The sequence below is a fragment of the Stutzerimonas decontaminans genome (genome assembly GCF_000661915.1).
Classification (GTDB): Bacteria; Pseudomonadota; Gammaproteobacteria; order Pseudomonadales; family Pseudomonadaceae; genus Stutzerimonas; species Stutzerimonas decontaminans.
This window is the reverse complement of sequence record NZ_CP007509.1, coordinates 2,647,202-2,760,052: the sequence shown is the minus strand read 5'-3', so window position 1 is coordinate 2,760,052 and position 112,851 is coordinate 2,647,202. Positions and strand designations below refer to the sequence as shown.

The window sequence follows — 112,851 nt, the reverse complement described above, 5'->3', positions numbered from 1 at the left end:
TCCGGCTGGCTGGATAAGCAGGTGGGTGTCGCTTAGTTCTATCAGGCCGTCGGCAGACATCTGTTCCAACATAGGCCAGGCGTCGGCGAAGTATTCACGGAAGTCGACGGCGTAATCGCGCTGTAGTTGTTCGAAGCCGAGGGCGAAATCACAGATGAGTGCCTGGATGACTGCGCGTCGAATGCGATCATCCTGGTTGCAGCGAAGGCCTCGTGCGGTAGCCAGCTGATTCTGGTCCAGCTGTTGCTGATAGGTCGCTATGTCGGAGCTGTTTTGGCAGTACAGATCGCCGACCTGACTGATGGCCGACACTCCGAGACCCACGAGATCGCAATGGCCATGGGTCGTGTAGCCCTGAAAGTTTCGCTGCAGGCTGCCGTCTTCCTGTGCCATCGCGAGTTCATCGTCCGGCAGGGCGAAGTGGTCCATGCCGATGTAGCGATAGCCGGCGTCGGTGAGCAGGGTGATGCTCTGCTCCAGCATGGCCAGCTTCTCCGTCGGAGACGGCAGGTCTGCCGTATTGATGCGTCGCTGCGGTGCAAAACGTTCGGGCTGGTGGGCGTAGTTGGACAACGAAAGGCGATCAGGCTGCAGATCAATGATGGCCGTGACCGTATTGGCGAAACCTGCAGCTGTCTGCAGCGGTAAACCGTAAATCAGGTCGATGTTCAGCGAGCGGTACTGCAGCGTGCGTGCTGCCTCGATGATGGTGCGGGTCTGCGCCAGCGTCTGCAGCCGGTTGATGGCGCGCTGGACGTCCGGATCCAGATCCTGGACGCCGATGCTGATCCGGTTGAAACCGAGTTCGCGCAGCAAGCCGATCGTGGGCCAGTCCGCTTCACGCGGATCGATTTCAACGCTGAAGTCGCCGTGGTCATCATCCTGTAGGTGAAAATGCTGACGTAGATGCCCCATCAGCCGGCGCAATTCGTCGTGGCTGAGAAAGGTGGGCGTGCCGCCACCAAAATGCAGCTGCTCCACTATCTGATCCCTGCCGAGGTGGCAGGCGATGAGCTCGATCTCTTTCTCTAGCCGCTCCAGATAGGTCAGGGCCCGGCCACGGTCCTTGGTGATGATCTTGTTGCGGGCGCAGTAATAGCAGGCGTTGGCGCAGAACGGCAGATGGACGTAGAGCGATAGCGGGCGGGATGCCTGACGGCTGCTGCGCAGCGCATGCAGCAGGTCGAACGAGCCGATCTTGTCATTGAACTGGGCCGCGGTCGGGTATGACGTATAGCGCGGGCCGGCCTGATCGTATCGACGGATCAGGTCGGAGTCCCAGCGAATGGAGTCGAGCATGTGCGCTCCCGGTCTTGGCGGCGGTCGCTGGATTTTAGGGGCAGGGCCTCGCGACAGACTTGACCTGTATCAAACTTGATCCGACGCTAGCGCGCTGGTCCAGTTCGGCGCCGACTTCCGGAAGGATCGCGTCGATACGCGGTCAGATGATCACGCCAGCGCCTTATGCTTCAGTAGCGCCTTCATATCGCCAGAGGAGAGATTCATGCACAGCCGCCAGCAGGAAATCGCAACCGCGCTCAACGTCTGCGCACCATTTACCGGGCCGGAGTCCGTACAGACCGAGATTGATCGCCGGGTAAGCTTTATCCAGTCCTGCCTGCGTGAGTCGGGCCTGAAGACGCTGGTGCTGGGGATCAGTGGCGGGGTCGATTCGACCACGGCGGGTATGTTGGCCCAGCGAGCCGTTGCAGGCATGCGCGAAGCGGGGGAAGGGGACGACTATCGCTTTATCGCCGTGCGCCTGCCTTATCAGGTGCAACACGACGAGCATGAAGCGCAGCTGGCGGTGGAGACCATCAAGCCGGACGAGTGCCATACCGTGAACATCGGCACTGCCGTGTTGGGACTGGCCGCTGCCACGCAAGCGCTCGACCCGCTAAGCCCTGAGCAGCGCGATTTCGTATTGGGTAACACCAAGGCGCGGATGCGCATGGTCGCTCAGTACACCATTGCCAACGCCCGTCAGGGATTGGTCATTGGCACCGATCATGCTGCCGAGGCGGTGATGGGTTTTTTCACGAAGTTCGGCGATGGCGCGTGCGACCTGACCCCACTGGCCGGTTTGGTGAAGGATCAGGTTCGGCAGATAGCCGCGGCGCTGGGGGCTCCTGATCAGCTAGTGCACAAGGTGCCGACTGCAGATCTGGAGGAACTGTCGCCGGGTAAGCCCGATGAGGCCGCACACGGGGTCACCTATAAAAATATCGATGACTTCCTGCAGGGTAAGCCGGTACCGGATGAAGCCGCCAGGATCATCGTCGCTACCTACGACAAGACCGCGCACAAACGCCAGCTGCCGAAGGAGCCCTGAGGGCTCTTCAGTGTTGCACTAGTGCGCATGTTCTTGATGGGAGGCGGTTGAGCCATGCCCCATCAGCCATTGCTGATGAGGGCCTGGCAGGGTCCAGACGCCGAACAGAATCACCATCACCCCGCCAACGACGCGCACGCCACGCTTGCGCAACAATGCTGTTAATCGCTCGGCAGCAAGGCCGGTGGCAAGCAACACCGGCCAGGTGCCGATGCCGAACGCCAGCATCAACAGGGCGCTATCAAGCGCATCGCCCTGGCTCGCCGACCAAAGCAGAGTGCTGTAGACCAGACCGCATGGTAGCCAGCCCCACAACGCTCCCACTGCCAGTGCGCGCGGCAGGCTGGTTACGGGCATCAGTCTGCTGGCAATTGGCTGGATATGCCGCCATAGGCTGCGGCCGAGCGACTCGATGCGCGTCAGTCCGCTCCACCAGCCGGCCAGATACAGGCCCATGGTGATAAGCAGCAGTGCAGCGACTACCCGCAGGACCATTGCAGCAGGGCTATTGGCGACGGCCCAGCCCGCCAGACCAATGACGAAGCCAGCAACGGCATAGCTCAACACGCGGCCCAGGTTGTAGGCCATTAACAGGCGCAGGCGTTTGGCGCGCTGATCGGCTGGGATGGCCATGGTCAGTGCGCCCATCAGGCCACCACACATGCCGAGGCAGTGACCGCCACCCAGCAAACCCAACACCAGGGCTGACAACAGCAGGGGTACCAGCTCACTCACCTTTCTGTTTCCCCGGCTCGTCTTCAGGGTCGTTCTGCGGTGCCGCAGCGGAAGGCTTTTGCGGTTGGTCGTCGTCGAACAGGATGCTATGCGCCGGGCCGTCGAGATCGTCGAACTGTCCGCTGTCGACTGCCCAGAAAAACACCCAGATCGCGACGGCCACCAGGACCACGGCAACAGGGATGAGGATATACAGAGCGGCCATCAGGACCTCCAAGATCCGAAGCGAAATCTTCAGCTGCGTTTGTTGCATGGCTGCGGCAAGTGACGACGTTACGTCAAGGCCGAGCTATGGCAATTCCAGCAGGGTGGTCAGCCTGATTCGCTGGCTGACGTGTCAGTCTCAGGGCATTCAGCACCACCAACAGCGAGCTGATCGACATGCCTAGCGCCGCCCATAGTGGCGTGACCCAGCCAATAGCGGCGAAGGGCAGGATCAGGCCATTGTACAGGCTAGCCCAGGCCAGGTTTTCGATGATGATGCGCCGGCTGCGCCGTGCAACGTCGAAAGCCTGTGCCAGGCTGCTGAGGCGATTGGATAGCAGCACAGCATCGGCGCTGGTTTTCGCCAGATCAGTGGCCGAGCCCATGGCGACGCTGATGTCCGCCGCAGCGAGCACCGGGACGTCATTGACGCCGTCGCCGAGCATCAGTACCCGATGTCCCTGGGCCTGCAATGCCTGCAGTCGGGTGAGTTTCGCGGCGGGAGTCATGCCACCTTCGGCCTGGTCGATGCCGAGTTCCTGGGCAATCTGGCCAACCATAGGCGAGCTGTCACCGGACAGCAGTAGCGTCTGCCAGCCACGGGCGCGGCAGGCCTCAAGCAGTGCCGGCGCATCGTCGCGAAGCCGGTCGTCCAATACCAGCCAGGCCAGAGGACCATGCTCGTCGCCCAGCAACAGCCATTGCCCTTGATCGCCGGGAATGGCAGGTGCCGGTTGGGCAAAACCTTCGGCGACGAAGCTGGGCTGGCCGATCCGCAGGCAGCGGCCTTCGACGCTGCCCTGCAGGCCAAGGCCTGGCACTGTTTCGACCGATTCAGCCGCCAGCGGCGCACGACCGAAGGCGCGTGCAATCGGGTGTTCGGAACGGTTCTCGAGTGCTGCGGCCAGCGCCAGGCAGGTATCGGCATCGAGCGATCCGAGCGTGTGCACAGCGCTGAGCGTCAAGCGGCCCTCGGTGAGAGTGCCGGTCTTGTCGAACACCACGGTGTCGATATGATTCAAGCCTTCCAGTACGTGGCCGCGAGTCAATAGCAGGCCAAGCTTGTGCAGCGTGCCGGTTGCCGTGGTGAGCGCTGTGGGCGTCGCCAGCGACAGTGCGCAGGGGCAGGTCGCGACGAGCAATGCAAGAACGATCCAGAAGGCCCGCTGCGGATCAATCTGCCACCAGACCAGCCCGACGACGGTTGCGACCAGCAGGACCACCAGCAGGAACCACTGCGCGACCCGGTCGGCCAGTTCGGCGAGCTTCGGCTTGTCGGCCTGAGCGCGCTCCAGCAAGCGGACAATGGCCGACAGGCGGGTGTCGTCACCCAGGGCCTGGACTTCCAAGGTCAGTGGCCCTTCGACGTTCAGCGTACCGGCGGTCACCGCGTCGCCTGCGCCTCGCGGAAGGGGTAAATACTCTCCAGTGAGAACCGACTCATCGACGCTGGATTGGCCGCTGATGATGAGACCGTCTGCCGGAATCAGCGCGCCGGGTTGCACCAGCACATGATCGCCCAGTTGCAGTTCGCTAAGCAGAATGCGATGGCTGTGGCCTTCTGCGTCGAGTTTCAGGCATGAAGCCGGCAGCAGATTGACCAGCTGCGCCGTGGCGGCTGCGGTGCGCTCGCGCGCGCGCCGCTCCAGGTAACGCCCGGCGAGCAGAAACAGGGCAAACATGCCCACCGCATCGAAATAGAGTTCGCCCTGGCCGGTGATCGTGGACCAAATGCCGGCAACATAGGCGCCGCCAATGGCCAGCGAAACCGACACATCCATAGTCAGGTGTCGCGTACGTAAGTCGCGCAACGCCCCTTTGAAGAAATCGGTACAGCAATAGAAAACGATCGGCGTGGTCAGCAGCAGGGCGGTCCAGCGCAGGGTGACGAAGAAGCTTTCCGAGAGGTCCAGGTTGAACTCGGGCCAGGTCGCCATGGTGGCCATCATCACCTGCATCCACAGCAGGCCGGCGACCCCCAGCTGGCGCAGTGATCGACGATTCTCGCTGGCCAGACGCTCAGCAGCCTGATCGGCGTGATAGGGATGAGCCGCGTAACCGATCCGGCGCAGTTCGCCGAGCAGTTCGCTGAGCGGCAGCTGGGCGTCGCTCCAGCGCACGTTCAGACGGTGATTGGACAGATTGAGGGTGGCCTCGGCGACGCCACTCAGATTGCGCAGATGGCGTTCGATCAACCAGCCACATGCAGCGCAGCTGATTCCCTCGATCATCAGTGAGGTGCTGGCCAGCTCGCCTTGGTGTTGCACGAAGGGCTGCTGAACGTCCTTGCGATCATAAAGCGCCATCTCCTCGCCGAGCTCCTGTGGGAGCGACTGCGGGTTGATGGCGGTATCGCTGCGATGCTGGTAGTAACTTTCCAGCCCGCCCTTGACGATGGCTTCTGCCACTGCCTGGCAGCCTGGGCAGCACAAGGCCCGCGTCTCGCCCAGCACGCGGGCCTGGAACGCGCTGCCGGCCGGAACCGGCAGACCGCAGTGATAGCAGGGGAGGGGCTTTGCCATCAGCGGTTCAAGGCTTCAGTTCGAGCGCGCGGCCAGTTTCGATGGTTTTTTCCCCATACAGGCGCCATTCCTGTTCGCCTTCCTGGCCGAGCAGTTCGATGAAGCGCCGGCCGCTGATCGGCTCCTGCATTTGCCCCTGATAGAAACCGTCGCCCTGAGGCTGCAGGATGACGCGACGGTCACGTTCCGGCTGGGTCGGTGAAAGCAGATTTAGCACCAGTTGCTGTGGGCGGCTCGCGCCGCTCAGTTGCACCTCGGCAAGACCGCGCTCATCGTTGAGCGAGATGTGGGCCTGCATTTCCAGTCGCTCTGCCAGCTTCTCGCGCTCCAGCGACTGATTGATGCCCTTGCCGGCGTCGTAGTAGTTATCCGCAACCAGCGTGTCGGCATTGCGGATCGCGATGGTCAGCAGTGACAGTCCCAATACAACCGCGAAGACCAATATTGCGATGACAAACCAAGCCCAGAACTGGGTGTACCAACGCGTTTGTTCGTTTTCAGAGCGCATGTATTACCTTGCTTAGCGGATGCTTGGCCCAATGAAACGGCTATCGGCATCATCGTTTATCGATGCGTCGTCTATCGAGCGGATGCTGAAGACGATTTCGTTAGTGCTCGAAGGCAGCTTTTCGGGTGCGATGGACAACTCAACTGGAATAGTGACCAGTTCACCGGCTTCGGCGCGTATCTCGCTGCGGCCTTCATAGACCAAACCATCCAGGCCTGATGCCTCGATCACGAAGGTCTGCTCGCGTTGAGCTTTGTTCATGACTTTCAGGGTGTAGACGTTCTCGATGTTGCCCAGCTCGTTTTCGCGGTAGAGCACGCGGTCCTTGAGCACGTCCAGCTTCACCAGCGGGCGATCATACACGGCATAGGAGAACAGACTCATCATGGCCAGCAGCGCGACGGCGTAGCCGATCAGGCGCGGCCGCAGCAAGTGGGTCTTCTGGCCGGACAGGTTGTGTTCGGTGGTATAGCTGATCAGGCCGCGCGGGTAGTTCATCTTGTCCATGATGGCGTCGCAGGCGTCGATACAGGCCGCACAGCCAATGCACTCGATCTGCAGGCCGTCACGGATGTCGATGCCGGTCGGGCAGACCTGGACGCACATGGTGCAGTCGATGCAATCACCGAGTCCCATGGCCTTGTAGTCGGCGTCCTTCTTGCGCGGGCCGCGCTTTTCGCCGCGACGCGGATCATAGGAGACGATTAGCGTGTCTTTGTCGAACATCACGCTCTGGAAGCGCGCATAAGGGCACATGTAGATGCACACCTGCTCGCGCAGGTAGCCGGCACTGCCGTAGGTGGCGAGGGTGAAAAAGCCGATCCAGAATGCTGCCCAACCATTAACGTTCAAGCTGAGCAGGTCGGGAACAAGCTCGCGGATCGGGGTGAAGTAGCCCACGAAGGTGATGGCAACGAGAATGCCGACCGCAAGCCAGATGGCGTGCTTGGCGAGTTTGCGAAGGAATTTGTTGGCGCTCATCGGCGCCTTGTCGAGCTTCATGCGCTGGTTGCGATCACCCTCGGTGATCTTTTCGGCCCACATGAAGACCCAGGTGAATACGCTCTGCGGACAGGTGTATCCGCACCAGACGCGGCCAGCAAATACCGTGATAAAGAACAGGCCGAAGGCGCAGATAATCAGCAGCCATGACAGCAGCATGAAATCCTGCGGCCAGAACGTTGCTCCGAAAATGTGAAACTTGCGATCTGGCAGGTCCCACCAGACAGCCTGACGGCCGTTCCAGTTGAGCCAGACGGTTCCGAAAAAGAGGATGAACAGCACTGCGCCACCAACGCGACGCAAGTTGCGGAACAGGCCGCTGAAGGCCCGCGTGTAGATTTTTTCACGCGCAGCGTAAAGGTCGGCTGACGCTTCGGCCTTGGACGGGGGGGTTACATCACGAACGGGGATCTGCTCAGTCATCGAGTGCGTACCACGGCGGAAGGTGGGTGTCCTGGCCGATACGTGCCGACCAGGATCATTTTTCTGTCCAGCTGCGAATGGTACGCCCGGAGCTTTGAGGTCGGGTGCGACAGGTCGTCACCCCCGACCTCGATCAATCACTGCTCCGGTTGCTGCGACAGGCTGTAGACGTAGGCTGCCAGCAAGTGCACCTTGTCGTTGCCAAGGATTGCTTCCTGGGCCGGCATGCGGCCATTGCGACCGTAGCGAAGGGTCTGCTGGATCTGAGCGAAGCTCGAACCATACAACCAGACATTGTCGGTCAGGTTCGGCGCGCCCATGGCTGCAACACCCTTGGCTTCCGGTCCATGGCAGACTACACAGTTGGCGGCAAAGATTTTTTGACCCTGCTCAATGTCCACGCTGATACCCTCTGGGGTATCGCGACCGGACAGGCTGCGGACATAGCCGGCGACATTACGAATACCTTCTTCGCCGATCACGTCCTTCCAAGCTGGCATGGCCGCCTGACGACCATGCAGAATGGTGGTCTTGATCGTCTCCGGCTCGCCGCCCCACAGCCAATCATCGTCGGTCAGGTTCGGGAAGCCATAAGCACCCTTGGCGTCGGAGCCGTGGCAGACGGAGCAGTTGGAGGCGAACAGACGGCCACCCATCTTCAGCGCCTGCGGGTCCTTGGCCACTTCCTCTACCGGCATGGCGGCGTACTTGGCATACAGCGGACCGTACTGCTCGTCGGCCTTGTCCATCTCGCGCTGCCATTCCTTGACCTGAGTCCAGCCACCCTCATAGCCCGGTAGGATGCCTTTCCAGTTGCCCAGGCCGGGGTACAGCACCAGGTAGCCGAGGGCAAAGATTACGGTGCCGACGAACAGCATGAACCACCAGCGCGGTAGCGGGTTGTCGTATTCCTCGATGCCGTCATAGGAATGGCCAACGGTTTCTTCAGTGCTGTCAGGGCGTTGGCCCTTGCGAGTTGCCAGTAGCAGCCAGACCAGCGCGGCAATGGTGCCGAGGCTTAGCAGGGTGACGTACCAACTCCAAAACGAGGTCATTTATTTCTTACTCCTGGACGCTTCTTCATCACGCTTCTTGGCGTCGGTCTCGTCGTCTGCGAAGGGCAGGTTGGCTGCTTCGTCGAAGCTTTGCTTGCGTTTGCTGCTGTAGGCCCAGAGCACCACGCCGATGAAGGCGACGAATACCAGAATTGTGCCCAGGCCGCGAAGAGTCCCGATTTCCATCATGCGTTACCGTTTGTTGGTGAGTGCAGTGCCGAGTACTTGCAGGTAAGCCACCATGGCGTCCATTTCGGTCTTGCCGCGGACGGCATCCCGGGCGCCGGCGATGTCTTCTTCGGTATAGGGTACGCCGAGCGTGCGCAGTGCCGACATCTTCTTGGCGGTGTCCTTGCCGTCGAGGGTGTTCTCCACCAGCCACGGGTAGGACGGCATCTTCGACTCCGGCACTACGTTGCGCGGGTTGTACAGGTGCGCGCGGTGCCAGTCATCGGAGTAGCGGCCGCCGACACGGGCCAGGTCCGGACCGGTACGCTTGGAGCCCCACAGGAACGGATGGTCGTAGACGCTTTCGCCGGCGACCGAGTAGTGGCCGTAACGCTCGGTTTCAGCGCGGAACGGACGAACCATCTGCGAGTGGCAGCCGACGCAGCCTTCGCGGATGTACAGGTCACGACCTTCCAGTTGCAGCGCGGTGTAGGGCTTCATGCCCTCGACCGGCTCGTTGACCGCGTCCTGGAAGAACAGCGGGACGATCTGGGTCAGACCACCGATGCTCACCGCCAGGATCATGAACAGGGTCAGCAGACCAATGTTCTTTTCGAGTACTTCGTGATTCTTCATCTATCCGTTCCTCAAGCGATCTGCGCAGCAGCGTCGTACTGAGCTGCTTTGGCGGCACGCACAGTGCGCCAGGTGTTGTAGGCCATCAGCAGCATGCCGGCGAGGAAGAAGGCGCCGCCGAGTGCACGGACGATGAAGCCGGGGTGGCTGGCTTCCAGTGCTTCGACGAAGGAGTAGGTCAGCGTGCCGTCTTCGTTGATCGCGCGCCACATCAGGCCCTGAGTGATGCCGTTGACCCACATCGAGGCGATGTAGAGCACGGTGCCGATGGTAGCCAGCCAGAAGTGCGCGTTGATCAGGCCGATGCTGTGCATCTGCTCGCGACCGAACACTTTCGGGATCAGGTGGTACATGGAGCCGATAGTGATCATCGCAACCCAGCCGAGGGCGCCGGCGTGTACGTGGCCGATGGTCCAGTCGGTGTAGTGGGAGAGGGCGTTGACGGTCTTGATCGCCATCATCGGACCTTCGAAGGTCGACATGCCGTAGAACGCCAGCGATACCACCAGGAAGCGCAGGATCGGATCGGTACGCAGCTTATGCCAGGCGCCCGAGAGGGTCATCATGCCGTTGATCATGCCGCCCCAGCTCGGAGCCAGCAGGATGATCGACATCACCATGCCCAGGCTCTGCGCCCAATCCGGCAGTGCGGTGTAGTGCAGGTGGTGCGGGCCGGCCCAGATATAAAGGGTAATCAGTGCCCAGAAGTGGACGATCGACAGGCGATAGGAATACACCGGACGCTCGGCCTGCTTCGGCACGAAGTAGTACATCATGCCCAGGAAGCCAGTGGTCAGGAAGAAACCTACGGCGTTGTGGCCGTACCACCACTGGACCATGGCATCAGTCGCGCCCGAATAGATCGAGTAGGACTTGAACCAGGACACTGGGATTTCCAGGTTGTTGACGATGTGCAGCATCGCCGTGACCAGGATAAATGCGCCGAAGAACCAGTTGCCCACATAAATGTGCTTGGCCTTGCGCTTCATGATGGTGCCGAAGAACACAGCGATGTAAGAAACCCACACCACGGTGATCAGGATGTCGATCGGCCACTCCAGTTCCGCGTACTCCTTGGAGCTGGTGAAGCCCTGCGGAAGTGTGATGACCGCAAGCACGATCACAGCCTGCCAACCCCAGAAGGTGAAGGCTGCGAGTCCGTCGGAGAACAGACGCGCCTGGCAGGTGCGCTGAACCACGTAATAAGACGTGGCAAACAGTGCGCAACCACCGAATGCGAAGATCACCGCGTTAGTGTGCAATGGTCGCAGACGGCCGAAGCTCGTCCACGGCAGGTCGAAGTTGAGCGAGGGCCACACCAGCTGCGCGGCGATCAAGACACCCAGGCCCATCCCGATGATTCCCCATACCACCGTCATGATGGCGAATTGGCGAACCACCTTATAGTTATAAGCAGTCTCACTTATTGCTGTGCTCATGCAAGGCTTCCACGCTAATGGCATTTTCGAAGGCAAAAACGGCGGCAAGTATGGAGAAAGCAGGGGGGCAATGCAAACGACGCCCAGGCTCTCTTTGCTGGCCAAAACCCTGATTTAAAGCGTTTTCCATGCGCTGTGCAGGGATGTTTCGCACCAGGCCGGTGCGCGAGAAATCCCGAGTTCGCCTTATGGTTCTAGGTGGCGCGGCGAATCGGAAGCAAAAGCTTAGAAGTGCTTAGGCGGGCGGGGAAGGTCTTCGGTCGGCCAGTGATGCGACAGATGGTCGCAGCGCTGCAAGAGTTGCCTTGAGACAAGGCAAGAAGGGCGGTACGAGTGTACCGCCCTTTTAGGACTTACTGCTTGGCTACTTGTTCCGGTTTTTGCGACAAGCTGTACACGTAAGCGGCGAGCAGATGAACCTTGTCGTCGCCCAGGTACTGCTGCTGCGCAGGCATCTGGCCGTTGCGGCCGTGGCGGATGGTCTGCTGCAGCTGGCCGAGGCTCGATCCGTAGATCCAGCCCGAAGCATGCTGCAGGTTCGGAGCGCCCAGTGCCGCCATACCTTCACCGCCCTGGCCGTGGCAGACGGAGCAGGTCTGTGCATAGACCTCTTTGCCTTTACCCAGATCGGCATCGGTGCCTTCCGGCAGCGGCAGCCCGGCGAGTTCTTTGCGGACGAATGCGGCAACGTTCTTCACGCCTTCTTCGCCGATGGCCTGGCCCCAGGCCGGCATCGCTGCGATACGGCCATTCAGGATGCTGGTCTTGATCGACGCCGCATCACCACCCCAGCGCCAGTCTTGGTCTGCCAGGTTCGGGAAGCCCAGGGAGCCCTTGGCATCAGAACCGTGGCAGATCGCGCAGTAGTTGGCGAACAGGCGAGCGCCCATTTTCACCGCCTGCGGGTCCTGAGCGACTTCTTCTACCGACATGGCAGCGTACTTGGCGAAGATCGGACCGTACTTTTCATCGGCCTGAGCAACCTCGCGCTCCCACTGCTTCTCCTGGGTCCAGCCGCCTTCGTAGCCTGGCAGAACACCCTTCCAGTTGCCCAGACCTGGGTAAAGCACCAGGTAGAGGATGCCGAACACCAGGGTGCCGATGAACAGCATGAACCACCAGCGCGGCAGCGGGTTGTCGTATTCCTCGATGCCATCGAAGGCATGACCCATCGTTTGGTCCGTTGTGCCGGCCGACTCGCCCTTGCGGGTGGCGAAGATCAACCAGAACAGAGCGACGATGGTGCCCAGCGTCAGCAGGGCGATGTATCCACTCCAGAAAGTGCTCATGTGCTACTCCTGGACAGCCCGAGCAACTCTGGCTGTCCGCGATTGAAGTCCCTGACGGCTGGCTAGGCAGCCGTCATTTTTCTTGGCTGTGCGATTAGCGCTTGTTGGTCAGAGCCGTTCCGAGCACCTGCAAATAGGCCACCATGGCGTCCATCTCGGTCTTGCCGTTGACGGAGTCGCGAGCGCCGGCGATGTCCTCTTCGGTGTAAGGCACGCCGAGGGTGCGCAGTGCCGACATCTTCTTGGCGGTGTCCTTGCCGTCGAGGGTGTTCTCCACCAGCCACGGGTAGGACGGCATCTTCGACTCCGGCACTACGTTGCGCGGGTTGTACAGGTGTGCGCGGTGCCAGTCATCGGAGTAGCGGCCGCCGACACGGGCCAGGTCTGGACCGGTACGCTTGGAGCCCCACAGGAACGGATGGTCGTAGACGCTTTCGCCAGCAACGGAGTAGTGGCCGTAGCGCTCGGTCTCAGCGCGGAACGGACGGACCATCTGCGAGTGGCAGCCAACGCAGCCTTCGCGGATGTACAGGTCACGACCTTCCAGTTGCAGCGCGGTGTAGGGCTTCATGCCCTCGACCGGCTCGTTGACCGCGTCCTGGAAGAACAGCGGGACGATCTGGGTCAGACCACCGATGCTTACCGCCAGGATCATGAACAGGGCCAGTAGGCCGACGTTCTTCTCAAGTTTTTCGTGCTGTTTCATTTAAGTCGGCTCCTCAAGCGATCTGCGCTGCGGCGTCATACTCGGCCGGCTTGGCCGCCTGAACGGTGCGCCAGGTGTTGTAGGCCATCACCAGCATGCCGGCGAAGAAGATCGCACCACCAATCATCCGCACCACGAAACCGGGGTGGCTGGCTTCCAGCGCTTCGACGAAGGAGTAGGTCAGCGTGCCGTCGTCGTTGATCGCGCGCCACATCAGGCCTTGGGCAATACCGTTGACCCACATCGAAGCGATGTAGAGCACGGTGCCGATGGTAGCCAGCCAGAAGTGGGTGTTGATCAGGGCGATGCTGTGCATCTGCTCGCGGCCGAACACTTTCGGGATCAGGTGGTACAGGGCACCGATCGACACCATGGCAACCCAGCCGAGGGCGCCGGCGTGTACGTGGCCGATGGTCCAGTCGGTGTAGTGGGAGAGGGCGTTGACGGTCTTGATCGCCATCATCGGACCTTCGAAGGTCGACATGCCGTAGAACGCCAGCGATACCACAAGGAAGCGCAGGATCGGGTCGCTACGCAGTTTGTGCCAGGCCCCCGAGAGGGTCATCATGCCGTTGATCATGCCGCCCCAGCTCGGAGCCAGCAGGATCAGCGACATCACCATGCCCAGACTCTGCGCCCAATCCGGCAGTGCGGTGTAGTGCAGGTGGTGTGGGCCGGCCCAGATGTAGACGGTGATCAGTGCCCAGAAGTGGACGATCGACAGGCGATAGGAATACACCGGACGCTCGGCCTGCTTCGGCACGAAGTAGTACATGATCCCGAGGAAGCCTGCGGTGAGGAAGAAGCCCACGGCGTTGTGGCCGTACCACCATTGCACCATCGCATCGGTTGCACCGGCATAGACCGAGTACGATTTCATCGCGGTGACCGGGATTTCCAGGTTGTTGACGATGTGCAGGATCGCCACGGTCAGGATGAAGGCGCCGAAGAACCAGTTACCGACGTAGATGTGCTTGACCTTGCGCGTCGCCAGCGTTCCGAAGAAGACGATGGCATAAGCCACCCAGACGATGGTGATCAGGATGTCGATCGGCCACTCCAGTTCCGCGTATTCCTTGGAGCTGGTGAAGCCCAGCGGCAGGGAGATCGCGGCGAGCAGGATGACCAGCTGCCAGCCCCAGAACGTGAACGCGGCCAGTTTTGGCGCGAACAGCGTGGTCTGGCAGGTGCGCTGCACCGAGTAGTAGGACGTTGCGAACAGAGCACAGCCGCCAAAGGCGAAGATCACCGCGTTGGTGTGCAATGGACGAAGACGACCGAAACTGGTCCAAGGGAGGTCGAAGTTTAGAAATGGCCAGGCCAATTGTGCTGCGATGAAAACGCCGAGCCCCATCCCGACGATTCCCCACACCACCGTCATGATGGCGAATTGGCGGACCACCTTGTAGCTGTAGGCGGTACTGGTTGCTGTGTTCATGTATGGGCTTCCATCCACGGGTAATGAGCAGTTTTTTCTTTCTAATAGAAAGCGAGGCAAGGATGGGGAAAGGGCAATCTGCCGGTATTGACCCGGATCAATACACACAAAGTGACAAAGGGTATCTCGTCCGGTGGGACCAGCCGCCGAAGGGCGCTTCGGTGAGCCTGATCCTGGCCCACGGAGCTGGCGCACCGATGGATAGCCCGTTCATGGCGCAAATGGCTGAACGCCTTGCCGCACGTGGGGTAGCGGTCTGTCGCTTTGAGTTCTCATACATGGCGGCACGGCGCGCCGGAGGGAGCAAGCGCCCGCCCAGCCCACAGGACCAATTGCTGGCTCAATGGCGGGAAATCCATGCGCTGGTGCGACAGCAGGCCACAGGACCGCTGGCCATCGGCGGCAAGTCGATGGGCGGGCGCATGGCGAGCTTGCTTGCAGATGAACTGGGTGCCGATGCGCTGGTCTGCCTGGGCTACCCGTTCTATCCGGCCGGAAAGCCGGACAAGCCAAGAGTGGCCCACCTTGCAACGTTGCAGACACCGACGCTGATCGTTCAGGGGGAGCGCGATGCATTGGGCGATCGCGAAGCGGTTGCGCGGTATGCGCTGTCTCCAGCGATCGAGTTACATTGGCTAGCCGCGGCCGATCATGACCTCAAACCCTTGAAACGTTCGGGACTGACCCATGATCAGCATCTGGATAGCGCTGCCGATGCGATTGCCAGATTTCTGCGGCACGCAATTATGCAGTGAGCGGCTGCAGCCGGATCTAGCGACACCGGCTGTAGGGCAGGCCTAGCGGTTGAAGCGCTCCACCAGCGCGTATTGACCTTCTGCCGTTGCTGTGAGGCCCTCGCTGAGCAGCGCCGAGCTGCGCGCGTCTCCCGAGGTCTGGTCGGCGAGGTGGGCTATGGTGGTGACATTGTTGCTGATCTCCTCGGCCACTGCGCTCTGCTCTTCCGTTGCCGAGGCGATCTGAGTGGTCATGTCGATGATGTTGCCCATTGCCTCGTTTATGCCGGTGAGGGCCTGGTCGGCCTGAGCCACCTGATCGACGCCGCGAGTGGCCTGCACGCGACCTTCCTCGGTGGTCTGGACGGCATGGCGCGCCTGCAGTTGCAGCTTTTCGATCAACTTGTGTATCTCACCAGTGGCTTCGGCAGTGCGTTGCGCCAGTTGCCGAACCTCGTCGGCAACCACGGCGAACCCGCGGCCGCTGTCGCCTGCACGTGCTGCTTCGATCGCTGCGTTGAGGGCTAAGAGGTTGGTCTGATCGGCAATGCTCTTGATCACGTCGACCACGCCGCCGATTGCATCGCTATCGTTCGCCAGCTGGTTGACGGCCTCACCTGTCTTGGCCACTGAGTCGGCCAGTTGCTGGATCGCCTTGCGTGTTTCGGCAGTGACTTCACGGCCATGCACGGTGAGGCGGCTGGCTTCACGGGTAGCTTCGGCCGCCAGGGCAACGTTGCTTGCCACCTCCTGCGTGGTCGCGGCCATTTCATTGATGGCAGTCGCTACCTGTTCGGTTTCCTGGTTCTGTTGTGTCAGACCGTTCGCGCAGTTTTGTGCCAGCGAGTCGGCCTGCTTGGCTTGTCCCTGCAACTGCACGGCGGTGTCCTGCAGGCGGGTGAGGCAGGTCTTCAGGTGCGCCTGCTGACTGAGCATTGCCATTTCCAGTTGCGCCTCTACGCCGCGACTGTCGGTATACATGCGTGCGATGAGCGGATCGCTGGTGGCCTGGCTCGCCAGCTGCAACAGGCGCTTCAGGCCCCGTTGCTGCCACTGCATGCCGATAAACCCGAACGGGACGGCAAGCAGCGCTGCGGCGACGAAACCTAGCGCATGGTCAAAGCCTGCGCCGACAAGGAACGCGAGCTGGCTGACGATCAAAAAGGGCAGCCACTTGCTCAGCAGCGGGACCCAATGGTCACTCCGGGGTACGCCGCTCTTGCCGGAGTTGATTCGCTCATACAGTGCTTCGGCGCGCTGCACCTGCTCACGTGTCGGCTTGGTGCGCACGGACTCGTAGCCCGTCACCTGCCGCTGCTGGTCGAGAATTGGCGTGACATAGGCGTTGACCCAGTAGTGGTCGCCGGTCTTGCGCCGGTTTTTGACGATACCCATCCACGGCTTCCCCTGCTTGAGGGTCGTCCACATGTGGTCGAAAACGGCAGGCGGCACATCTGGATGGCGTACCAGGTTATGTGGTGCGCGGATCAGTTCGTCACGAGCGAAGCCGCTGACTTCGGCGAATATGTCATTACAGTAGGTGATCTGACCTTTGAGGTCGGTGGTCGAGATGAGACGTTGCTGGTCAGGAAAGGCGTATTCACGCTGGGTTACGGGCTGGTTGTTACGCATCGACTATCACGCCTGGCAGAGAAATCGTAGGGTGGCGCACCCGACCTTTATATTTTTTTAAGCGGTCGGGCTGACCAGTTGGTCGGCCGGAGACTGGCGTTCTTGAGCGAAAGCTGATTCCGGGATCAGCTTCTATCGCCCACAGGCGACCAACGGCAACAAAGGCTTAATGGTTTTGTCACGGGTTTTCGCCATTGTCGGCGCATGTCCGGGTGCTTCGCGATGCGAAGTAGCTTGAGGGAGCCGGGCAGCGGGCATGGACGTCTGGGCAGCTGGAAAACCACTCGCCGAAGGACCGGCGGACGCCGATGCGAAAGGACTCGCATCGGCGTTTCCGGTTTTCGATCAGCTTCCGATGAGCTGGCGCAGAACGTAGTGCAGGATGCCGCCGGCCTTGAAGTACTGCACCTCGTTGAGCGTATCGATGCGGCTCAGCACCTGGAACGAGCCCCGTGAGCCGTCGGCGCGCTCCACATCAACCGTCAGCATCTGCCGTGGCGTGATATCGGCGCCGAGCCCGCGGATCGACAACTTCTCCGTACCGTTCAAGCCCAGCGACTGGCGCGTCTGCTCGTCGACGAACTGCAACGCCAGCACGCCCATTCCGATCAGGTTGGAGCGGTGGATACGCTCGAAGCTCTCGGCAATGACGGCCTTTACGCCCAGCAGATTGGTGCCCTTGGCCGCCCAGTCGCGACTGGAACCGGTGCCGTACTCCTTGCCTGCGATCACCACCAGCGGCACGCCTTCGGCCTGGTAGCGCATGGCGGCATCATAAATCGAGAGTTTCTCGCCACTCGGCTGATAGAGCGTGTTGCCGCCTTCTTCGCCACCGAGCATCTCGTTCTTGATGCGGATATTGGCAAAGGTGCCGCGCATCATCACTTCATGGTTGCCGCGGCGGGAGCCGTAGGAGTTGAAATCCTCCGGTGCCACGCCCAGCGACTGCAGGTACATGCCAGCTGGTGAGCTGGCCTTGATATTGCCGGCCGGCGAGATGTGGTCGGTGGTGATCGAGTCGCCGAACAGGGCCAGCACGCGAGCATTCTCGACATCCGCCGGCGGGGTCGGTGGCTGGCCGATATCCTCGAAGTAGGGCGGATTCTGCACGTAGCTGGAGCCAGCGTCCCACGCATAGGTGTCCCCCGCGCTGACCGGAATCTTCTGCCAGTGCTCGTCGCCGCTGAACACGTCGGCATAACGGCTGCGGAACATCTCTCCATCGATGCTCGCCACCGCTTCGGCGATTTCCGCGCTGCTTGGCCAGATGTCTTTCAAGTACACCGGTTGGTTCTGCGCGTCGTAGCCCAGCGGTTCGCGGTCCATGTCGATGCGTGTGGTGCCGGCCAGGGCGAAGGCGACCACCAGCGGCGGCGAGGCCAGCCAATTGGCCTTTACCATCGGATGCACGCGCCCTTCGAAGTTGCGGTTGCCGGACAGCACTGATGAGACGATCAGATCGTTCTCGGTGATCGCCTGGCCGATGGCATCTGGCAGCGGGCCGGAGTTGCCGATGCAGGTGGTGCAGCCGTAGCCCACCAGGTTGAAGCCGAGTTCATCGAGATAGCGGGTCAGACCGGCACGCTCGAGGTAGTCGGTCACCACTTTCGAACCGGGCGCCAGAGATGTCTTGACCCAGGGTTTGCGATGCAGGCCGCGCTCGATGGCCTTCTTGGCAACCAGGCCGGCGGCCATCAGCACGTTCGGGTTTGAGGTGTTGGTGCAGGAGGTGATGGCGGCGATCACCACCGCGCCGTGCTTGAGCTGGAACTGTTCACCGGCTACCGCAAACTCCGTATCAGCTTGCTGCTGGCGCCCGCTGGTCTCCAGCAGCAGATCGAAGTTCGCGCCGATGTCGCCAAGAGTCACGCGATCCTGTGGACGTTTCGGTCCGGCCACGGAGGGGCGTACCTGGCTGAGATCGAGTTCCAGCGTGGCGGTGAACTCCGGGTCGGGCGAGTTGCTGTCGCGCCACATGCCCTGCGCCTTGCTGTAGGCCTCGACCAGCGCGATGCGCTCTTCATTGCGGCCTGTCAGGCGCAGGTAATCGATGGTCACCTGGTCGACCGGGAAGAAGCCGCACGTGGCGCCGTATTCCGGGGCCATGTTGCCGATGGTGGCGCGGTCGGCCAGCGGCAGGTGGTCCAGGCCGGGGCCGAAGAACTCGACGAACTTTCCGACCACGCCGTGCTTGCGCAGCATCTGCGTCACGGTCAGCACCAGGTCGGTGGCGGTGACACCTTCATTGAGCTTGCCGGTGAGGCGAAAGCCGATCACTTCCGGGATCAGCATCGACACCGGCTGACCGAGCATTGCCGCTTCGGCTTCGATACCGCCAACGCCCCAGCCGAGCACGCCGAGGCCGTTGATCATGGTGGTGTGCGAGTCGGTGCCGACCAGGGTATCTGGATAGGCAAAGGTTTCGCCGTTCTCTTCACGGGTCCAGACCACCTGGCCGAGATATTCCAGATTCACCTGGTGACAAATGCCGGTGCCCGGCGGCACCACGGCGAAGTTGTCGAAGGCCTGCTGGCCCCAGCGCAGAAACTCGTAGCGTTCACCATTGCGCTGCATCTCGATCTCGACATTCTGTTCGAATGCCTGGTCGCTGCCGAAGCGGTCGACCATCACCGAGTGGTCGATGACCAGGTCCACCGGTGACAGCGGGTTGATCTTCTGCGGATCGCCACCGGCCTTGGCGACGGCGTCGCGCATGGCAGCCAGGTCGACGACTGCCGGCACGCCGGTGAAGTCCTGCATCAGCACGCGGGCAGGGCGGTACTGGATCTCCATGGTGGAGCTGCGGGTGTCCAGCCAGCGCACCAGAGATTTCAGGTCGTCGGGGCGGACCGTCAGGTTGTCCTCCCAACGCAGCAGGTTCTCCAGTAGCACCTTCAGCGATGTGGGAAGACGGCTGATGTCGCCGAGCTGGGCGGCTGCATCGGGCAGGCTGTAGTAGTGGTAGGTCTTGCCGGCAACTTCGAGGCTGCGATGGCAATTCAGGCTATCCAGGGAAGGCATTCCTCATCTCCTTGTGCCCACACGGTGGGGCTGGCTGATGAATGAGCTTTGAAACTAGCTTAAGTGGCCTGCTTGGCCAGTGCAGTTTTGGTTAAAACCTGTCCGGCCAACCAACCGCTCAGACCAACAGGGCGGGAGTTTCGCTACTGCACTGGACCGGGCCATGCAGGCGAGGGTTCCCGTGGTCGGCTATGATGCGCGGCTTTGGCGCAGGCCCGACCGCTGACAGGACTCGAACATGAACACATTGCTGCTGCATTGCCGGCCCGGCTTCGAGGGCGAAGTCTGCTCGGAAATCAGCGAACACGCCGCCATGCTCGACGTCAGCGGCTACGCCAAGGCGCGGCCGGAGAGCGCCTGTGCCGAGTTCGTCTGCAGCGAAAACGGGGGCGCCGAGCGGTTGATGCGCAAGTTGCGTTTTGCCGAGCTGATCTTTCCCCGGCAATGGGCGCGCGGCGAATATCTGCAACTTCCTGAAACGGATCGCATCAGCGTTCTGCTGGCGTATCTGGCCAGCTACCCGGTTTGCAGCAGCCTGTGGTTGGAAGTGCTGGACACCAATGACGGCAAGGAGCTATCCAATTTCTGCCGCAAGTTCGAGGCGCCGCTGCGCAAAGCGCTGACCAAGGCCGGCCGCCTCGACGAGCAGGGCAACGGCCCGCGACTGCTGCTGACCTTCAAGAGCGGCCGCGAGGTTTTTGCCGGAATCGCCGAAGCGAACAACAGTGCGCTGTGGCCGATGGGCATCCCGCGCCTGAAGTTTCCACGGCAGGCGCCGAGCCGTTCCACGCTCAAGCTGGAGGAGGCCTGGCACCACTTCATCCCGCGCGACCAGTGGGACACGCGACTGGCGGCGGGCATGACCGGCGTCGATCTCGGCGCAGCGCCGGGCGGCTGGACCTGGCAGCTGGTAAATCGGCACATCAAGGTCAGTGCAGTGGACAACGGACCGATGGACGCCGATCTGATGGATTCCGGGCTGGTCGAGCATTTTCGCGCTGACGGTTTCACCTTTCGCCCGAAGAGGCCGGTGAACTGGATGGTCTGCGATATCGTCGAAAAGCCGGCGCGCAATGCCGCCTTGCTGGAAACCTGGATCGGCGAAGGGCTGTGCCGCGAAGCGGTGGTCAACCTCAAGCTGCCGATGAAGCAGCGTTATGCCGAGGTGAAACGCCTGCTCGAGCGCATCGCCGACGGGCTGGCGGCGCGCGGCGTCAAGGCCAGTATCGGTTGCAAGCAGCTGTATCACGATCGTGAAGAGGTGACCTGTCATCTGCGTCGCCTCTGATACACGCGGATGACCTGCCAGCCTGCTTGCGCCACAATGCCGACCTGTTTTCCGGAGCCCAAGATGACCCAATCAGCTGAAATGACCGTCGATGCCGTACTCGATGCCAGCGGCCTGAACTGTCCCGAGCCGGTGATGATGCTGCACAACAAGGTGCGCGATCTGGCCGGTGGCGCCTTGCTCAAGGTGATCGCCACCGATCCCTCGACTCAGCGCGATATCCCCAAGTTCTGCATTTTCCTTGGCCACGACCTGGTCGAGCAGCAGGAAGCGGCGGGCACCTATCTTTACTGGATTCGCAAGAAAAGCGAGTGATCGACGCGGCTGATTTGACAGCGCAGCCTCAGCCCAGCTCCTCCTGGGCAGCACCCGTTTGCTGGCGACGCCACATTCGGGTCAGCCAGCGCCAGGCGATCCAGCCGCCACCGATCAGATAGATCAACCCGCCCGGCACCCACATGATCAGTCCGGCGAGTTGCTGGTCCTCTACCGATCGACCTTCGCCGTAGAACGAAACGCTACCGAAGGTGAGCAGGGCGCCCAGCAGGCCGGTATGCATCAGCGTCAGCAATACGGCCATCAGCGCCTGCGGCGTCTGCTTTGGATTCGCGCGCAGTACCGACCACCAGAACAGCCAGCCGGTAAACAGAAAGCACGCATGCTCGAAGGCATGCCACCAGAGATTGTCCAGCGCCAGCACATAGAGCTTCGGCGTGTGCCAGATCCAGATGATCGCGCCATGCAGCAGCGCCAACAGCGTCGGATAGCGTCCGGCGCGCATAATGCCGGTCCACAGCGGTTGGGCAAAGCGGCCGGTGATGCCGCGCCATTGCGGCAAAGGTCGCGCCAGCGCCCATAGCGGGGCGATCACGATGATGAACAGCATGTGCTGCGTCATGTGCCAGCTGGTGCTGGTTTCCGCCCAGTCGTCGATGGGGCCGAACACGGAAAACACAACCAGCAGCATGGCGCCGTGAAAACAGAGGGCTTCGCTGCGCCGCGGCGGCACCTTGCGGGCGCCCAGCACATAGAGCAGCCAGGCTGCCGCGACCACGACTGCTGTGAGCAGCAAAGGCGCGCGGTCCAGTAGGTGGGCATCGAACAGGCCATGAGCATGGGCCGGCGCGGGCAGGACGATCGCCGCCAGCGTTATAGCGATAGCCCGGCGCAGCGGAAGTCGGGTCACAGGCATGGCGGAATCTGCAGCAGTGGAATGCCAACGAACAGGGTCGCCAGCGCCGCGATGAAGTGAATGCCGGCGGCAATCTTGGTGACGAACTGCTGCCGTTCGTTCAACTGCTCCGGTGCGCGCGACAGGCGCCAGAAGTAGCGCGCCATCCACAACAGTAATCCGAGCGTAAGCAGTGTCAGCACGCCGAGACTGCCATTCAGCCAGTTCCACACGCCTTGGGCTGGGTCGGGTGGGCTGATCTTGCAGATCACCGCCTGGCCGCCATACATCGCGACGAACCACAGACTCCAGATGATCAGCCCGATCGGGATTTGGACCGGATGGTAGGGGGAGGTGCGTGCATATCTCATCAGGCACCTCCCCATGTCGCGGGAAACAGCACGATGGCGGCATAGCTGACCCAGAGCACGCCAAGGTTGTAGTACCAGAGCTGCTCGACCACCACAGGCTCGTACGGCGCCTTGTCGCCTACGTAACCGATGGCTACCCGCCACGCTTGCAGACCGGTCAGCACGGCTGCCAGCGTGCAATGAATCAGGTTGTACGCCAGCATCACGAAGATCACTGCATCGTGGGCCGTTTCGGTCGGTGCCAGCCCGGCCGATAGCATCAGCCAGAGCAGCATGGCCGACTGCAGCAATGCCACGAGCGCGATCAGGGCGAGTTGCCCCATCAAGCCGTGATGTATGCCAGCGCGCAGACGCTTGATCAGCCGGTGCAACCAGAGCGTGCCTGCACTCAGCAACAACGCGCTGGCCAGCATCAGCCAGCCATTCAGCCCGCTGTCCGGCACCTGCCATTGCGGCGAAACGGTCCACAGATAGAACCAGCCGAACAGCAGCGACAGATACAGCGCGCCGTTGGCCAGCAGCGTTACGCCCATGCCCCACAGGCCCGGTCCGTCGAAGGTGCGCGAGTGAAGGGGGGGCTCGCCTGGCTGGGTATGAGCGTCTGGCGCGGCAGCGGGATGAGCACCGTTTTCCCAGGACCAGCGCAGCAGCACGATCAGGGTCGCCACGGTAGCAATGATGGCGAGGATGTACGCCTTGTTCAGCAGACTCAGGCAGAGCGCGGCAAGGAACACGGAGGCAATGAACGGCAGCCAGCTGTTGCCGGGCAGATGAATGATCTCGCGGACCTTGCCCGTCAGTGGATCGCTGCCCCAGGTCTCCCGCCGACCGTGGTCGATTACCGTCAGCGCATGTTCGCCGCGGGCGATGCTGTCTGGCAGGTCCGGGTCTTTCCACAACGGGTGGCGATCGGTCACGTCGGGCAGACTGACGAAGTTGTAGGCGCTGGGCGGCAGGCTGGTAGCCCACTCCAGCGTATCGGCCTTCCACGGGTTCTTCGGCGCCGGGATGCCGAAGCGGAAGTGCAGGATGATATCCAGCAGGATGGTGGCGACACCCACGGCCATGATGAAGCTGCCGATCGACGACACCAGATTGGGCATGTCCCAACCGAGGCCGGTGTCGTAGGTGTAAACACGCCGGGGCATGCCGATCAGGCCGGTCCAGTGCATGATCAGGAACGTCACGTTGAAACCGATGAAGAACAGCCAGAAGCCCCAGCGCCCAAGCTTCGCCGAGGGCATGCGCCCGGAGAAATGCGGCAGCCAGTAATAGAGCCCGGCCATCAGCGGGAAGACCATGCCGCCCACCAGCACGTAATGCATATGTGCGACGACGAAATGCGTGTCGTGCACCTGCCAGTCGAACGGCACCAGCGCCAGCATCACGCCGGTCAGCCCACCGGCGACGAAAACGATGAGAAAGCCCACCAGCCAGAGCATCGGCACCTTGTACACCGGCTTGCCGAGCCAGAGTGTCGCCAGCCAGGCGAAGATCTGCACCCCGGTGGGAATTGCCACCAGCATGCTCGCCGCTGAGAAGAAGGCCGTAGCCAGCTGTGGAATGCCGACCGTGAACATGTGGTGCACCCACAGGCCGAAGCTGATGAAGCCGGTAGTCAGAACGCCCAGCACCACCCAGCGATAGCCCACCAGCGGGCGCTGGCAGAACACTGGAATCAGCGTGGAGACGATTCCAGCGCCGGGCAGGAAGATGATGTACACCTCGGGATGGCCGAACAGCCAGAACAGGTGCTGCCAGAGCACCGGGTCGCCGCCGCGGGCGACATCGAAGAACGGCATGCCCGCCGCGCGCTCCAGTTCAAGCAGGATCGAGCCGAGGATCAGCGGCGGGAAGCCGACCACGATCATCATCGCCATCACCAGGATGTACCAGGCGTACAGCGGCATTTTATGTAGCGCCATGCCGTTGGTGCGGGTGCGCAGGATCGACACCACCAGCTCGACGCCGGCCGATACCGCGGAAATCTCGACAAAGGTGATGCCCAGCAGCCAGAAGTCCGAATTCACGCCCGGCGTATGTGCCGAGCTGGACAGTGGCGTGTACATGAACCAGCCGGCCTTGGGCGCGACATCGAGAAAGATGCTCGATAGCAGGATCAGCCCGCCGAACAGGTAGCAGTAATAGCCGAGGGCGGAAAGCCGCGGAAATACCAAGTCGCGGGCGCCGATCATCTTCGGGATCAGGTAGACCGCCAGCCCCTCCATCATCGGTACGGCGAAGAGAAACATCATCACCGTGCCATGCATGGTGAAGACCTGGTTGTAGACGTCCGGCTCCATCAGCTCGTAGCCGGGCAGAGCGAGCTGGGTGCGGATGAGCATGGCCAGCAGGCCGCCAACCAGGAAGAAGAAGGCACCGGTGACCAGAAAGCGCAGGCCGATGCTGGTGTGGTTGACGATGGTCAGCGCGCGCCAACCGCGCGGATTGCCCCACACCTCGTCGAACTGATCGTGGAGCTGGTCGAGGTCGGTAGCGGCGCCATTGTTTCGGGTCGGGGTCATGGCGCGAGGGTCTCCAGCCAGTCGGCAAGCTGGCCGAGGGTTTGTTCGGGGATGTCGTCGTGACGTGGCATGGCGATGCCGTGCTTGAGGCTCTGGTGATCGCTGAGCCAGCGGCGCAGGCCTTCGGCGTCGTTGGCGATCACCCCGGCGCCCAGCGTCGGGCGGGTCGCCAGGTCGCTGAGATCCGGGGCGCGGTTGCCGTCACTGACACCGGCGACGCGGTGGCACTGCCCGCAGCGCTCGTCGAACACCTGGCCGGCGGCGCCGCTGGGCGGCTGGTGTTCTCGCCCGGCGCGGGCTTCGATCCAGCTGGCGAATGCGTCGGTTTCGAGTGCCTCGACGTGCAGGATCATGTGGGCATGCTGGCTGCCGCAGAACTCCGAGCATTGCCCACGAAACACGCCGGTCTGCGAGGCCTGCAGGCGCAGGGTATTGGTCCGGCCCGGCACCATGTCCAGCTTGCCACCCAGGCGTGGCACCCAGAACGAGTGGATCACGTCGGCGCTGGTCACCTCGACGTCCACGGGGCGATCGACCGGCAGGATGAACTGGTTGGCCGTCACCACGCCACTTTCCGGATAGCGCACCTCCCACCACCATTGATGACCGATGACCTGGATGCGTAACGGTTGCTCGCCCTCGACTGGCAGCGGCAGCATGCCGCGCCCGGTGGGAATGCCGAACGCCAGCAACGCAATGATGCTGACGGTAGGCAGGATCAGGCCGCCGCCGATGATCCAGTGTCGATTGATCCGCTTGGCCTCTTCAGCGGTATGCGTTCTCGGCTGCCGCAGCATGGCGTAGATCCACAGCGCGCTCACCACCACCAGCACCACGACGGAAAAGCCGAACATCGCCCACCAGACATTGGCCACGTCGCGGGCCATCGGACCGGCGGGCGAGAGCGCCGACTGCGGCCCGTCGCAGCCAACGAGTAAAGGAACTGCCAGCGCCAGCGTGGTCCATTTGAAAGGGCTGCCGCCTCGTCTCGTCGACTGGGCGGCCCGTTTCACTTCAGTGCCTGGGAGGGCCGGATGGCCACAGAACGCGAGTCGATCAACAGTAACGCCGCCATTGCCGGCCACCCGCTGCACCCGATGATGATCCATTTCCCCGTTGCTGCGCTGATTGGCCTGGTGCCTGCCGATCTCGCCTATTTCTGGACGCTCGATGAATTCTGGTGGCGGGCCGGCCTCTGGCTTTCCGGCGTGGGCGCCATTGGCGGCTGGATCGCAAGCATCGCCGGCGTGATCGATCTGCTTTCGGTGCAGCAGATCCGTCGCAAGATCACCGCCTGGTGCCACGCAATTCTCGCCGTGATGATGCTCTCGCTCGCTTCGCTGAACTGGCTGTTGCGCTACCAGGGTATGGATCGTGGCGACGGCGACGCCATGTGGGGACTCTATCTTTCGCTGCTGACTGCCGTGCTGATCTCGCTGGCGGCTTTTCTCGGCGGGCGGCTGGTTTACGAACATGCCGTCGGCGTGGATATCGACGGTCAGCAGGCGCCCTGAGCCTTCGTCACGGCTTGCCAGGGACGGCCGGCAAGGGCAGGCAGAGTGGAAAGGGTCGAGGCGGGCCGGGCAGTTGGTCATGCGAGGCTGTCGTTCCTTGAGTCAGAAGGGTTTGGCAAGCACCAGCCAGAGGGTCAGGGCGATCAACACGGGGACCAGCACACCCAGGGCCATGCACTGGTATGTGACGCCACGCTCCGGCTCGCGTTCGATGCGCAGGACCAGAACGCCGCACAGCGCATGACAGAGCGCCATGCCGGTCACCATCGTCACCTTCATGATCAGCCAGCCGGCCAGGGTGCCGTCGCGCAGGAACAGTGCTGTACCGGAGCCGATGGCGATCAGCGCAGCGGGCGTGCTGATCAGGGTGAACACCATGCGGGTGAGGTGGGCATGGTCGCGGTAGAAGAGTTGATCGCTGCGCTTGGTGCCCGCGGCGATCATTGCCGGCAGATAGAGCAGCGAGCCGCACCAGCAGAGCAGGGCGGCAAAGTGCAGCAGTTTGAGCAAGGGCATGCCGGTCTCCATCCTGCCTGATGCGAATCTGAGGATGTGACAGTCCCGCTTCCGGGCAGTTCGTCGGTGCGGGCGAAGCGGCAGCGGATGAGCGCCGCTGGTGGCGGCGCCTGCTACGTCAGGTCGGTGCGCCGCGGTCAGGGCGCTCGAACAGCTGCGTGCCGCAACGGCTACAGAATGCGGCGTTCGGCTCGTGGGTGAGCTTGTCGCAAGTCGGGCAGGCGTGGCGCAGGCTATCCTGGCGCATGGCGTTGGCCAGCTCGGCGGTAAAAATGCCGGTCGGCACGGCGATGATCGAATAACCGGTGATCATCACCACTGTCGCCAGCGCCTTGCCCAGCGGCGTGTGCGGGACGATGTCGCCGAAGCCGACCGTAGTCAGCGTGACCACCGCCCAGTAGATGCTCATCGGGATGCTGGTGAAGCCGTTGGAGGGCCCCTCGATCACGTACATAAGCGTGCCGTAGACGATGATCAGCGTGGTAACGCTGAGCAGGAAGACGATGATCTTCTGTCGGCTGCCCTGCAGCGCCACCAGCAGGAAATTCGCCTGGCTCAGGTAGGGCGTGAGCTTGAGTACACGGAATATCCGCAGCATGCGGACGATGCGCACCACCAGCAGGTACTGCGCATCCGGAAACAGCAGGGCAATGAAAGCCGGCAGCACCGACAGAAGATCGACCGCCCCGTAGAAGCTGAAGATGTACTTGCGCGGCTCGGGGTGCGTGTAGATGCGCACCAGATATTCCACGGCGAAGATCGCCGTGAAGGCCCACTCCAGATTGGTCAGCAGCTCGCCGTGGCGCTCATTGAACGAGGCGATGCTGTCGAACATCACCACCACCAGACTGGCCAGGATGATGACCAGCAGCCAGGTATCGAAGCGCTTGCCGGCCGGGGTATTGGTGAAAAAGATGATGACGTATAGCCGTTCGCGCCAGCTCATCGTCTTCAGGGAATCGTTATCCATTCGCCGTGGTCTCTCACATGAGTGCTGCCAAAGCGGGCCATTAAAGCACCGCGGCTGCCCGGCTGCATGTCGTCTGCTGCCCGGACCGCATGCCGTTGGTAACGTCACTTTGCCTGAATCACAGTTAGCGCATAGTCTGAACACAGGCGCAGCCAGCAGTTGGAGAGTGCAATGCCCGATTCCCAGTTGGTCGACCCATTCGGCCGGCGCATCATCTACCTGAGATTGTCGGTAACCGATCGCTGCGATTTCCGCTGCACCTACTGCATGAGCGAAGACATGGTTTTCGCGCCGCGTGCGCAGATTCTTACCCTCGAAGAGCTCTATGCCGTAGCCGATGCGTTCATCAGCCTCGGCGTCAAACGCATTCGTGTGACAGGTGGTGAGCCGCTGGTACGCAAGGGTCTGACCGGCTTGCTGGAGCGTTTGGGTGCGCGCAAAGAACTGGAAGACCTGGCCATTACCACCAACGGCTCGCAGCTGCCGAGCCTGGCGCCGGCGCTGCATGCCGCTGGCGTGAAGCGTCTCAACATCAGCCTCGATTCACTCAAGCGCGATCGCTTTGCCGAACTGACCCGTCGCGACCGGTTGGATCAGGTCCTCGAAGGCATCGAGGCTGCGCGTAGTGCGGGCTTCAAGCGGATCAAGCTCAATAGCGTGGTGCAGAAGGGTCGCAACGACGACGAGATCCTCGATCTGGTGGATTTCGCCATCGAGCGCGGCCTGGATATCAGCTTCATTGAAGAGATGCCGCTAGGTAGCGTGTCCAGTCATCAGCGCCAGATCACCTTCTGCTCAAGCGACGAAGTGCGCGAACGGATCGAGGCGCGGCACACGCTGGTACGCAGCAGCCATGCTACTGGCGGCCCGTCGCGTTACTGGCAAGTGGCAGGCAGCGAAACGCAGATCGGCTTTATCTCGCCGCATAGCAATAATTTCTGCGGCAGCTGCAACCGTGTGCGCGTGACTGCCGAGGGTAAGCTGGTGCTCTGCCTGGGGCATGAGGGTGCATTGGACCTGAAAAGCCTGATGCGGCGTCATCCGGGCGACAGTGAGCGCCTGCGCAATGCTCTGGTGAATGCGCTGCAGCTCAAGCCGGAAAAACATCATTTCCGCACCGACGAACAGGTGCAGGTGGTGCGTTTCATGAGCATGACCGGCGGTTAGACGTAGTCGCCGTCTCTCGATAGAACCTCTCTTCAGTTCCATTGCCATCGGGTCGCCCTTGCTTGCTGCATCGCAGCGGTTATGTGCGCCGCCGCGCTGCGAGCAGGGCCAGGCTGCGTGATAAACTCCCTGGCTTCTTGCCAGCACCCATTCCATGCCAGGATTTCCGATGTTCACGGCGACCCCGCTTGTTCGTTCCCACGCTGACCGCCAAGGATTGGCTGCATGCGACTGAAGAGCATCAAACTCGCCGGCTTCAAATCCTTCGTCGATCCCACCACGGTCAGCTTCCCGAGCAACATGGCGGCGGTGGTCGGTCCGAACGGCTGCGGCAAATCCAACATTATCGACGCCGTGCGCTGGGTAATGGGCGAAAGCTCGGCGAAGAACCTGCGTGGCGAGTCGATGACCGACGTCATCTTCAACGGCTCGAACACGCGCAAGCCGGTAACCCAGGCCAGCATCGAGCTGATCTTCGATAACTCCGATGGCACGTTGACCGGCGAGTACGCGGCATTCGCGGAGATATCCATCCGCCGTCGCGTGACCCGCGATTCGCAGAACACCTACTTCCTCAACGGTGTGAAATGCCGGCGCCGCGATATCACCGACATCTTCCTCGGCACCGGCCTCGGACCGCGCAGCTACTCGATCATCGAACAGGGGATGATCTCCAAGCTGATCGAGGCAAAGCCTGAGGACCTGCGCAACTTCATCGAGGAAGCCGCCGGCATCTCCAAGTACAAGGAGCGCCGCCGCGAGACCGAGAACCGCATTCGTCGTACGCACGAGAACCTGGCCCGCCTGACCGATCTGCGCGAAGAGCTGGAGCGCCAGCTCGAGCGTTTGCACCGCCAGGCGCAGTCGGCGGAAAAGTATCAGGAATACAAGGCCGAGGAACGTCAGCTCAAGGCGCAGCTTTCGGCACTGCGCTGGCAGGCCTTGAACGAACAGGTCGGCCAGCGTGAGCAGGTCATCGGCGACCAGGAAGTGGCGTTCGAGGCATTGGTGGCCGAGCAGCGCAGCGCCGATGCGAGCATCGAGCGGCTGCGTGACGGCCATCATGAGCTGTCCGAGCGTTTCAATCAGGTGCAGGGCCGTTTCTACTCGGTTGGCGGCGACATTGCTCGTGTCGAACAGAGCATCCAGCATGGTCAGCAGCGCTTGCGCCAGTTGCAGGATGACCTGCGTGAGGCAGAGCAGGCGCGCCTGGAAACCGAGTCGCACCTCGGTCACGATCGCACCCTGCTCGCCACGCTCGGCGAGGAGATGGCCATGCTCGAGCCCGAGCAGGAGCTGTCCAGCGCCGCCGCCGAGGAGTCCGCCGCACAGCTGGAAGAGGCGGAGTCGGCCATGCAGGCCTGGCAGGAGCAGTGGGAACGCTTCAATCAGCAAAGCGCCGAGCCACGCCGCGCTGCCGAAGTACAGCAATCGCGGATTCAACAGCTGGAGCAGAGCCTGGAACGCCTGGCCGAACGCCAGCGTCGCCTGGATGACGAGCGCGCTCTCCTTGCGGCCGATCCGGAGGATGTCGCGATCCTTGAGCTTGGCGAGCAGCTTGCCGCCAGCGAGCTCGATCTCGAAGCGCTCGCCGCGGCCGGCGAAGCCCTCAATGAACGTCTTGAGCAGCTGCGTGAAGAGTTGCAGCTGGCGACCCGAACCCAGCAACAGATGCAAGGTGAACTGCAACGCCTGAATGGCCGCATCGCCTCGCTGGAAGCCTTGCAACAGGCGGCGATGGATCCGGGCAAGGGCGTCGCTGAATGGTTACGGGAACAGGGCCTCGAGCAACGCCCGCGCCTCGCCGAAGGGTTGCGAGTCGAGCCGGGTTGGGAGCTGGCAGTGGAAACCGTGCTCGGCAGCGACCTGCATGCCGTGCTGCTGGAGGACTTCGCCGCGATCGACCTCGGTGGATTCGAGCAGGGCGATCTACGCCTGGCCAGCCTGCGCAAAGGTGATGTGCGCCACGCCGGCAGCTTGCTCAATCTGGTCGAGTCACAGATGGATCTTTCGCCGTGGCTGGGTCGCGTGCGTCCTGTCGAATCGCTGGACCAGGCACTGGCCGCACGCGCAACGCTCGGCGAAAACGAAAGCGTGATCAGTCGTGACGGCTATTGGGTCGGCCTGCATTTTCTGCGGGTGCGCCGTGCCAGTGAGGCGGAATCGGGTGTGCTTGCACGCAGCCAGGAACTGGAGCGGCTATTGGCCGAGCGCGACGAACGCGAAGCAGCCTTGGCGTTGGTTGAAGAGCGTATTTCCGGGTTACGCGGGGATCAGTCCCGTCTCGAAGACGAGCGCGAGCAGCAGCGTCGTCGACAGCAGGAAGAGGCGCGTAGCCAGAGTGATCTCAAGGCTCAGCTATCTGCCGGACAGGCTCGCCTCGAGCAACTTGCGTTGCGCCGCCAGCGCCTGGATGAAGAACTTGCCGAACAGCAGGAACAGCGCGAGATCGAGACCGAGCAGTTGGGTGAAGCGCGTCTGCAGTTGCAGGAAGCACTGGATGCGATGGCCGCCGACACCGAGCAGCGCGAGTCGCTCCTAGCCAGCCGCGACGGCATACGCGAGCGTCTGGACCGTATTCGGCAGGATGCGCGACAGCAAAAGGATCATGCACACCAGCTGGCGCTACGGGTTGGTTCGCTCAGGGCACAATACGAGTCCACCCGCCAGGCGCTGGAACGCCTAGAACAGCAGTTCGAGCGGGCCGTCGAGCGCCGCGAGCAGCTTACGCTGAATCTGGAGGAGGGCGAGGCGCCGCTGGAAGAGCTGCGCATGAAGCTCGAGGAACTGCTGGAACGCCGGATGGGCGTCGAAGAGGAACTCAAGCACGCGCGGCTGGCGCTGGAAGATGCTGATCGCGAGTTGCGTGATGCGGAAAAGCGGCGCACTCAGGCCGAGCAGCAGGCGCAGCTGCTGCGCGGTCAACTGGAACAACAGCGACTGGACTGGCAGGGGCTGAGCGTCCGACGCAAGGCGCTGCAGGATCAGCTTCACGAGGATGGCTACGACCTGCACGGCGTATTGGCCACACTCCCGGCCGACGCCAGCGAGCAGGGCTGGGAAGCCGAACTGGAACGCCTTGCCCAGCGCATTCAGCGCCTCGGACCGATCAACTTGGCCGCGATCGACGAATACCAGCAGCAATCGGAACGCAAACGCTATCTCGATGCGCAGAATGACGACCTCGTCGAGGCGCTGGATACCTTGGAAAACGTCATCCGCAAGATTGACCGGGAAACCCGCAATCGCTTCAAGGAGACCTTCGACCAGATCAACAGCGGCCTGCAGGCGCTTTTCCCGAAAGTCTTCGGCGGCGGCAATGCTTATCTGGAACTTACCGGAGAAGATTTACTCGATACCGGGGTGGCGATCATGGCGCGCCCGCCCGGAAAGAAGAACAGCACCATTCACCTGCTTTCCGGTGGTGAAAAGGCATTGACGGCGCTGGCACTGGTATTTGCCATCTTCCAGCTCAATCCCGCACCGTTCTGCATGCTCGATGAAGTCGATGCGCCGCTGGATGATGCGAATGTCGGTCGTTACGCGCGGCTGGTGAAGGAGATGTCGGAGAAAGTGCAGTTCATCTACATCACTCACAACAAGATCGCCATGGAAATGGCGGACCAACTGATGGGTGTAACCATGCACGAACCGGGCTGCTCGCGACTGGTGGCAGTCGATGTCGAACAGGCCGTGGCACTCGCCGAAGCCTAGGATTAAGCCGCGTGTTTGAGCATTTTTGATACAAGGAAGGCCATAAAAAGAGAACTACCGCACGGTGCAAAGTTACCGTTCGTCGTGCTAGCTTAGAGCACAATTTTTGCGATGCGCTTGAAGCGGCCCCAAGTGACCGTTCGTTGCGTCTTTATCATCGAATTCAGAGGTTAAAGCATTAATGGATATCGGTCTGCGCGAGTGGCTGATCGTCATCGGCATCATTGTCATCGCCGGCATATTGTTCGACGGCTGGCGGCGCATGCGTGGTGCCAAGGGCAAGCTGAAATTCAAGCTGGACCGCAGCCTCTCCAACCTTCCCGATGCCGACGATTCCCCGGAACTGCTTGGCCCGGCTCGCGTGGTGAATCGCGATCATGAGCCTTCCCTGGATGAAGGGGGCATGCCGCCCGTGAGCGCCCGCGAATCCGGCAAGAAGCGTCGGCAGGACGAGCCGTTCCAGGGCGATCTTCAGCTCAATACCGACGAGCCCGTGCCGACGTTGCTCGATCCGGTTGTTGGTGACGACGAGGACGAGAAAGATCAGTCGCAGAAGGAACTGGCGCCCGTCGAGGAAGTACTCGTCATCAACGTCATTTGCCGTGATCCTCACGGTTTCCGTGGTCCCGCGCTGCTACAGAATATTCTTGAAAGCGGCCTGCGCTTCGGTGAGATGGATATCTTCCACCGCCATGAGAGCATGGCCGGTAACGGCGAGGTGCTGTTCTCCATGGCCAATGCGGTCAAGCCCGGCACCTTCGACCTGGACGATATCGATCACTTCACCACGCCGGCAGTGAGTTTCTTCCTCGGCTTGCCCGGCCCTCGTCATCCCAAACAGGCCTTTGACGTCATGGTTGCCGCCGCGCGCAAGCTGTCCCAGGAGCTCAACGGCGAGCTGAAGGATGACCAGCGCAGCGTGCTGACCGCCCAGACCATCGAGCACTACCGCCAGCGCATCGTCGAGTTCGAACGTCGGCAGATGACCATCAAGCAACGTTGATACTTCACCGCACCGGGCCTCGCGCCCGGTTTTGCGTTTGTTGGGGGCAGGCTCCTTTCATTTGTCTTGTCTGCCGCCTCGCTGCGCAGAGCGCTGTAGGGTGGCTTCGGTCGGTGTCTAGGGCTGAGCTTTAGCCACCGGCACCTCGCTTCAGAGCAGTCGTCCCGTTAGCCTGTTCCGCCCAGTCCGCTCCGATCAGCTTTCCGCATACCTGCCTTTGGCTGTGCATTCGGCTAGAATCCGACGCCTTTCCTATCAACCAAGGCGCGCTGATGCGGTCTGAATCAGCACAGCCCCAGTCACGGCTTCGTCCTATGCCTTCCGCCCAAACCGCCACCGAGCGCATTGCCGAACTGCGCAGCGAAATCGACGCCCACAACTACCGCTACTACGTACTCGACGAGCCCAGTGTTCCCGATGCCGAGTACGACCGCCTGTTCAACGAACTCAAGGCGCTGGAGGCGGAGCACCCGGAACTGGTGACGCCCGAGTCGCCAACCCAGCGGGTCGGCGGGGCTGCGCTCGCGGCATTCGGTCAGGTTCGCCACGAAGTGCCGATGCTGAGTCTGGGCAACGCCTTCGTGGAAAAGGATCTGCTCGATTTTGATCGTCGCGTGCGTGAAGGCCTGGATCTGCCGGCAGGCGACCTATTCGGCGATGGCGCCATGGTCGAATATAGCTGCGAACCCAAGCTGGATGGCCTGGCGGTCAGCCTGCTCTATGAGAACGGCCATCTGGTCCGTGGTGCCACCCGCGGTGATGGCAGCACGGGTGAGGACATCAGCACCAACGTGCGTACCGTGCGGAACATTCCGTTGAAGCTGCATGGTAACGGCTGGCCCGCGGTGCTCGAAGTCCGCGGCGAGATTTACATGCCCAAGGCGGGTTTCGAGGCGCTTAACGCCCGTCAGCTGGAAAGCGGCGGCAAGCCCTTCGCCAATCCACGTAACGCCGCAGCCGGCAGCCTGCGCCAGCTGGATTCGAAAATCACCGCCAGCCGGCCGCTGGAACTGTGCGCCTACGGCGTTGGGCGCAGCGATGGCGCGCTTCCGGCTACGCACATCGGGATTCTCGAAGCGCTGAAAAGCTGGGGCCTGCCCATAAGCCGTGAGCTGAAACTGGCCAAGGGCATTGCTGAATGCCGCGCCTATTACGACGTCATCGGCGAAAAGCGCGACGCGCTGCCGTATGAAATCGACGGCGTGGTGTTCAAGGTCAACGCCGTGGCGCAGCAGCGCGAGCTGGGCTTTCGCGCCCGCGAGCCGCGTTGGGCCATTGCCCACAAGTTTCCCGCGCGGGAGGAAATCACCGAACTGCTAGACGTCGAGTTCCAGGTCGGTCGCACTGGCGCGATCACCCCTGTCGCACGGTTGAAACCGGTGCAGGTAGCCGGCGTCACGGTATCCAACGCAACGCTACACAACATGGACGAAGTGGCGCGCCTTGGCGTGATGATCGGCGATACGGTGATCGTGCGCCGCGCCGGCGACGTGATTCCCCAGATTCTCGGCGTAATCGCCGAACGCCGCCCAGCTGACGCGCGTGTCGTGCATGTGCCTGAGCAGTGCCCGGTCTGCGGCTCGGCGGTGGAGCGCACCCAGCTGATCAAGCGCAGCAAGGGGCGCGAGTCGGTGAGCGAGGGCTCGATCTACCGTTGCGTTGGCCGTCTGGCCTGCCAGGCTCAACTCAAACAGGCGATCATCCACTTCGTCTCGCGTCGCGCGATGGATATCGATGGCCTGGGCGACAAGATCGTCGAGCAGCTGGTCGACAAGGGATTGGTCAGCTCGCCGGCGGATCTCTACTGCCTGACTCACGAGCAGGTCATTGAACTGGAAGGTTTCGCCGAGATATCCACGCGTAACCTGCTTAATGCCATCGACGCCAGCCGCCAACCAAGCCTTGCGCGGTTTGTCTACGCGTTGGGCATACCAGATGTTGGCGAGGAAACCGCCAAGCTACTGGCACGGGCATTGGGCTCCTTGGATCGCATAAGTCGCGCGCTGCCTGATGTGCTTGTTTACCTGCCCGATGTGGGGCTCGAGGTTGCGCACGAGATCCACAGCTTCTTCGATGACGAACATAACCGTAGCGTGATCGCCCTGTTGCGTGAACGTGGCGTCGAACCGCAGGAGGAGGGCGACGTCCATCCCGAGTTCGCCGCGTGCGCGACGCTGGCCGATCTGCTCGACAGGCTCAACATCCCCCATATCGCCCGCACCGGCGCCCAGCGCCTGGCAGAGCGTTTCGGCAGTCTCGACGCGATCATCGTGGCTGATTGGCTCGATCTGCGTCAGGTCGAACGCCTCACCGAAAAGGCTGCTCGTTCGCTGCGCGACCACTTCGACAAACCCGAAAACGCCGAGCGCGCCCGTTTGATTGAAGCGCAGTTGCGCGAGTTCGGAATGCACTGGGAAAGCGAAAGGAAAGCCGCCGAAGGCCTGCCGCTGGCCGGCCAGACCTGGGTGCTGACCGGCACGCTGGAAACCATGAGCCGTGATGAAGGCAAGGAGCGACTGGAGGCGTTGGGCGCAAAGGTTGCAGGTTCAGTGTCCGCCAAAACGGCTTGCGTGGTAGCGGGCCCTGGCGCCGGCTCGAAGCTCTCCAAAGCCACTGAGCTCGGTGTGACGGTGCTCGACGAAGCGCAGTTCCTCAAGCGCCTTGCTCAGCTTGGTTCGGCAAACACATAACGCATGACAGCTCATTCCAGCGAGCCTCGCCGGCAAACCCGCTCCCAAATGTGTCACCAAACCCCTGGGAGCGGCCTTGGCCGCGATGGGGTCACCCAAAGCCCAACAACATCCTACGAATCTTCCTTCGCTCACTGCTCCTCTGAGGCCGCTTCGGTCATCCTCCTAAAGTTTTCCCGCCTCCACCCGAAAAGCTGGTCAAGCAAGTCCGCAGTCTGGATGTGCTGGCGTAGCGTTGGAACGGTACCGGGCTCACGAAAAAGTTCGAATCTGCCCTAAAGCCAACCCAAACGGCGCCGATAAGCTAATCGAATGCGAACTCAATGGGTGCCTGACATAAGCCGGCCCGGAGTCGCAAGCTCAGGCAACCAAAGTAACTAGCGCCCTTGGAGGCAAACACCATGGCTCTTACCGTCAATACCAACATCCCTTCGCTGAACACTCAGCGTAACCTGAACAGCTCGTCCAACGCGCTGGCCACCTCCATGCAGCGCCTGTCCACCGGTAGCCGCATCAACAGCGCCAAGGACGACGCCGCCGGCCTGCAGATTGCCAACCGCCTGACCAGCCAGGTCAACGGTCTCGGCGTAGCAGTTCGCAACGCCAACGACGGTATCTCCCTGGCTCAGACCGCTGAAGGCGCCCTACAGCAGTCCACCAACATCCTGCAGCGCATGCGTGACCTGGCGCTGCAGTCGGCCAACGGTTCGAACAGCGATTCCGAGCGCGTTGCGTTGAACTCGGAAGTCGGTCAGCTTAAGAAGGAATTGGACCGAATCAGCAATACCACCACTTTTGGTGGTCGTCAGTTGCTGGATGGCTCGTTCGGTGTAGCCAGCTTCCAAGTAGGTTCAGCTGCCAACGAGATCATCAGCGTCGGGATCGACTCTGCAAGTGCCGATTCCCTCACTGGTACCTACTACAAGACTGCATTCGTAGACGCTACCGGTGCCGCTATTGTCAAAGGCTCGGGTACCATCGAAATTACGATGGACGACGCCACGACCCGTACAATTGATGTTGCGTTCAAGGATGGCGACGATGCTGACGCCGCTACCGCTCGCATCGCTGCGGCGATCAACGATGCCAACTTGGGTATCAGCGTACAGAAAGATGCTGATGATGCTTGGCAGATCATTGCGAAAGGGAATGGCAAGTCGGGCACCGATGCAGCACCCATCGTTACCTCTATCGGCGCGTTCACAGCCGGGACGGAAGACCCAGCTGTGACCTTCGCTGCTATTACTCTTAGCACAACAGCCGTCGATGACACTGATAATGGCAACAACGTCAAGGGTGTTGATATTAGCAACGCCGCTGGCGCTCAGGCCGCCGTTCTGATTATCGACGATGCAATCAAGGCAATCGACTCGCAGCGTGCGGACCTCGGTGCCGTACAGAATCGCTTCGATAACACTATCGCCAACCTGCAAAGCATCGCCGAGAACGTATCCGCTGCTCGCGGTCGTATTCAGGATACTGACTTCGCCGCCGAAACCGCGAATCTGAGCAAGAACCAGATTCTGCAGCAGGCCGGTACCGCGATCCTGGCCCAGGCCAAGCAGCTGCCGCAGGCAGTCCTCAGCCTGCTGCAGTAATAGCAGGAGCAGGAGCGGCGCAAAGAATGGGGAAGTGGCTCGGCTGCTTCCCCATTGATTCATTTACGAGGTGAATCATGGACGTCGGAAAAATGGCAGGAATCACGCTTTCATCACCTGCAGTAGCTACGCTACCCAGCCTTCGTTCGGAGCCTGGGTTTTCGTCGTCCGATCATCGGGACAATGGCGAGGCTGAAGAGGTACGGGCGGGGCGCTCTGAGGATGTCGGCGTTGTAGTCGATCGACTGCGCGAGCAAGTGCAGAACCTGCAGCGTGACCTGAGCTTCAGCGTCGACGATTCGTCGGGCGAGGTGGTCGTTCGGGTTGTCGATGGAGAATCGGGCAAGGTGGTGCGGCAAATACCGTCCGAAGAACTTCTGCGCCTTGCCGAGCGGCTGGACGAGATGCGCAGTCTTCTGTTTGAAGGCAAGGCGTGAGCGGCACGAATCTTGACTGTTGGTTCGTTTGTTAACGATAAGCAAATTTTTTGACGAGGTGTGGCTATGGCGGGCGTAACGGGCATTGGTTCCGGTATCGACATCGATAGCATTGTCAAAAGCATGGTGGCGGCCGAGCGTGCGCCTAAAGAGTCGCAGCTCAAGACGCTGGAGTCGAAGACCACCACTCGCATTACCGCTATCGGCGCGCTCAAGAGTGCCATCACCGAGTTTCAAACTGCTTTGGGTAACCTTAACAAGCCGGAGTTGTTCCAGGCTCGTGCTGCTTCTTCCTCCAAATCCGAACTTCTTTCGGTAAAGGCTGGGGTTACCGCGGGAGCCGGCAGCTATAAGGTGGCGGTTAGCCAGCTTGCCGCCGGCAGCAAGGTGGCGCTTCAGGCATTCCAGAATGACCCTGCGAACCCCGTAAAACTCGGCACCGGTACGCTGACGGTCAGCATCGGTAGTACCGCGCTGCCCGCTATTACGGTGGATGAAAGCAACAATACTCTGGCCGGTATCCGAGATGCGATCAACAAGGCAGGCGCTGAGAAGGGCGTTTCCGCAACCATTGTGACCGACGACGCCGGTTCTCGGCTGGTGCTCAGCAGTACAACTACCGGGGCGGGTGAAGACGTCACCGTGGCAGTGGATGCCGCGAGTGGCGATCTTGCCAAGCTTGCTTTTGCTGGTGGAATAGATAAGCCGGGTGCAGATGGTTCGGCGGGCGTTATTTCGGCGGCCCGGAGTGCACTGCTAACCGTCGACGGCTTGAGCGTCACCAGCAAGACCAATACCGTCGACAGCGCCATCGAAGGGGTGACGCTCGAATTGAAAGGTCTGACGGAAGCTGATCAGCCTCTCACCGTGGGCGTGACGCTGGATGAAGCCGGGGTCAAGAAGCAGGTTCAGTCGTTCGTCGATGCGTACAACAAGCTAATTGGTGTGATCAATTCCCAAACCAAGGTCACCCCGGTTGGGGATGACAAGGCGCCGGTAACTGGGGCGCTGGTGGGTGACGCTACGGCCCGGACGCTGCTTAATACGATTCGCAACGAGCTGGTAACCGTGCAGGGCTCTGGCAGCATCCGCGCCCTCACCGACATCGGTATCACTACGCAGAAAGACGGTACGCTGAAGGTCGACGAAGACAAGCTTGCTGCGGTGATGGATAACAGTTTTGAAGAGCTTTCCGGCTTGTTCGCCGGCGAGAAAGGGCTTGCTACTCGGCTCGATGAAAAGCTTAAGCCTTATACAGAAACCGGCGGAATACTCGAGCAACGCAACAAGGTGATGGCCGAGACGATATCGAAGATCGACAAGCAGAAGGAGGATCTTGATCGGCGCATCACATCATTACAAGAGCGCCTGTATAAGCAGTTCAATGCGATGGATCTGCTTGTGGGGCAGCTTTCGAATACCTCATCAAGTCTCCTGGCCTCGTTGGAGAATTTGCCTTGGGCAGCGAGCAATTCCAAAAAATAAACTGTATTTTCAACTAAAAGCCGCCTATAGGGCGGTTTTTTGTTTGTGTTGTTTGCTCAAGTCCGGCTGGTTTGGACCGATAAACCGAGCATGTGAATGGTGTGGCAAGGGGCTTATTCAAATGTATGCAATGTCAGCAATGAAACAGTACCAGCAGGTGGGCGTTCAGGCACAAGTAAACGACGCTGACCCGCACCGTTTGATCCAGATGCTGATGCAGGGTGGGTTGGACCGAATCGCTCAGGCCAAGGGGGCGATGGAGCGTGAGGCGTACGCGGAGAAGGGCGTATTGGTTGGGAAGGCAGTCGGTATCATCGGTGGCTTGCGCGACGCACTGGACAAGAATATTGGCGGCGAGCTGGCGGATAATCTCGATCGGTTGTATGAGTACATGACGATGCGTTTGTTTGAGGCTAGTCGACACAACGATATCGAAAAGCTTAATGAAGTGGGCAGGCTGCTGGGTGAAATTAAGCTCGCCTGGGATCAGATTGCGCCGAAGGGCTGATCTGTCATGTGTCCAGTTCCGCGTCGCTGATTGATCAGGAGAACACCATGCAGGCCAAAACGCAGGCTTTCGCCGAGCTGACCGAACAGATTCGCGGTGCACTGGACGGCGGTGATTGGGATGCCATCGCCGCGCTGGATGCAGCTTGCAGTGCCCTGGTGTCAACTTTGCGGGATGAGGATGCGGTCCACGTCGAGCTGCGGGCAGAGATTGAAGCTATGGCTGAGCTATACGCCAAGCTTCAGGAGGCTGGCCGGTCCGAGCGCGAACGGCTTGCACTGGAACTCACCAAGCTAAGCCAGGGTAAGCAGGTAACGCAAGCCTATACCCCATTGGGCTAATGGCTGGGCATCGGTCGATCTGCGCTTTGTAATGTCGTTCTATTCGTTGAGTTGACCGCGACGCTCACGCCTCAGAAAATCGCTTTTCATAGGGTGGATGACACATGGTTCATCCACCTCGTCATTCATCGCCTTAGGCAGTGCTTGCTGCGCCTCAGCGATACTCGCAAAGATAAGCCGTATCCAACTTGACCTTCAGCTGAAACTTGCTGTTGGCCGGTACAGTGAACTGGCTGCCGCTAGCAAAGGTTTCCCACTCGTTTGCGCCGGGCAGCTTCACGTCCAGGCTGCCCGCAACCACGTGCATGACTTCCAGCTGTGCAGTGCCGAATTCGTACTCGCCGGGCGCCATCACGCCGATGGTGGCCGGGCCTTCTGCCATGTCGAAGGCAATGGATTTGACGGTGCCATCGAAGTACTCGTTGACCTTGAACATCGAGATTCCTTGAAGGGATTTGAAAGGGTCGCCAGTATGCCCAAGCGCAGGTGCTGGCGTCACCTGGCGGGTTGCGTATCTGTCAGGGCCCGTTGTTAGCTGCGGAAGATAAAGTACACGGCCCCGACTAGGCAGAGTCCCGCCCACAGATAGTCCAGCTTCAGTGGTTGCTGCATGTACAGCACGCTGAATGGTACGAATACCATCAGCGTTATCACCTCTTGCATGATTTTAAGCTGGCCGATTGACAGCTCGGTATAGCCGATGCGGTTTGCTGGCACCATCAGCATGTATTCGAAGAATGCGATGCCCCAGCTGATCAGTGCAGCGATTAGCCAGGGCTTGCCGTTCAGGCTCTTCAAATGGCCGTACCAGGCGAAGGTCATGAACAGGTTGGAGCAGCAGAGCAGGGCGGCGGTTTGCAACCAGACAGGCATGGTGGGTGTGTGCTCGAAAATGACGACGCGCTAGCCTATTTCCGGTCGCAACCTTGCGCAATGGCCATCTGGTGTCTGCAATTCGGCCGGATTATTATCGCCGCCCGATTTTTTTCATGAGTGGCAGTTTATGGATTGTCGCCCCGGTTGCGGTGCCTGCTGCATCGCCCCCTCGATCAGTTCGCCCATACCCGGCATGCCGCATGGCAAGCGTGCTGGGGAGCGGTGTGTTCAATTGGATGCTGGCTTTTTATGCTCGCTGTTCGGTGATCCACGGCGGCCTGCCGTGTGCTCCGCATTTGCAGCAGACCCTGTCTGCTGTGGTGAAAACAGAGATGAGGCAATCCATTTGTTGGGCTGGCTGGAGCAGGAGACGGCGTAGCGGCCTTCCACTGGAGGTGAGGCGTGCCGACGCTATGATGTGGGTGATGCTGCCGCCAGCTAGGTAACGTTTCAATCAGTGGCGGTTCGGCAAGATTCGCCGGCGAGGATTTTTGTCGGCAATCCAGGGTTTGCTGCTGGTGCTCGCGAAGAAACAAAAAAGGCTGCCCTGGGGCAGCCTTTCTCGTTGCACGGAATTGTCGCTTAACGCGGCAGGTCGCGCTTGGTGTGGCCGGTGTACAGCTGGCGCGGGCGCCCGATCTTCTGGCCGGAGGCGATCATTTCCTTCCAGTGGGAAATCCAGCCGACAGTACGCGCCAGAGCGAAGATGACGGTGAACATGCTGGTCGGAATGCCGATGGCCTTGAGGATGATGCCCGAGTAGAAGTCCACGTTCGGGTACAGGTTGCGCTCGGCGAAGTACGGATCGTTGAGAGCAATCTCTTCCAGCTTCATGGCCAGATCCAGCTGCGGATCGTTGATGCCCAGTTCGCCCAGAACCTCGTCGCAGGTCTGCTTCATGACCTTGGCGCGCGGATCGAAGTTCTTGTAGACGCGATGGCCGAAGCCCATGAGCTTGAACGGATCGTTCTTGTCCTTGGCCTTGGCCAGGAATTTCTCGACGTTCGATACGTCGCCGATCTCGTCCAGCATGGTGAGTACGGCTTCGTTCGCGCCACCGTGTGCCGGTCCCCACAGAGCAGCGATGCCGGCTGCGATACAGGCGAACGGGTTGGCGCCGGTCGAGCCCGCCAGGCGAACGGTAGAGGTAGATGCGTTCTGCTCGTGATCAGCGTGCAGGATGAAGATGCGATCCATGGCTTTGGCCAACACCGGGCTGATCGGTTTGATCTCGCACGGGGTGTTGAACATCATGTGCAGGAAGTTTTCCGAGTAGCTCAGATCGTTGCGCGGGTACATCAGCGGCTGACCGATCGAGTACTTGTAAACCATTGCGGCGATGGTCGGCATCTTCGCGACCAGACGCACCGCGGAAATTTCGCGATGGTGTGGGTCGTTGATGTCCAGGGAATCGTGGTAGAAGGCGGAAAGTGCACCGACCACGCCGCACATGATGGCCATGGGGTGGGCGTCACGACGGAAACCGTTAAGGAAGGACTTCAGCTGCTCGTGAACCATGGTGTGGTTCTTCACGGTGCTGACGAACTGTGCCTTCTGTTCGGCGGTAGGCAGTTCGCCGTTCAGCAGCAGATAGCAGGTTTCCAGGTAGTCGGATTTCTCTGCCAGCTGTTCGATCGGGTAGCCGCGATGTAGCAGGATGCCCTTGTCGCCGTCGATGTAGGTGATCTTGGACTCGCAAGAGGCGGTCGACATGAAGCCGGGATCGAAGGTGAAGTGACCCGTGGAGGTCAGGCTTCGTACATCTATTACGTCAGGCCCTACGGTACCGGTTAAAACGGGCAGTTCGACGGGGGCAGTGCCCTCGATGATCAACTGCGCTTTCTTGTCAGCCATGTATGGCCTCCTGTTTTGTGCTTGGAATCATCATGGCCCCCCACGCAGGGCCCGCATCACTATAGTGTGATAAATCGCAAAGTCAATTTGCGCGAACCCATGCCGTAGAGGGCTCTGCAGGGGGATGCGTACAGCTTGGGTGCACTGTTTACGGCATTTATATAGGGGCTGCTATCCGCCTTTAGTGGCACTTCACCACATTGTCATTAGTGACCTAACTGTTTATACTCGGACACCGACCGGCAGGGGCCTTACAGGCAGTATTCTGTAGGTTGTCACTCGTGGGTAGCGGGTACTGCTGCGTACTCTTCCCAACAACTTTGCCCTGCGCTCTGGGGCTCTCAAGTGTGAAAAAAAGCCGTGAAAAGCCAACGACCTGTAAACCTAGATCTTAGGACAATAAAACTCCCCATCACTGCTTACACGTCGATTCTCCACCGTGTATCCGGTGTCATCCTGTTCGTCGGTATCGCCTTGTTGTTGCTCGCGCTCGATACCTCGCTGTCTTCGCCAGAAGGCTTTGAGGATGTTCGTGCATATCTGAGCAGCCCCTTGGCTAAGCTGGTGAGCTGGGCGTTGCTGTCCGCACTGCTGTATCACCTGGTGGCGGGTGTGCGTCACCTGATCATGGACACTGGGCATGGCGAGACGCTGGAAGGCGGCAAGCTGGGCTCGAAAATCGTAATCGCCGTGTCGGCGGTGCTGATCGTTCTGGCGGGAGTGTGGATATGGTAACCAATGTCACCAACTTTTCGCGCTCGGGTCTGTATGACTGGATGGCACAGCGCGTTTCTGCAGTGGTTCTTGCGGCTTATTTTTTGTTTCTGCTTGGGTACCTGATTGCAAACCCAGGTCTGGAGTATGCCCAGTGGCATGAGCTGTTTTCTGCCAACTGGATGCGCATTTTCAGCCTGTTGGCGCTGGTTGCCCTGAGTGTGCACGCGTGGGTTGGTATGTGGACGATTTCCACTGACTACCTGACCAACATGGCGATCGGTAAGTGGGCTACCGGCGTTCGTTTCCTGTTCCAGGCGGTGTGTGGCATTGCCATGTTCACCTTCTTCGTCTGGGGCGTGCAGATTCTTTGGGGTATCTGATTCATGGCTAACATTCGTACGCTTTCTTTTGACGCCATCATCGTTGGTGGCGGTGGCGCCGGTATGCGCGCGGCGCTGCAGCTGTCCCAGTCCGGTCACAAGACCGCTGTGGTCACCAAGGTTTTCCCGACTCGTTCGCACACCGTTTCCGCTCAGGGCGGTATCACCTGTGCTATCGCTTCGGCCGACCCGAACGATGACTGGCGCTGGCACATGTACGATACCGTCAAGGGCTCCGACTACATCGGCGACCAGGATGCGATCGAGTACATGTGTTCCGTCGGCCCTGAAGCCGTGTTTGAGCTCGAGCACATGGGTCTGCCGTTCTCGCGCACCGAGCAAGGTCGCATCTATCAGCGTCCTTTCGGCGGCCAGTCCAAGGACTTCGGTAAGGGTGGTCAGGCCGCTCGTACCTGTGCCGCGGCCGACCGTACCGGTCATGCACTGCTGCACACGCTTTATCAGGGCAACCTGAAGAACGATACCGTATTCCTCAACGAGTGGTATGCGGTCGACCTGGTTAAGAACCAGGACGGCGCAGTCGTTGGTGTCATCGCCATCTGCATCGAAACCGGCGAAACCGTCTATATCCGCTCCAAGGCTACCGTGCTTGCCACGGGCGGTGCCGGTCGTATCTATGCATCGACGACCAATGCGCTGATCAACACCGGCGACGGTGTGGGTATGGCGTTGCGCGCAGGCGTGCCGGTTCAAGATATCGAGATGTGGCAGTTCCACCCGACCGGTATCGCCGGTGCGGGCGTGCTGGTAACCGAAGGTTGCCGTGGTGAAGGTGGCTACCTGATTAACAAGCACGGCGAGCGTTTCATGGAGCGTTATGCTCCGAACGCGAAGGACCTGGCTGGTCGCGACGTCGTTGCGCGCTCGATGGTCAAGGAGATTCTGGCCGGCAATGGCTGTGGTCCGGATGGTGATCACGTAATGCTGAAGCTGGATCACCTCGGTGAGGAAGTGCTGCACAGCCGTCTGCCGGGCATCTGTGAGTTGTCGAAGACCTTCGCGCATGTCGATCCGGTGACTGCTCCGGTGCCGGTAGTGCCGACCTGTCACTACATGATGGGTGGTATCGCCACCAACATTCATGGTCAGGCCATCACTCAGGACGCCAACGGTAATGACACCATCATCGATGGGCTGTTCGCAGTAGGCGAGGTGGCTTGCGTGTCGGTGCATGGCGCCAACCGTCTGGGCGGCAACTCTCTGCTTGACCTGGTGGTGTTCGGTCGCGCTGCAGGCCTGCACCTGGAGAAGGCGCTGAAGGAAGGTATCGAGCATCGTGGTGCCAGCGAGACCGATCTGGACGTTGCTCTGAGCCGTCTTGCCGGTCTCAACGAGCGCACCACCGGTGAAGATGTCGCTCCGCTGCGCAAAGAGCTGCAGAACTGCATGCAGAACTACTTCGGTGTATTCCGTACCGGTGAATACATGCAGAAGGGTATCGCCCAGCTGGTCGATCTGCGTCAGCGCATCGCCAACGTCAAGATCTCCGACAAGAGCCAGGCGTTCAACACCGCGCGCATCGAAGCGCTTGAGCTGCAGAACCTGCTGGAAGTTGCCGAAGCTACTGCAATTGCCGCGGAGAACCGCAAGGAATCCCGTGGTGCGCATGCTCGCGAAGATTTCGAAGAGCGTGATGATGAGAATTGGCTGTGCCACACCCTGTACTTCCCGGGTGACAAGCGTGTTGCCAAGCGTGCCGTGAACTTCGCTCCGAAGACCGTTCCGGCATTCGAGCCCAAGGTTCGGACTTATTGAGGTCGACGATATGTTGCAAGTGAGTGTTTATCGCTACAACCCCGATCAGGACGAAAAGCCGTTCATGCAGGATTTTCAGGTCAATACCGATGGTAAGGATCTGATGGTTCTCGACGTCTTGGCTCTGATCAAGGAACAGGATCAGGGTTTCTCCTATCGTCGCTCCTGCCGTGAAGGCGTGTGTGGCTCCGATGGGATGAACATCAACGGTAAGAACGGTCTGGCTTGCATCACGCCGCTGTCCGCCGTGGTCAAGAACAACAAGCTGGTCGTGCGTCCGCTGCCGGGACTGCCAGTTATTCGTGACTTGGCCGTCGATATGAGCATCTTCTACAAGCAGTACGAGAAAGTGCGTCCGTATCTGATGAACGATACGCCGCCGCCGGCTATCGAACGTCTGCAAAGCCCGGAAGATCGCGAGAAGCTGGATGGTCTGTATGAGTGCATTCTGTGCGCTTGCTGCTCGACCAGTTGCCCGTCCTTCTGGTGGAACCCGGACAAGTTTCTCGGTCCGGCCGCGTCGCTGCAGGCTTATCGTTTCCTGGCCGACAGCCGCGACACCGAAACCGAGAACCGTCTGGCTGGTTTGGACGATCCGTTCAGCGTGTTCCGTTGCCGCGGTATCATGAATTGCGTTGACGTTTGTCCGAAAGGATTGAACCCGACCAAAGCGATTGGTCACATACGCAACATGCTGCTGCAGAGCGGTACCTGATGACACCCCGGTCGCGAAAGGTTATGCGCTAGCCTTGAACGGCCGGATCGCTTTACCCGTTACACCTGCGGCGCCGAAGTTGAAGCTCGGCGCCGTAGTTTTAGTAGGAATCCCAGCTCACAAAGCCGGGATTCCACTCTGAAAATTTGATGACCAGCAGGAGCATCCGGGTTGTGCCCGGAAACTATCTGCGCGGTCCGTAGTGGCTTTACCTGAGTCGCTGCTTCAGAACTTGGGAAGTCATGCTGCGGTTTCCACGCTGGTGGTGTCTCCTTATCGAAGGTGACCAGACATGCAAGAAAGCGTAATGCAGCGCATGTGGGACAGTGCCCACCTATCCGGTGGTAACGCTGCCTATGTGGAAGAGCTTTATGAGCTCTACCTGCACGATCCCAACGCTGTGCCCGAAGAGTGGCGCACTTACTTCCAGAAGTTGCCCTCCGGTGGCAGCGCTTCAGCCGATGTATCGCATTCGACGATTCGCGACCACTTCGTCCTGCTGGCCAAGAACCAGCGTCGTGCCCAGCCTGTTTCTGCAGGCAGTGTGAGCAGCGAGCACGAGAAGAAGCAGATCGAAGTCTTGCGCCTGATCCAGGCCTACCGAGTGCGCGGCCACCAGGCAGCACAGCTCGATCCGCTTGGTTTGCAGCAGCGCACCGCCCCAGCTGATCTGGCTATCAACAACTACGGTTTGACTGACGCCGATCTCGACACAGTGTTCCGTACTGGTGACCTGGCGATGGTCAACGGTCAGGCCACTCTGCGCGAAATCCTGCAGGCGCTGCAAGAAACCTATTGCCGCACCATCGGCGCCGAGTACATGCACATCGTCGACTCCGAGCAACGCAGCTGGTTCGTTCAGCGCTTGGAAAGCGTGCGTGGCCGTCCGGATTTCTCGCCGGAGCTCAAGAGCCATCTGCTCGAGCGCCTGACCGCGGCCGAAGGTCTGGAAAAATACCTGGGCACCAAGTATCCGGGTACCAAGCGTTTCGGTCTGGAAGGTGGTGAGAGCCTGATTCCGCTGCTCGATGAGATCATTCAGCGTTCCGGCTCCTATGGCACCAAGGAAATCGTCATCGGCATGGCCCACCGGGGCCGTCTGAACGTGCTGGTCAACACCTTCGGCAAGAACCCGCGCGACCTGTTCGACGAGTTCGAAGGCAAGAAGGTCGAAGGTCTGAGCTCGGGTGACGTCAAGTACCACCAGGGCTTCTCGTCCAACGTGATGACGCCAGGTGGCGAGATTCACTTGGCGATGGCATTCAACCCGTCCCACCTGGAAATCGTGTCCCCGGTGGTCGAGGGTTCGGTACGTGCCCGTCAGGACCGCCGTTGTGATCCGATTGGCGACAAGGTGCTTCCGGTTACCATCCACGGTGATGCTGCTGTCGCCGGTCAAGGCGTGGTGATGGAAACCTTCCAGATGTCGCAGACCCGTGCCTATCGCACCGGTGGCACCATCCGCATCGTCGTCAACAACCAGGTCGGCTTCACCACCAACAAGCAGGAAGATGCTCGCTCCACCGAGTATGCGACTGATGTGGCGAAGATGATTCAGGCGCCGATCTTCCACGTGAACGCAGACGATCCCGAGGCGGTGCTGTTCGTCACCCAGCTCGCAGTCGATTACCGGATGCAGTTCAAGCGCGATATCGTCATCGATCTGATCTGCTACCGTCGTCGTGGTCACAACGAAGCGGACGAGCCGAGCGGCACCCAGCCGTTGATGTACCAGAAGATCGCCAAGCAGCGCACCACTCGTGAGCTCTATGCCGATTCGCTGATCCAGTCCAAGGTGCTGGATGACGAGCGTGTTCAGGCCAAGATCGACGAGTACCGTACGGCGCTCGATAACGGTCTGCACGTAGTCAAGAGCCTGGTCAAAGAGCCGAACAAAGAGCTGTTCGTCGACTGGCGTCCGTATCTGGGCCATGCCTGGACCGCCCGTCATGACACCAGCTTCGATCTGAAGACCCTGCAGGATCTGTCCAACAAGCTGCTGCAGACGCCGGAAGGCTTCGTGGTGCAGCGTCAGGTCTCGAAGATTCTCGAAGATCGCCAGAAGATGGGCGCGGGCGCGCTGGCCATCAACTGGGGCTACGCGGAAGTCATGGCGTACGCCACGCTGCTGTTCGAAGGTCACCCGGTACGTATCTCCGGTCAGGATGTCGGCCGCGGCACCTTCTCGCATCGCCATGCTGCGCTGCATAACCAGAAGGATGGCAGTACCTACATTCCGCTGCAGCACCTCTATGAAGGTCAGCCGCGTTTCGATCTGTACGACTCGTTCCTCTCCGAGGAAGCGGTTCTGGCGTTCGAATACGGTTACGCCACCACCATGCCTAACGCGCTTGTCGTGTGGGAAGCGCAGTTCGGCGATTTCGCTAACGGCGCTCAAGTGGTGATCGACCAGTTCATCACCAGTGGTGAGCACAAGTGGGGTCGCCTGTGCGGCCTGACCATGCTGTTGCCGCATGGCTACGAAGGGCAGGGTCCGGAGCACTCGTCCGCTCGCCTGGAGCGTTACCTGCAGCTGTGTGCCGAGCACAACATCCAGGTTTGCGTGCCGACGACTCCGGCTCAGGTCTACCACATGCTGCGTCGCCAGGCGATTCGTCCGCTGCGCAAGCCGCTGGTTGCACTGACGCCCAAGTCGTTGCTGCGTCACAAGCTGGCGACCTCGACCCTGGAAGAGCTCACCCAGGGTTCCTTCCAGACCGTTATCCCGGAAGTCGACGCGGTCGATCCGGCGAAGGTCGAGCGTGTGATCATGTGTAGCGGCAAGGTCTACTATGACCTGCTGGACAAGCGCCGTGCCGAAGGCCGAGAAGATATTGCCATCGTGCGTATCGAGCAGCTGTATCCGTTCCCGGAAGAGGATCTGGCCGAAGCGCTCGCGCCTTACCAGAACCTCAAGCACATCGTCTGGTGTCAGGAAGAGCCGATGAACCAGGGTGCCTGGTACTGCAGTCAGCATCACATGCGTCGTGTGGCCACCGCACACAAGAAGGAACTGTTCCTCCAGTACGCGGGTCGTGATGCTTCAGCGGCACCGGCGGTCGGTTACGCCTCCATGCATGCCGAACAGCAGGAAAAACTGCTGCAGGACGCCTTCACCGTTTAACCATTTCGTGCAAGGGGCCGCTATATGGCGGCCTCGATGTAGAAACCGAATCAATAGGACCCCTGAATAATGGCTATCGAGATCAAAGCCCCTACATTCCCGGAATCGGTTGCCGACGGCACCGTTGCCACCTGGCACAAGCAGCCGGGCGATGCGGTCAAGCGTGATGAGCTGATCGTCGACATCGAAACCGACAAGGTGGTGATGGAAGTGCTCGCCGAAGCTGACGGCGTGCTGACCGAGATCGTCAAGAACGAGGGCGATACCGTGCTGAGCGGCGAGCTGCTCGGCAAGCTGGAGGCTGGCGCCACTGCCGCCGCCGCACCTGCGCCGGCTGCTGCGCCGACTCAAGCTGCTGCTCCGGCTGCTGCTGCAACGGCGGGTGAAGAGCCGATCCTTGCTCCTGCTGCTCGCAAGATGGCCGAGGAGAACGGTATCGATCCGAACAGCATCGCCGGTACCGGTAAAGATGGCCGTGTGACCAAGGAAGACGTGGTCGCCGCCGTCGAAGCCAAGAAATCCGCTCCGGCTGCTGCTGCCAAGCCGGCTGCTCCGGCTGCCTCCGCTCCGATCTTCGCCGAAGGCGATCGCGTCGAGAAGCGCGTTCCGATGACTCGCCTGCGTGCCAAGGTCGCCGAGCGCCTGGTCGAAGCGCAATCCTCCATGGCGATGTTGACTACGTTCAACGAAGTCAACATGAAGCCGATCATGGAGCTGCGTTCCAAGTACAAGGACCTGTTCGAGAAGACTCACAACGGTGTGCGTCTGGGCTTCATGTCCTTCTTCGTCAAGGCCGCGGTCGAAGCACTCAAGCGCCAGCCAGGCGTAAACGCTTCCATCGATGGCAATGACATCGTCTACCACGGTTATCAGGATATCGGCGTCGCCGTTTCCAGCGACCGCGGTCTGGTGGTTCCAGTCTTGCGCAACGCCGAGCACATGAGCCTGGCCGAGATCGAGGGCGGTATCAACAACTTCGGCAAGAAGGCCAAAGCCGGCAAGCTGACCATCGAAGAGATGACTGGCGGTACCTTCACCATCTCCAATGGTGGTGTGTTTGGTTCGCTGCTGTCGACGCCGATCGTCAACCCGCCGCAAACCGCCATCCTCGGTATGCACAAGATCCAGGAACGCCCAATGGCTGTTAACGGTCAAGTGGTCATTCTGCCGATGATGTACCTGGCCCTGTCCTATGACCATCGCTTGATCGACGGCAAGGAAGCAGTAACCTTCCTGGTTACCATGAAGGACCTGCTGGAAGACCCGGCCCGTCTGCTGCTGGATATCTGATAGAAACGTCATGGGCTGCAGCTGGCAGGTAAGGTGAAAGCCGACCGTGCCGCCTGCAGCCTTTGGCTTTTAGCTGCTTTTGAAGAGGATTCGTAATGAGCCAGAAATTCGACGTCGTCGTCATCGGTGCCGGCCCTGGCGGCTATGTGGCCGCGATTCGTGCAGCCCAGCTGGGTCTGAAGACCGCGTGTATCGAAAAGTACCAGGGCAAGGACGGTAAGACCGCTCTGGGCGGCACCTGCCTGAACGTAGGCTGCATTCCTTCCAAGGCGCTGCTGGACAGCTCCTACAAGTTCCACGAAGCCCACGAGAGCTTCAAGGTCCACGGCATCAGCACCGGCGAAGTGGCCATGGACGTTCCGACCATGGTCGCGCGCAAGGACCAGATCGTTAAGAACCTCACCGGTGGTGTTTCGGCTCTGCTGAAAGCCAACGGCGTGACCGTCTTCGAAGGCCACGGCAAGCTGCTGGCCGGCAAGCAGGTCGAAGTGACCGGCCTGGACGGCAACGTGCAGACGCTGGCTGCCGAGAACGTGATCCTGGCATCCGGTTCCACTCCGGTGAACATTCCGCCGGCGCCGGTCGATCAGAAAGTGATCGTTGACTCCACTGGTGCGCTGGACTTCCAGAGCGTTCCGGGCAAGCTCGGCGTCATCGGCGCCGGCGTGATCGGTCTGGAGCTGGGTTCGGTCTGGGCTCGTCTGGGCGCCGAAGTCACTGTTATCGAAGCGATGGACAAGTTCCTTCCCGCGGCTGACGAGCAGATCTCCAAGGAAGCGTTCAAGATCCTCTCCAAGCAGGGTCTGAAGATCCTGCTGGGCGCTCGTCTGACCGGTTCGGAAGTGAAGGGCGATCAAGTGACCGTCAACTTCACCAGTGCCGAAGGCGAGCAGCAGATGACCTTCGACAAGCTGATCGTCGCGGTTGGCCGTCGTCCGGTCACCTCCGAGCTGCTGGCTGCCGATGCCGGTGTCGATATGGATGAGCGCGGTTTCATCTTCGTCGACGACTATTGCGCCACCAGCGTTCCAGGTGTGTACGCCATCGGTGACGTGGTCCGCGGTGCGATGCTGGCCCACAAGGCCTCGGAAGAGGGCGTGATGGTTGCCGAGCGTATCGCTGGCCACAAGACCCAGATGAACTATGACCTGATTCCGTCGGTCATCTACACTCACCCGGAAATCGCGTGGGTCGGCAAATCAGAGCAAGCGCTCAAGGCCGAAGGCGTCGAAATTAATGTCGGTACCTTCCCGTTCGCGGCCAGCGGCCGTGCCATGGCGGCCAACGATACCGCCGGCCTGGTCAAGGTTATCGCCGATGCCAAGACCGACCGTGTTTTGGGCGTTCACGTCATGGGCCCAAGCGCTGCCGAGCTGGTTCAGCAAGGCGCGATCGGTATGGAATTCGGTACCAGTGCCGAAGACCTGGGCATGATGGTGTTCTCGCACCCAACGATGTCCGAAGCGCTGCATGAGGCTGCCCTGGCAGTGAATGGCCACGCCATCCACATCGCCAATCGCAAGAAGCGCTAATCGGTTTCGTGCTGTACCCGGGCCCGACGTATCGACTGATACGCCGGGCCTTTTGCAAACTGCGGTTTCGAAAAGGATTGCAGGTCGCTGAGAGGTATCGTGAATTCGCAGATAGTTTTCAGCGACTTGTGAGGGAGGCACGGCTGCTGGTCGTGCCGTAAATGCGCCAATACCAAACCAGACGGTAGAAAGCATGAATCTTCACGAGTACCAAGGTAAACAACTGTTCGCTGAATACGGTCTGCCCGTGTCCAAGGGTTATGCGGTCGATAGCCCGAAGGAAGCAGCGGAAGCCTGCGACAAGATCGGTGGCACGCAATGGGTGGTCAAAGCCCAGGTGCACGCTGGTGGGCGTGGCAAGGCTGGTGGCGTAAAGCTGGTCCGTAGCAAAGATGAAGCCCGGGCATTCGCCCAGCAGTGGCTCGACAAGCGTCTGGTAACCTACCAGACCGACGCCAATGGCCAGCCGGTCAGCAAGATCCTCGTCGAGGCATGCACCGATATCGACAAGGAGCTCTACCTGGGCGCCGTAGTTGATCGTGCCAGCCGCCGAATCGTCTTCATGGCATCGACCGAGGGTGGCGTGGACATCGAGAAAGTCGCTCACGACACCCCCGAGAAAATTCTCAAGGCCACTATCGACCCGCTGGTCGGTGCGCAGCCGTTCCAGGCTCGTGAGCTGGCCTTCCAGCTCGGTCTGAAAGGCGACCAGGTCAAGCAGTTCGTCCATATATTCGTCGGCCTTGCCCAGCTCTTCCAGGATTACGACCTGGCGCTGCTCGAAGTCAACCCGCTGGTGATCAAGACCGACGGCAACCTGCATTGTCTGGACGCCAAGATCAATATCGACAGCAATGCCATCTACCGCCAGCCCAAGCTACGCGATATGGCCGATCCGTCTCAGGACGACCCGCGCGAATCGCATGCGGCCAAGTGGGAACTGAACTACGTGGCGCTCGACGGCAACATCGGGTGCATGGTCAATGGCGCCGGCCTGGCCATGGGCACGATGGATATCGTCAACCTGCATGGCGGTGCGCCGGCGAACTTCCTGGATGTCGGCGGTGGCGCCACCGAAGAGCGCGTGACCGAGGCGTTCAAGATCATTCTTTCCGATAGCAACGTCGCCGCCGTTCTGGTGAACATCTTCGGCGGAATCGTGCGCTGCGACATGATTGCCGAAGGCATCATCGGCGCGGTACGTGAGGTGGGCGTCAAGGTGCCTGTGGTTGTACGTCTGGAAGGCAACAACGCCGATCTGGGCGCCAAGATGCTGAGTGAGAGCGGTCTGAACATCATCGGTGCGAACAGCCTGACCGATGCGGCCATTCAGGTTGTCAAAGCCGCGGAGGGCAAGTAATGAGCGTATTGATCAACAAGCACACCAAGGTCATTTGCCAGGGCTTCACCGGCTCGCAGGGTACTTTCCACTCCGAGCAGGCGATTGCCTATGGCACCAAGATGGTCGGCGGCGTCACGCCGGGTAAGGGCGGCACGATGCATCTGGGCTTGCCGGTGTTCAACACCGTCCGCGAGGCCGTTGAAACCACCGGCGCCGACGCTTCGGTCATCTACGTGCCGGCACCGTTCTGCAAGGACTCGATCCTTGAAGCGGCGGTTGGTGGCATCAAGCTGATCGTTTGCATCACCGAAGGTATCCCGACGCTGGATATGCTCGAGGTGAAGATCAAGTGTGATGAGTTGGGCGTGCGCCTGATCGGGCCGAACTGCCCCGGCGTAATCACACCCGGTGAGTGCAAGATCGGCATCCAGCCTGGACACATTCATATGCCAGGCAAGGTCGGCATCGTCTCGCGCTCCGGCACGCTGACCTACGAAGCCGTGAAGCAGACCACCGACGCGGGTTTCGGCCAGTCAACCTGCGTCGGCATCGGCGGCGACCCGATTCCGGGCTCGACCTTCATTGATATCCTCACGCTGTTCCAGAAAGACCCGCAAACCGAGGCCATCGTGATGATTGGCGAGATCGGCGGCTCGGCGGAGGAGGAGGCGGCTGCGTTCATCAAGGCCAACGTGACCAAGCCGGTGGTTTCCTACATCGCCGGCGTCACCGCCCCCGCTGGCAAGCGGATGGGCCATGCCGGTGCGATCATTTCTGGCGGCAAGGGTACGGCTGAAGAGAAATTCGCTGCCTTGCAGGACGCGGGTGTGAAGACTGTTCGCTCGCTTGCCGATATCGGTAAGGCGCTCGCGGAAGTGACCGGCTGGGAGATGAAGGCCTGACGTATCTCCTGCGCCCGCCTGCAACCGGGCGTTCGAGCTGCTGAGTCTTCGCATGCTCCGAGGCAGACCTGTCGGGTTTGCCTCGGGGCTTTAGCTTAGGATTTTGTAGCGGGGCAGGTTGTTATCACCGCTCGGCGCTGTGCGCGGCATCCACCACGTAGCAACGTTCCGGACGCTACGGAGCGACACTTTTTCGCGGCCATTACTGACGGTTCGGTCAGCATCCGTCGCCGCATCGTGGCATCATTGCCGCCCATTCATACGCTTGTTCGATCCACAAGAGCGACGGCGTGCAACGAAGGATTCGGCCTAACCGGCTGAATGACGTTTCCGCTTATCCCGAAAGGAAACCCGTAATCCATCATTCAGGCCCATGAAATGCTTAGAGCGCGCGCATGATGATGCGTGTGCAGCATTCGTTTACGCCGTTATCCATTTGGTAGTTTTTTTCGCATGAATCGTTTGAAAGGTTTTGACCTGCTGGCACTTGGTTTCATGACGTTTGCGCTGTTCCTTGGCGCCGGCAATATCATTTTTCCGCCCAGCGCTGGCATGGCAGCGGGGGAGTTCGTCTGGCACGCAGCACTGGGCTTCCTGCTGACCGGCGTCGGCCTGCCGCTGCTGACCGTCGTTGCGTTGGCCCGTGTTGGTGGTGGCATGGACCGCCTTACCGCGCCGCTTGGCAAAGTTGCCGGCACCGTACTGGCGGTGGCCGTCTATCTGGCGATAGGCCCGCTGTTCGCCACCCCGCGTACAGCCGTCGTCTCATTCGAGATGGGCATTGCGCCGTTCAGCGGCAACGCCGGCATGCCCCTGTTCATCTATACCCTGGTCTTTTTCGCCGCCATGCTGTTTCTGGTGCTAAATCCAGGGCAGTTGGTCAACCGCATCGGCAAGTTCATCACGCCGGTGCTGCTGTCGGCGCTATTGGTGCTAGGCGGCGCTGCAATCTTCGCCCCGGCAGGTGAGGTAGGCGCTGCTACCGAGAGCTATCGTGCTTCGCCGTTGATCAAGGGTTTCCTGGAAGGCTACCTGACCATGGACACGCTCGGCGCGCTGGTATTCGGGATCGTGATTGCCACCGCCATCCGTGACCGTGGCGTGACCGAACCGGCGCTGGTGACGCGTTATTCGATGATTGCCGGCGTGATCGCGGCTATCGGCTTGTCGCTGGTGTACCTGGCACTGTTCTATCTTGGCGCCACGAGCCAGGGTATTGCTGCAGGTGCCGAAAACGGTGTGCAGATTCTAACCACCTATGTGCAGCACACCTTCGGCACCCCCGGCAGCCTGTTGCTCGCTGTGGTCATCACCCTGGCTTGCCTGACGACTGCAGTGGGCCTGACCACGGCCTGCGGTGAGTTCTTCAGCGCGTTGCTGCCTGTGTCCTACCGCGCTGTTGTGATCGTATTTGCGCTGTTCAGCCTGCTGGTGGCAAACCAGGGGCTGACCCAGCTGATCAGCGTGTCGGTACCCGTGCTGGTAGGCCTGTATCCACTGGCAATCGTGCTGGTCGCACTGAGCCTGCTGGACCGCTTCTGGTTGTCGGCGTCGCGGGTGTTCGTGCCGGTGATGGGCGTGACGTTGATTTTCGGGGTGGTCGACGGCCTCGCTGCGGCGGGTCTGGGGAACTGGGTGCCGACCTTGTTCGCGCAACTGCCCTTGGCGGATCAGAGCATGGGCTGGCTGGTTCCAGTACTGGTGATGCTGGTCTTGGCTGTTGTCACGGATCGCCTGCTCGGGCGCGCCGATCGACAACGCCAGGTGTAGGGCTGCGCGGCGGCAGAGCTGACATCGGTCGGTCTCTGCCTCCGTGCTGCGGCTAGCACCGCGTTAGCGTCGAGGTGGCTGGCTATAATCCCGCGTAGTTTCCGAGGGCGCACCATGACGTTATCTGATTCAAACCTGCCGCATCTGATCGCTGTACTCTGGTTTGTCGTCTGCTGGGTCGGATACACCCGCTACGCGGGATGGCGCGGCCGCGACACCGCCTGCCTCGCCAGCGTGTTGCACTTGTATCGACAGGACTGGATGCAACGCCTGCTGCTGCGCGACAACCGCATCGCCGATGCCAACGTGATCGGCAATCTGGAGCGCAACGCCTCCTTCTTTGCATCCAGTACGCTGATCATTCTCGCCGGTATCCTGACCGCGCTGGGGGCGTCGGAGCGCGCGGTGTCGCTGCTCGCCGATCTGCCGTTCGCGCAGCCGGTCAGTCGCGGGCTGTCGGAGATCAAACTGCTGTGCCTGGCCGTCGTCTTCGTTTATGCGTTCTTCACCTTCAGTTGGTGCATGCGCCAGTACAACTTTGCCGCGGTACTGGTGGCGTCGGCGCCGATGGTAGGGGAGCGCAATGTCAGCGACCAGGAGCGCAAGGCTTTTGCCGAGCGCGCAGCGCGGGTCCTTTCCATGGCGGCCAACCAGTTCAACTTCGGCCTGCGGGCCTACTACTTCGGCATGGCGACGTTGGCCTGGTTCGTCCACCCATGGTTCTTCATGGCGGTCACCACCGGCGTGGTACTGATTCTCTACCGCCGTGAATTCCACTCGGACGTGCTTGGGGTAATGGTATTCACGCCAACTTCCCCGGCCGAAATGCCCAAGGAGTAGGGACGGTAGGTGGCAAGACGGTATCATGCGCGGCTTGTTTCAATCCCCGAGAACTCGAATGAGCGATAGCCAGATACTCGAGCGCACCCAGCGCTTCCTGTCCTTCCTGCGGCATTGTCAGGTACTGGGCCTAAGCGTCGAACATGCCGACAGCAGGGGGCTCACGCTGCGCCTTCCGTACAGCGAGAAGATTATCGGTAATCCGGAAACCGGAGGCGTTCATGGTGGCGCGATCACCACGCTGATGGACACCACTTGCGGAATCTCCACCGCCTGCGCGTTGCCGGAGCTGGAGGTTTGCCCGACGCTTGATCTGCGTATCGACTACATGCACCCGGCGGAAGCGGGTCACGATATTTTTGGCTTCGCCGAGTGTTACCGCGTTACGCCAACGGTGATATTCACCCGCGGCGTTGCCTACCAGCGTGACATCAACGAGCCAATCGCTCATGTAGTGGGCACCTTCATGCGTATGGGCAAGGCCACTCAGGGCGTGTTCAGCAAGGATGGCGCGGCATGAGCACACTGAACCTCAACGAACTGGTGCGCGAAGCGCATGCCAGCAACGATTACGACTCGCTGATCAAGTTGGTGCCGTACGCCAAGCTGATAGGTATCGAATGCTTGCGGCTGGGCGACGAGATGGTTTTCCGGCTGCCGCAGAGCGAGGACAACATCGGCAATCCGCTGCCGGCCATTCACGGCGGAGTCATTGCGGGCTTCATGGAACACGCGGCGCTGCTGCATCTGCTGATGTTCATGGGGGCGCCACATTTGCCCAAAATCATCGACTTCTCGATAGATTATCTGCGCGCCGGTCACTATCGTGACACCTTTGCCGCCTGCCAGGTCTGGCGTCAGGGTCGTAGGGTCGCCAACGTCGCGATCACGGCTTGGCAGACCCATCAGGCCGAGCCCATCGCCACCGCCCGCTGCCATTTCAAGATCGACGAGCCCTGACGCTTTCGTCATGGGGTGGCGTTGCGGTGTGCGCCGTTACCCCTATGCGATTGCGTGAAGGAACTCGAATGGAAGCACTGTTGATACTTGGCGGCCTGCTATTAATTCTCGCCGGTTTCATCTGGCTGATCAGCCAGGCGTTTGCGACAAGCCTGCTGTGGGGCCTTGGCAGCCTGCTGCCTCCGTTGACGCTGGCATTCGTGTTCAGCCACTGGCGTGTGGCGCGTAAGGCGCTGATCCTGTCCTGCCTGGGCGTCATCCCCCTGATTGTGGGGCTGTCATTGCTGGCCAGTCGTGATGCAGAGCGGTTGGAGGCGATCTTCAGCCTGCGCTGGCTGCCAACCCAGGTACAGCCCGACCTGGCCATGGGTGTACGCGGGAAGCTGAACGGCCGCGAGTTCACGCCGCAACAGGGTGAGGTCATCAATGGCGTGCTGACCCTGCGCGAAGGCCAAGGCTTCTTTGCCCGCCAGGAAGTCACCATCCGTCTGCCCCAGCGCTTCGAAGGCGCGCTACGTGTCGATGTACTTCCCGATGACGTCGGAGCCTTGCCTGAAGTCGAGATCGCCTGGCTGAGCCCTGATCAGGAACTGCCCGAAACGCGCCGCCTAGATCGCGGCTATACGTTGCACCTTGACCTGCAGCCAGTCGCCCCGAACAAGCTGCGCGGTGACTTCCATCTAGTGCTGCCACCGCAGTTCGAAACCAGCCTGACAGGCGTCGTCGAGCTGTACAGCGACCGTCTTCGCTACCAGAACGGTCAGGTTGATCGTCGCCACGACTCGCGCGATACCATCGCTTTCGTGATCGAAGATTACTTGCAGCGCCGGCATGCGAGCCGCGAGGTGATCCTGGAAAGCATGCCGTCGTTTACCCTGCCGGCCGATGAGCTGGAGCTGGAAGTTCAAGCCAAGGTCAGAGGCGAGCAACAGACCTTCACGCTGCGCCTGGGCAAGAGCGAGCAGGGCTGGCAGGTGAAGGGCGACGATTATCCACCGCTGGCTGAGCCGGTCGAGGCGGTCGCGGCCGCGCGCAATGTGCCTGAACCAGTGGTTGCCGAACCACCGCCAAGCCGCCTGGATCGGCGTTTGCGCTTCTCGATGGAGCAGGTGCTGCGTAATCCCGGGCGCTACCAACACCTGCTTATGCGCGCGCATACCGAGCGCGGCGGAGTCGCCGAAGGACGCTTCGCCGGCCTCGACAGTGAAGGCAATCTGATTATCCGGCGGGTCATCCGCGGGCCGGGCGAGGCTACCTACAATCTGGCTCCTGGCGAGATCGTTCTGCTCGAGCTTGTCGAGCCGTGAGGTGTCCGGACCGACGCCGTGCTGCGTCGGTCACCCTTGAAATCCATCGTCTAGCCCCCATCTGCCAGACATCGCCGCAGCCGCGGTCCGTGCCATTACGATGATGTGGAGTTTGTAGACGATGAGTGTGGAGACTCAAAAAGAAACCCTGGGCTTCCAGACCGAAGTGAAGCAGCTGCTTCATCTGATGATCCATTCGCTGTATTCCAACAAGGAAATCTTCCTTCGCGAGCTTATTTCCAACGCCTCCGATGCCGCTGACAAGCTGCGCTTCGAAGCGCTGGCCAAGCCGGAGTTGCTCGAGGGCGGTGCCGATCTGAAGATCCGCCTCAGCTTTGACAAGGACGCCAAGACCGTCACGCTGGAAGACAACGGCATCGGCATGAACCGCGATGACGTGATTGCGCATCTGGGCACCATCGCCAAGTCTGGTACTGCCGACTTCCTGAAGAATCTCTCTGGCGACCAGAAGAAGGATTCGCACCTGATCGGTCAGTTCGGTGTGGGTTTCTATTCCGCCTTCATCGTCGCCGACAAGGTTGATGTCTACAGCCGCCGCGCCGGCACGCCAGCCAGCGAAGGCGTGCACTGGTCCTCGGCAGGCGAGGGCGAGTTCGAAGTTGCCACGGTCGAAAAGGCCGAGCGCGGTACTCGTATCGTCCTGCACCTGAAAAACGGCGAGGAAGAGTTCGCCGATGGCTGGCGCCTGCGCAACATCGTCAAGAAGTACTCCGACCACATCGCCCTGCCCATCGAGTTGCCGAAGGAGTTCCATGGCGAGGAACAGGACAAGCCGACCGAACCCGAGTGGGAGACGGTCAACCGCGCCAGTGCACTCTGGACTCGTCCGCGCACCGAGGTGAAGGACGAGGAGTATCAGGAGTTCTACAAGCACGTCGCCCACGACTTCGACAATCCGCTGTCCTGGAGCCACAACAAGGTCGAGGGCAAGTTGGAGTACACCTCGCTGCTCTATGTGCCTGGACGTGCGCCGTTCGATCTGTATCACCGCGAGGCACCCAAGGGCCTGAAGCTCTACGTCCAGCGCGTGTTCATCATGGATCAGGCCGATGAGTTCCTGCCGCTCTATCTGCGCTTCATCAAGGGTGTGGTGGACTCCAACGACCTGTCGCTGAACGTGTCCCGCGAGATTCTGCAGAAGGATCCGGTCATCGATTCGATGAAGTCGGCGCTGACCAAGCGTGTGCTCGACATGCTGGAGAAACTGGCCAAGGACAAGCCCGAGGATTACAAGAACTTCTGGAAGCAGTTCGGCCAGGTGCTCAAGGAAGGCCCGGCGGAAGACTTCGCCAACAAGGAGAAGATCGCCGGCCTGCTGCGCTTTGCTTCCACCAACGACGCCTCGGGTGAGCAGTCGGTTTCGCTGGCCGATTACCTCGGCCGCATGAAGGAAGGCCAGGACAAGATCTACTTCCTCACCGGCGAGAGCTACGCGCAGGTCAAGAACAGTCCGCACCTGGAGGTGTTCCGCAAGAAGGGCATCGAGGTGCTGCTGCTGACCGATCGCATTGACGAGTGGCTGATGAGCTACCTCACCGACTTTGACGGCAAGCAGTTCGCCGATGTCGCACGCGGCGATCTGGACCTGGGCAAACTGGATTCCGAAGAGGACAAGAAGGCTCAGGAAGAAATCGCCAAGTCCAAGGAAGGCCTGATCGAGCGTCTGAAGGGCGCACTGGGTGACGAAGTCGCCGAGGTGCGGGTTTCCCACCGCCTGACCGATTCACCGGCAATCCTTGCGATCGGCGAACAGGATCTTGGCCTGCAGATGCGTCAGATTCTCGAGGCGAGCGGGCAGAAGGTGCCGGAATCCAAACCGATCTTCGAAATCAACCCGCAGCATCCGCTGATCGAAAAGCTGGATGCCGAGCCGGATGAGGATCGCTTTGCCGACCTTTCGCACATCCTGTTCGACCAAGCCGCACTCGCGGCGGGAGACAGCCTCAAGGATCCGGCTGCGTATGTGCAGCGCCTGAACAAGTTGCTGGTCGAGCTCTCAGCCTGATCCGTAACCTGTGTAACGAAAACGGCCCGTTTTAGACGGGCCGTTTTCGTTTGTCTTGCTCAGAGCAGCACGCTGACCAAGCGCGTGCCATGGGTAAGGTTATCAGCCACCGGACAGCGTTTTTCGATCTGTTCGAGAAGCGCCTGCTTGCCGGCCTGGTCCAGATCGGCGTCGATCTCGACCTTCACCCGCAGCTCCTGAAAGCCGGGGCGTACATCCGGATCGCGGCCCAACAGGCCAGCGGGATCGTAATCGGCCTCCAGCTCAAAGCGCATGCCGCGCAGTTCGATCTTCTGCTGATGGGCGATGAAACGGCCGATGGTACCGAAACATCCGGCCACAGCCGCCAGGATGGCCTCCAGAGGGGTTGGTCCTAGATCCTGTCCTGCTGCGTTTTTCGGCTGGTCCATCGTCAGACGATGATTGCCGCACTCCACCACGATCGCCATTCCGGCGTTCATCTCTCCACGTGCGCTGATGGTTTTCATTGCCATGCGATGTTCCTTTTGCTGCATCAGAGAATTATTGCGCGTAGCCAGGCGCAGGCTGCGCGCTTGATTGACGCGATACTAGTGTCGTCACGGTATCCCCGCTTTGATTCCAATCAATACGGTGGGGGGTATGGTGAGCAGCCCGCAGCGGGGCCGCGCAACTGGCAAAGCTGAACGGTCATGGGTACCGGCGGTCTACTCGCTGGCTGTCAGGAGGACCGTGCTTTGAACATTTCCAGAGTTTTTTCACTTGCTGCTCTTTTCTTGCTCGCGCCGGTCGCTGGAGCGGAAACGCGCGAGTACCGCTACAGCGATGCGCATTTGCACTACGTCGACTTCTTCCAGGAAACCGATGGCATGCAGAAGTTGCTGGAGGCCATGGACGCTGGCGGGATCGATCACGTGATGATCAGCGGCATCCCCGTGGCGAAGAAATGGCATGAAAACGAGCCCAAACGCCCGCGCTACTACGCGGGTGACGATGCCCCGGTGTACTGGTACAGCGCCACCGACGTGCTGGTCGCCGCGGCTCTCGAGGAGCTGGATGACAAGCGGCGCAAGCGTTTCCATCCGTTTCTTTCCGGCTTCAACCCCAACGACAAGAACGCCGATGCGCATATCCGCCGCATGCTAGAGCTGCACCCGGGGCTCTGGCAGGGGTTGGGTGAGATTTTCACCCGCCATGACGATGTCACCGCGTTGACCGAGGGTGACACGCCGCGCGCCAACAACGAGGCGTTGGCCAGGGTCTATCACCTGGCCGCCGAATTCGACCTGCCGGTGATGCTGCATTCCAACATCACCTCCAAGCGCGAGCGCAATCCGCTGTACCTTGTCGAGCTGGAGGAACCGCTGCGCAACCATCCGCATACGCGGTTCATCTGGGCGCATGCCGGTACCAGCATGGAATTGCATCGTCATCAGGAAAAGCTGACCTTCCTGCATGAGACTGTCAGTCGACTGCTCGATGATTACCCGAACCTGTACATCGATCTGTCCTGGACGATGCTCAAACCCTATCTGCTGGACGAACAGGACAAGCCTGATCCGAAGTGGGTAGCGTTAGCGAAGCGGCATCCGACACGTTTCGTGATCGGTTCCGATGTGGTGGGCCGTTTCGAGAATCTTGCCACCGGCATGCATGCCTTCGCGCCATTTCTCGATGCGCTGCCTGAAGATGTGGCGCGAGGCATAGCGCGGGACAACTTTCTCGCGCTATTGCCAAGCAAGCGTCAGGACGAGCTGCGCTAAGCGTCATCAGGCTGTAATCGTCACGTCATAACCTGCCGGCTTCGCAGATTGGAAGGAGCAGGTCATGACGTTCGCTCGTTGGTCGCTGGTCGCCACGTTATTCACCGTGTGTGTGCCGGCGCAGGCGCAGGTTGAGGTAGTGGGGCCGGTCGAGTACGGCATCTTCGAAACCCTCAAGGAAGATTTTCAACCCGGCGAGCGCGTGTTAAGCCGGCGCGACCAGCCGATTCGTCAGACCACCGAAGTGCCCGCGCGCCTAGGTAGCAAGTTTGGGATGCGCTATCGCCTGGTTGGCAAGCGCGAGGCAGACACGCCGCTGACCTTGCTGTACCTGACACCTGGGGTAGTCACACCTGATGGCAAGCGCCACGACAAGTTCGAAGTGGTGCAGGGCCTGGTGCCCGACGCGGAAACCGATGTAATGGCCTTCGAGTTCACGGAGCCCCATGAGGTGGTCACTGGGGAATGGCGGCTGCTGGTGTTCCAAGGTGACCGCAAACTGGCCGAACAGACGTTTCAGGTGAGCGAATGATGATGGCCCTAGCGGCTTGAATGATGGCCTTCGGGACCGTTAGTCGGTATGCATCGTTAATTTGACGTCAAGATTCAAGTGGGTGGTTCTGCCTCCGATAAGTGAAGCAAGTCACGGTATGTGACGTCGTTTCATTTTCATGGAGAAGGTAAGCCCATGTCCGTACGCACCCTTACGATCGGCAAACGTTCCGCCCTCGGCTTCGGCCTAATCGGGCTATTGGTCCTGTTTCTAGGGATTTTCGCGCTAAAGCAGATGGCCAACATGCGCGAGGAAAGCAGGGAGGTCGACGAGAACTGGCTGCCCAGCATCATGGCACTCAGCGAGCTGAACGTGACCGTGATGCGTATCCGGGCTAACACCTTGCGGCTAGCGCTGGCTGAAGACCCTCAGATGGTGCAAGACCGGGCCCAGCGGCTGACTCAGCTGCTAACCGAGGTGGTTCAACGCGATGCCTTGTACGCTGAGCTTATAACCACCCCGGAGGAGAAGGCGTCCTATCAGCGCTTCAAGCAGAGCTTCGATCAGTATCTGCTTGCCCAGCAGAGCGTCATGAAGCATGTGCTCGGCGGCGATCACGCACAGGCGGTGGCGGTCGTGAACGGTGCAATCAATGAGCACGCCGACACTGTGACCGCTTCGTTGAACCAGCTGCTAGCCATCAATAGTGAGGAGGCCGGTCGGGCCGCGGAGCGTGCGTCCGCGCAATACGACACGGCGTTCAGCTGGGTGGTGGCCACGCTGGTGCTTGCCGCTGGCATTACCGTAACGCTTGCTTGGGTGTTCACCCGCAGCGTCGTCGGCCCGCTGAGTACTGCCGTTTCGGTAGCCGAGCGCATAGCAGCTGGTGATCTGACCGGCGAATTCATCGTGGAAGGTAAGGATGAGCCGGCTCGTCTGTTGAGCTCGCTCAAAACGATGCAAGGTAGCTTGCGCGGGACCATTCAGGGCATTGCCGAGTCGTCCAATCAACTCGCTTCGGCAGCCGAGGAACTCAACGCGGTTACCGAGGATTCGACGCGCGGCTTGCATCAGCAGAACCACGAGATCGAACAAGCGGCCGCTGCCGTGAATGAGATGACCGCAGCCGTAGACGAAGTCGCACGTAACGCGGTGGCTACGTCTGAAGCTTCGCAGGACTCCAGCGACATCGCGCAACGCGGGCGTAAGCAGGTCATGCAGACAGTCGAGTCCATTAATCTCCTGGCAAGCGACGTGACCAATACCGCAGGTGAAGTTGAACATCTGGCCGGTCAGGTGCGAGACATCAGCAAGGTGCTGGAAGTGATCCGCTCGATTGCCGAGCAAACCAATCTGCTCGCGCTGAACGCCGCGATCGAGGCGGCCCGGGCTGGCGATGCCGGGCGCGGCTTCGCGGTTGTCGCGGACGAGGTGCGTGCACTGGCGCATCGTACCCAGCAGTCCACGGGTGAGATCGAGCAGATGATCGGCAGCGTTCATCAGGGTACCGACAAGGCGGTGAGCGCGATGCACGTCAGCAACGAGCGGGCGCGTACTACGCTGGACATGGCACGGGCTGCCGGTGAGGCGCTCGACGGCATCACAGCCGCGATCAGCCAGATCAGCGAGCGCAACCTGGTGATCGCCAGTGCCTCAGAAGAGCAGGCCCAGGTCGCCCGTGAGGTGGACCGGAATCTGGTCAACATCCGTGACCTGTCGCTGCAGTCTTCGGCCGGGGCAAATCAGACCAGCGCGGCAAGCCAGGAGCTGGCGCGCTTGGCTATCGGGCTGAACGAAGTGGTGCAAAAGTTCCGGATCTGAGCGGATGAAGCTGCGAGCCGTAAAGAAAGAAATTCTCAGTTGCGATAAATATATTTGTCGTCGCTTGTCAAGTAATGCATGACCCTGCCCGATATACGGTTATATCCCGTAGTCGAAGCGAGGTCTTGCTATGTTTAGACAGATGAGAATTGCCCTTAGGGCCGGTTTGGGTTTTGGCGTAGTGGCATTGCTGGTCTTCCTTCTCGGCGTCTTCGCGCTGACCCGGATTGCCGCGATGGAAGACGAGGCGGAGGAGGTTGATCAGCGATTGCTGCCAACGATTCAGTTGCTCGGTCAGGTCAACCAAGAGTTCCTGATGATCCGCGCCGGCACCTTGCGCTTGCTGATCAGCGAGCCGTCAGAGCGCAGTCGTGCTGCCGAAGGCCTCGAAGCCCTGCGCAAAACGCTGTCCCAGGAGCGACAGGACCTGGATCGGCTGATACAGAGTGCAGATGGCAAAGCCTTGCTTGCTACCTTCGACCAGTCACTGACACGCTATGAGAGCTTTCAGCGCAAGATCGTCGAGCTCGCCTTGCAGGGCCGCCTTGAGGAGGCTGTCGAGATCACCCGCGGTGAGTTGAATGAGCATGCGCGGAATACTTCTCAGGCTGTACATGACCTCATCGACCTCAACCGCAAGGCAGCCAATGCGGCCAGTGATCATGCGCTTGAAGTTGCGGCCAGCGCTTTCCAGGGTGTCGTCATTGCGATGATCCTGGCGTTTATCGCTACCATCATTCTCGCCATGCTGCTGACACGCAGTATCGTGCAACCGCTGGCAGAAGCTGTCGGTGTTGCCGAGGTCATTGCCGGTGGTGACCTGACCCGCCATTTCCAGGTCGTCGGCAGCGACGAGCCGGCGCGCCTGCTCAGTGCGCTGCAGGCGATGCAGCGAAGCCTGCGTGAAACCATCCAGGGGATTTCCGACTCCTCCAACCAGCTGGCGTCAGCGGCGGAAGAGCTCAATGTCGTGACCGAGGACTCGACCCGCGGCCTGCATCAGCAGAATCACGAGATCGAACAGGCGGCTACTGCAGTCAACGAAATGACTGCAGCGGTCGATGAAGTCGCACGTAACGCAGTGGCGACCTCCGAGGCCTCGCGTGAATCCGACGACACGGCGCAGCACGGCCGCCAGCAGGTCATTCGCACAGTCGACTCAATCGGCCTGCTAGCCGACGATGTGACGCAGACCGCCACCGAGGTCGAACGCCTGGCCGGCCAAGTGCGCGATATCAGCAAGGTGCTGGATGTGATTCGCTCGATCGCCGAGCAGACCAACCTGCTGGCGCTCAACGCGGCCATCGAAGCTGCGCGGGCAGGGGACGCAGGACGTGGTTTCGCGGTGGTGGCCGACGAGGTGCGGGCGCTGGCACATCGCACCCAGCAGTCGACCCAGGAAATCGAGCAGATGATCGGCGACGTGCATCAGGGCACCGACAAGGCCGTGCACGCCATGCAGCTGAGCAACGAGCGCGCCAGGACTACGCTGGAGTTGGCTCGTGCCGCCGGCGAGGCGCTGGATGGCATCGCCAGTGCTATCAGCCAGATCAGCGAACGTAATCTGGTGATCGCCAGCGCGTCGGAAGAGCAGGCGCAGGTAGCCCGCGAAGTCGACCGCAACCTGGTGAACATCCGGGACCTGTCGCTGCAGTCTTCGGCCGGTGCCAACCAGACCAGTGCGGCAAGTCAGGAGCTCGCCCGTCTGGCAATCGACCTGAACAATCTGGTGGCGCGCTTCCAAGTGTGATCCTTCGTACAAGGGCGCCTTCCTGGCGCCCTTCGCCCTAGCCGGTCGCCAGCGGCCGGCTTTTTGGCGCCCGGTGGCAGCACAACGCTGGGCATGATCGGGCGAGCGGCGTACCATCCGGCGTTTTTCCACGGCAGGAACGGGCTGCGTAGGGGCCGTTTCTGCCAAGCTGCGAGACGCGCCTATGTCCGATATGCCTCGAATCATCCGCTTCATCAGCCGTACCAGCCTTGTCGCCCAGATCGTCGTTGGCTTGGTCGCTGGAGCCTTGCTGGCGCTTTTCCTGCCGGCTGCAGCCAAATCGGTGGCGCTGCTGGGCGATCTGTTCGTGCAGGCGCTGAAGGCGGTAGCACCGATTCTCGTGTTCGTGCTGGTGACCTCGTCGTTGGCCAATCACAAGCGTGGCCAGCCCACCCACATACGGCCGATCATCCTGCTCTACGCGCTTGGCACCCTGAGCGCCTCTGCGGTTGCGGTGCTGGCGAGCTTCATGTTTCCCACCTCACTCACGCTGGTGAGTGGGGCTGCGGACGTCACGCCACCGTCAGGCGTGGGGGCGGTGCTGCAAACGCTCCTGTTCAACGTCGCCGACAATCCGGTGCGTGCGCTGCTCAATGGCAACTTCATCGGCATCCTGGCCTGGGCGATCGGCCTCGGTTTTGCCTTCCGCCATGCACAGGAGAGCACGCGACGGCTGATCGGGGATCTGTCCGACGGCGTTACGCTGATCGTCAAGGTGGTGATTCGCTTCGCACCGCTGGGTATCTTCGGCCTGGTCGCCGGCACCCTGGCTGATTCGGGCTTCGATGTGCTGCTGGGTTATCTGCGGCTGCTGTTGGTGCTGGTGGGTGCCATGCTGTTCATGGCGCTGGTGATGAATCCTCTGATCGTGTTCTGGCAGATCCGCCGCAACCCCTATCCGCTGGTTTTCACCTGCCTGCGCGAGAGCGGTATCACCGCGTTCTTCACCCGCAGTTCGGCCGCCAACATCCCGGTGAACATGCAGCTGTGCCAGCGACTGGGGCTGCACAAGGACACCTATTCGGTATCCATTCCGCTGGGCGCCACGATCAACATGGGCGGCGCGGCGATCACCATCACCGTGCTTACCCTGGCTGCTGTGAACACGCTCGGCATTCAGGTGGATATCGCCACCGCGGTACTGCTGAGTCTGTTGGCGGCGGTCTGCGCCTGTGGCGCCTCGGGCGTCGCCGGCGGGTCGTTGTTGCTTATCCCGCTGGCGTGCAGTCTGTTCGGCATCTCCAATGACCTGGCGATGCAGGTGGTGGCGGTGGGCTTCATCATCGGTGTGGTGCAGGATTCGGCCGAAACAGCGCTCAACTCTTCGACCGATGTGCTGTTCACCGCTGCTTCCTGCATCGCTCACGGCGATATCTCCGAAGCGGCATAGATCCTTCCCAGCGGTTCTGACCGCATGGCTCAAGGCCAGCGCCATTCTTATCAGGCGCTGGCCTCGCTCTGCTGAAGGTTGTCGCCGGCTTCGCCCAGGCTGCTGCGCGCTGGCGCACCGAACTGCATGCGCAGTACCCGCTTCAGCAGCTTACCCGCTGAGTTCTTTGGCAATTGCTTAACGAAATGCACATGCTTCGGTACCTTGAAGGGCGCAAGGTGGGCGCGGGCATGGTGCAGCAGTGCCTGCGGGTCTGGTGCGGTGTTCTGTTTCAGAACCACCACCGCCGTGATCGCTTCGATCCATTTATGGTCGGGCACGCCGATGACTGCGACTTCGGCAACATGCGGGTGGCGATAGAGTGCCTCTTCCACATCGCGACTGGCGACCAGCACGCCGCCGGTATTCACGATGTCCTTGATGCGGTCGACGATCCAGATGTAGCCCTGCTCATCGCGGTAGCCCAGATCTCCGGAATGAAACCAGTCGCCAGCGAATGCCTCGGCGGTCTCGTCCGGTTTCTGCCAGTAACCGACCATCAGCTGGGGGGAGCGATGAACCAGTTCCCCCGGAACACCGGGTGCGCATTCTTCGCCCGTGGCTGGATCGATTATCCGTGTCAGCACGTTGCTTACCGGGCGGCCACAGGATCTCGGCCGCTCCCGGTGCTCATCGGGTGTCAGCACGGTCGCCAGCGGGGCGATCTCGCTCTGACCGTAACAGTTGTAGAGGCCCGATTGCGGCAATCGCGCGCCCAGCTCCCGGGCGATTGGCTCCGGCATGATGGAGGCGCCGTAGTAGAGCTTCTGCACGTGCCTTAGTTGCGCCTCAACGAAATGCTCATGGCGCAGCAGGGCTATCCAGACGGTTGGTGGCGCGAAGAAGCTGTTCAGCTGTTCCGTCTTGAGCAGTCGAAGTATTTCTTCTGGCGTCGGCGTATCAGTCAGGCAGCTGTAGGCGCCGGCCAGCAGCGCCGGCATGGTGAACACATGCATCTGTGCCGAGTGGTAGAGCGGCAGGGCTGCCAGGCAGCGGTCGCTGGCCTTTATATCGAGGTGCAGGAGGCAACTGGAGTACTCGGTCATCAGCGAGCGGTGGGTGTGCATCGCGCCCTTGGGGTCTGATGTGGTGCCGGAGGTGTAGAGAATCTGCACGACATCGGTTTCGGCGATGTCGATCGCTGGTGGCCGATCACAGGCAGAGCTGGTGGCGGTCGTCAGAATGTCGCTGCGATCCGATGTCGCTTCATTACTGTGCAGACTGCCGCGGATCGCCAGTTGGCGCTGGCCCGGAATGCGGTCGACCAGGCTTTTCAGGCTGTCGTCAAAGAAGAGGGCGCGGGCTCCTGATTGGTCGAGTACGTAGGCCAGTTCGTGTTCGGTCAGTGAGTAATTGACCGGAACGTGAATCAGCCCGGCACGGGTGCAGGCCAGCCAGAGAATCAGGTAGGCGTCGGAGTTCTTGCCATATGCCGCAACCCGGTCCGCCTTGCTCAGGCCAAGGGCCAGCAGATGATTGGCTACACGGTTCGCCGCGCGGTCCAGTGCCTGGTAGCTCCAGCAGCGCTCGCGGTATTTCAGGGCGATCTGCCCAGGGCGCTGCATGGCGATGCGCTGCACTGCATCGCCGATGGTGTTGCGGTGGATAAGTGGGTGGGACTCGATCGTTGAACGCATGACACACCTCGAATAATTATTGTTGTGACGGCATGTGGGCTTGGGCGCAGCCTGCTGGTTTTGGCACGCTGCGCCGAGGCTCTGGATCTGACAGCTCGCCAGGATCAGAGACGTTCGATAATCAAAGCGATGCCTTGGCCTCCACCGATGCACATGGTGATCAATGCGAGACGCTTGCTGCGCCGTTCCAGCTCATACAACGCTTTCAGGGTGAGAATCGACCCGGTGGCACCGACCGGGTGACCATGGGCAATCGCTCCGCCGTTGACGTTCACCTTGTCCGGGTCGAACTCCAGGCTTTGCGTCACCGCCAATGCCTGAGCAGCGAAGGCTTCGTTGGACTCGATGATGTCGATGTCGGCCAGACGTAGGTTTGCTGCCGTCAGCGCCCGCTGCACCGCAGGAATCGGTCCCAGCCCCATGAGTTGCGGCTCGACTCCGGCAAAGGCGTAGCTGATGAATCGGGCCCGTGGACGCAACCCAAGCCTGGCGGCCTCCTGTACCGAGCTCAGCACGAGTGCCGCGGCGCCGTCGTTGAGCGGAGAGGCGTTGCCGGCTGTCACCAGGCCGTCCTTTTTGAAGGCGGCGCGCAGCTTCTGCAGGCCCTCCAGCGTGGCGTCAGGCCGCACATGCTCGTCCTGTACAAATTCGCCAGTTGTGCGTCCCTTGCTGATTGGCACGGCGACGATCTGCTCATCGAGATGTCCCGCGGCGATCGCATTGGCGGCCTTGTGGTGACTGTCGCAGGCATACTGGTCCAGCTGCTCGCGTGTGAGTCCATAGCGAGCGGCGACGTTCTCCGCAGTGATGCCCATGTGCCCGCTGCCGAACGGGTCGCTGAGAATACCGATGGTCAGATCCACTGCAGTCGTGTCACCCATGCGCTGACCGAAGCGCAGCTTCGGCAGCAGGTAAGCGCCCTGGCTCATGCTTTCGGCGCCGCCGGCAAGGGCGAGCCGGCTGGCGCCAGCCTGGATCATCTGCGCCGCGGAGATCAGCGACTGCACCGACGAGCCGCACAGGCGGTTCACGTTCAGCGCCGCCGAGTGCTCGGCGAGGCCGCAGTTCAGAGCAATATGTCGCGCCAGATAGGCATCCTGCGGGCTGGTCGTGATGATGTGGCCGAAGATGCAGTGGTCGATTTCCTCCGCCGCCACGCCGGCGCGCTCGATGGCGGCACGGCCGGCGAAAGTACCCAGTTCGGCAGGGCTATAGCCCGACAGGCTTGCGCCGAAGTCGCCGATGGCGGTTCGGGCGCCGGATAGGATCACCACGTCCTGCAGCGCAACTGTGTCGTTCATCTGGAATTCCTTCTTGTCGGTCGGTCAGGCCACGGGCCCAAGCATGTCGCGGGCGATCACTTCTTTCATGATTTCGGAAGTGCCCGCATAGATGGTCTGGATGCGCGCATCCACATAAAAGCGGGAGATTGGATATTCGAGTGTGTAGCCGTAGCCTCCGAACAGCTGCAGGCATTGGTCGATGCAGCGGCACTGCATCTCGCTGAGCATCAGTTTGAGCGCGGCCGCATCCGTGCTGCTCATTTCTCCACCGGCATAGCGCTGCAGGCATTTCTCGAAATACGCGCGTCCCATCTCCAGTTGTGCACGTACTTCGGCCAGCGTGAAGCGGGTGTTCTGGAAGTCGGCTATGCGCTGACCGAATGCACGCCGTTGCTGGACATAGCCCAGGGTCAGCTGCAGGGCGCCGTCGATGGCTCCGATGGCTTGCGCTGCCACACCCAGACGCTCCCGAGGCAGTTCTTGCATCAGATAGGCGAAGCCCTTGCCCGCTTCGCCGAGCAGCGCATCCTCCGGTACGATCAGATCGTCGAAGAACAGTTCAGCGGTGTCGCTGGCATGCTGGCCGATCTTGCGGATCGCTTTGCCGCGAGAAAAGCCTGGCAATGTGGTATCCACCAGAAACAGCGAGACGCCGCGGGCCCGGGCGTTCGGATCGGTCTTGGCGCAGACGATCACCATGTCTGCCAGCAAGCCGTTGGTGATAAATACCTTGCTGCCGTTGAGCTTCCAGCCGCCAGGAAGCTTCTGCGCACTGGCGCGCATGGCGGCCAGATCGCTTCCGGCGCCAGGCTCGGTCATGGCGATGGCGCTCAGCACTTCGCCAGTGGCCATGCGCGGTAGCCAATAAGCCTGCTGCGCCTGGTTGCCGAGGTGGTGGATGTACGGCATCACGATGTTGGCGTGGATGTTGTAGCCGCTGGCTAGCCCGCCGAAGCCCTGGCGGGAAATCTCCTCGCAGATCATCAGGCTGGTCTCGACTCCCGCTGCGCAGCCGCCCAGCTGTTCCGGCAGGTCTACGCCGAGCAGCCCCGCTTCGCCGAGGCGATGCCAGAGCGCGCGTGGCAGCTGGTGGTCGGCTTCCCATTGCTCGTAGTGGGGCGCCACTTCCTGCTGAAGAAAGCGCCGCACCGAATCGTGAAATAGCGCCCGGTCATCATTGCCGGGTGCACGTCCGGCTTCCGGCTGTGGTTGTACGGTCATGCTGAGCCCTTTTGATCGTTGTTGTTCTGGTCGGCCGCCGTGGGGCGCACGTCTATTAATAGAGTTTTGATTTATCGCTTTGAATGACCTTTACGGTCGTTTTATTTGATCAGATAGGCCAGCTGGGTTGAAACGCGCCATACTGGTGAAAACGAGTGAAGCAAAGGACCGGCGCATGACATCTACGGAGCTGTACAAGTCGTCGGCCAGGGCCCATATCGCCAATCACTACGTGCGCGCCTGTATCGGTGGCGCTCTGCGACAGGGCGCAGAGCCGTCGCAGCTGCTGTCTGCGGCTGAAATACCGCACCTGTGGCTCGACCGGCCCGAACGGCTGCTCACCGAGCATCAGCTCAGCGAGTTGATCAAGGCCGTCTGGCGCTTTACCGGCGACGAGTTCATGGGGTTGGCGCCAGGCGTCTGCAAGCGGGGCGTGTTCTCGCTCATGGCAGAGTTCGGCCTGGGCGCCAAAACCCTCGGCGGAATGCTGCAACGCAGCGCGCGTTTCTATAGCGCGGTTACGGACGACCTGAAGATTGGCCTGGATGCCGGGCATGCGCAGTCACCGCTGGTGTTCTACCGCTTGCACCTGCGTCAGCAGGAGCTCGATCCCGATCATTTCCTGCAGGAGTTCATTCTGTTGATGTGGCAGCGCTTCGCAGGCTGGCTGATCGGGCAGCAGATTCCTGTTACCGGGACCTCTTTCGGCTATCCGGCACCAATGCACGCGAGGGAGTACCGGGCAATGTTTATCGGCGAGCTGCTCCACGACCAGCCACGTTGCGGCTTCTATCTGCACCCACGAGTCCTTCAGCTACCGATCTTACGTAGCGAAGCCGAGCTGCAGGCATTTCTGCAGGCGTGCCCTGGGGTGATCCTGCATCGACCTGTGCAGGACAACAGCCTTCAGACTCGCGTAAGGCTGTTGCTGCAGCGCTACGACCTCAAACGGATGCCGGAGCTGGAGGAAATCAGCCAGCAGCTGTTGATGACGCCTCGTACGCTGCGGCGTTGGCTGCAGGAGGAGGGCACATCGGTTCGGCAGATCAAGGAGTCGCTGCGCCGTGATCTTGCCTTGAGGCTGCTCAGCAATGAGCACTTCAGCGTGCAGGAGGTGGCCGAGCAGAGCGGGTTCGCCGAGGTGGCAGCTTTCAGTCGGGCCTTCAGGCGCTGGACGGGTGGACCACCGGCGCAATGGCGCAACGCTCGGCGCTCGGCCTGACGCCGTATTGCGAGGGGGGTAGAGCATGCCGGCATTTCGTACCGTCTTGTGACCACACAAACAAAAACGCCCCGAATAATCGGGGCGTTTTTATCGGCGCGAGTGCTTAGCCCTTAAAGCGGCGCAGCACCAGAGTAGCGTTGGTGCCACCGAAGCCGAAGCTGTTGCTCATCACGGTGTCGAGCTGCACGTTCTCGCGGGTTTCGCGAAGAATAGGCATGTCGGCAACTTCCGGATCCAGCTCGTCGATGTTGGCCGAGCCCGCGATGAAGCTGCCTTCCATCATCAGCATGGAATAGATCGCTTCGTGAACGCCCGCGGCGCCCAGCGAGTGGCCAGACAGGCTCTTGGTCGAGCTGATGGTCGGGATCTTGTCGCCGAACATGTTACGCACGGCCTTGATCTCGGCCACATCGCCGACCGGCGTGGAGGTGCCGTGGGTGTTGAGGTAGTCGATGTTGGTGTCGACGGTAGACATTGCCTGCTGCATGCAGCGCAGGGCGCCTTCGCCACTCGGTGCGACCATGTCGTAGCCGTCGGAAGTGGCGCCGTAGCCGACGATTTCCGCGTAGATCTTGGCGCCGCGCTTGAGGGCGTGCTCCAGCTCTTCGACCACCACCATGCCGCCGCCGCCGGCGATGACGAAACCGTCACGCTTGGCGTCGTAGGCGCGGGAGGCTTTCTCCGGCGTATCGTTGTACTGGCTGGACAGCGCACCCATGGCGTCGAACAGGCAGCTCTGGCTGTAATGCTCTTCCTCGCCGCCACCGGCGAAGACCACATCCTGCTTGCCCATCTGGATCTGTTCCATGGCATGGCCGATGCAATGCGCGCTGGTGGCGCAGGCCGAAGCGATGGAGTAGTTGATGCCCTTGATACGGAACGGCGTGGCCAGGCAGGCGGAAACGGTGCTGCTCATGGTGCGCGGTACGCGGTATGGGCCGATGCGCTTGACGCCTTTGTCGCGCAGGATGTCGATGGCTTCCATCTGATTGATGGTGGAAGCACCACCCGAGCCGGCGACCAGGCCGATGCGCGGGTTGGAAATGTCATCGAGGGTGAAACCGGCGTCTTTGACGGCCTGCTCCATCGCCAGATAGGCATAGGCGGCAGCGTCACCCATGAAGCGCAGGACCTTGCGGTCGATCAGCTCTTCCAGGTTCAGGTTGACGGAGCCGGAAACCTGGCTGCGCAGCCCCATGTCCGCGTAGGACTGGTTGAAGCGAATGCCAGGGCGGCCGGCACGCAGGTTGCCGGAGACGGTCTCTTTGTCATTGCCCAGGCAGGAAACGATACCCAGGCCAGTGATCACGACGCGACGCATGCGGATGTCCTTCAAAAGCTGTCGGTAGAGGTGAACAGGCCGACGCGCAAACCTTCGGCACTGTAGATCTCGCGGCCATCAACGCTGACGGTGCCATCGGCAATACCGAGGATCAGCGAGCGACTGATGGTGCGCTTGATATGGATGTTGTAGGTGACTTTCTTGGCGGTAGGCAGAACCTGACCGAAAAACTTCACTTCGCCAGAACCGAGGGCGCGGCCACGGCCGGGGTTGCCCTGCCAGCCGAGGTAGAAGCCGACCAGCTGCCACATGGCATCAAGGCCCAGGCAGCCGGGCATGACCGGATCGCCTTCGAAATGGCAAGCGAAGAACCAGAGATCAGGGTTGATATCCAGTTCGGCGACCAGTTCGCCCTTGCCATATTTGCCGCCTACTTCGCTGATGTGAACGATACGATCGACCATTAGCATGTTCGGCGCGGGCAGTTGCGCATTACCGGGACCGAAGAGTTCGCCGCGGCTGCAACGAAGCAGGTCTTCCCGAGTAAAGGCGTGTTGTTTGGTCATGCGTATTCCTCAATGGGCCCCTTGCGGAGGGCTTTGCTGCTTACATACCGGGCCAGAATCCAAGGCCTGATCATCAAGACTAGTCATAGACTGCCGTGTTGTGGCTAAAGTCACAGCCCGCCAACAGCGACGCCGTTCAACCCGTACTTGCGGCTGAAGGACGCAAAGACAGAATCGGGCGGCTACTTTAACACTCCTGAAAGGCTAACGAGGACCTTGCGACAGCTTGTCCTCTATAGACAATCGTTGCAGTAACGGTTGCATGTGTTGCTCGAAATCCCGTCTCAGCGCTTCGGGCGGGATCATTGCTCGCGTCAGATGTAACTGTAACTGAATGATTTCACAGGGCATGGTGGTGGCGCTGGCCGCTGTGAATGCGAAACGTATAATGCCGGCATTGCCATTTTGGATGGCCCATAACGGAACCCTCATGACACGACAGCAACCCATCGCCGTACTCGGCGGCGGCAGTTTCGGTACCGCAATCGCCAATCTGCTGGCCGAAAACGGTCACCATGTCCTGCTCTGGATGCGTGATCCCGAGCAGGCCGAGAGCATCCGGACGCTGCGGCAGAATCCGCGCTATCTCAAAGGCGTGGAGATTCTCGCGCAGGTGGAACCAACCACTGACCTGTCGTCGACCCTCGATGCCTGCGAATTGATTTTTGTCGCGCTGCCGTCCAGTGCGCTGCGCCAGGCGCTGCAGCCGTTCGCGGCTCAGCTTGGTGGCAAGATGCTGGTCAGCACGACCAAGGGCATCGAGGCCGATGGCTTCATGCTGATGAGCCAGATTCTCGAGCAGATCGCGCCGCATGCACGTATCGGAGTGCTGTCAGGGCCAAATCTGGCGCGTGAAGTGGCCGAGCACGCCCTGACCGCGACGGTTGTTGCGAGCCAGGACGAGGCGCTGTGCCGTAGCGTCCAGCAGGTGCTGCACGGTCGCACCTTCCGCGTCTATGCCAGCGCCGACCGCTTTGGGGTCGAGCTGGGCGGGGCGCTGAAGAACGTCTACGCGATCATGGCGGGAATGGCCGCAGCGCTGGGGATGGGCGAAAACACGCGAAGCATGCTGATTACCCGAGCGCTGGCGGAAATGACCCGTTTCGCCGTCAAACTCGGGGCCAACCCGATGACGTTTCTGGGCCTGGCGGGTGTCGGCGACCTGATCGTTACCTGCACCTCGCAAAAGAGCCGCAACTTCCAGGTTGGCTATGCGCTGGGCGAAGGTCTCAGCCTGGATGAAGCGGTTTCCCGGTTGGGCGAAGTCGCCGAAGGGGTCAATACCATTAAAGTGCTCAAGTGCAAGGCCGAGGAACTGCAGGTCTACATGCCACTGGTCGCGGGTCTTCATGCCGTTTTGTTCGAGGGGCGTACGCTGGACCAGATCATCGGTGTGCTGATGCGTGGCGAGCCGAAGACCGATGTGGACTTCATTTCAACCGACGGATTCTGAGCCGAGCTTAGGGGAAACTTCATGAACCAATCGAACCAGGCGACGGACCGAGAATCGCTGATCCTGCGGGCCGTCTGGATGCTGATCTTCTTTTTCGTCTGGCAACTGGCCGAGCTGGTGCTGCTGGTGGTTGTTGTGCTGCAGCTGGTGATGCGTCTGGTCAAGGGATATCCCGACTCCGGCCTGCAGGCGTTTGGTGACAGCCTCAGCCAGTACGTAGCGCAGATCGGTCGCTTCGCCACCTTCAATACCGAGCGCAAGCCTTGGCCGCTATCCGACTGGCCTAACCCGCGACCGGCTGATGTCGAGCTGACCAATCCGGTCCCGCCAGTGCCGCCGGCCGAGCCAAAAGACTCGCAGCAGGGGCCGACTCCATGAGGCTCTGGTTGCTGCGACATGGCGAAGCCGAGCCGCGGGCTCGTACCGATGCCGAGCGTAATCTGACCGAAGGTGGCCGTCGCGATGTACGTCGCAGCGCCACCTTTCTCCGGGGCAAGCCGTTGCAGACGGTTCTGGTGAGCCCGTTCCAGCGCGCGCAGCAGACCGCGGATGAAGTGTGCAAGGCGCTGGCGTTCAGCGGCCAGCGGGAAACCGTGGACTGGGCCACGCCCGAATCTGACTTGGCGCAAGCGTTGCGCGGGCTGGATTTGCGCAGCGAGAACGATCTGCTGTTGGTCACGCATCAGCCGTTTGTGGGCAATCTCGCTGGATGGCTGATCAACGGCCACTACGCCGATCCACTGCCCATGGCAACTGCCTCGCTGGCTGAGCTGGAAGGTGAAGCGATTGCCGGAGGGCTGATGCGACTGGTGTCCTTGCATCACGTTGGTTAGGGTTGGTGCGGCTCGCTCGGCGGTTCCGCTTCGAGGCGAGCCTAACCGTAGAACAATAACCATCAGGAGTAAGCGCCTTGAGCATCTGGCACCGTCAACCCGACCTGGAAGAGCTTCACAGCACCCGCAAGAACACCATCAGTGATTTGCTGGACATCCGCTTCGAATCGTTCGACGACTCCTCGATCACTGCGAGCATGCCGGTCGACGCCCGTACCCATCAGCCTTATGGTCTGCTGCATGGTGGCGCCTCGGTGGTACTGGCCGAGACCCTCGGTTCGATGGCCAGTTATCACTGCATCGACACCAGCAAGTTCTATTGCGTTGGGCTGGAGGTCAATGCCAATCACCTGCGCGGTTTACGCAGTGGCCGCGTGACAGGCGTTTGCCGACCGGTTCACCTTGGCCGCTCGACACATGTCTGGGACATTCGCCTGAGCGGTGAGGACGGCAAGCCCAGCTGCATCTCCAGACTGACGGTCGCGATCGTGCCGCTGGACAGGGGCAACTTGGCAGGCTGATCGAGGCAGGCCGACATTGCGGCCTGCTGATTGGCCTGAATGCCCTTCATTCGGCAGGCCTATGGCGATTGCCGCATGCCGAGGCCTGCCAGACAATGAAGGTTCAGTCTGTCCGGCAACGCCTCCATGTCCCAACGTATCTTCTTTGCCCATGCCAATGGTTTTCCGGCGGCGACCTATCGCAAGCTGTTCGATGCCCTCACGCCCGAATATCGGGTCACGCACATGGATCGCCACGGTCACGATCCACGCTTTCCGGTGGATGACAATTGGAACAATCTGCTCGATGAGCTGTTCGAGCAGCTCGAAGGGCTGCATGAGCCTGTCTGGGGGGTAGGGCACTCATTTGGCGGGATGCTGCACTATCGCGCCGCGCTGCTGCGACCCGAGCTTTACCACGGTGTGGTCATGCTCGATTCGCCGCTTCCAACCTGGTTCGACCAGACCGTCATCTGGGCTGCCAAACGTCTGGGCTTCATCGATCGGTTAACACCTGCGGGGCGGACCCTGGGACGCCGCGAGCAGTTCTCCAGTGCCGAAGAGGCGCGTGCATATTTCGCCGGTAAGGCGCTGTTCAGCAGCTTTGATCCGGAATGCCTGGACGCTTATATCGAACACGGCTTGGAGCCTGCAGGGCAGGGAATGCGTCTGCGCTTCGATCCGCAGACCGAAATCAGCATCTACCGCAGCGTGCCACATCTCACCCCGGGCTGGCCGCCGGCATTGAAGATTCCTCTGGCCATGGTGCGTGGGCGCGACAGTCGTGTGGTGCTGCCGCATCATGCCTATCTGTTGCGGCTGATGGCACGTGGCGAAGCGCATACGCTGCCCGGTGGTCATATGTTTCCTTTCGAGCGGCCACAGCAGACGGCCGACAAGCTGCTGGAATTGCTGGCTCGCTGGGGCTCGCACGCCGAGCTTACCGAGGGGGTGGCATGAGCGTGCTGTTCGAAGAGGTCCGCCTGAGCCTGCCGCACCTCGATGTCGCGGCGCATATTTACGGGCCAGATGATGGCAAGCCGGTGCTCGCTTTGCATGGATGGCTGGACAATGCCGCGACCTTCAGTCGTCTTGCGCCGAGGCTTGAGGGGCTGCGCATCGTCGCACTGGATTTGCCCGGGCATGGTCATTCCGAACATCGTCCCGCGGGTGCTGCCTACAACATCTGGGATTATGCCCATGACGTGCTACAGGTTGCCGAACAGTTCGGCTGGCAGCGGTTTTCCTTGCTGGGCCACTCGATGGGGGCGATCGTTTCAGTGCTGTTGGCTGGGGCTCTACCCGAACGCATCGAGCGGCTGGCATTGATCGATGGTGTCATCCCCTACACTGGCGAGGCGTACAGTGCGCCGCAGAAGCTAGGCGCGGCGCTCGAGGCCTTGCTTGCGGTCGATGACAAGCGCAAGCCGGTTTATGCGACTTTTGATCAGGCGGTGCAAGCGCGCATGAAGGGCGTCGGTGCGGTCAGTCGTGAGGCGGCTGAGCTGCTGGCACAACGCGGGTTGATGCCGGTACCGGGCGGCTATACCTGGCGCACCGATGCCCGTCTCATGCTCCCCTCGGCCATGCGGCTGACGCGTGCTCATGCACTGGCCTTTGTCGCCCGGGTCACCTGTTCCGCCAGTTTGGTGCTGGCCGAGCAAGGGCTGATGAACCAGCCGGAGCTGATGGAGCTGGTTGATGGCTTGCCCTTTGATGTACAGCGGCTGCCCGGTGGGCATCATCTGCATCTGGACGACGAGGCGGGCGCTGAGGCGGTGGCGGAGGTGTTCAACGCGTTCTTCCACGGCTGAACCATGCTTGGCGCTTGCAATACTCTCTCGCAAAGCCTCGCTTGACTTGCCTTGGCCAACTGGCGAGGCTGGGAGCCAATGTTTCCAGCAGAGCCAGCGCAATGATTGATTGCTCCAAAGTCGCGACGGCCAATCGCTGCGCACTTGCGTTTGTCCTCGGCTTGCCGCATTCGCTGAGTTTCGACAAACAGTCAGGGGTGATCCATTGAGGGGTGTTATGCGAAGTGCATGGATAGCGGCATCGGTCTTGATTTCCACCGCTGCCGTGGGTGCCGACGTTACCGGCAGCGCTGATCTCGAGCGACTGCCACGTTTTGCTCAGGCACAGATCGTCGATTATCGGCAGTCGCAGGTGCAGGAGCGCATCTATCCCCAGGATTCGATCCGCCGTATCAGCGGTAATCTGCGCATGGCTACACAGGTGGTTGCGTCGGGTGAGCTGACCGCACTGACCTATCAGTTGCCGAGCACACACACCGGTATCGAGGCCTTCACCCAGGCCCGCGGCGAGCTGCTGCGTCAGGGTGCCGAACTGTTGTTCTGGTGTGAAGGCCGCGAGTGTGGTTCCAGTAGCCTCTGGGCGAACGCCATTTTCGGCAAATCCATGCTCTACGGCCCGGAAGCGCAACAGGCCTATCTGTTGGCGCGTCTGCCCGACGCCGAGAGCGACCTGATTGCCTTGTACGGCATCACCCGAGGCAACGGCCGACCCTACCTGCACGTCGAGCAGTTGCGCAGCGATGAGCCTCTTGCCGCGGTGCTACCTACGGCGGCAACACTGCTGCGGCAGCTGCGCAGCACCGGTGAATTACGCCTGCCACGTCTGACGGATGAGCCGACCGCCGAGTGGGGCGCTTTGTTGGCCAATGTCTTGAGTCTGGACAGCACCACGCGTGTCAGTCTTGCCGGGCAGGGTGCGGTGGCCTGGCGGGAGGCGCTGATTGCCGAGCGGATCCGCGGCAGCCGCCTGGAAGTCGACGAGTCTCAGGAACCGGGCCTGGTCATTCGGCTATTGCGCTGATCCTGCGTAACGGCTGCAATAGCGGCTCTTATTTCGCGCCCTGATCATGGACGCGGCTGCTCTATCTCCCTGGGTACGTTCACATGCTCAACAATGATCGCCTGTTGGCGCAGATCCTGCTCGTTGGGCTGCTGGCCGCGTGCCTGTGGGTTCTGGCGCCTTTCGCCTCAGCGCTGTTCTGGGCCGCCGTGCTGGCGTTCGCAAGTTGGCCGGTGATGCGGCTGTTGACCCGCTGGCTGCATGGCAATGCCACGCTGGCTGCCGGTCTGCTTACCTTCAGCTGGATGGTACTGGTAGCGGTACCGCTGGTATGGCTGGGCTTCAACATTGCCGATCAGATCCGCGAGGCCAACGCATTGCTGCACGACCTTCAGGTGGAAGGGCTGCCGCCGGCGCCGATCTGGCTGGGCGAATTGCCGCTGATTGGCGATACCCTCGTGGGCTTCTGGGACACCGTGGATGAGCAGGGCACAGCCTTGATCGCCAGCAGCCGTCCGTACATCGGCCAGGTCGCGAACTGGCTGTTGGTGCGCAGCGCGCGGATCGGTGGCGGCATGCTCGAGCTGGCCTTGAGCCTGGTGCTGGTGTTCTTCTTCTATCGTGATGGGCCGCGCCTGTCGGCATTCGTCCATAGCCTGCTGCACCGGCTGATCGGTGACCGCGCCGATCATTATCTGGAGCTCGTTGCCGGTACCGTGCAGCGCGTGGTCAACGGCGTGATCGGGACCGCGGCGGCACAGGCGATTCTGGCCTACATCGGATTTCTCATTGCCGGGATACCGGGTGCGCTGGTGCTCGGGCTGCTGACCTTCGCCTGCAGTTTCATCATGGTGCCGCCATTGATCTGGGGTCCAGCCGTCGCCTGGCTGGCCTGGCAAGGCGACTACGGCATGGCGATCTTCCTCGGAATCTGGGGCATGTTCGTCATCAGTGGCGTTGACAACGTACTCAAGCCCTACCTGATCAGCCGTGGCGGCAACCTGCCCTTGGTGGTGGTGCTGCTTGGCGTGTTCGGCGGCATCCTTGCCTTCGGTTTCATGGGGCTGTTCCTCGGTCCGACCCTGCTTGCAGTCGCCTACAGCCTGCTGGGCGACTGGTTGATCAAGGAGGTGCCGACGATGCCTTCGCACGAATCGACGCTACTCCCGGGTGAACCGCGCGACCCGCTTGGTCAGTGAGCGAAGGCCTGAGGCTCACTGCTCTTCTTCGTAGCGCACCAGCGCATCGTGGGCGACGATGCGACCCAGTGCGATCAGCTCGGGTGCCTTGTAGAACTCGTAGAAGCGGCAGGCCCGCTTGGGGATGTTGACCAGCACGTTCGGCGGGTAACCCGCGATCTTGTATTGCGCCAGCGACGACTGCATGACGTCGAAACTCTGGTTGATCAGCTCCAGCAGCGATGCCGGACCGGTGACGTCGATCACCGTCGCGCCTTCGGCAGACTTCGGCGCGTTATGGCTGGTCGGTGCGGCAGGCGGTTGATCGCCGCGCAGCAGTTCGCCGGCACGAAGGTCGTCCAGCTCGCCGGCCAGTTCAGCTTCGTCCTTGCGCCAGAACGGGATGTGCGAGCTGATCGAGTTGACCAGCGAGTCGAAGCGCCCCGGACGTACGATCTCAGGCAGTGGGTACTGCTTGTGGTTGTTGGCGTTGAGATTGACTGCGATGATCATGTCGCAGTGCGCTGATACCACCGGAACGATGGGCAGGGGATTGAGCAGTCCGCCGTCGACCAGCATGCGATTGCCCTGCATAACCGGGGTGAACAGGCTGGGGATGGCCGCAGAGGCGCGCATGGCCAGTTCCAGGCTGCCTTCCTGAAACCAGATCTCCTGCTGGTTGGTCAGGTCGGTGGCAACCGCGGTGTACGGGATTGGCAGATCCTCGATGCGGATCTTGCCGACCATGTCGCGGATACGGCCGAAGACCTTTTCCCCGCGGATCGCGCCCAGGCTGAAGCTCGGATCAACCAGGCGCAGCAGGTCGAGATAGTCCAGGCTCTCGATCCAGTTGCGGTACTCGTCAAGCTTGCCTGCCGCATAGATGCCTCCGACCACCGCGCCCATAGAGCAACCGGCGATGCAGGCAATTTCATAGCCGCGGGCTTCCAACTCCTCGATCACGCCAATGTGCGCGTAGCCCCGAGCACCGCCCGACCCAAGTACCAGTGCAACTTTCTTACTCATGCGGTTCTCCCTGTGGCACTGGCGATAGCTTCATGCCTGGCCGGCGAGCCTGCAAGCGCTGATCGGCCCCTTGCAACATGTGGCCGGCATTGGCTGATCGAACTCCGTGCCAATCGGCGAATGGCCGGCGGCCTTTGCTACAATCGCGGCCCGTTTGTGCACGTGTCACGAGAGAGTCCGATGAGCGAACCGATCCGCCTCACCCAGTACAGTCACGGCGCCGGCTGCGGCTGCAAGATATCGCCCAAGGTGCTGGACGTGATTCTTGCCGGCAGCGGGGCGCAGAATCTCGATCCGCGCCTGTGGGTCGGCAACGCCTCGCGTGATGACGCGGCGGTGTACGGCATCGACGAGGAGCGCGGTGTGGTGTCGACCACCGACTTCTTCATGCCCATCGTCGATGATCCCTTCGATTTCGGCCGGATTGCCGCGACCAACGCCATCAGCGACATCTATGCCATGGGCGGTGATCCGCTCATGGCTATCGCCATCCTCGGCTGGCCGGTCAACGTGCTGCCGCCGGAGATTGCCCGTGAGGTCATCGCCGGAGGCCGAGCGGTTTGCGATGCCGCGGGTATTCCACTGGCCGGCGGCCATTCGATCGACGCGCCCGAGCCGATCTTCGGCCTCGCCGTGACCGGCCTGGTGAACAAAAGCCAGATGAAGCGCAATGACACGGCTGCTGCCGGCTGCAAGCTGTACCTGAGCAAACCGCTGGGAATCGGCATTCTCACCACCGCCGAGAAACAGGCCAAGCTGCGCGCTGAGGACGTCGGACTGGCGCGGGACTGGATGTGCACGCTGAACACGCCCGGCAGCCGCTTCGGCAAGCTCGCGGGCGTTCGCGCCATGACCGATGTCACCGGCTTCGGCCTGCTTGGCCACTTGGTGGAAATGGCCGATGGCAGCGGGCTGACCGCCGAGATCGACTACGCGCGCGTACCGCGCTTGCCGGGCATCGAGTACTACCTGGAGCAGGGCTGCGTGCCGGGCGGAACCCAGCGCAATTTCGATAGCTATGGTGAGCGCATCGCCGCGCTCGACGAGCGCCACAAGCAGCTGCTCTGCGATCCCCAGACCAGCGGTGGACTGCTGGTGGCTGTAGCGCCGGAAGGCGAGGCGGAGTTTCTTGCCGTTTGCGCCGAGCTTGGCCTCGCGCTGGAGCCGATCGGCCAGCTGGTCGAAGCGCGCAGCCACGCGGTCGAGGTGCGTTGATGCGCAGCGATACCGAAGATTTCCGCCAGCTGTTCCTCAATGACATCCCGATGATGGACGCCCGTGCCCCGGTGGAATTCGCCAAGGGCGCCTTTCCCGGTGTGGTCAACCTGCCGCTGATGAACGACATCGAACGGCAGAAGGTCGGCACTTGCTACAAGCAGCACGGCCAGAAGGCAGCCATCGAACTCGGCCAGCAACTGGTTTCCGGCAAGGTCAAGGCCGAGCGGCTGCAGGCCTGGGCCGACTTCGCCCGCGCCCATCCGAATGGCTACCTGTATTGCTTCCGCGGTGGGCTGCGTTCGCAGATCGTCCAGCAGTGGCTGAAGGACGAAATGGGTGTCGAATATCCGCGTGTCGCCGGCGGCTACAAGGCGATGCGCCATTTCCTGCTCGACACCATCGACCAGACGGTCGAACAATGCGACTTCGTGCTGGTAGGTGGCATGACCGGTACCGGCAAGACCGAGGTCCTGGCGCAGTTGGAAAACAGCCTCGACCTGGAAGGCCTGGCCAATCATCGCGGTTCCAGTTTCGGCAAGCGCGCCACGCCGCAGCCGGCGCAGATCGACTTCGAGAATGCCCTAGCGATCCGCCTGCTGAAGATGCGTGCGGCCGGCATCGAGACGTTTGTCGTCGAGGACGAGGCGCGCCTGGTGGGCCGCTGCTCGATTCCACTGCCGCTGTTCAACGGCATGCAGGCGTTTGCCCTGGTCTGGCTGGAGGACAGCCTCGAGGGGCGGGTCGAGCGGATCCTCAAGGATTACGTGATCGACCTTTGCGCCGAGTTCATTGCCGAGCAGGGTGAGAGCGGTTTCGCGGCTTTCGCTGAGCGTCTGCAGCAAAGTCTGGTCAATATCAACAAGCGACTCGGCGGCGAGCGTTACCAGCGCCTGGCATTGCTGATGGATCAGGCCCTTGCGGAGCAGGCGCGCAGCGGCTTGGTCGACCTGCATCGAGCCTGGATCGAGGCGTTGCTCGGCGAATATTACGACCCGATGTACGCCTACCAGCGCGAGAACAAGGCTGACCGTATCGAATTCGCTGGAGACCAGCAGTCGGTGGTCGAATATTTGCGGCACCGTAAGGCGAAATAACGGCTTTAATTCCTGAATGGCACTCGAGGGACGATGCGATGAAAACCTGGCTATCTTTGCCTCTTCTAGTTCTGCTGCTGGCCGGTTGCGCCGGCAAGACGGCATACCGCGACAGCTGCGCGGCGGAACTTGAGGCAGCGTGGAAGGAGCAAAGCCTGGCAGAAGCCGAAGGCTTTGCCGGAACCGTTAGTTATTCCAAGGCTCTGGCTTTGCTGACCGGGGCCAAGACGCAGCAGCAGTTCGAGGCGTTCCGCGGCTGTACACAGAAGGCGCAGAAGGCGCGTTTCTATCTCCGCGAGTCGCGCGCCGGACGTTAACCGACGCCACCTATCGACCAGCCCACCGCCTGACGGGGGCTGGTCCCTTTGCTACGGTGCTGTCAGAGCGGCCAACCGGCCCGTCGCCGCAGCCATTTCTCCGTCTCGACCACAGCCAGCAATGCGGCCCCGGCCAGCAGGCAGATGCCCCAGCCGAGCGGATCCAGCGATTGGGTGGCGAACAGGCGCTGCAACGGCGCCCAGTGGGTGAAGGCGAGTTGCAGTAGCGCCAGCAGGACGATCATGCCCCAGACCATTGGGTTGTCGCGCCAGCCGAAACGGGCCGGGGCATTGATCTGCCGGCTGCTGAACAGGTAGGCAATCTCGCAGGCGACCAGCGTGTTCACCGCCAGGGTGCGACTGGCTTCCATGCTCCAACCCAGCTGCTGTGCATAGACGAACACGCCGATGCAGGCTGCGGTCATCAGGATCGCAACCAGCAGCACGCGCCACATGAGTTGCGTGCTCAATAGTGCGGTGTCCGGGTCGCGTGGCGGTCGGCGCATGACGTCGGCTTCGCCGGGCTCGAAGGCGAGCGCCAGCGCCAGGGTGACCGCCGTGATCATGTTGACCCAGAGAATCTGCAGCGGGGTGATCGGCAGGGTCAGCCCCAGCGCGATGGCAACCAGCAACACCATTGCCTCGCCACCGTTGGTGGGCAGGATGAACAGGATGGATTTCTTCAGGTTGTCGTAGACCGTGCGGCCTTCTTCCACGGCATTGGCGATGGTGGCGAAGTTGTCGTCCGCAAGGACCATCTGCGCGGCTTCCTTGGCCACCTCGGTACCCTTGATGCCCATGGCCACGCCGATGTCGGCCCGTTTGAGTGCTGGCGCGTCGTTGACCCCATCTCCGGTCATCGCGACGCGTGCGCCACATGCCTGCAGCCGCTGAACCAGGCGCAACTTGTGCGCCGGGCTGGTACGAGCGAAGACCGTGGTATCGCCCAGCCGGGCATCGAGCTGGCTGTCGCTGAGGCGGTCCAGTTCGGCTCCGGTGATCGGCGTGCTGTCGCCAAGCCCCAGGCGCCTGGCGATCGCTGCGGCGGTCTCGGCATGGTCGCCCGTGATCATCTTCACGGCGATACCTGCCTGGCGGCATTCGTTGATGGCCTCAATCGCCTCCTCACGCGGCGGATCGAGCATGCCGACCAGCCCGAGCAGGACGAAATCGCCCTCCAGATCCTCATAATTCAGTTCATGGCGCGGCGCGCCGAGCGCGCGCACCGCCAGGCCGAGCATGCGCAGGCCCTGGGCGGCACCGTCGGACAGCACGCCATGCCAATAGGATGGGTCCAGCGGTTCGGCGCTGCCGTCGATCAGTTGCTGGTTGCACACCTCCACCAGCCGTTCCGGGGCGCCGATCATGTAGATCAGGCCGTGACCGGAGTGGTCATGATGCAGGCTGGCCATGCAGCGCCGCTCCGAGCTGAACGGAATGCTGTCGACGCGAGGCGTGTAGCCGTGCTCGTGCGCGGCGATCAGGCCCAACTTACCGGCAAGCGTGAGCAGGGCCGCCTCGGTGGGGTCGCCGGCAATGCTCCATTCGTCACCGGAGCCGTCAGCCAGCAGGCTGGCGCTGTTGCATAACAGGCCGGCGCGGGCCAGCGCATGCAGATCGCTCGCTTCTTCGAGCTCGCAGAGGCGCCCGTCGTCGCAGCGAATTCGGCCGGTAGGTGCGTAGCCGACGCCTTCGATCTGATACCGATGTGCTGCTGTGAATACCTGCTGCACGGTCATTTCGTTTCGTGTGAGCGTGCCGGTCTTGTCAGAGCAGATCACGGTCACGGCACCCAGGCTCTCCACCGCAGGGAGGCGACGAATGATGGCGCGACGCCGAGCCATTCGCTGCACGCCGAGGGCCAGTGTGATGGTGAGGACCGCGGGCAAACCTTCGGGTATGGCAGCTACGGCCAGGCCGACCGCTGCCAGCAGCATTTCGTCGGTGGAATAGCCGCGCAGGCCGACACCGAACAGATAGGTGCCCACTGCCAGTGCCAGGATGATGAAGGTGAGCACCCTGGCGAAGCGCGCCATATCAGCGAGCAATGGCGTTTGCAGGCTGACGACCTCACCAAGCATATGACTGATCTGCCCCAGCTCGGTCTTGCCGGCTGTTGCCACCACCACGCCGGTGCCGCTGCCAGCGCTGACCAGAGTGCCCGAGTAGGCCATGCTGTAGCGGTCACCGATACCGGCATCCTGTGCCACGGGTTCCACCTGCTTGCTGGCGGGCAGCGACTCGCCCGTCAAGGCAGCTTCTTCGATGCGCAGATCGCGGCACTCCAGCAGGCGCATGTCAGCCGGCACCCGGTCGCCGGCTTCCAGCATCACCATATCGCCAGGCACCAGTTGTTCGGCGGGGACGTTGAGCGTTCGCCCGGCACGGCGCACCTTGCTGTCTAGCGTGAGCATCTTCTGGATGGCACGCATTGCCTGCTCCGCCTTGCCCTCCTGAATGAAGCCAACGATCGCGTTGATGACCACCACGGCGAAAATCACCGCGCTGTCCAGCCATTCGCCCAAGGCGAGGGTGACCAATGCCGAAAGCAGCAGAACGTAGATCAGCAGGTTGTGGAATTGCAGCAGCAAACGCCTCAGTGGACCGTTGCGCCGCCGCCGTGGCAGGCGGTTGGGCCCGAACGACTCGAGACGCTCCTGCACTTGCTCGGCGGACAACCCGTCAGGCGACGTATCCAGATGCTGGAGGGTCTGTTCAGCGTGTTGCGCATGCCAGTCATGTGGAGCGGGTGTGGACATATGTCCTCCTGTTGACCGTTGGCTGCGTAAGCCTAAGCCGCCCTGCAATGCGTCGCATGGTGCTGGATCAAGGCCTGGGTCACAAACTCGTCACCGGGCGTTTCCTGTGCTTTGCCTGGCTGCGGCTGACCAGTAGCATCGAGACGATGAACATAGGAGGTTTTGATGCGCACCCGATTGGACGCCTGCCTGCGAGCAGTCAATGAAGTTTTGCTCGGCAAGGAAGCTCAGGTCCGGCTGGCCCTGACCTGCCTGTTGGCCCGCGGGCACCTGCTGGTCGAGGACATGCCCGGCATGGGCAAGACCACCCTGAGTCATACATTGGCCAAGGTGCTGGGGCTTGAATTCCAGCGCATCCAGTTCACTTCCGACCTGCTGCCCGGCGATATCCTGGGTACCTCGGTATTCGACAAGGACAGCGGACAGTTCGTCTTCCATCCTGGTCCGATCTTCGCCGAGCTGGTGCTGGCCGATGAAATCAATCGCGCCACGCCGAAGAGCCAGAGCGCGCTGCTGGAGGCGATGGAGGAGGGGCAGGTCACCATCGAGGGAGCGACGCGGCCGCTACCCGAGCCATTTTTCGTCATCGCCACGCAGAACCCGGTGAGCTCAGGCGGCACTTTTGCACTGCCGGAATCGCAGCTGGACCGCTTCCTGATGCGGGTTTCGCTGGGTTATCCGGCCAGAGCGGCGGAAAAGGCGCTGCTGCTCGGCGAGTCCCGACGTGATCTGCTGACGCGGCTGGAGCCGCTGCTCGACCACGATGAGCTGCGCACCATTCAGGCGGCCGTGGGTAACGTACGGGTTAGCGACGCGCTGGTCGATTACGTGTTGCGCCTGGTAGAGGCCACGCGCACCCAGCCGCAGTTTGCCTGGGGGCTGTCGCCACGCGGCAGCCTGGCGCTGCTCGCAGCCGCACGTGCGTGGGCTTTTCTCGATGGTCGCGATTATGTGATTCCGGAAGACGTGCAAGCGGTGCTGCCCAATGTGGTTGGCCACCGCCTGCGTGAGCGTGCCGATGCCACCGGTCATGGCGGGGGTGCGCTGGTGCAGTGGCTGCTGCGCGAGGTGCCAGCGCTGTGATATGCCCGTTCATTGGTCGTTGTGAGCGCCTGCCGTGAGGCTGCTTCCGCGTTTCCGGGACCGCTGGCTGCTGCGGCGAATACCGCCAGCCTCCAGCGTGCGGTTGAACCAGCGGCGAATCTTCATCATGCCGACCTCGGTCGGGTTGGCGTTCATGGTGGCGCTGCTGCTGATGCTGCTCACCGCCATCAACTACCAGAACAGTCTGGCCTACGGATTGACCTTTCTGCTCGGGTCCCTGTACCTGGTCACCATTCTGCACACGTGGCGCAACCTGGCCGGGCTGGTGCTGCAGGCCGGTGGCACCACGGCGGCGTTCGTTGGCGAACAGGCGCTGCTGCGGGTACGCCTGGAAAGTCGGGGACGTGCCTACCAGGCTGTGGCACTGGGTTGGCCGGCCAGCGGGCTGCGGCTGGTCGATGTTCCGGCCGGCGGCACCGTCGAGGTCGAGTTGAGCCTGGCGACCTCGCGCCGTGGCTGGCTGCGGCCGGGCCGGGTGAGGGTGGAAAGTCGCTTCCCACTGGGCCTGCTGGTCGCCTGGAGCTGGATCGATCTGGAGCTGGCGGCGCTGGTCTATCCACAGCCGTCGATAGCCGAACGCCCGCAAGGCGATAGTGCCCCCGAAACCGAGGACGAGGGAACTCTGGCGCGCGGTGCCGGCGTCGATGACTACCAGGGCCTACGTGCCTGGCAACCTGGCGATCCGCGCCGGCGCTTGCATTGGAAGGCGTACTCGCGCGGGCAGGGTCTGCTGGTGAAGGACTTCGCCAGCCTGCTCGGCAATGATCCGATGCTCGACTTCGATGGGTTCGAAGGCGATACCGAGCAACGTCTTTCGATGCTCTGTCACTGGGTAGTCGAGCTTAGCGAGAAGCAGCAGCCATTCGCGCTGCGGCTGCCGGCTGGAGTGCTCGGCCCGGACAGTGGCGAGTCGCACCGTGACGCCTGCCTGCGCGCGCTGGCGCTGCATGGCCTGGATGAGGAGCGCGGCGTATGAGCGCGAAGCCAGGCATTCCGCGTAACAGCCTGATCTGGCTGCTGGTGGCGCAGGTGCTGGTGATCCTGCCGCACCTGACGCACCTGCCCGTGTGGATCATCGGGCTGTGGCTGGGCTGCGCCAGCTGGCGTGTCCAGATCTTCCGCATGCGCGCACGCTATCCACGCAGCTGGCTCAAGGCGCTGCTGATGATAGGCGCGGGCTTCGGCGTTTATTTCTCCCGCGGCAGCCTGGTCGGACTGGAAGCCGGGGTGGTGCTGCTGATTGCCGCGTTCATCCTGAAACTGGTGGAGATGAGTACCCGCCGCGATGCGCTGGTGCTGATCTTCCTGGGCTTCTTCGCGGTGGTAACCAGCTACCTGTTCGAGGACAGCCTGCTCGCCGGGCTGTACAGCCTGTTGCCGGTCACCGCGCTGCTGGCGGCGATGATCGGCCTGCAGCAGAGCAGCCTCGTGACACGGCCATGGCCGACGGTGCGGCTGGCCGGCTCTTTGCTGCTGCAGGCCGTTCCGCTGATGCTGGTGTTGTTCCTCTTCTTTCCTCGCCTGCCACCGCTGTGGTCGTTGCCGCAGGCCGCTGATCGGGGCGTGACCGGCTTGGCCGATCACATGGCGCCTGGTGACATCGCGCGCTTGGGGCGTTCGGCGGAGCTGGCGTTCCGGGTCAGCTTCGAAGGCGAAATTCCGTCACGCGATCAGCTCTACTGGCGCGCAGTAACCTTCGAGCGCTTCGATGGCCGGCGCTGGTCGCAGTCCTATGCCTCTCATCTGCCGCAGGCGCCGGAATGGCAGGCAGTCGGCGAGCCGCTCGGCTACAGCGTCGTCATGCAGCCGAGCGGGCAGCCTTGGCTGTTCGCCCTGGATGTGGCTCAGGTCGCACCGGGTCAGGCGCAGCTGATGACGGATTTCCATCTGCAGCGCAGGCAGCCGGTGAACCAGCCGCTGATGTATCAGGTAACCTCCTGGCTGGATGCGCGCCGCGAGGCGGTCAGCGCGCCGGAGAGTCTCGGCCGCGCGCTGCAACTGCCGGAGCGTGGCAATCCGCGAAGCCGGGCCTGGGCTGCGGAGCTACGGCGCACTGCGCAGGAGCCGCAGGCGATGGTTGATGCGCTGTTGAAGCACTTCAATCGCCAGCCTTATCACTACACGCTGGAGCCGCCGCCGGTGGGCGACGATATCGTTGACGATTTCCTGTTCGAGACGCGCAGCGGCTTCTGTGCCCACTACGCGGGTGCAATGACTTTCGTGCTGCGCGCGGCCGGCATCCCGGCACGGGTGGTGGCGGGCTATCAGGGCGGTGAGCTCAACCCGGCGGGCAACTACCTCTCGGTGCATCAGTTCGACGCGCATGCCTGGGTCGAATACTGGGTCGCCGAGCGTGGCTGGGTCAGTGTCGACCCGACCTTTCAGGTCGCGCCGGAACGGGTGGAGCAGGGCCTGGAACAGGCATTGGCGCGCGAACGAAGCTTTCTTGCCGATCAGCCGATGTCGCTGCTGCGCTACCGGGACATCGGCTGGGTGAATGCGCTGCGGTTGCGCTGGGACAGCCTCAACTATGGATGGCAGCGCTGGGTGCTCAATTACCAGGGCGAGCAGCAAGCGCAAGCGCTGCAGCGCTGGTTCGGCAAGCTCGATGGTCAGGCGCTGGGCCTTGCCCTGGTAGCCGTTCTGGCCCTGCTGACGGCGGTATTGGCGCTGGTCCTGTTCAAACCCTGGCGGCGTGAAACGGACCCCCAGCAGCGCCTGTTCAAGCGCTTCGAGCAGCTGCTGGGGCGCCATGGTGTCCGGCGCAACAGAGGCGAGGGCGCCCGTAGCTTTGCGGATCGTGCCGCGATCATGTTGCCAGAACAGGCACCGGCCATATTGGCGTTCGTCAGGCTCTACGAGACCCAGCGCTATGCCGAGCAGGCCGCTGTGGCGGATGACCTCTCCCGTGCCCTGCGTCAACTCCGTCGAGCATTGCCCTGGCGTTTTCCGAGGCCGAGGGAGCGTTCCTGACCGCTTATTGGCGTTGTGGATGATTCGGCATTTCATCCGGCTGCTTCTGCCAGACAGGTTCGCGCCGCGGCGTGCGTGCCTTTAACATCGCGCGCACAACGAACGATAACGAGGTGGGTATGGAGCTTTGCGAGCTGCTGCAGGCGGTGCGTGACAATCCCGGCAGCGTGGTGGTGCCGGCCACTTGGGGGCAGGGCCGTGCAGGTTTCGGCGGTCTGGTCGCCGCACTGGTCTTTGAGAGCATGCGGGCCAAGGTTCCGGACGGTCGACCTCTTCGTTCGCTGGCGATTACGTTCGTTGGGCCGTTGGCCCTCGATACGCCAGCGAGCTTCGAGGCCGAGGTGCTGCGCGAAGGCAAGGCGGTGAGTCAGATGCTGGGGCGGGTCATGCAGGACGGCCAGGTGGTTACCATCGTCCAGGGCAGCTTCGGCGCCCCGCGCAGTTCGGTGGTCGATGTCGCGGCCGAGCCGGCACCGTCCATGCCGCCGGTCGAAGCCTGTCAGGAACTGCCCTATGTGCCTGGCGTGACTCCAGAGTTCACCCGCTACTTGGCGATGCGTTGGGGTATCGGTGGCTTGCCGTTCACCGGTAACAGGTCGCGCGAAATGGGTGGGTGGGTGCGCCAGCGCGGTGAAGTGCCTCGCGAGCCAATGACCGAGGCGCACCTGCTGGCGCTGGTCGATGCCTGGCCGCCCGCGGTGCTGCCGCATCTCAAGAGCTTCGCACCCGGCAGCTCGCTGACCTGGACCATCGAATTCATTCAACCTCTACCCGACCTCGATAGCCACGACTGGTGCATGTATCGCGCCGTGATCGAGCACGCCCGCGATGGCTATGGGCATTGTGCGGCTGCGCTGTGGACGCCAGCTGGTGAGTTGGTCGCCCTGAGCCGGCAAACGGTGACAGTGTTTGGCTGATGGCTGGCATGGGGCGGGCGTAAGTCCAGCAACAGGGCGTTGCCAAGCACCGAGGAGCGCCTGACCAGCTTGAACGCGCGGTTCGGCTATGGCATCAGGTTCGAGGCGATGGGGTCAGCTAGCAGAGCAGCTGACCCACCAATCGGCGGTGTGCGTTACCGATATTCATCGCCGAGGTCCGCGCTACGCGTGGGATTCACTTGCGATCAGTGCGATAGATCTTTTCCGGATTCATCTTCGGGCTCCACGGCAGTCCGGCGTTCTGCCAGCCATTCTGCAGACGAAAGCCTGCCTGCCGTCCTTCCTTTATCGCGGCGCCCTGAAACCCATCGACGACATACCGTGCATTGGGAAAACCGTTCTCGCGCAGGAAGTCTGCACTGGGTTTGCCACGCTCGCTGCCCGAGCGGCACATGGTGATGATCTCGGTATCGGCGCCCAGGCCACGTTTGTCCAGCTCGGCCTGGATCTGTTCGATGAACTGTGGATTGCGGTTGGTCTGGAACGCACCGCGCTCGTCATTCCAGGCATTGCGATCAACGAGCAGATACGGAATGTTGATGTCCACGGCGTCGGTGAAGCCGACGAACATGATCTCCACCGGATCGCGCACATCGACGAAGAGGACTTTTGCGTCGTCTTGCTGGGCGCGAGCGTAGGCGTCTTGCGGGGTGACTTCGAGTTCTACGGCCTGGGCCGCGAAAGCCAGCAGGCTGAGGGAAAGGGCGATCAATGAGGATTTCATCTGAAGCTCCGACATGAGTGGATGTGAAGGTTTGGCAATCATATACCGGCGGGGGTATATGTCGATCCATTTGACCCGTTCAATGTTTCTGTTCCAAGCAGACACTGAGCGGTATGCGGATTTACGTAGCCCCAGGCCCACTGCCGGGTGGCCGTGATCTGGCCGGCGGCCTTACCGTGGCCGCTCAAGCGGGCTTGCGTCACCTTGTCGCCGCTTGCAAAACAACCCTGCGAGGACTCGGAGCGAGTGTGATCGGCGGTAGATGCCTGGGCGAGGCGGGTACTAACGGAGTGGCGCTGACCGCACGGCAACGGCGTGATGGCTGAATCCTCTGATTTGCGTGTCCCCTCGCTGCCTGGCCGCGCGCTCCTAGGACCTGACATAGGTCACTCCGGCGATCCGTTACTGCAGCCACTCCGGTTTCACCAGCATGACGACACCCAGCACTAGCATCACCGCGCCGCTGATCAGCTTCAGCGTGGCGCCTGATTGATAGGTGAGCTTGCGGCTGCTCAGTGCGAGAACCGCGATCGTCACCATCAGTGCGTCGTCGGCGATATAGCCCAGGATGTAGAGGCCAAGATAAGCGTGGTGCGCCAGAGCGCTCAGCTGCTGCTGGGAAAGTACCGCGGTGTAGATCGCCGGCAGCCCCGCGGTGCACAGCAACTCGACGAAGTTGACCAGTAGGGCCAATACCGCAACCCCGCCGAGAGCAGGCAGCAGCGTCTGGCGCTGCAGAATGCGACGTACCCGGGCATACAGGCCCGGCTTTGCCTTGGCGGGTATCGATAGCGTGAAACCGCTGTCGGGCTGCAACCCGTCGCGCAGGTTGATGACACCAATCAGCATCGCCAACAGTGCCAGTCCGGTTATTAGCAGCGGCGACATGCCCACGAACAGGAACAGGTTCAGCCAGGCAGCCATGAACAGGTAGTAAACGGCGCCGCTGACCAGTACGAAGGTGCCGGCAATCGCCGCCATGCGGCGTCGATCATGCAGACGAACCAGCAGCGACAGCAGGAACAGCAACACCCACATGGCGCACGGATTGAAGCCATCCAGCAGGCCAAGGGCCAGTGTAAACGCCGGCAGACCCAGGCGCTCGAGGCTGAGTGTGCCGAAAAGGGTCGTGTCTACGGCGCCGGTTTGCAGCGCACGCCGTTCGATAAGGGCGACCAGCCGTTTGCCGGTGTGCTCGGCATCATCGAAGCCCACCATTAGCTCGCCGCCGATGACGAAGGTCGGCACTGCCGGCGGCCAGACACCGGCCTCGTGTGACAGGCGCAGCAGGTCGGCGCGTGCAGCGGGATCGCGATCGACCTCACGCAAGCGAATCTCCAGTTCCGGGTGCTGGCCGGTCAGTTCGGCGAGGTAGGTCTTGGCCGCGCTGCAGTGTGGGCAGCCGTCGCGCACGTAGACCTCCAGCAGCGTGGCGCTGGCCGGACCTGCAGCCAGCAAGCTCAAAAGCATCAACAGCGCGCCGCGCAGCAAGTAGTGGCTCATGAGCGTGCGTCCGAGGAGCCTGCCACCACGCCAGTGGGGCGGTGGCAGGTGTTTGCGGATGAAATGGTCGACTGATTCGCCCCCATACTCGGCGGTCTTTGCCTGGGCAGCAATGATCTGTAGCAAGGTTGCGCGGCATGACGAGCCTTGGCGCGGCTGGGTGAACTAGTCTCTTAATCAGCGTCATGGAAACGGGCCTGACAAGCAGACAGAATCAGGCCACGGGGAGACAGGCCTGTGCCGTGCTGTTTGCCGTCATACCAGCGGAGATTTTGGCGATGAAGATCGAGCGATTCGAAGACCTGATCAACTGGACACGCGATACCCATGCCATGCTGGCCCGCTGCATGGCCCGGTGTTCCGACAAGCACGAAGAAACCCGGGCCAAATGGCTGCTCGTCTATATTGCCGATCATGAGCGTGTCCTGGCTGAAACGGTCGACAAGATCGAAAAGCATGCCGACCCCAAGGCTTTGCATACCTGGATCTATGACTATCTGACGCGCAATCCCGTATTGCGCAATCAGGCCTGCAAGCCCTACGACACCATGACCGTAGAGGAGATATCGCTGGATATCTTCACCATCCATAACCAGGTGATCGATCTCTACCGCTCCCTGGCCCGGCGCGCGGAAATTGATGGCGCGCGCGACCTGGCCGAGGACCTGCTAGGTCTGGAAGAGCACGAAACCATGCGTCTTGCTCGCCAGGTGAGCCGTATTCACGAGATGTAACGCCTTTGCGGCTCCGCCGAGCCGTCCGTGGCCATCCATGTCTGCGCTCGGCGGTGCCCGATGGCGCATGGCAGCATGTTCAGTCGTTTCGTTGCCAGGTGACAATGCGGCTGCCAAGCAGCCTGTCGCAAGCGAAGCGCTACAGATCCGGAGGGTCTTTCCCAAGCATCAGCCCAGCCGTGATCAGCGCCCAGGCGCTACGCTTTCCCGCATACTGCGTGCCGTCATTCAGCACGGTTCGGTTGCATTTCGATGGTGTCGTTTTCCGGCTATCTCGGCCTTTTTCTTGCAGCGTTCGGTGCTGCCACGCTGCTACCCATGCAGTCCGAGGCGGTACTCGCCGGTCTTCTTCTTTCGGAGCGGTACACGGTCTGGGCATTGGTTGCCGTGGCCAGCCTGGGCAATGTGCTGGGCTCGCTGGTGAACTGGTTGCTCGGTCGTTACGTCGAGCACTTTCGCCACAAGCGCTGGTTTCCGGTCAACGAGCGCCAAATGGCGAAGGCGCAGCACAGCTATCACCGCTACGGCCGCTGGACCTTGCTGCTCAGCTGGGTGCCGGTCATCGGTGACCCGTTGACCCTGGTCGCCGGGGTGATGCGTGAGCCGTTATGGAGTTTTCTGCTTATCGTCACGCTGGCGAAGACTTCGCGTTACCTGATGGTGATGGGGCTGACGCTTGGCTGGATGTGACACAAGGGCTGACAGCTCGACCGTGCTTGGCCGATTATGGCGGCCATCGACTTCTGGGCAGGAAACCGAGCCGCATGATCAGCGAGGCGCAACCGACATCAGATGAAGCCGCTGCCTCGACAATAGCCCGTCGGGACAGCATCAGCGTCCGCCTGGTGGCCGAGGCACTGCAGGGTTTCGTGCGGCCTGGGCAATCTGCCGCACAGCTGCTGGAAGAGATCGGCCTCGACTCTGCCTGCCTGCAATATCCCGACGGCCGCATGGACGTGCGCGACTACTCGCAACTCTGGCTGCGCCTGGCGCGGCGCTTCGACGATGAATTCTTCGGCATGGACCCGCGGCGTCTGCGCTCGGGCAGCTTCGTCTTTCTCAGCCGCAGCTGCCTGCAGCAGGCGACTTTGGAGAAAGCGCTGATCCATGCGTTGGGCTTTCTCGGGCTGGGGCTGGAGAATCTACGCGGCAGGCTCATCCGCAGCCAGAGCCTGGCCGAAGTGGTGCTGCGCGAGCGCAACGCCGAGCCGGCGCGAGCCTTCTGCTATTTCACCTTCTGGATGCTCTTGCACGGCCTGGCCTGCTGGCTGGTAGGGCGCCGTATTCCGCTGCTGGCGGTCGAGTTGCGTTGTGCCGAACCGGACTACACCGACGATTACCGGGTGATGTTCTCCGACAACCTGCGTTTCGGCCGACCCTCGACGCGGATCATCTTCGCCGCCGAAGTGCTTGACCTGCCGATCCGTCGTAGCGAAGCGGAGTTGCGTGCGTTTCTCGCCGAAGCGCCGGCGAACATTCTGGTGCGCTACCGCGACCATTCCAGCTTGGCCAGTCGCATCAAACAGCACCTGCGCAGCCTGCCCGCCGAGAACTGGCCGGACAGCGAGCGGCTGGCGCAGACGTTGTGCATGTCGGCCTCGACCCTGCGCCGACGCCTGGCGGAAGCGGGGCAGCCCTACCAGGCGATCAAGGATGGCTTGCGTCAGGAGATGGCCACCGAATGGCTGGCCGATGCTGCCATCAGTTACGGCGAGATCGCCGAGCGGCTGGGGTTTGCAGATGTCAGCTCGTTCTACAAGGCGTTCCGCAAGTGGACGGGTATCAATCCCGGGCACTACCGCAACCTGATTCTGGCGCCGGCGCGGCGCTGATTTCCTGCCTCTCAGTCTCTCCGCGACATCTCACCCTTCGTTGCTGATATTTGCCGCGGCGCGTTGCAGCGTTAGCGTGATCGCGTTTTGCCATTGGCCAAAACGGTCAGGCAGGTTGAGAACATCGACCATTGCCGCACCCGTGTCGCTGTCCAAAGATAACTCCGGCTTCGCACCGAATAACAACAAGCACGGGAGAGAGCCATGCAGATTCGCGACAAGGTATTCCTCATTACTGGCGGCGCCTCCGGCCTTGGCGCTGCGGCGGCGCAGGCGCTGGTCGAGGCGGGCGGCAAGGTCGTGCTCGCCGATCTGGACGAAGCCGCGGCCAACGCCACGGCGCAGGCGCTCGGGCCTTGCGCCCTCGGCGTCGCCGCCGACATTCGCGATGAACAGGCCGCGCGCCATGCCGTCGCCACCGCCCGCGAACATTTCGGCGGGCTGCACGGGCTGGTCAATTGCGCTGGCGTCGCCGGTGGCGAAAAGGTGCTCGGACGCAATGGTCCGCACAGCCTCGACGCTTTCAGCCGCATCGTTGGTATCAATCTGATCGGTAGCTTCAACATGCTGCGGCTGGCCGCCGAGGCGATGGCGGAGAACGCGCCAGACGCCGATGGCGAGCGCGGCGCGATCATCAATACTGCCTCGATCGCTGCCTTCGACGGCCAGATCGGCCAGGCCGCCTATGCGGCGTCCAAAGGCGGTGTGGTCAGCATGACCCTGCCGGCCGCGCGCGAGCTGGCGCGCTTCGGCATCCGCGTGATGACCATCGCCCCCGGCGTGTTTGAGACGCCGATGATGGCCGGCATGACCCAGGAGATCCGTGACTCGCTGGCCGCCGGCGTGCCGTTTCCGCCACGCCTGGGCCATCCGGCCGAATACGCCGCGCTGGTGCGGCACATCTTCGAGAACAGCATGCTCAACGGTGAGGTGATTCGCCTCGACGGCGCCTTGCGCATGGCTGCCAAGTAAAGGAAGCAGAGATGAAAGATGATCCGATCGTAATCGTCAGCAGCGCGCGTACGCCGATGGGTGGTTTCCAGGGTGATCTGCTGGGCATGACGGCACCGCAGCTCGGCGCTGCCGCCATCCGCGCGGCGGTGGAGCGCAGCGGCCTGCCGGCCGAGAACGTACAGGACGCGCTGATGGGCTGCGTGTTGCCCGCCGGCCAGGGCCAGGCTCCCGCGCGCCAGGCGGCATTGGGCGCCGGGCTGACCCGCGCCACCACCTGCACCACGCTGAACAAGATGTGCGGCTCGGGCATGCAGACGGTGATCATGGCTCACGACCAGTTGCTCGCGGGCAGTGCGGAAATCGTTGTCGCCGGTGGCATGGAGAGCATGAGCAACGCACCGTACCTGCTCGACCGCGCCCGTGGCGGCTATCGCATGGGCCACGGTCGGGTGCTCGACCACATGTTTCTCGATGGTCTGGAAGACGCCTACGACAAGGGCCGCCTGATGGGCACCTTTGCCGAGGAGTGCGCCGACGTCTTCGGCTTCACCCGCGAGGAGCAGGACGCGTTCGCACTGGAATCGCTGCGACGGGCCCAGGCGGCAATAGCCGAAGGGCACTTTGCCGAAGAGATCGTCTCGCTGGACGTCACTCAGGGCAAACAGCAGCGGCAGATCCGCGATGATGAGCAGCCGCCCAAGGCGATGCCGGAAAAGATTCCAAGCCTGAGACCAGCGTTCCGCGAGGGCGGCACGGTGACTGCGGCCAACTCCAGCTCGATTTCCGATGGCGCCGCCGCGCTGCTGTTGATGCGCCGTTCCGAAGCCGAGCGCTGGGGGCTGCAGCCACAGGCGGTGATCCACGGCCACGCGGCCTACGCCGATGCGCCGAATCTGTTCACTACCGCGCCGATCGGGGCGATCCGCAAGCTGATGGAACGTACCGGCTGGTCCACCGCAGACGTGGATCTGTTCGAGATCAACGAAGCCTTCGCGGTGGTCGCCATGGCCAGCATGCGCGAGCTGGGGCTTGATCACGCCAAGGTCAACGTCAACGGCGGTGCCTGTGCGCTCGGTCACCCCATCGGTGCGTCCGGTGCGCGAATCCTGGTGACGTTGCTCGCCGCATTGCGCAAACGCGGCCTGCGCCGTGGCGTGGCGGCGATCTGCATCGGTGGCGGTGAAGCCACGGCCATGGCCGTCGAACTGATCTGAGGAGGCACCCATGCTGCCCAATGAAGATCAAAACGCGATCGCCGAGATGGCCCGCCAGTTCGCTCAGGAACGACTGAGGCCGTTCGCCGAACAGTGGAGTCGCGAGCATCGCTATCCGGCCGAGGCGATTGGCGAGATGGCCGCGCTCGGCTTCTTCGGCATGCTGGTGCCGGAGCAGTGGGGCGGCAGCGATACCGGCTACCTGGCCTACGCCATGGCGCTGGAAGAAATCGCTGCCGGTGACGGCGCCTGCTCGACCATCATGAGCGTGCACAACTCGGTAGGCTGCGTGCCGATCCTGCGTTTCGGCAACGACCAGCAGAAGAGTGACTTCCTTACTCCGTTGGCGCGTGGTGAGCAGATCGGCGCCTTTGCGCTGACCGAGCCGCAAGCGGGCTCCGACGCCAGCAGCCTACGCACCCGCGCCCGGCGTGACGGCGACTACTACATCCTCAACGGTGCCAAGCAGTTCATCACCTCCGGCAAGCATGCCGGCACGGTGATCGTCTTTGCCGTGACCGACCCGGATGCCGGCAAGCGCGGCATCAGTGCCTTTATCGTGCCGACCGACAGCCCGGGTTATCAGGTGGTGCGGGTGGAGGACAAGCTCGGCCAGCACGCGTCGGATACCTGCCAGATCGCCTTCGAGGACCTGCGCGTGCCGGTGGCCAACCGGTTGGGCGAGGAGGGCGAGGGTTATCGCATTGCCCTGGCCAATCTTGAAGGCGGACGCGTCGGCATCGCCGCTCAAGCGGTCGGTATGGCCCGCGCGGCGTTCGAAGCGGCGCGTGATTACGCCCGGGACCGGGAAACCTTCGGCAAGCCGATCATCGAGCATCAGGCCGTGGCCTTCCGCCTGGCCGACATGGCGACCCAGATCGCCGTGGCACGGCAGATGGTGCATCACGCTGCCGCGCTGCGCGAAGCCGGACGGCCGGCATTGGTGGAGGCGTCGATGGCCAAGCTGTTCGCCTCGGAGATGGCGGAGAAGGTCTGCTCGGCAGCAATCCAGACGCTCGGTGGCTACGGCTATCTGGCCGACTTCCCGGTGGAGCGCATTTACCGCGATGTGCGGGTCTGCCAGATCTACGAAGGCACCAGCGACATCCAGCGCCTGGTCATCGCGCGCAACCTCGGAGAACCGGTCTGACCTGAACCCGCTGCGCCTGCGTGCCTTATGGCGCATCGATACATGATTTCAGTGGTGCCGGTAGAACGCCGTTTCCTCGACCGGCACTTGCACAATAAAAACAAGATAGAGGTAGGAAACATGCAACCAGGATTGATGCAGAACGCCCCGCTGCTGATCAGCAGCATCGTCACCCACGCCGCGCGTGCGCATGGTGATCGCGAGATCGTCTCGCGGCTGGTCGACGAACCCCTCTGGCGTTATGACTATGCCGGGCTCGCCGCCCGGTCGGCGCAGGCCGCCAGCATGCTGGGGAAGCTCGGCATCGGCCCCGGCGACTGCGTGTCATCGCTGGCTTGGAACACCCACCGCCATTACGAGCTGTTCTTCGCTGTGCCCGGCATCGGTGCGGTGCTGCACACGGCCAACCCGCGGCTGTCGGACGAGCAGATCGTCTACACCATCAACCATGCCGGCAGCCAGGTACTGCTGTTCGACAGCAGCTTCGCCGCTTGCGTCGCCCGGTTGCGGCCGCGGTTGGGCAATATCCGCCATTTCATCGAGCTGGCCGCGCAGCCGAGTTCCGGTCTGCAGGATGTGCTGGGTTATGAGCAGCTGATCGCCGCCGAGCAGCCGCTGGACTGGCCGCAGTTCGACGAGAACGCCGGTGCGGTGCTCTGCTACACCTCCGGCACCACCGGCGACCCAAAGGGTGTGCTTTACAGCCACCGTTCGGTGGTGCTGCATGCGATGGCCGCCGGGTTGTCCGGCGCGTTCGGCCTGTCCGCCTTCGATTGCATCATGCCGTGCTCGTCGCTCTATCACGGCACCGCCTGGGGCATCCCATTCGCAGCGGCGATCAATGGCTGCAAGTTCGTGCTGCCGTGCGACAAGATGGACGGCGCGAGCCTGCAGGAACTGATCAAGACCGAGGGCGTGACTCTGTCCGGCGGCGTGCCGACCATCTGGACCATGTACCTCGCCCATCTGGAACGTAGCGGTGAGGATTCCGGCAGCCTGGCGCGTCTGGTGATCGGCGGTTCCGCCGTTCCGCGGGCCATGGCCGAGACCTTCCAGACCAAGTACGGCGTCGCGGTCTGTCAGCTGTGGGGGATGACCGAGACCAGCCCGCTGGGTGTGGTGGCAACGCCGACGCCCAAGCTGGCCGAACGTGGTCAGCAAGCGACCAACGACACCATCTGGACCCGTCAGGGACGCCTGCAATTCGGCATCGAACTGAAGATCGTCGACGAGGAAGGGCGTGAGCTGCCGTGCGATGGCGTTAGTTCCGGCAGCCTCAAGGTGCGCGGCCCCTGGACGGTCGAGCGCTACTACCGCAGCGAGAAAAGCGCGCTGGATGAGGATGGCTGGTTCGACACCGGTGACATCGCCACGCTGGATGCCGATGGCTTCATGCGTATTACCGACCGCAGCAAGGACGTGATCAAGTCCGGCGGCGAGTGGGTCAGCTCCATCGATATCGAGAACGTCGCGGCGGCCTGTCCCGGTGTGAAGGTGGCAGCGGTGGTCGGCGTGTTCCACCCCAAATGGGAGGAGCGCCCGGTACTGGTGATCGAGCCGCATGCCGATGCCGAAGTCACCGTGGAGAAAATTCTCGCCCATCTGGAGCCGAACATCGTCAAGTGGTGGATGCCCGATGCGGTGATCTTCGACGCGGTGCCGCTGACCGCTACCGGCAAGATTGACAAGAAGGTGCTGCGCGAGCGCTATCGCAACCATCTGGTCGAGAACCAGCCCAGCGCCGTCAACCAGTAACGCCTGTTACCCATACGCGCTCCGTGCTTCGGTGCGGGGCGCGTCTGCGTGCGTGTGAATCTAGGAGATTTGCCATGAACGAACACGACGATGCCCGTAGCGGACCGCTGTGCGGCCTGCGCGTGCTGGAGTTTGCCGGGATCGGCCCAGGGCCGCACTGCGCGATGCTGTTGGCAGACATGGGCGCCGAAGTGCTGCGCATCGAACGCGAGGGTGGTAACGGCTGGCCGAACCCTGTGGTCGATCGTGGGCGCAAGACGCTGACGCTGGATATCCGCAGCGAAGCAGGGCGTGCGCGCTGCCTTGAGCTGGCGCAGACCGCCGATGTGCTGATCGAGGGTTATCGGCCAGGCGTGATGGAAAGGCTGGGGCTCGGGCCGGAGGAGCTGCTGCAGCGCAATCGGAAACTGATCTACGGACGCATGACCGGTTGGGGCCAGACCGGCCCGCTGGCCAAGGCGGCTGGTCACGATATCAACTACATCGCACTGACCGGTGCGCTGGCGGCAATCCGTGGCGAGAGCGGAACCGCGATACCGCCGTTGAACCTGGTTGGCGATTTCGGCGGCGGCTCGTTGTATCTCGCGGTCGGCATCCTCGCCGCGTTATGGGAGCGCGAGCGCTCCGGCCAGGGCCAGGTGATCGATGCGGCGATCGTCGATGGCGTGTCGTCGCTGATGACCTTCTTTGCCGGTCTGCTGCCGAGCGGACGGATCGACATGCAGCGCGACCGTAATCCGCTGGCCGGTGCAGCACCTAACTATCGATGCTATCGCTGCGCGGATGGCCGCGAGATTGCCATAGGCCCGCTGGAGCCGCAGTTCTGGCGAGAATTGCTGGAGCGCATCGATGCGCCGGAAGGGCTCTGGGTGGGGTGTGCCGATCCGGCTGAATGGCCAGCACAGGCCGAGCTGCTGGAGCGCTTGTTCGCTACCCGTACCCAGGCCGAGTGGTGCGCCCTGCTGGAGGGCAGCGATGCCTGTTTCGCACCGGTGCTCGAGTTGGCCGAGGCGGCGCAGCATCCGCATCTGCGTCAGCGCGGTGTCTATCAGGACCTCGATGGCATCGTGCAAGTGGCGCCGGCCCCGCGCTTTTCGCGTACACCAGGCAAAGCCAGGCGGACCTTGCGCTGCAGTTCAGACGCCGGTTGGGATTGAGCGAGCTACCGAAGGCGGCTTCGAAGGGAAGATATTCTGATCAATTTGGCCGAGTGCATGGCAGGTTTGTGAGTCATCTAATTTATAACGGTTCGGCGCGCGCTTTTATTGGACATGCAGTCAAGAAATCGATTCCACAATATATAACGCTTATGTCAGCGCCCTGTTCGAAGTAATGCCACGTTATCGACCAAAGTCGTGTATAGCCTGTAATACGCAGGCTAGACGTGCCGCACGTCGGTTCAGGTTGCGACTTTATGCCAGCGGACTACTATGAAAACGAGGCTGCTTATTACAACAAAAACGGGGAGTCAAACGTCATGAATAATCATGCCGAACAACAAGTAGTTGCACTCGAACTGTGCCGTTTCCTGGCTCACTGTGTTGCCGCGATCGTGGTCGTGGGAATGCTCTTCGTGGCCCTCATTGGATCCTGGCATGTTGCTCTCAATGTCGGTCTCGTTCCATTACTGGCCATCGTCGTCTGCGATTACCTGGCCAGACGCAAGGAAACTGCTGTGCAGACAGCAGACGCCTGATACGACCCAGGCGCTAACCAGCCGAAGAACCTACCTATGCCGATAGAGCGATCGACACCCTGACAGTGAATCACTGCCGGGGTGTCTTGCATTGGGGCATCGTGCACAGCCTCATATCGCCTGCCCGTGGCTGCCGCTGCGTATCGCAAAGATCATGGCAGGGTTACCCAAAGGTGTTACTTCCTTTGTACAGCGTAACGGGCGCTGAGGCGCGCGGTAACGAATCCAGCGCTGAGACGACAATTTACAGCGCTAGGAAATCAGTAACTCATTGAAAAATAAGGTTTTACAAAACATGGCACGGAAAATGCTTTATTAGCGGCACAACAAAAACAAGAAAGCACACCCAATAACAAGAACAACACGTAGCGACTCCGACACAATAAAAACAAGCAGGTGGGAGACGTAGCAAACTGATTCTTTTGGAGAGGAATTGCCCGACAGGTTTCCTGTCGACCGGACCGAGAACAATAAAACTGCCTTGAGGCAGCTCCAGAACCGGTTGAGCCCGTGAGGGTAGTGGCAACATCAGCGACCAAAATAATCCGTTTGTTCTTTATGTCCCTTATGGGACTGCTACTCGGACGATGTCCGACCGGGCTGCCAACAAAAACAACAAGCCCGTCAGCAGAAGAAGAACAAAGCAACACGCCCTGAAGGGGAGCCTAGCGGCTCCCCTTTTTATTTGGGCCCGGATAACAGCAGCCGGTTTGTCAGGCGTTGTTTGTGTGTCGTTGAGTCGGCTTGGATACATGTCTGGCTGGCGCTGCCGCGGGAAAACACGCCTCTATGGCGAATGCCGAGCTGTCAGATCGCAGCACGGCATTCGCCCAGTACGAAGTGAGCTTACAGTGCGTAGTTCGCCAGCTCCCGTGCGATCAGCAGGCGCTGGATCTCGCTCGAGCCCTCGTAGATCTGCGTGATACGGGCATCGCGGTAATAACGCTCGACCGGATAATCCTCGAGATAGCCGTAGCCGCCGTGGATCTGCACCGCCTGCGAGCAGACCTTTTCCGCCATTTCCGAGGCGAACAGCTTGGCCTGGGAGGCTTCGGACAGGCACGGCAGGCCGGCGCTCTTCAGCCGCGCGGCATGCAGAATCAGCAGACGCGCCGCATTCAGCTGGGTCTGCATGTCGGCGAGCATGTTGGCGATGCTCTGGTGCTCGGCGATCGGCTTGCCGAACTGGACCCGCTCGCGGGCGTAGAGCAGGGCGGCTTCGAAGGCCGCACGGGCGATACCCAGGGCTTGTGCGCCGATGCCGATACGCCCGCCTTCGAGGTTCGACAGCGCAATTGCCAGGCCCTTGCCGCGCTCGCCAAGCAGATTGGCCTGGGGGATTCTGCAGTCGCTGAGCGATACCGCGCAGGTGTCGGAGGCGCGGATGCCCATCTTGTGTTCGCTGCGCTCCACCGCAAAACCCGGGGCGTCGGTAGGCACCAGAAAGGCGGAAAGACCCTTCTTGCCGAGGTCCGGATCGGTCACCGCGAAAACGATGGCCAGCTTCGCTCGTTTCGCGTTGCTGCAGAACTGTTTGCTGCCATTTAGTACCCACTGGCCGTCCACCAGTTCGGCGCGGGTGCGCAGGTTGTGCGCCTCGGAGCCGGCCTGCGGTTCGGTGAGGGCGAAGCAGCCGATGGCGCGACCGCTGGCCAGTTCCGCCAGCCATTCGTCCTTCTGCGCCTGCGAGCCGTAATTCAACACCGGGCCGCAGCCCACCGAGTTATGGATGCTCATCAGCGCGCCGGTGGCGCCGTCGCCGGCGGAGATTTCCTCCACGGCCAGCGCGTAGGCGACGTAGTCGATATAGCTGCCGCCCCATTCTTCCGGGACGACCATGCCGAGCAGGCCAAGCTCGCCCATCTGGGCGACCAGGGCGTCATCGATCCAGCCGGCCTTTTCCCAGGCCTGTGCATGAGGAGCGATCTCGCGGCGGGCGAAGTCGCGCGCCATGTCGCGGATCATGCGTTGGTCTTCGCTGAGTTCGAGGTCATGCATTGCGCGTTCTCTTCTTGTTGTTGTGCTGCAAAAGAGGTTCAGGCCGTGGCGCTGCGACGTGCCTTGCCGGTCGTGGCCTTGAAGCCGTCGAAGAACGCCTGCACGCGCTCAGGCGTGACCTCTGCCAACGTCGGTGGATTCCAGCGCGGTGACTTGTCCTTGTCGATGATCAGCGCACGCACGCCTTCCATGATGTCGCCCTTGGCGAACCATTGACGATCCAGATGCAACTCCAGGGCGAAGCAGTCGGCGATCGGCAGCTCGCGGCCGCGCCGCAGCATCTCCAGGGTCACGCACATCGCCAAGGGCGAGCGGCTGTCGATCACCTTGAGCGTTTCCTCGGCCCAGTCGGCAAATTCCGGACGCGTTTCGGCGGCCAACGAGGCGCGAATCGCGACCACATCGCTCTTACCGAAATGCTCGTCGATGGCCTGATGCAGTGCCTTCAGCTCAGAGCCAGGGAGCTTGTTGCTGCCCAGCGTCGCCACTAGCGTGCGCAACCCTTCCTGCGGGTGAACGGACCAGCTCATGCGGTCGAGGCAACGATCCAGTTCGGCGATCTGGTCGTGGCTGACACACCAGTCGGCCAGGCCGACGTGCAGCGCATCGGCGGCGCGGATCTGCAGGCCGGTGACGCCCATGTAGGTGCCAAGTTCACCCGGCAGGCGTGAGAGAAAATAGCTGCCGCCGACATCCGGGAAATAGCCGATGCCGACTTCCGGCATGCCCATGCGCACGCGCTCGGTGACCACCCGCAGCGACGCACCCTGGACCAGGCCCATGCCGCCGCCGAGGACGAAACCGTCCATCAGCGCCAGCAGTGGCTTCGGGTAGGCATGGATGTACTGGTCGAGGGCGTATTCCTCCTCAAAGAAGGTTTCGTGCTCGGTGTCGCCGCGCTGGAAGCTGTCGTACAGCGAACGAATGTCACCGCCGGCGCAGAAGGCTTTTTCGCCATTGGCACGCAGTACCACGGCATGAATCTGCGGATCGGCCGCCCAGGCGCTGAGGTGCTGTTGCAGCAGACGGACCATTTCCAGGGTCACCGCATTCAGCCCGGCCGGGCGGTTTAGGGTGAGGTGGCCGACGTGGTTGCGTACGGCGGCCAGCACGGGGCATTCGGTTGCACTCATGGTCAGGTGTCCTTGCGGTACTGGTTGATGATCGCCGAGAAGTCCAGGCCGCCATAACCCTGGGCGCTAAAGCTCTGGTAGAGCTGCTGGGCGAGGGCGCCGAGGATCACCGGCTGGCGCACCTGCTTGGCGGCCTCGGTAGCCAGGCCGAGGTCCTTGAGCATCAGATCGCTGCCGAAGCCGCCGCTGTAGCCGCGGGCGGCCGGTACGTTGTCCAGTACGCCAGGGAAGGGGTTGTAGGTGTCCGAGCTCCAGCAGCGACCGCTGGAGGTGTTGATCACGCCAGCCAGGGTCTTGGCATCCATGCCCAGTGCGACGCCCAGCGCCATGGCCTCGGCGACGCCGATCATGGAGATACCCAGGAGCATGTTGTTGGCGACCTTGGCCACCTGGCCGTTGCCGGCCGCACCGCAGTGCACGATGTTCTTGCCCATGGCCGCGAGGATCGGTTGTGCACGATCGAAGTCCGCATCGCTGCCACCAACCATGAAGGTCAGGGTGCCGGCTGCTGCACCGCCGGTGCCACCGGAGACCGGCGCGTCGAGCATCGGGTTGCCATGCTCGGCAGCGGCCTTGGCCACTTCGCGCGCGCTGTGCGGGTCGATGGTGGAACAGTCGATGAGCATCACACCCGCGCGGCTGTGGGCGATCAGGCCGTTCGCGCCCAGGTACACGCCTTTCACGTGAGCGGCGGCCGGCAGCATGGTGATGATCAGTTCGGCGTTGCCCTGGGCGATGGCGGTCGGAGAATCGACCGGAAGCGCGCCGGCGCCGACCAGGTTCTCGACGGCCGCGGCGTTGAGGTCGAAGACGCTGAGCTGGTGGCCTGCCTTGAGCAGGTTGTGGGCCATGGGCGCGCCCATGTTGCCGAGACCGATAAATCCGATATGCATGGCGTGTTTCCTCTTGTTGTTATGGCCAGATGCGGCTTAGCGATTGGTGAACTCAGGCTTGCGCTTCTCGCTGAATGCGGCCATGCCTTCCTTCTGATCGGCGGTCGCGAACACCGCATGGAACACGCGACGCTCGAAGCGGATGCCTTCGGCCAGCGTGGTCTCGAAGGCGCGGTTGACGCTTTCCTTGATCATCATGGTGGCCGGCAGGGATTTCTCGGCAATCACCCGGGCGGCCTTGAGGGTTTCCTCCAGCAGGCTTTCGGCCGGGAATACACGGGCGACGAGACCGGCGCGCTCGGCTTCGGCGGCGTCCATCTGGCGACCGGTCAGGCACATGTCCATCGCCTTGGCCTTGCCCACGGCGCGGGTCAGGCGCTGGGTGCCGCCGATGCCCGGCAGTACGCCGAGGTTGACTTCCGGCTGGCCAAAACGCGCGTTATCGGCGGCAAAGATCATGTCGCAGAGCAACGCCAGTTCGCAGCCGCCGCCCAGGGCGTAACCGGCGACGGCGGCAATCAGCGGCTTGCGACGGGTGGCAATGCGGTCGGCGTCGGCGAAGAAGTCATCCAGATAGATCTGCGGATAGGTCAGCTCGGCCATTTCCTTGATGTCGGCGCCGGCGGCGAAGGCCTTGGCCGAGCCGGTGAGCACGATGCAGCCGATCTGCGGATCAGCCTCGAGCTGGCCCAGCGCCTGGTTGAGCTCGTTGATCAGCTGGCCGTTGAGCGCGTTGAGCGCCTGCGGCCGGTTGAGGGTAATCAGCGCAACGCGCTCCTGGATGTCGACGAGCAGGGTTTCGAATGTCATTTCAGCATCCTTGAGGGCCGGCGCGTCCGCCGGCCCGGTGGGTAGATGTCACTTCAGATTGATGGTGGTGTTGACCGGGCCGCCGACCTCGTTCTCATCGAACCAGCGCTCGGTGATGGTCTTGGTCTGGGTGTAGAACTGCACCACCTGCTTGCCGTACGGGCCGAGGTCGCCGAGCTTGGAGGCGCGCGAGCCGGTGAAGGAGAACATCGGCACCGGCACCGGGATCGGTACGTTGATGCCCACCTGACCCACGTCAATCTCTTCCTGGAAGTGCCGCGCCGCCGCGCCGGAGCGGGTGAAGATGGCGGTGCCGTTGCCATTCGGGTTGGCGTTGATCAGCTCGATGGCTTCGTCCATGGTCGCCGCCGCCATGACACAGAGGACCGGGCCGAAGATTTCTTCCTGATAGATGCTCATTTCGCGGGTGACGCCGGAGAAGATCGTCGGGCCAACGAAGTTGCCGTTCTCGTAGCCGCTGACGCTCGGGTTGCGACCGTCCAACTCCAGCTTGGCGCCTTCGCGCACGCCGCGTTCGATCAACCCGCTGACGCGATCCAGCGCTGCGCAGGAAACCAGAGGACCGACATCGGTGCCGGCCTCGACACCGGCGTTGACCTTGAGCGTCTGCGCCTTGGCCACCAGATCGGGAATCCAGGCCTGCGCTTCGCCCACCAGCACCACCACCGACAGCGCCATGCAGCGCTGGCCGGCCGCACCGAAGGCGGCGCCGGCGAGGTTGTTGAGGGTCTGCTCCTCGTGCGCATCGGGCAGCACGATGGCGTGGTTCTTCGCGCCCATCATGCACTGCACCCGCTTGCCGGCTTGTGAAGCGCGGTTATAGACATGGGTGCCGACCCTGGTCGAGCCAACGAAGGACACCGCCTTGATATCCGGGTGGTCGCAGATCGCATTCACTACGTCCGGCCCGCCGTGCACCACGTTGAGCACGCCCGGTGGCACGCCGGCTTCCAACGCCAGTTCGCACAGGCGCATGGTGACCATCGGGTCCTGCTCGGAGGGCTTGAGGACGAAGGTGTTACCGGTGGCGATGGCCATCGGGAACATCCACAGGGGGATCATCGCCGGGAAGTTGAACGGCGTGATGCCGGCGCAGACGCCCAGCGGCTGCAGCAGGGTATAGGTATCGACGCCCGCGGCAACGTTGTTGGCCAGCTCGCCGAGCTGCAGGTTGCCGATGCCAGCGGCGTGCTCGACCACTTCC

At 61.7% G+C, this 112,851-nt stretch carries 100 protein-coding genes (2 of these 100 only partly in view); 60 read left to right on the top strand and 40 right to left on the bottom strand.

The features are described 5' to 3' along the window. A protein-coding gene (gene hemN / locus UIB01_RS12615; RefSeq protein WP_038660953.1) for an oxygen-independent coproporphyrinogen III oxidase crosses the window boundary here: on the bottom strand, positions 1–1,299 show its 5' portion. It extends 84 nt beyond the left edge of the window; 1,299 of the gene's 1,383 nt are visible here — the first part of the coding sequence; its start codon is at positions 1,297–1,299; its stop codon lies beyond the left edge, outside the window. A 205-nt stretch (positions 1,300–1,504) separates the two neighbouring features. On the opposite strand from hemN, the gene nadE reads away from it, so the two are divergent. Then, positions 1,505–2,332 (top strand): NAD(+) synthase, encoded by an 828-nt coding sequence (gene nadE, locus UIB01_RS12610; RefSeq protein WP_038660951.1) that lies wholly within the window; start codon positions 1,505–1,507, stop codon positions 2,330–2,332. A gap of 18 nt (positions 2,333–2,350) precedes the next feature. On the opposite strand, the gene UIB01_RS12605 is transcribed toward nadE, so the two are convergent. The 12 genes from UIB01_RS12605 to ccoN (UIB01_RS12550) all read right to left on the bottom strand — a co-directional run bounded on the left by UIB01_RS12605 (position 2,351) and on the right by ccoN (UIB01_RS12550) (position 14,457). Further along, entirely contained in the window at positions 2,351–3,067 is a 717-nt protein-coding gene (locus UIB01_RS12605) for a sulfite exporter TauE/SafE family protein (RefSeq protein WP_038660949.1), read from the bottom strand. Continuing rightward, positions 3,060–3,272, bottom strand: a complete 213-nt coding sequence (gene ccoS / locus UIB01_RS12600) for a cbb3-type cytochrome oxidase assembly protein CcoS (RefSeq protein ID WP_038665734.1) — start codon at positions 3,270–3,272, stop codon at positions 3,060–3,062. Before ccoS ends, UIB01_RS12605 begins: the two co-directional genes overlap by 8 nt. A 73-nt stretch (positions 3,273–3,345) precedes the next feature. Next, positions 3,346–5,793, bottom strand: a complete 2,448-nt coding sequence (locus UIB01_RS12595) for a heavy metal translocating P-type ATPase (protein ID WP_051605080.1) — start codon at positions 5,791–5,793, stop codon at positions 3,346–3,348. Positions 5,794–5,800: 7 nt separating this feature from the next. Further along, positions 5,801–6,301: a FixH family protein gene (locus UIB01_RS12590; RefSeq protein WP_038660947.1), complete on the bottom strand. Its 501-nt coding sequence runs from the start codon at positions 6,299–6,301 to the stop codon at positions 5,801–5,803. A 12-nt stretch (positions 6,302–6,313) separates the two neighbouring features. Then, positions 6,314–7,726, bottom strand: coding sequence for a cytochrome c oxidase accessory protein CcoG (gene ccoG, locus UIB01_RS12585; RefSeq protein ID WP_038660945.1), 1,413 nt, complete (start codon positions 7,724–7,726; stop codon positions 6,314–6,316). A gap of 137 nt (positions 7,727–7,863) precedes the next feature. Next, the gene (gene ccoP / locus UIB01_RS12580; RefSeq protein ID WP_038660942.1) at positions 7,864–8,781 is read right to left on the bottom strand and encodes a cytochrome-c oxidase, cbb3-type subunit III; all 918 of its coding nucleotides are present in this window, start codon (positions 8,779–8,781) and stop codon (positions 7,864–7,866) included. Then, a complete protein-coding gene (locus tag UIB01_RS12575; protein WP_003294837.1) occupies positions 8,782–8,967 on the bottom strand; it encodes a CcoQ/FixQ family Cbb3-type cytochrome c oxidase assembly chaperone in 186 nt (61 codons plus the stop codon). A gap of 6 nt (positions 8,968–8,973) precedes the next feature. After that, positions 8,974–9,585 carry a cytochrome-c oxidase, cbb3-type subunit II gene (gene ccoO, locus UIB01_RS12570; protein WP_038660939.1) on the bottom strand — a complete coding sequence of 204 codons (612 nt, stop codon included), beginning with the start codon at positions 9,583–9,585 and terminating at the stop codon, positions 8,974–8,976. Between the two features lie 11 nt (positions 9,586–9,596). Then, the gene (gene ccoN / locus UIB01_RS12565) at positions 9,597–11,024 is read right to left on the bottom strand and encodes a cytochrome-c oxidase, cbb3-type subunit I (RefSeq protein ID WP_038660936.1); all 1,428 of its coding nucleotides are present in this window, start codon (positions 11,022–11,024) and stop codon (positions 9,597–9,599) included. Positions 11,025–11,377: 353 nt separating this feature from the next. Beyond that, a complete protein-coding gene (gene ccoP / locus UIB01_RS12560; protein WP_038660934.1) occupies positions 11,378–12,313 on the bottom strand; it encodes a cytochrome-c oxidase, cbb3-type subunit III in 936 nt (311 codons plus the stop codon). Between the two features lie 94 nt (positions 12,314–12,407). Then, complete coding sequence (gene ccoO, locus UIB01_RS12555; protein ID WP_038660932.1) at positions 12,408–13,019, bottom strand: cytochrome-c oxidase, cbb3-type subunit II; 612 nt, start codon at positions 13,017–13,019, stop codon at positions 12,408–12,410. A 13-nt stretch (positions 13,020–13,032) separates the two neighbouring features. Then, entirely contained in the window at positions 13,033–14,457 is a 1,425-nt protein-coding gene (gene ccoN, locus UIB01_RS12550; protein WP_038660929.1) for a cytochrome-c oxidase, cbb3-type subunit I, read from the bottom strand. 62 nt (positions 14,458–14,519) lie between these two features. On the opposite strand from ccoN (UIB01_RS12550), the gene UIB01_RS12545 reads away from it, so the two are divergent. After that, positions 14,520–15,212, top strand: a complete 693-nt coding sequence (locus UIB01_RS12545; RefSeq protein WP_038665728.1) for an alpha/beta family hydrolase — start codon at positions 14,520–14,522, stop codon at positions 15,210–15,212. 42 nt (positions 15,213–15,254) lie between these two features. On the opposite strand, the gene UIB01_RS12540 is transcribed toward UIB01_RS12545, so the two are convergent. Continuing rightward, positions 15,255–16,823, bottom strand: a complete 1,569-nt coding sequence (locus UIB01_RS12540) for a methyl-accepting chemotaxis protein (RefSeq protein WP_038660926.1) — start codon at positions 16,821–16,823, stop codon at positions 15,255–15,257. Positions 16,824–17,168: 345 nt separating this feature from the next. Further along, positions 17,169–19,844, bottom strand: a complete 2,676-nt coding sequence (acnA, locus tag UIB01_RS12535) for an aconitate hydratase AcnA (RefSeq protein ID WP_038660923.1) — start codon at positions 19,842–19,844, stop codon at positions 17,169–17,171. Positions 19,845–20,082: 238 nt separating this feature from the next. Here acnA and rlmM point away from each other — a divergent pair, with 238 nt between their 5' ends. Both rlmM and tusA read left to right on the top strand, forming a co-directional pair. After that, positions 20,083–21,132: a 23S rRNA (cytidine(2498)-2'-O)-methyltransferase RlmM gene (rlmM, locus tag UIB01_RS12530; protein ID WP_038660920.1), complete on the top strand. Its 1,050-nt coding sequence runs from the start codon at positions 20,083–20,085 to the stop codon at positions 21,130–21,132. A 63-nt stretch (positions 21,133–21,195) separates the two neighbouring features. Then, on the top strand, positions 21,196–21,447 hold the full coding sequence (tusA, locus tag UIB01_RS12525; protein WP_038660916.1) for a sulfurtransferase TusA: 252 nt from the start codon (positions 21,196–21,198) through the stop codon (positions 21,445–21,447). Positions 21,448–21,475: 28 nt separating this feature from the next. On the opposite strand, the gene UIB01_RS12520 is transcribed toward tusA, so the two are convergent. The 4 genes from UIB01_RS12520 to coxB are packed head-to-tail and all read right to left on the bottom strand — an operon-like array spanning position 21,476 to position 26,086. Continuing rightward, complete coding sequence (locus UIB01_RS12520; protein ID WP_038660914.1) at positions 21,476–22,324, bottom strand: cytochrome c oxidase assembly protein; 849 nt, start codon at positions 22,322–22,324, stop codon at positions 21,476–21,478. Then, positions 22,315–22,674: a hypothetical protein gene (locus UIB01_RS12515; protein WP_038660911.1), complete on the bottom strand. Its 360-nt coding sequence runs from the start codon at positions 22,672–22,674 to the stop codon at positions 22,315–22,317. Before UIB01_RS12515 ends, UIB01_RS12520 begins: the two co-directional genes overlap by 10 nt. Beyond that, entirely contained in the window at positions 22,674–25,199 is a 2,526-nt protein-coding gene (ctaD, locus tag UIB01_RS12510) for a cytochrome c oxidase subunit I (protein WP_038660908.1), read from the bottom strand. Before ctaD ends, UIB01_RS12515 begins: the two co-directional genes overlap by 1 nt. Further along, positions 25,196–26,086: a cytochrome c oxidase subunit II gene (gene coxB / locus UIB01_RS12505; protein ID WP_038660906.1), complete on the bottom strand. Its 891-nt coding sequence runs from the start codon at positions 26,084–26,086 to the stop codon at positions 25,196–25,198. Before coxB ends, ctaD begins: the two co-directional genes overlap by 4 nt. 147 nt (positions 26,087–26,233) lie before the next feature. Here coxB and UIB01_RS12500 point away from each other — a divergent pair, with 147 nt between their 5' ends. Further along, positions 26,234–26,713, top strand: coding sequence for a DUF2231 domain-containing protein (locus UIB01_RS12500; RefSeq protein WP_038660903.1), 480 nt, complete (start codon positions 26,234–26,236; stop codon positions 26,711–26,713). A 102-nt stretch (positions 26,714–26,815) separates the two neighbouring features. On the opposite strand, the gene UIB01_RS12495 is transcribed toward UIB01_RS12500, so the two are convergent. Further along, positions 26,816–27,229: a CopD family protein gene (locus tag UIB01_RS12495; protein ID WP_038660900.1), complete on the bottom strand. Its 414-nt coding sequence runs from the start codon at positions 27,227–27,229 to the stop codon at positions 26,816–26,818. A gap of 118 nt (positions 27,230–27,347) precedes the next feature. Beyond that, positions 27,348–28,199 carry an ion transporter gene (locus UIB01_RS12490; protein WP_038660897.1) on the bottom strand — a complete coding sequence of 284 codons (852 nt, stop codon included), beginning with the start codon at positions 28,197–28,199 and terminating at the stop codon, positions 27,348–27,350. 171 nt (positions 28,200–28,370) lie between these two features. Between UIB01_RS12490 and moaA the strand changes: the two genes are divergently transcribed. The 9 genes from moaA to UIB01_RS12445 all read left to right on the top strand — a co-directional run bounded on the left by moaA (position 28,371) and on the right by UIB01_RS12445 (position 41,142). Beyond that, positions 28,371–29,366 carry a GTP 3',8-cyclase MoaA gene (gene moaA, locus UIB01_RS12485; RefSeq protein ID WP_038660894.1) on the top strand — a complete coding sequence of 332 codons (996 nt, stop codon included), beginning with the start codon at positions 28,371–28,373 and terminating at the stop codon, positions 29,364–29,366. A 225-nt stretch (positions 29,367–29,591) separates the two neighbouring features. Next, positions 29,592–33,080 (top strand): chromosome segregation protein SMC, encoded by a 3,489-nt coding sequence (gene smc / locus UIB01_RS12480; RefSeq protein ID WP_038660890.1) that lies wholly within the window; start codon positions 29,592–29,594, stop codon positions 33,078–33,080. A gap of 181 nt (positions 33,081–33,261) precedes the next feature. Next, positions 33,262–34,083 carry a cell division protein ZipA gene (zipA, locus tag UIB01_RS12475; RefSeq protein WP_038660887.1) on the top strand — a complete coding sequence of 274 codons (822 nt, stop codon included), beginning with the start codon at positions 33,262–33,264 and terminating at the stop codon, positions 34,081–34,083. Between the two features lie 314 nt (positions 34,084–34,397). Beyond that, a complete protein-coding gene (gene ligA / locus UIB01_RS12470; protein ID WP_038660885.1) occupies positions 34,398–36,773 on the top strand; it encodes an NAD-dependent DNA ligase LigA in 2,376 nt (791 codons plus the stop codon). 401 nt (positions 36,774–37,174) lie between these two features. Then, positions 37,175–38,371, top strand: a complete 1,197-nt coding sequence (locus tag UIB01_RS12465) for a flagellin (RefSeq protein ID WP_038660882.1) — start codon at positions 37,175–37,177, stop codon at positions 38,369–38,371. 77 nt (positions 38,372–38,448) lie between these two features. Further along, positions 38,449–38,808 (top strand): flagellar protein FlaG, encoded by a 360-nt coding sequence (locus UIB01_RS12460; RefSeq protein ID WP_051605079.1) that lies wholly within the window; start codon positions 38,449–38,451, stop codon positions 38,806–38,808. Positions 38,809–38,874: 66 nt separating this feature from the next. Further along, on the top strand, positions 38,875–40,293 hold the full coding sequence (gene fliD, locus UIB01_RS12455) for a flagellar filament capping protein FliD (RefSeq protein WP_038660879.1): 1,419 nt from the start codon (positions 38,875–38,877) through the stop codon (positions 40,291–40,293). A 121-nt stretch (positions 40,294–40,414) separates the two neighbouring features. Then, on the top strand, positions 40,415–40,801 hold the full coding sequence (gene fliS, locus UIB01_RS12450; RefSeq protein ID WP_038660876.1) for a flagellar export chaperone FliS: 387 nt from the start codon (positions 40,415–40,417) through the stop codon (positions 40,799–40,801). 47 nt (positions 40,802–40,848) lie between these two features. Beyond that, the gene (locus UIB01_RS12445) at positions 40,849–41,142 is read left to right on the top strand and encodes a flagellar protein FliT (protein ID WP_038660873.1); all 294 of its coding nucleotides are present in this window, start codon (positions 40,849–40,851) and stop codon (positions 41,140–41,142) included. Between the two features lie 154 nt (positions 41,143–41,296). Here the strand turns inward: UIB01_RS12445 and ppnP are convergent, their stop codons facing one another. Both ppnP and UIB01_RS12435 read right to left on the bottom strand, forming a co-directional pair. Next, positions 41,297–41,578 carry a pyrimidine/purine nucleoside phosphorylase gene (ppnP, locus tag UIB01_RS12440; protein ID WP_038660870.1) on the bottom strand — a complete coding sequence of 94 codons (282 nt, stop codon included), beginning with the start codon at positions 41,576–41,578 and terminating at the stop codon, positions 41,297–41,299. A gap of 95 nt (positions 41,579–41,673) precedes the next feature. Further along, positions 41,674–42,015 (bottom strand): DMT family protein, encoded by a 342-nt coding sequence (locus UIB01_RS12435; protein WP_014820482.1) that lies wholly within the window; start codon positions 42,013–42,015, stop codon positions 41,674–41,676. Positions 42,016–42,145: 130 nt separating this feature from the next. Here UIB01_RS12435 and UIB01_RS23440 point away from each other — a divergent pair, with 130 nt between their 5' ends. Next, a complete protein-coding gene (locus UIB01_RS23440) occupies positions 42,146–42,397 on the top strand; it encodes a YkgJ family cysteine cluster protein (protein WP_080695084.1) in 252 nt (83 codons plus the stop codon). Positions 42,398–42,600: 203 nt separating this feature from the next. On the opposite strand, the gene gltA is transcribed toward UIB01_RS23440, so the two are convergent. Further along, positions 42,601–43,872 carry a citrate synthase gene (gene gltA / locus UIB01_RS12430; RefSeq protein ID WP_038660866.1) on the bottom strand — a complete coding sequence of 424 codons (1,272 nt, stop codon included), beginning with the start codon at positions 43,870–43,872 and terminating at the stop codon, positions 42,601–42,603. A gap of 360 nt (positions 43,873–44,232) precedes the next feature. Here gltA and sdhC point away from each other — a divergent pair, with 360 nt between their 5' ends. The 15 genes from sdhC (at position 44,233) to htpG (ending at position 62,553) form a co-directional block, all read left to right on the top strand. Continuing rightward, positions 44,233–44,607 (top strand): succinate dehydrogenase, cytochrome b556 subunit, encoded by a 375-nt coding sequence (sdhC, locus tag UIB01_RS12425; protein WP_038660863.1) that lies wholly within the window; start codon positions 44,233–44,235, stop codon positions 44,605–44,607. Further along, positions 44,601–44,969 (top strand): succinate dehydrogenase, hydrophobic membrane anchor protein, encoded by a 369-nt coding sequence (gene sdhD / locus UIB01_RS12420; protein ID WP_015277279.1) that lies wholly within the window; start codon positions 44,601–44,603, stop codon positions 44,967–44,969. The genes sdhC and sdhD overlap by 7 nt, the downstream gene beginning before the upstream one ends. 3 nt (positions 44,970–44,972) lie before the next feature. Continuing rightward, positions 44,973–46,745, top strand: coding sequence for a succinate dehydrogenase flavoprotein subunit (gene sdhA, locus UIB01_RS12415; RefSeq protein ID WP_014820478.1), 1,773 nt, complete (start codon positions 44,973–44,975; stop codon positions 46,743–46,745). Positions 46,746–46,755: 10 nt separating this feature from the next. Further along, on the top strand, positions 46,756–47,460 hold the full coding sequence (locus tag UIB01_RS12410; protein WP_003302396.1) for a succinate dehydrogenase iron-sulfur subunit: 705 nt from the start codon (positions 46,756–46,758) through the stop codon (positions 47,458–47,460). A gap of 292 nt (positions 47,461–47,752) precedes the next feature. Then, positions 47,753–50,584: a 2-oxoglutarate dehydrogenase E1 component gene (locus tag UIB01_RS12405; protein WP_038660859.1), complete on the top strand. Its 2,832-nt coding sequence runs from the start codon at positions 47,753–47,755 to the stop codon at positions 50,582–50,584. A gap of 69 nt (positions 50,585–50,653) precedes the next feature. Next, complete coding sequence (odhB, locus tag UIB01_RS12400) at positions 50,654–51,874, top strand: 2-oxoglutarate dehydrogenase complex dihydrolipoyllysine-residue succinyltransferase (protein WP_038660856.1); 1,221 nt, start codon at positions 50,654–50,656, stop codon at positions 51,872–51,874. Positions 51,875–51,969: 95 nt separating this feature from the next. Then, positions 51,970–53,406, top strand: a complete 1,437-nt coding sequence (gene lpdA, locus UIB01_RS12395; protein ID WP_038660853.1) for a dihydrolipoyl dehydrogenase — start codon at positions 51,970–51,972, stop codon at positions 53,404–53,406. 193 nt (positions 53,407–53,599) lie between these two features. Continuing rightward, positions 53,600–54,766 (top strand): ADP-forming succinate--CoA ligase subunit beta, encoded by a 1,167-nt coding sequence (gene sucC, locus UIB01_RS12390; protein WP_015277274.1) that lies wholly within the window; start codon positions 53,600–53,602, stop codon positions 54,764–54,766. Further along, positions 54,766–55,650, top strand: a complete 885-nt coding sequence (gene sucD / locus UIB01_RS12385; protein WP_038660850.1) for a succinate--CoA ligase subunit alpha — start codon at positions 54,766–54,768, stop codon at positions 55,648–55,650. The genes sucC and sucD overlap by 1 nt, the downstream gene beginning before the upstream one ends. Positions 55,651–56,103: 453 nt before the next feature. Beyond that, positions 56,104–57,420: a branched-chain amino acid transport system II carrier protein gene (brnQ, locus tag UIB01_RS12380; protein ID WP_038660847.1), complete on the top strand. Its 1,317-nt coding sequence runs from the start codon at positions 56,104–56,106 to the stop codon at positions 57,418–57,420. A gap of 114 nt (positions 57,421–57,534) precedes the next feature. After that, a complete protein-coding gene (locus UIB01_RS12375) occupies positions 57,535–58,260 on the top strand; it encodes a DUF599 domain-containing protein (RefSeq protein ID WP_038660844.1) in 726 nt (241 codons plus the stop codon). Positions 58,261–58,318: 58 nt separating this feature from the next. Further along, the gene (locus tag UIB01_RS12370) at positions 58,319–58,780 is read left to right on the top strand and encodes a PaaI family thioesterase (protein WP_038660841.1); all 462 of its coding nucleotides are present in this window, start codon (positions 58,319–58,321) and stop codon (positions 58,778–58,780) included. After that, a complete protein-coding gene (locus UIB01_RS12365; protein ID WP_038660838.1) occupies positions 58,777–59,220 on the top strand; it encodes a PaaI family thioesterase in 444 nt (147 codons plus the stop codon). Before UIB01_RS12370 ends, UIB01_RS12365 begins: the two co-directional genes overlap by 4 nt. Positions 59,221–59,288: 68 nt before the next feature. Further along, positions 59,289–60,527: a hypothetical protein gene (locus UIB01_RS12360; protein ID WP_038660835.1), complete on the top strand. Its 1,239-nt coding sequence runs from the start codon at positions 59,289–59,291 to the stop codon at positions 60,525–60,527. Between the two features lie 121 nt (positions 60,528–60,648). Further along, a complete protein-coding gene (gene htpG, locus UIB01_RS12355; RefSeq protein WP_038660832.1) occupies positions 60,649–62,553 on the top strand; it encodes a molecular chaperone HtpG in 1,905 nt (634 codons plus the stop codon). Between the two features lie 59 nt (positions 62,554–62,612). Here the strand turns inward: htpG and UIB01_RS12350 are convergent, their stop codons facing one another. After that, on the bottom strand, positions 62,613–63,047 hold the full coding sequence (locus UIB01_RS12350; protein WP_038660829.1) for an OsmC family protein: 435 nt from the start codon (positions 63,045–63,047) through the stop codon (positions 62,613–62,615). Positions 63,048–63,401: 354 nt separating this feature from the next. Here UIB01_RS12350 and UIB01_RS12345 point away from each other — a divergent pair, with 354 nt between their 5' ends. The 5 genes from UIB01_RS12345 to sstT all read left to right on the top strand — a co-directional run bounded on the left by UIB01_RS12345 (position 63,402) and on the right by sstT (position 69,770). After that, a complete protein-coding gene (locus UIB01_RS12345; RefSeq protein WP_373278840.1) occupies positions 63,402–64,295 on the top strand; it encodes an amidohydrolase family protein in 894 nt (297 codons plus the stop codon). A 64-nt stretch (positions 64,296–64,359) separates the two neighbouring features. Further along, positions 64,360–64,827, top strand: a complete 468-nt coding sequence (locus tag UIB01_RS12340) for a DUF3859 domain-containing protein (RefSeq protein ID WP_038660823.1) — start codon at positions 64,360–64,362, stop codon at positions 64,825–64,827. A gap of 156 nt (positions 64,828–64,983) precedes the next feature. Beyond that, entirely contained in the window at positions 64,984–66,609 is a 1,626-nt protein-coding gene (locus UIB01_RS12335; protein WP_038660820.1) for a methyl-accepting chemotaxis protein, read from the top strand. A 142-nt stretch (positions 66,610–66,751) separates the two neighbouring features. Then, positions 66,752–68,359, top strand: a complete 1,608-nt coding sequence (locus UIB01_RS12330) for a methyl-accepting chemotaxis protein (protein ID WP_038660817.1) — start codon at positions 66,752–66,754, stop codon at positions 68,357–68,359. A 184-nt stretch (positions 68,360–68,543) separates the two neighbouring features. Next, on the top strand, positions 68,544–69,770 hold the full coding sequence (gene sstT / locus UIB01_RS12325; RefSeq protein WP_038660814.1) for a serine/threonine transporter SstT: 1,227 nt from the start codon (positions 68,544–68,546) through the stop codon (positions 69,768–69,770). Positions 69,771–69,820: 50 nt separating this feature from the next. On the opposite strand, the gene UIB01_RS12320 is transcribed toward sstT, so the two are convergent. The 3 genes from UIB01_RS12320 to UIB01_RS12310 all read right to left on the bottom strand — a co-directional run bounded on the left by UIB01_RS12320 (position 69,821) and on the right by UIB01_RS12310 (position 73,950). Then, the gene (locus UIB01_RS12320) at positions 69,821–71,446 is read right to left on the bottom strand and encodes a fatty acyl-CoA synthetase (protein WP_051605078.1); all 1,626 of its coding nucleotides are present in this window, start codon (positions 71,444–71,446) and stop codon (positions 69,821–69,823) included. A 104-nt stretch (positions 71,447–71,550) separates the two neighbouring features. Next, a complete protein-coding gene (bktB, locus tag UIB01_RS12315) occupies positions 71,551–72,747 on the bottom strand; it encodes a beta-ketothiolase BktB (RefSeq protein ID WP_038660811.1) in 1,197 nt (398 codons plus the stop codon). A gap of 24 nt (positions 72,748–72,771) precedes the next feature. Further along, positions 72,772–73,950 (bottom strand): acyl-CoA dehydrogenase family protein, encoded by a 1,179-nt coding sequence (locus UIB01_RS12310; protein ID WP_038660808.1) that lies wholly within the window; start codon positions 73,948–73,950, stop codon positions 72,772–72,774. A gap of 175 nt (positions 73,951–74,125) precedes the next feature. Here UIB01_RS12310 and UIB01_RS12305 point away from each other — a divergent pair, with 175 nt between their 5' ends. Beyond that, the gene (locus UIB01_RS12305) at positions 74,126–75,172 is read left to right on the top strand and encodes an AraC family transcriptional regulator (protein WP_038660805.1); all 1,047 of its coding nucleotides are present in this window, start codon (positions 74,126–74,128) and stop codon (positions 75,170–75,172) included. A 106-nt stretch (positions 75,173–75,278) separates the two neighbouring features. Here the strand turns inward: UIB01_RS12305 and fabB are convergent, their stop codons facing one another. Both fabB and fabA read right to left on the bottom strand, forming a co-directional pair. Then, positions 75,279–76,496, bottom strand: coding sequence for a beta-ketoacyl-ACP synthase I (fabB, locus tag UIB01_RS12300; protein WP_038660803.1), 1,218 nt, complete (start codon positions 76,494–76,496; stop codon positions 75,279–75,281). Between the two features lie 11 nt (positions 76,497–76,507). Beyond that, positions 76,508–77,023, bottom strand: a complete 516-nt coding sequence (gene fabA, locus UIB01_RS12295) for a 3-hydroxyacyl-[acyl-carrier-protein] dehydratase FabA (protein WP_038660800.1) — start codon at positions 77,021–77,023, stop codon at positions 76,508–76,510. Between the two features lie 430 nt (positions 77,024–77,453). Between fabA and UIB01_RS12290 the strand changes: the two genes are divergently transcribed. From UIB01_RS12290 to UIB01_RS12255, 8 genes are all read left to right on the top strand, one after another. Further along, positions 77,454–78,476 carry an NAD(P)H-dependent glycerol-3-phosphate dehydrogenase gene (locus UIB01_RS12290; RefSeq protein WP_038660797.1) on the top strand — a complete coding sequence of 341 codons (1,023 nt, stop codon included), beginning with the start codon at positions 77,454–77,456 and terminating at the stop codon, positions 78,474–78,476. Positions 78,477–78,497: 21 nt separating this feature from the next. Further along, the gene (locus UIB01_RS12285; protein ID WP_038660794.1) at positions 78,498–78,854 is read left to right on the top strand and encodes a DUF4389 domain-containing protein; all 357 of its coding nucleotides are present in this window, start codon (positions 78,498–78,500) and stop codon (positions 78,852–78,854) included. After that, on the top strand, positions 78,851–79,309 hold the full coding sequence (sixA, locus tag UIB01_RS12280) for a phosphohistidine phosphatase SixA (RefSeq protein ID WP_038660791.1): 459 nt from the start codon (positions 78,851–78,853) through the stop codon (positions 79,307–79,309). The genes UIB01_RS12285 and sixA overlap by 4 nt, the downstream gene beginning before the upstream one ends. Before the next feature lie 77 nt (positions 79,310–79,386). After that, a complete protein-coding gene (locus tag UIB01_RS12275) occupies positions 79,387–79,830 on the top strand; it encodes a hotdog fold thioesterase (RefSeq protein ID WP_038660788.1) in 444 nt (147 codons plus the stop codon). Between the two features lie 126 nt (positions 79,831–79,956). Continuing rightward, the gene (locus tag UIB01_RS12270; RefSeq protein ID WP_038660786.1) at positions 79,957–80,769 is read left to right on the top strand and encodes an alpha/beta fold hydrolase; all 813 of its coding nucleotides are present in this window, start codon (positions 79,957–79,959) and stop codon (positions 80,767–80,769) included. After that, entirely contained in the window at positions 80,766–81,623 is an 858-nt protein-coding gene (locus UIB01_RS12265; protein ID WP_038660784.1) for an alpha/beta hydrolase, read from the top strand. Before UIB01_RS12270 ends, UIB01_RS12265 begins: the two co-directional genes overlap by 4 nt. A 217-nt stretch (positions 81,624–81,840) precedes the next feature. Beyond that, on the top strand, positions 81,841–82,644 hold the full coding sequence (locus tag UIB01_RS12260; RefSeq protein WP_038660781.1) for a DUF4892 domain-containing protein: 804 nt from the start codon (positions 81,841–81,843) through the stop codon (positions 82,642–82,644). A gap of 83 nt (positions 82,645–82,727) precedes the next feature. Next, positions 82,728–83,822 (top strand): AI-2E family transporter, encoded by a 1,095-nt coding sequence (locus UIB01_RS12255; protein ID WP_038660777.1) that lies wholly within the window; start codon positions 82,728–82,730, stop codon positions 83,820–83,822. A gap of 15 nt (positions 83,823–83,837) precedes the next feature. On the opposite strand, the gene UIB01_RS12250 is transcribed toward UIB01_RS12255, so the two are convergent. Next, complete coding sequence (locus tag UIB01_RS12250; RefSeq protein ID WP_038660774.1) at positions 83,838–84,827, bottom strand: patatin-like phospholipase family protein; 990 nt, start codon at positions 84,825–84,827, stop codon at positions 83,838–83,840. Between the two features lie 180 nt (positions 84,828–85,007). On the opposite strand from UIB01_RS12250, the gene selD reads away from it, so the two are divergent. Genes selD through UIB01_RS12235 form a run of 3 tightly spaced genes read left to right on the top strand, consistent with a single transcriptional unit; the run spans position 85,008 to position 87,456 of the window. After that, the gene (gene selD, locus UIB01_RS12245; RefSeq protein ID WP_038660771.1) at positions 85,008–86,042 is read left to right on the top strand and encodes a selenide, water dikinase SelD; all 1,035 of its coding nucleotides are present in this window, start codon (positions 85,008–85,010) and stop codon (positions 86,040–86,042) included. Continuing rightward, complete coding sequence (gene mnmH, locus UIB01_RS12240; protein WP_038660768.1) at positions 86,042–87,139, top strand: tRNA 2-selenouridine(34) synthase MnmH; 1,098 nt, start codon at positions 86,042–86,044, stop codon at positions 87,137–87,139. Before selD ends, mnmH begins: the two co-directional genes overlap by 1 nt. Positions 87,140–87,177: 38 nt before the next feature. Next, entirely contained in the window at positions 87,178–87,456 is a 279-nt protein-coding gene (locus UIB01_RS12235) for a hypothetical protein (protein ID WP_038660766.1), read from the top strand. Between the two features lie 62 nt (positions 87,457–87,518). Here UIB01_RS12235 and UIB01_RS12230 read toward each other — a convergent pair whose 3' ends face one another. Continuing rightward, positions 87,519–90,215, bottom strand: coding sequence for an HAD-IC family P-type ATPase (locus tag UIB01_RS12230; protein ID WP_038660763.1), 2,697 nt, complete (start codon positions 90,213–90,215; stop codon positions 87,519–87,521). Between the two features lie 165 nt (positions 90,216–90,380). Between UIB01_RS12230 and UIB01_RS12225 the strand changes: the two genes are divergently transcribed. From UIB01_RS12225 to UIB01_RS12210, 4 genes are all read left to right on the top strand, one after another. Continuing rightward, on the top strand, positions 90,381–91,298 hold the full coding sequence (locus UIB01_RS12225) for an AAA family ATPase (protein WP_038660759.1): 918 nt from the start codon (positions 90,381–90,383) through the stop codon (positions 91,296–91,298). Positions 91,299–91,332: 34 nt separating this feature from the next. Then, on the top strand, positions 91,333–92,295 hold the full coding sequence (locus UIB01_RS12220) for a DUF58 domain-containing protein (protein WP_038660756.1): 963 nt from the start codon (positions 91,333–91,335) through the stop codon (positions 92,293–92,295). Further along, positions 92,292–94,292, top strand: coding sequence for a transglutaminase TgpA family protein (locus UIB01_RS12215; RefSeq protein WP_038660753.1), 2,001 nt, complete (start codon positions 92,292–92,294; stop codon positions 94,290–94,292). Before UIB01_RS12220 ends, UIB01_RS12215 begins: the two co-directional genes overlap by 4 nt. 119 nt (positions 94,293–94,411) lie before the next feature. After that, the gene (locus tag UIB01_RS12210; RefSeq protein ID WP_038660750.1) at positions 94,412–95,209 is read left to right on the top strand and encodes an acyl-CoA thioesterase; all 798 of its coding nucleotides are present in this window, start codon (positions 94,412–94,414) and stop codon (positions 95,207–95,209) included. A 196-nt stretch (positions 95,210–95,405) separates the two neighbouring features. On the opposite strand, the gene UIB01_RS12205 is transcribed toward UIB01_RS12210, so the two are convergent. After that, complete coding sequence (locus UIB01_RS12205; RefSeq protein WP_038660747.1) at positions 95,406–95,954, bottom strand: rhodanese-like domain-containing protein; 549 nt, start codon at positions 95,952–95,954, stop codon at positions 95,406–95,408. A gap of 402 nt (positions 95,955–96,356) precedes the next feature. Beyond that, entirely contained in the window at positions 96,357–97,457 is a 1,101-nt protein-coding gene (locus UIB01_RS12200) for a glutaredoxin family protein (protein WP_038665720.1), read from the bottom strand. Positions 97,458–97,735: 278 nt separating this feature from the next. Between UIB01_RS12200 and UIB01_RS12195 the strand changes: the two genes are divergently transcribed. The 3 genes from UIB01_RS12195 (at position 97,736) to UIB01_RS12185 (ending at position 100,023) form a co-directional block, all read left to right on the top strand. After that, positions 97,736–98,191 (top strand): hypothetical protein, encoded by a 456-nt coding sequence (locus UIB01_RS12195; RefSeq protein ID WP_038660744.1) that lies wholly within the window; start codon positions 97,736–97,738, stop codon positions 98,189–98,191. Positions 98,192–98,443: 252 nt separating this feature from the next. Continuing rightward, complete coding sequence (locus UIB01_RS12190; RefSeq protein ID WP_038660742.1) at positions 98,444–98,881, top strand: YqaA family protein; 438 nt, start codon at positions 98,444–98,446, stop codon at positions 98,879–98,881. Positions 98,882–98,955: 74 nt separating this feature from the next. Next, the gene (locus UIB01_RS12185) at positions 98,956–100,023 is read left to right on the top strand and encodes an AraC family transcriptional regulator (protein ID WP_038660739.1); all 1,068 of its coding nucleotides are present in this window, start codon (positions 98,956–98,958) and stop codon (positions 100,021–100,023) included. A 30-nt stretch (positions 100,024–100,053) separates the two neighbouring features. On the opposite strand, the gene UIB01_RS23525 is transcribed toward UIB01_RS12185, so the two are convergent. Beyond that, positions 100,054–100,179 carry a hypothetical protein gene (locus tag UIB01_RS23525; protein ID WP_256044359.1) on the bottom strand — a complete coding sequence of 42 codons (126 nt, stop codon included), beginning with the start codon at positions 100,177–100,179 and terminating at the stop codon, positions 100,054–100,056. Positions 100,180–100,227: 48 nt separating this feature from the next. Here UIB01_RS23525 and UIB01_RS12180 point away from each other — a divergent pair, with 48 nt between their 5' ends. The 6 genes from UIB01_RS12180 to UIB01_RS12155 all read left to right on the top strand — a co-directional run bounded on the left by UIB01_RS12180 (position 100,228) and on the right by UIB01_RS12155 (position 106,792). Next, a complete protein-coding gene (locus UIB01_RS12180; protein WP_038660737.1) occupies positions 100,228–100,995 on the top strand; it encodes an SDR family NAD(P)-dependent oxidoreductase in 768 nt (255 codons plus the stop codon). 11 nt (positions 100,996–101,006) lie between these two features. After that, positions 101,007–102,191, top strand: a complete 1,185-nt coding sequence (locus UIB01_RS12175; protein WP_038660734.1) for an acetyl-CoA C-acyltransferase — start codon at positions 101,007–101,009, stop codon at positions 102,189–102,191. A 10-nt stretch (positions 102,192–102,201) separates the two neighbouring features. Next, a complete protein-coding gene (locus tag UIB01_RS12170) occupies positions 102,202–103,341 on the top strand; it encodes an acyl-CoA dehydrogenase (protein WP_038660732.1) in 1,140 nt (379 codons plus the stop codon). A gap of 135 nt (positions 103,342–103,476) precedes the next feature. Continuing rightward, on the top strand, positions 103,477–105,096 hold the full coding sequence (locus tag UIB01_RS12165) for a long-chain fatty acid--CoA ligase (protein WP_038660728.1): 1,620 nt from the start codon (positions 103,477–103,479) through the stop codon (positions 105,094–105,096). 74 nt (positions 105,097–105,170) lie between these two features. Further along, positions 105,171–106,253 (top strand): CaiB/BaiF CoA transferase family protein, encoded by a 1,083-nt coding sequence (locus tag UIB01_RS12160; RefSeq protein WP_038660725.1) that lies wholly within the window; start codon positions 105,171–105,173, stop codon positions 106,251–106,253. Positions 106,254–106,573: 320 nt separating this feature from the next. Next, positions 106,574–106,792 carry a hypothetical protein gene (locus UIB01_RS12155; protein WP_038665717.1) on the top strand — a complete coding sequence of 73 codons (219 nt, stop codon included), beginning with the start codon at positions 106,574–106,576 and terminating at the stop codon, positions 106,790–106,792. A gap of 846 nt (positions 106,793–107,638) precedes the next feature. On the opposite strand, the gene UIB01_RS12150 is transcribed toward UIB01_RS12155, so the two are convergent. The 5 genes in view from UIB01_RS12150 to UIB01_RS12130 are tightly spaced (at most 48 nt apart) and all read right to left on the bottom strand, a layout consistent with a single transcriptional unit that may run on beyond the window. Next, entirely contained in the window at positions 107,639–108,790 is a 1,152-nt protein-coding gene (locus UIB01_RS12150) for an acyl-CoA dehydrogenase family protein (RefSeq protein ID WP_038660721.1), read from the bottom strand. 38 nt (positions 108,791–108,828) lie between these two features. Further along, positions 108,829–109,923 carry an enoyl-CoA hydratase/isomerase family protein gene (locus tag UIB01_RS12145; protein ID WP_038660718.1) on the bottom strand — a complete coding sequence of 365 codons (1,095 nt, stop codon included), beginning with the start codon at positions 109,921–109,923 and terminating at the stop codon, positions 108,829–108,831. A 2-nt stretch (positions 109,924–109,925) separates the two neighbouring features. Beyond that, the gene (gene mmsB, locus UIB01_RS12140; RefSeq protein WP_038660715.1) at positions 109,926–110,816 is read right to left on the bottom strand and encodes a 3-hydroxyisobutyrate dehydrogenase; all 891 of its coding nucleotides are present in this window, start codon (positions 110,814–110,816) and stop codon (positions 109,926–109,928) included. A gap of 36 nt (positions 110,817–110,852) precedes the next feature. Then, positions 110,853–111,626, bottom strand: coding sequence for an enoyl-CoA hydratase (locus UIB01_RS12135; protein ID WP_038660712.1), 774 nt, complete (start codon positions 111,624–111,626; stop codon positions 110,853–110,855). A gap of 48 nt (positions 111,627–111,674) precedes the next feature. Then, positions 111,675–112,851, bottom strand: the 3' portion of a protein-coding gene (locus tag UIB01_RS12130) for a CoA-acylating methylmalonate-semialdehyde dehydrogenase (RefSeq protein ID WP_038660709.1). The gene runs 335 nt beyond the window's last position; the window shows 1,177 of its 1,512 coding nt (coding positions 336–1,512); the start codon falls outside the window, past its right edge — the gene reads right to left on this strand; the stop codon is at positions 111,675–111,677.

What these genes read in the sequence shown, in the direction of transcription:
- nadE (WP_038660951.1), top strand. Translation starts at nt 1,505, where the DNA reads ATGCACAGCCGCCAGCAGGAAATCGCAACCGCGCTCAACGTCTGCGCA.
- ccoS (WP_038665734.1), bottom strand. Translation starts at nt 3,272, where the DNA reads ATGGCCGCTCTGTATATCCTCATCCCTGTTGCCGTGGTCCTGGTGGCC.
- UIB01_RS12595 (WP_051605080.1), bottom strand. Translation starts at nt 5,793, where the DNA reads ATGGCAAAGCCCCTCCCCTGCTATCACTGCGGTCTGCCGGTTCCGGCC.
- UIB01_RS12590 (WP_038660947.1), bottom strand. Translation starts at nt 6,301, where the DNA reads ATGCGCTCTGAAAACGAACAAACGCGTTGGTACACCCAGTTCTGGGCT.
- ccoG (WP_038660945.1), bottom strand. Translation starts at nt 7,726, where the DNA reads ATGACTGAGCAGATCCCCGTTCGTGATGTAACCCCCCCGTCCAAGGCC.
- ccoP (WP_038660942.1), bottom strand. Translation starts at nt 8,781, where the DNA reads ATGACCTCGTTTTGGAGTTGGTACGTCACCCTGCTAAGCCTCGGCACC.
- UIB01_RS12575 (WP_003294837.1), bottom strand. Translation starts at nt 8,967, where the DNA reads ATGGAAATCGGGACTCTTCGCGGCCTGGGCACAATTCTGGTATTCGTC.
- ccoO (WP_038660939.1), bottom strand. Translation starts at nt 9,585, where the DNA reads ATGAAGAATCACGAAGTACTCGAAAAGAACATTGGTCTGCTGACCCTG.
- ccoN (WP_038660936.1), bottom strand. Translation starts at nt 11,024, where the DNA reads ATGAGCACAGCAATAAGTGAGACTGCTTATAACTATAAGGTGGTTCGC.
- ccoP (WP_038660934.1), bottom strand. Translation starts at nt 12,313, where the DNA reads ATGAGCACTTTCTGGAGTGGATACATCGCCCTGCTGACGCTGGGCACC.
- ccoO (WP_038660932.1), bottom strand. Translation starts at nt 13,019, where the DNA reads ATGAAACAGCACGAAAAACTTGAGAAGAACGTCGGCCTACTGGCCCTG.
- ccoN (WP_038660929.1), bottom strand. Translation starts at nt 14,457, where the DNA reads ATGAACACAGCAACCAGTACCGCCTACAGCTACAAGGTGGTCCGCCAA.
- UIB01_RS12545 (WP_038665728.1), top strand. Translation starts at nt 14,520, where the DNA reads ATGGGGAAAGGGCAATCTGCCGGTATTGACCCGGATCAATACACACAA.
- UIB01_RS12540 (WP_038660926.1), bottom strand. Translation starts at nt 16,823, where the DNA reads ATGCGTAACAACCAGCCCGTAACCCAGCGTGAATACGCCTTTCCTGAC.
- acnA (WP_038660923.1), bottom strand. Translation starts at nt 19,844, where the DNA reads ATGCCTTCCCTGGATAGCCTGAATTGCCATCGCAGCCTCGAAGTTGCC.
- rlmM (WP_038660920.1), top strand. Translation starts at nt 20,083, where the DNA reads ATGAACACATTGCTGCTGCATTGCCGGCCCGGCTTCGAGGGCGAAGTC.
- tusA (WP_038660916.1), top strand. Translation starts at nt 21,196, where the DNA reads ATGACCCAATCAGCTGAAATGACCGTCGATGCCGTACTCGATGCCAGC.
- UIB01_RS12520 (WP_038660914.1), bottom strand. Translation starts at nt 22,324, where the DNA reads ATGCCTGTGACCCGACTTCCGCTGCGCCGGGCTATCGCTATAACGCTG.
- UIB01_RS12515 (WP_038660911.1), bottom strand. Translation starts at nt 22,674, where the DNA reads ATGAGATATGCACGCACCTCCCCCTACCATCCGGTCCAAATCCCGATC.
- ctaD (WP_038660908.1), bottom strand. Translation starts at nt 25,199, where the DNA reads ATGACCCCGACCCGAAACAATGGCGCCGCTACCGACCTCGACCAGCTC.
- coxB (WP_038660906.1), bottom strand. Translation starts at nt 26,086, where the DNA reads ATGGCCCGCGACGTGGCCAATGTCTGGTGGGCGATGTTCGGCTTTTCC.
- UIB01_RS12500 (WP_038660903.1), top strand. Translation starts at nt 26,234, where the DNA reads ATGGCCACAGAACGCGAGTCGATCAACAGTAACGCCGCCATTGCCGGC.
- UIB01_RS12495 (WP_038660900.1), bottom strand. Translation starts at nt 27,229, where the DNA reads ATGCCCTTGCTCAAACTGCTGCACTTTGCCGCCCTGCTCTGCTGGTGC.
- UIB01_RS12490 (WP_038660897.1), bottom strand. Translation starts at nt 28,199, where the DNA reads ATGGATAACGATTCCCTGAAGACGATGAGCTGGCGCGAACGGCTATAC.
- moaA (WP_038660894.1), top strand. Translation starts at nt 28,371, where the DNA reads ATGCCCGATTCCCAGTTGGTCGACCCATTCGGCCGGCGCATCATCTAC.
- smc (WP_038660890.1), top strand. Translation starts at nt 29,592, where the DNA reads ATGCGACTGAAGAGCATCAAACTCGCCGGCTTCAAATCCTTCGTCGAT.
- zipA (WP_038660887.1), top strand. Translation starts at nt 33,262, where the DNA reads ATGGATATCGGTCTGCGCGAGTGGCTGATCGTCATCGGCATCATTGTC.
- ligA (WP_038660885.1), top strand. Translation starts at nt 34,398, where the DNA reads ATGCCTTCCGCCCAAACCGCCACCGAGCGCATTGCCGAACTGCGCAGC.
- UIB01_RS12465 (WP_038660882.1), top strand. Translation starts at nt 37,175, where the DNA reads ATGGCTCTTACCGTCAATACCAACATCCCTTCGCTGAACACTCAGCGT.
- UIB01_RS12460 (WP_051605079.1), top strand. Translation starts at nt 38,449, where the DNA reads ATGGACGTCGGAAAAATGGCAGGAATCACGCTTTCATCACCTGCAGTA.
- fliD (WP_038660879.1), top strand. Translation starts at nt 38,875, where the DNA reads ATGGCGGGCGTAACGGGCATTGGTTCCGGTATCGACATCGATAGCATT.
- fliS (WP_038660876.1), top strand. Translation starts at nt 40,415, where the DNA reads ATGTATGCAATGTCAGCAATGAAACAGTACCAGCAGGTGGGCGTTCAG.
- UIB01_RS12445 (WP_038660873.1), top strand. Translation starts at nt 40,849, where the DNA reads ATGCAGGCCAAAACGCAGGCTTTCGCCGAGCTGACCGAACAGATTCGC.
- ppnP (WP_038660870.1), bottom strand. Translation starts at nt 41,578, where the DNA reads ATGTTCAAGGTCAACGAGTACTTCGATGGCACCGTCAAATCCATTGCC.
- UIB01_RS12435 (WP_014820482.1), bottom strand. Translation starts at nt 42,015, where the DNA reads ATGCCTGTCTGGTTGCAAACCGCCGCCCTGCTCTGCTGCTCCAACCTG.
- UIB01_RS23440 (WP_080695084.1), top strand. Translation starts at nt 42,146, where the DNA reads ATGGATTGTCGCCCCGGTTGCGGTGCCTGCTGCATCGCCCCCTCGATC.
- gltA (WP_038660866.1), bottom strand. Translation starts at nt 43,872, where the DNA reads ATGGCTGACAAGAAAGCGCAGTTGATCATCGAGGGCACTGCCCCCGTC.
- sdhD (WP_015277279.1), top strand. Translation starts at nt 44,601, where the DNA reads ATGGTAACCAATGTCACCAACTTTTCGCGCTCGGGTCTGTATGACTGG.
- sdhA (WP_014820478.1), top strand. Translation starts at nt 44,973, where the DNA reads ATGGCTAACATTCGTACGCTTTCTTTTGACGCCATCATCGTTGGTGGC.
- UIB01_RS12410 (WP_003302396.1), top strand. Translation starts at nt 46,756, where the DNA reads ATGTTGCAAGTGAGTGTTTATCGCTACAACCCCGATCAGGACGAAAAG.
- UIB01_RS12405 (WP_038660859.1), top strand. Translation starts at nt 47,753, where the DNA reads ATGCAAGAAAGCGTAATGCAGCGCATGTGGGACAGTGCCCACCTATCC.
- odhB (WP_038660856.1), top strand. Translation starts at nt 50,654, where the DNA reads ATGGCTATCGAGATCAAAGCCCCTACATTCCCGGAATCGGTTGCCGAC.
- lpdA (WP_038660853.1), top strand. Translation starts at nt 51,970, where the DNA reads ATGAGCCAGAAATTCGACGTCGTCGTCATCGGTGCCGGCCCTGGCGGC.
- sucC (WP_015277274.1), top strand. Translation starts at nt 53,600, where the DNA reads ATGAATCTTCACGAGTACCAAGGTAAACAACTGTTCGCTGAATACGGT.
- sucD (WP_038660850.1), top strand. Translation starts at nt 54,766, where the DNA reads ATGAGCGTATTGATCAACAAGCACACCAAGGTCATTTGCCAGGGCTTC.
- brnQ (WP_038660847.1), top strand. Translation starts at nt 56,104, where the DNA reads ATGAATCGTTTGAAAGGTTTTGACCTGCTGGCACTTGGTTTCATGACG.
- UIB01_RS12375 (WP_038660844.1), top strand. Translation starts at nt 57,535, where the DNA reads ATGACGTTATCTGATTCAAACCTGCCGCATCTGATCGCTGTACTCTGG.
- UIB01_RS12370 (WP_038660841.1), top strand. Translation starts at nt 58,319, where the DNA reads ATGAGCGATAGCCAGATACTCGAGCGCACCCAGCGCTTCCTGTCCTTC.
- UIB01_RS12365 (WP_038660838.1), top strand. Translation starts at nt 58,777, where the DNA reads ATGAGCACACTGAACCTCAACGAACTGGTGCGCGAAGCGCATGCCAGC.
- UIB01_RS12360 (WP_038660835.1), top strand. Translation starts at nt 59,289, where the DNA reads ATGGAAGCACTGTTGATACTTGGCGGCCTGCTATTAATTCTCGCCGGT.
- htpG (WP_038660832.1), top strand. Translation starts at nt 60,649, where the DNA reads ATGAGTGTGGAGACTCAAAAAGAAACCCTGGGCTTCCAGACCGAAGTG.
- UIB01_RS12350 (WP_038660829.1), bottom strand. Translation starts at nt 63,047, where the DNA reads ATGGCAATGAAAACCATCAGCGCACGTGGAGAGATGAACGCCGGAATG.
- UIB01_RS12345 (WP_373278840.1), top strand. Translation starts at nt 63,402, where the DNA reads ATGCAGAAGTTGCTGGAGGCCATGGACGCTGGCGGGATCGATCACGTG.
- UIB01_RS12340 (WP_038660823.1), top strand. Translation starts at nt 64,360, where the DNA reads ATGACGTTCGCTCGTTGGTCGCTGGTCGCCACGTTATTCACCGTGTGT.
- UIB01_RS12335 (WP_038660820.1), top strand. Translation starts at nt 64,984, where the DNA reads ATGTCCGTACGCACCCTTACGATCGGCAAACGTTCCGCCCTCGGCTTC.
- UIB01_RS12330 (WP_038660817.1), top strand. Translation starts at nt 66,752, where the DNA reads ATGAGAATTGCCCTTAGGGCCGGTTTGGGTTTTGGCGTAGTGGCATTG.
- sstT (WP_038660814.1), top strand. Translation starts at nt 68,544, where the DNA reads ATGTCCGATATGCCTCGAATCATCCGCTTCATCAGCCGTACCAGCCTT.
- UIB01_RS12320 (WP_051605078.1), bottom strand. Translation starts at nt 71,446, where the DNA reads ATGCGTTCAACGATCGAGTCCCACCCACTTATCCACCGCAACACCATC.
- bktB (WP_038660811.1), bottom strand. Translation starts at nt 72,747, where the DNA reads ATGAACGACACAGTTGCGCTGCAGGACGTGGTGATCCTATCCGGCGCC.
- UIB01_RS12310 (WP_038660808.1), bottom strand. Translation starts at nt 73,950, where the DNA reads ATGACCGTACAACCACAGCCGGAAGCCGGACGTGCACCCGGCAATGAT.
- UIB01_RS12305 (WP_038660805.1), top strand. Translation starts at nt 74,126, where the DNA reads ATGACATCTACGGAGCTGTACAAGTCGTCGGCCAGGGCCCATATCGCC.
- fabB (WP_038660803.1), bottom strand. Translation starts at nt 76,496, where the DNA reads ATGCGTCGCGTCGTGATCACTGGCCTGGGTATCGTTTCCTGCCTGGGC.
- fabA (WP_038660800.1), bottom strand. Translation starts at nt 77,023, where the DNA reads ATGACCAAACAACACGCCTTTACTCGGGAAGACCTGCTTCGTTGCAGC.
- UIB01_RS12290 (WP_038660797.1), top strand. Translation starts at nt 77,454, where the DNA reads ATGACACGACAGCAACCCATCGCCGTACTCGGCGGCGGCAGTTTCGGT.
- UIB01_RS12285 (WP_038660794.1), top strand. Translation starts at nt 78,498, where the DNA reads ATGAACCAATCGAACCAGGCGACGGACCGAGAATCGCTGATCCTGCGG.
- sixA (WP_038660791.1), top strand. Translation starts at nt 78,851, where the DNA reads ATGAGGCTCTGGTTGCTGCGACATGGCGAAGCCGAGCCGCGGGCTCGT.
- UIB01_RS12270 (WP_038660786.1), top strand. Translation starts at nt 79,957, where the DNA reads ATGTCCCAACGTATCTTCTTTGCCCATGCCAATGGTTTTCCGGCGGCG.
- UIB01_RS12265 (WP_038660784.1), top strand. Translation starts at nt 80,766, where the DNA reads ATGAGCGTGCTGTTCGAAGAGGTCCGCCTGAGCCTGCCGCACCTCGAT.
- UIB01_RS12260 (WP_038660781.1), top strand. Translation starts at nt 81,841, where the DNA reads ATGCGAAGTGCATGGATAGCGGCATCGGTCTTGATTTCCACCGCTGCC.
- UIB01_RS12255 (WP_038660777.1), top strand. Translation starts at nt 82,728, where the DNA reads ATGCTCAACAATGATCGCCTGTTGGCGCAGATCCTGCTCGTTGGGCTG.
- UIB01_RS12250 (WP_038660774.1), bottom strand. Translation starts at nt 84,827, where the DNA reads ATGAGTAAGAAAGTTGCACTGGTACTTGGGTCGGGCGGTGCTCGGGGC.
- selD (WP_038660771.1), top strand. Translation starts at nt 85,008, where the DNA reads ATGAGCGAACCGATCCGCCTCACCCAGTACAGTCACGGCGCCGGCTGC.
- mnmH (WP_038660768.1), top strand. Translation starts at nt 86,042, where the DNA reads ATGCGCAGCGATACCGAAGATTTCCGCCAGCTGTTCCTCAATGACATC.
- UIB01_RS12235 (WP_038660766.1), top strand. Translation starts at nt 87,178, where the DNA reads ATGAAAACCTGGCTATCTTTGCCTCTTCTAGTTCTGCTGCTGGCCGGT.
- UIB01_RS12230 (WP_038660763.1), bottom strand. Translation starts at nt 90,215, where the DNA reads ATGTCCACACCCGCTCCACATGACTGGCATGCGCAACACGCTGAACAG.
- UIB01_RS12225 (WP_038660759.1), top strand. Translation starts at nt 90,381, where the DNA reads ATGCGCACCCGATTGGACGCCTGCCTGCGAGCAGTCAATGAAGTTTTG.
- UIB01_RS12215 (WP_038660753.1), top strand. Translation starts at nt 92,292, where the DNA reads ATGAGCGCGAAGCCAGGCATTCCGCGTAACAGCCTGATCTGGCTGCTG.
- UIB01_RS12210 (WP_038660750.1), top strand. Translation starts at nt 94,412, where the DNA reads ATGGAGCTTTGCGAGCTGCTGCAGGCGGTGCGTGACAATCCCGGCAGC.
- UIB01_RS12205 (WP_038660747.1), bottom strand. Translation starts at nt 95,954, where the DNA reads ATGAAATCCTCATTGATCGCCCTTTCCCTCAGCCTGCTGGCTTTCGCG.
- UIB01_RS12200 (WP_038665720.1), bottom strand. Translation starts at nt 97,457, where the DNA reads ATGAGCCACTACTTGCTGCGCGGCGCGCTGTTGATGCTTTTGAGCTTG.
- UIB01_RS12195 (WP_038660744.1), top strand. Translation starts at nt 97,736, where the DNA reads ATGAAGATCGAGCGATTCGAAGACCTGATCAACTGGACACGCGATACC.
- UIB01_RS12190 (WP_038660742.1), top strand. Translation starts at nt 98,444, where the DNA reads ATGGTGTCGTTTTCCGGCTATCTCGGCCTTTTTCTTGCAGCGTTCGGT.
- UIB01_RS12185 (WP_038660739.1), top strand. Translation starts at nt 98,956, where the DNA reads ATGATCAGCGAGGCGCAACCGACATCAGATGAAGCCGCTGCCTCGACA.
- UIB01_RS12180 (WP_038660737.1), top strand. Translation starts at nt 100,228, where the DNA reads ATGCAGATTCGCGACAAGGTATTCCTCATTACTGGCGGCGCCTCCGGC.
- UIB01_RS12175 (WP_038660734.1), top strand. Translation starts at nt 101,007, where the DNA reads ATGAAAGATGATCCGATCGTAATCGTCAGCAGCGCGCGTACGCCGATG.
- UIB01_RS12170 (WP_038660732.1), top strand. Translation starts at nt 102,202, where the DNA reads ATGCTGCCCAATGAAGATCAAAACGCGATCGCCGAGATGGCCCGCCAG.
- UIB01_RS12165 (WP_038660728.1), top strand. Translation starts at nt 103,477, where the DNA reads ATGCAGAACGCCCCGCTGCTGATCAGCAGCATCGTCACCCACGCCGCG.
- UIB01_RS12160 (WP_038660725.1), top strand. Translation starts at nt 105,171, where the DNA reads ATGAACGAACACGACGATGCCCGTAGCGGACCGCTGTGCGGCCTGCGC.
- UIB01_RS12155 (WP_038665717.1), top strand. Translation starts at nt 106,574, where the DNA reads ATGAATAATCATGCCGAACAACAAGTAGTTGCACTCGAACTGTGCCGT.
- UIB01_RS12150 (WP_038660721.1), bottom strand. Translation starts at nt 108,790, where the DNA reads ATGCATGACCTCGAACTCAGCGAAGACCAACGCATGATCCGCGACATG.
- UIB01_RS12145 (WP_038660718.1), bottom strand. Translation starts at nt 109,923, where the DNA reads ATGAGTGCAACCGAATGCCCCGTGCTGGCCGCCGTACGCAACCACGTC.
- mmsB (WP_038660715.1), bottom strand. Translation starts at nt 110,816, where the DNA reads ATGCATATCGGATTTATCGGTCTCGGCAACATGGGCGCGCCCATGGCC.
- UIB01_RS12135 (WP_038660712.1), bottom strand. Translation starts at nt 111,626, where the DNA reads ATGACATTCGAAACCCTGCTCGTCGACATCCAGGAGCGCGTTGCGCTG.